This is a genomic window from Nocardioides pymetrozini (genome assembly GCF_046058985.1).
GTDB lineage: Bacteria > Actinomycetota > Actinomycetes > Propionibacteriales > Nocardioidaceae > Nocardioides.
This window is the reverse complement of the sequence record NZ_CP175556.1, coordinates 3,296,904-3,410,759: the sequence shown is the minus strand read 5'-3', so window position 1 is coordinate 3,410,759 and position 113,856 is coordinate 3,296,904. Positions and strand designations below refer to the sequence as shown.

At 73.0% G+C, this 113,856-nt stretch carries 103 protein-coding genes, 1 tRNA gene and 1 riboswitch (2 of these 105 running past the window's edge); of the genes, 64 read left to right on the top strand and 40 right to left on the bottom strand.

Annotation, left to right across the window (positions count from 1 at the left end):
- Positions 1-1,030, top strand: the end of a protein-coding gene (locus tag ACJ5H2_RS16680) for an FdhF/YdeP family oxidoreductase (protein ID WP_408896554.1). 1,265 nt of this gene lie to the left of the window's left edge; the window shows 1,030 of its 2,295 coding nt (coding positions 1,266-2,295); its start codon lies beyond the left edge, outside the window; the stop codon is at positions 1,028-1,030.
- Between the two features lie 21 nt (positions 1,031-1,051).
- On the opposite strand, the gene ACJ5H2_RS16675 is transcribed toward ACJ5H2_RS16680, so the two are convergent.
- Together ACJ5H2_RS16675 and ACJ5H2_RS16670 are read right to left on the bottom strand one after the other, a co-directional pair.
- Positions 1,052-1,954 (bottom strand): LysR family transcriptional regulator, encoded by a 903-nt coding sequence (locus ACJ5H2_RS16675; protein WP_408896553.1) that lies wholly within the window; start codon positions 1,952-1,954, stop codon positions 1,052-1,054.
- A gap of 51 nt (positions 1,955-2,005) precedes the next feature.
- Complete coding sequence (locus tag ACJ5H2_RS16670; protein WP_408896552.1) at positions 2,006-3,055, bottom strand: glycosyltransferase; 1,050 nt, start codon at positions 3,053-3,055, stop codon at positions 2,006-2,008.
- A 106-nt stretch (positions 3,056-3,161) separates the two neighbouring features.
- On the opposite strand from ACJ5H2_RS16670, the gene ACJ5H2_RS16665 reads away from it, so the two are divergent.
- The 5 genes from ACJ5H2_RS16665 (at position 3,162) to ACJ5H2_RS16645 (ending at position 9,872) form a co-directional block, all read left to right on the top strand.
- Positions 3,162-3,542, top strand: a complete 381-nt coding sequence (locus ACJ5H2_RS16665) for a glyoxalase superfamily protein (RefSeq protein WP_408896551.1) — start codon at positions 3,162-3,164, stop codon at positions 3,540-3,542.
- A 133-nt stretch (positions 3,543-3,675) separates the two neighbouring features.
- Entirely contained in the window at positions 3,676-5,409 is a 1,734-nt protein-coding gene (locus ACJ5H2_RS16660) for a methylmalonyl-CoA mutase family protein (protein WP_408896550.1), read from the top strand.
- Positions 5,406-7,577 (top strand): methylmalonyl-CoA mutase, encoded by a 2,172-nt coding sequence (gene scpA / locus ACJ5H2_RS16655; protein ID WP_408896549.1) that lies wholly within the window; start codon positions 5,406-5,408, stop codon positions 7,575-7,577. The genes ACJ5H2_RS16660 and scpA overlap by 4 nt, the downstream gene beginning before the upstream one ends.
- Positions 7,577-8,572, top strand: a complete 996-nt coding sequence (gene meaB / locus ACJ5H2_RS16650) for a methylmalonyl Co-A mutase-associated GTPase MeaB (protein ID WP_408896548.1) — start codon at positions 7,577-7,579, stop codon at positions 8,570-8,572. Before scpA ends, meaB begins: the two co-directional genes overlap by 1 nt.
- 88 nt (positions 8,573-8,660) lie before the next feature.
- The gene (locus ACJ5H2_RS16645) at positions 8,661-9,872 is read left to right on the top strand and encodes an amidohydrolase (protein ID WP_408896547.1); all 1,212 of its coding nucleotides are present in this window, start codon (positions 8,661-8,663) and stop codon (positions 9,870-9,872) included.
- A 12-nt stretch (positions 9,873-9,884) separates the two neighbouring features.
- Here ACJ5H2_RS16645 and ACJ5H2_RS16640 read toward each other — a convergent pair whose 3' ends face one another.
- From ACJ5H2_RS16640 to ACJ5H2_RS16625, 4 genes are all read right to left on the bottom strand, one after another.
- Complete coding sequence (locus tag ACJ5H2_RS16640) at positions 9,885-11,177, bottom strand: ABC transporter permease (protein WP_408896546.1); 1,293 nt, start codon at positions 11,175-11,177, stop codon at positions 9,885-9,887.
- Entirely contained in the window at positions 11,174-12,391 is a 1,218-nt protein-coding gene (locus tag ACJ5H2_RS16635) for an ABC transporter permease (RefSeq protein WP_408896545.1), read from the bottom strand. The genes ACJ5H2_RS16640 and ACJ5H2_RS16635 overlap by 4 nt, the downstream gene beginning before the upstream one ends.
- Positions 12,388-13,902 (bottom strand): ABC transporter ATP-binding protein, encoded by a 1,515-nt coding sequence (locus ACJ5H2_RS16630; protein WP_408896543.1) that lies wholly within the window; start codon positions 13,900-13,902, stop codon positions 12,388-12,390. The genes ACJ5H2_RS16635 and ACJ5H2_RS16630 overlap by 4 nt, the downstream gene beginning before the upstream one ends.
- A 151-nt stretch (positions 13,903-14,053) precedes the next feature.
- Positions 14,054-15,157, bottom strand: coding sequence for a BMP family protein (locus ACJ5H2_RS16625; RefSeq protein WP_408896542.1), 1,104 nt, complete (start codon positions 15,155-15,157; stop codon positions 14,054-14,056).
- 196 nt (positions 15,158-15,353) lie between these two features.
- Here ACJ5H2_RS16625 and ACJ5H2_RS16620 point away from each other — a divergent pair, with 196 nt between their 5' ends.
- Both ACJ5H2_RS16620 and ACJ5H2_RS16615 read left to right on the top strand, forming a co-directional pair.
- On the top strand, positions 15,354-15,767 hold the full coding sequence (locus tag ACJ5H2_RS16620; protein ID WP_408896541.1) for a cytidine deaminase: 414 nt from the start codon (positions 15,354-15,356) through the stop codon (positions 15,765-15,767).
- Positions 15,764-17,074 carry a thymidine phosphorylase gene (locus ACJ5H2_RS16615; protein WP_408896540.1) on the top strand — a complete coding sequence of 437 codons (1,311 nt, stop codon included), beginning with the start codon at positions 15,764-15,766 and terminating at the stop codon, positions 17,072-17,074. The genes ACJ5H2_RS16620 and ACJ5H2_RS16615 overlap by 4 nt, the downstream gene beginning before the upstream one ends.
- A gap of 3 nt (positions 17,075-17,077) precedes the next feature.
- Here the strand turns inward: ACJ5H2_RS16615 and ACJ5H2_RS16610 are convergent, their stop codons facing one another.
- The 3 genes from ACJ5H2_RS16610 to ACJ5H2_RS16600 are packed head-to-tail and all read right to left on the bottom strand — an operon-like array spanning position 17,078 to position 20,744.
- Complete coding sequence (locus tag ACJ5H2_RS16610; protein WP_408896539.1) at positions 17,078-18,499, bottom strand: DUF1116 domain-containing protein; 1,422 nt, start codon at positions 18,497-18,499, stop codon at positions 17,078-17,080.
- The gene (locus tag ACJ5H2_RS16605; RefSeq protein WP_408896538.1) at positions 18,496-19,980 is read right to left on the bottom strand and encodes an FdrA family protein; all 1,485 of its coding nucleotides are present in this window, start codon (positions 19,978-19,980) and stop codon (positions 18,496-18,498) included. Before ACJ5H2_RS16605 ends, ACJ5H2_RS16610 begins: the two co-directional genes overlap by 4 nt.
- Entirely contained in the window at positions 19,977-20,744 is a 768-nt protein-coding gene (locus tag ACJ5H2_RS16600) for a DUF2877 domain-containing protein (RefSeq protein ID WP_408896537.1), read from the bottom strand. Before ACJ5H2_RS16600 ends, ACJ5H2_RS16605 begins: the two co-directional genes overlap by 4 nt.
- Before the next feature lie 119 nt (positions 20,745-20,863).
- Here ACJ5H2_RS16600 and ACJ5H2_RS16595 point away from each other — a divergent pair, with 119 nt between their 5' ends.
- The 12 genes from ACJ5H2_RS16595 (at position 20,864) to ACJ5H2_RS16540 (ending at position 36,635) form a co-directional block, all read left to right on the top strand.
- Positions 20,864-22,093 carry a PucR family transcriptional regulator gene (locus tag ACJ5H2_RS16595; protein WP_408896536.1) on the top strand — a complete coding sequence of 410 codons (1,230 nt, stop codon included), beginning with the start codon at positions 20,864-20,866 and terminating at the stop codon, positions 22,091-22,093.
- Positions 22,094-22,260: 167 nt separating this feature from the next.
- Positions 22,261-23,625, top strand: a complete 1,365-nt coding sequence (locus ACJ5H2_RS16590; RefSeq protein ID WP_408896535.1) for a uracil-xanthine permease family protein — start codon at positions 22,261-22,263, stop codon at positions 23,623-23,625.
- Positions 23,622-24,497 carry an FAD binding domain-containing protein gene (locus ACJ5H2_RS16585; protein ID WP_408896534.1) on the top strand — a complete coding sequence of 292 codons (876 nt, stop codon included), beginning with the start codon at positions 23,622-23,624 and terminating at the stop codon, positions 24,495-24,497. The genes ACJ5H2_RS16590 and ACJ5H2_RS16585 overlap by 4 nt, the downstream gene beginning before the upstream one ends.
- Positions 24,494-24,991 (top strand): (2Fe-2S)-binding protein, encoded by a 498-nt coding sequence (locus ACJ5H2_RS16580; RefSeq protein ID WP_408896533.1) that lies wholly within the window; start codon positions 24,494-24,496, stop codon positions 24,989-24,991. Before ACJ5H2_RS16585 ends, ACJ5H2_RS16580 begins: the two co-directional genes overlap by 4 nt.
- Positions 24,988-27,393, top strand: a complete 2,406-nt coding sequence (cutA, locus tag ACJ5H2_RS16575) for an aerobic carbon-monoxide dehydrogenase large subunit (protein WP_408896532.1) — start codon at positions 24,988-24,990, stop codon at positions 27,391-27,393. Before ACJ5H2_RS16580 ends, cutA begins: the two co-directional genes overlap by 4 nt.
- Positions 27,390-28,016, top strand: coding sequence for an SRPBCC family protein (locus ACJ5H2_RS16570; RefSeq protein ID WP_408896531.1), 627 nt, complete (start codon positions 27,390-27,392; stop codon positions 28,014-28,016). The genes cutA and ACJ5H2_RS16570 overlap by 4 nt, the downstream gene beginning before the upstream one ends.
- The gene (locus tag ACJ5H2_RS16565) at positions 28,013-29,398 is read left to right on the top strand and encodes an amidase (RefSeq protein WP_408896530.1); all 1,386 of its coding nucleotides are present in this window, start codon (positions 28,013-28,015) and stop codon (positions 29,396-29,398) included. The genes ACJ5H2_RS16570 and ACJ5H2_RS16565 overlap by 4 nt, the downstream gene beginning before the upstream one ends.
- A gap of 219 nt (positions 29,399-29,617) precedes the next feature.
- Positions 29,618-31,705, top strand: coding sequence for a hydantoinase/oxoprolinase family protein (locus tag ACJ5H2_RS16560; protein ID WP_408896528.1), 2,088 nt, complete (start codon positions 29,618-29,620; stop codon positions 31,703-31,705).
- A 1-nt stretch (position 31,706) separates the two neighbouring features.
- On the top strand, positions 31,707-33,710 hold the full coding sequence (locus ACJ5H2_RS16555; protein WP_408896526.1) for a hydantoinase B/oxoprolinase family protein: 2,004 nt from the start codon (positions 31,707-31,709) through the stop codon (positions 33,708-33,710).
- 16 nt (positions 33,711-33,726) lie between these two features.
- A complete protein-coding gene (locus tag ACJ5H2_RS16550; protein ID WP_408896525.1) occupies positions 33,727-34,467 on the top strand; it encodes an SDR family oxidoreductase in 741 nt (246 codons plus the stop codon).
- A 91-nt stretch (positions 34,468-34,558) separates the two neighbouring features.
- Positions 34,559-35,494, top strand: coding sequence for a carbamate kinase (locus tag ACJ5H2_RS16545; protein ID WP_408896524.1), 936 nt, complete (start codon positions 34,559-34,561; stop codon positions 35,492-35,494).
- Between the two features lie 34 nt (positions 35,495-35,528).
- Positions 35,529-36,635 carry a ring-opening amidohydrolase gene (locus ACJ5H2_RS16540; RefSeq protein ID WP_408896523.1) on the top strand — a complete coding sequence of 369 codons (1,107 nt, stop codon included), beginning with the start codon at positions 35,529-35,531 and terminating at the stop codon, positions 36,633-36,635.
- Positions 36,636-36,709: 74 nt separating this feature from the next.
- On the opposite strand, the gene ACJ5H2_RS16535 is transcribed toward ACJ5H2_RS16540, so the two are convergent.
- Together ACJ5H2_RS16535 and ACJ5H2_RS16530 are read right to left on the bottom strand one after the other, a co-directional pair.
- A complete protein-coding gene (locus ACJ5H2_RS16535; RefSeq protein WP_408896522.1) occupies positions 36,710-37,123 on the bottom strand; it encodes a VOC family protein in 414 nt (137 codons plus the stop codon).
- 65 nt (positions 37,124-37,188) lie between these two features.
- Positions 37,189-37,935 (bottom strand): helix-turn-helix transcriptional regulator, encoded by a 747-nt coding sequence (locus ACJ5H2_RS16530; RefSeq protein WP_408896521.1) that lies wholly within the window; start codon positions 37,933-37,935, stop codon positions 37,189-37,191.
- A 190-nt stretch (positions 37,936-38,125) separates the two neighbouring features.
- On the opposite strand from ACJ5H2_RS16530, the gene ACJ5H2_RS16525 reads away from it, so the two are divergent.
- From ACJ5H2_RS16525 to ACJ5H2_RS16485, 9 genes are all read left to right on the top strand, one after another.
- Complete coding sequence (locus tag ACJ5H2_RS16525; protein WP_408896520.1) at positions 38,126-38,611, top strand: (2Fe-2S)-binding protein; 486 nt, start codon at positions 38,126-38,128, stop codon at positions 38,609-38,611.
- Complete coding sequence (locus tag ACJ5H2_RS16520) at positions 38,608-41,100, top strand: xanthine dehydrogenase family protein molybdopterin-binding subunit (protein ID WP_408896519.1); 2,493 nt, start codon at positions 38,608-38,610, stop codon at positions 41,098-41,100. The genes ACJ5H2_RS16525 and ACJ5H2_RS16520 overlap by 4 nt, the downstream gene beginning before the upstream one ends.
- The gene (locus ACJ5H2_RS16515; protein WP_408896518.1) at positions 41,097-41,954 is read left to right on the top strand and encodes an FAD binding domain-containing protein; all 858 of its coding nucleotides are present in this window, start codon (positions 41,097-41,099) and stop codon (positions 41,952-41,954) included. Before ACJ5H2_RS16520 ends, ACJ5H2_RS16515 begins: the two co-directional genes overlap by 4 nt.
- An 8-nt stretch (positions 41,955-41,962) precedes the next feature.
- Positions 41,963-42,715: an SRPBCC family protein gene (locus ACJ5H2_RS16510; RefSeq protein WP_408896516.1), complete on the top strand. Its 753-nt coding sequence runs from the start codon at positions 41,963-41,965 to the stop codon at positions 42,713-42,715.
- Between the two features lie 90 nt (positions 42,716-42,805).
- A complete protein-coding gene (gene mftD, locus ACJ5H2_RS16505) occupies positions 42,806-44,008 on the top strand; it encodes a pre-mycofactocin synthase MftD (RefSeq protein ID WP_408896515.1) in 1,203 nt (400 codons plus the stop codon).
- Positions 44,005-44,790 (top strand): mycofactocin-coupled SDR family oxidoreductase, encoded by a 786-nt coding sequence (locus tag ACJ5H2_RS16500; RefSeq protein ID WP_408896514.1) that lies wholly within the window; start codon positions 44,005-44,007, stop codon positions 44,788-44,790. Before mftD ends, ACJ5H2_RS16500 begins: the two co-directional genes overlap by 4 nt.
- Positions 44,791-44,893: 103 nt before the next feature.
- The gene (locus ACJ5H2_RS16495) at positions 44,894-46,102 is read left to right on the top strand and encodes an iron-containing alcohol dehydrogenase (protein ID WP_408896513.1); all 1,209 of its coding nucleotides are present in this window, start codon (positions 44,894-44,896) and stop codon (positions 46,100-46,102) included.
- Between the two features lie 7 nt (positions 46,103-46,109).
- On the top strand, positions 46,110-47,510 hold the full coding sequence (locus ACJ5H2_RS16490) for a MadS family sensor histidine kinase (protein WP_408896512.1): 1,401 nt from the start codon (positions 46,110-46,112) through the stop codon (positions 47,508-47,510).
- A complete protein-coding gene (locus ACJ5H2_RS16485; protein ID WP_408896511.1) occupies positions 47,498-48,178 on the top strand; it encodes a MadR family response regulator transcription factor in 681 nt (226 codons plus the stop codon). Before ACJ5H2_RS16490 ends, ACJ5H2_RS16485 begins: the two co-directional genes overlap by 13 nt.
- Positions 48,179-48,246: 68 nt before the next feature.
- Here the strand turns inward: ACJ5H2_RS16485 and ACJ5H2_RS16480 are convergent, their stop codons facing one another.
- The 5 genes from ACJ5H2_RS16480 to mdo form a co-directional block, all read right to left on the bottom strand.
- Positions 48,247-48,849 (bottom strand): acetate uptake transporter, encoded by a 603-nt coding sequence (locus ACJ5H2_RS16480; RefSeq protein WP_408896510.1) that lies wholly within the window; start codon positions 48,847-48,849, stop codon positions 48,247-48,249.
- Positions 48,846-49,820, bottom strand: a complete 975-nt coding sequence (gene mftM, locus ACJ5H2_RS16475; RefSeq protein WP_408896509.1) for a mycofactocin oligosaccharide methyltransferase MftM — start codon at positions 49,818-49,820, stop codon at positions 48,846-48,848. Before mftM ends, ACJ5H2_RS16480 begins: the two co-directional genes overlap by 4 nt.
- Entirely contained in the window at positions 49,817-51,352 is a 1,536-nt protein-coding gene (locus tag ACJ5H2_RS16470) for a VWA domain-containing protein (RefSeq protein ID WP_408896508.1), read from the bottom strand. The genes mftM and ACJ5H2_RS16470 overlap by 4 nt, the downstream gene beginning before the upstream one ends.
- An 11-nt stretch (positions 51,353-51,363) precedes the next feature.
- A complete protein-coding gene (locus ACJ5H2_RS16465; protein ID WP_408896507.1) occupies positions 51,364-52,536 on the bottom strand; it encodes an AAA family ATPase in 1,173 nt (390 codons plus the stop codon).
- Positions 52,537-52,640: 104 nt separating this feature from the next.
- The gene (mdo, locus tag ACJ5H2_RS16460; protein ID WP_408896506.1) at positions 52,641-53,933 is read right to left on the bottom strand and encodes an NDMA-dependent methanol dehydrogenase; all 1,293 of its coding nucleotides are present in this window, start codon (positions 53,931-53,933) and stop codon (positions 52,641-52,643) included.
- 236 nt (positions 53,934-54,169) lie between these two features.
- On the opposite strand from mdo, the gene mftA reads away from it, so the two are divergent.
- The 5 genes from mftA to mftF are packed head-to-tail and all read left to right on the top strand — an operon-like array spanning position 54,170 to position 57,920.
- Entirely contained in the window at positions 54,170-54,277 is a 108-nt protein-coding gene (gene mftA / locus ACJ5H2_RS16455) for a mycofactocin precursor MftA (RefSeq protein ID WP_408896505.1), read from the top strand.
- Complete coding sequence (gene mftB, locus ACJ5H2_RS16450; protein ID WP_408896504.1) at positions 54,277-54,558, top strand: mycofactocin biosynthesis chaperone MftB; 282 nt, start codon at positions 54,277-54,279, stop codon at positions 54,556-54,558. Before mftA ends, mftB begins: the two co-directional genes overlap by 1 nt.
- Positions 54,555-55,763 carry a mycofactocin radical SAM maturase gene (gene mftC, locus ACJ5H2_RS16445; RefSeq protein WP_408896503.1) on the top strand — a complete coding sequence of 403 codons (1,209 nt, stop codon included), beginning with the start codon at positions 54,555-54,557 and terminating at the stop codon, positions 55,761-55,763. The genes mftB and mftC overlap by 4 nt, the downstream gene beginning before the upstream one ends.
- Before the next feature lie 11 nt (positions 55,764-55,774).
- Entirely contained in the window at positions 55,775-56,491 is a 717-nt protein-coding gene (gene mftE, locus ACJ5H2_RS16440; RefSeq protein WP_408896502.1) for a mycofactocin biosynthesis peptidyl-dipeptidase MftE, read from the top strand.
- Between the two features lie 7 nt (positions 56,492-56,498).
- A complete protein-coding gene (mftF, locus tag ACJ5H2_RS16435) occupies positions 56,499-57,920 on the top strand; it encodes a mycofactocin biosynthesis glycosyltransferase MftF (protein WP_408896501.1) in 1,422 nt (473 codons plus the stop codon).
- Between the two features lie 16 nt (positions 57,921-57,936).
- Here mftF and ACJ5H2_RS16430 read toward each other — a convergent pair whose 3' ends face one another.
- Genes ACJ5H2_RS16430 through ACJ5H2_RS16400 form a run of 7 tightly spaced genes read right to left on the bottom strand, consistent with a single transcriptional unit; the run spans position 57,937 to position 63,990 of the window.
- Positions 57,937-58,674, bottom strand: a complete 738-nt coding sequence (locus tag ACJ5H2_RS16430; protein ID WP_408896500.1) for a hypothetical protein — start codon at positions 58,672-58,674, stop codon at positions 57,937-57,939.
- On the bottom strand, positions 58,671-59,606 hold the full coding sequence (locus tag ACJ5H2_RS16425) for a VWA domain-containing protein (RefSeq protein ID WP_408896499.1): 936 nt from the start codon (positions 59,604-59,606) through the stop codon (positions 58,671-58,673). Before ACJ5H2_RS16425 ends, ACJ5H2_RS16430 begins: the two co-directional genes overlap by 4 nt.
- The gene (locus ACJ5H2_RS16420; protein ID WP_408896498.1) at positions 59,603-60,661 is read right to left on the bottom strand and encodes a hypothetical protein; all 1,059 of its coding nucleotides are present in this window, start codon (positions 60,659-60,661) and stop codon (positions 59,603-59,605) included. The genes ACJ5H2_RS16425 and ACJ5H2_RS16420 overlap by 4 nt, the downstream gene beginning before the upstream one ends.
- Complete coding sequence (locus ACJ5H2_RS16415; protein ID WP_408896497.1) at positions 60,661-61,167, bottom strand: hypothetical protein; 507 nt, start codon at positions 61,165-61,167, stop codon at positions 60,661-60,663. Before ACJ5H2_RS16415 ends, ACJ5H2_RS16420 begins: the two co-directional genes overlap by 1 nt.
- A complete protein-coding gene (locus tag ACJ5H2_RS16410) occupies positions 61,151-62,086 on the bottom strand; it encodes a DUF58 domain-containing protein (RefSeq protein ID WP_408896496.1) in 936 nt (311 codons plus the stop codon). The genes ACJ5H2_RS16415 and ACJ5H2_RS16410 overlap by 17 nt, the downstream gene beginning before the upstream one ends.
- 11 nt (positions 62,087-62,097) lie before the next feature.
- On the bottom strand, positions 62,098-63,153 hold the full coding sequence (locus ACJ5H2_RS16405; RefSeq protein WP_408896495.1) for an AAA family ATPase: 1,056 nt from the start codon (positions 63,151-63,153) through the stop codon (positions 62,098-62,100).
- Positions 63,154-63,183: 30 nt separating this feature from the next.
- On the bottom strand, positions 63,184-63,990 hold the full coding sequence (locus ACJ5H2_RS16400; RefSeq protein WP_408899645.1) for an RDD family protein: 807 nt from the start codon (positions 63,988-63,990) through the stop codon (positions 63,184-63,186).
- A 71-nt stretch (positions 63,991-64,061) separates the two neighbouring features.
- Here ACJ5H2_RS16400 and ACJ5H2_RS16395 point away from each other — a divergent pair, with 71 nt between their 5' ends.
- The 9 genes from ACJ5H2_RS16395 to msrB all read left to right on the top strand — a co-directional run bounded on the left by ACJ5H2_RS16395 (position 64,062) and on the right by msrB (position 72,352).
- Positions 64,062-65,066, top strand: coding sequence for a stage II sporulation protein M (locus ACJ5H2_RS16395; RefSeq protein WP_408896494.1), 1,005 nt, complete (start codon positions 64,062-64,064; stop codon positions 65,064-65,066).
- Positions 65,067-65,098: 32 nt separating this feature from the next.
- A complete protein-coding gene (locus tag ACJ5H2_RS16390) occupies positions 65,099-66,448 on the top strand; it encodes a protoporphyrinogen/coproporphyrinogen oxidase (protein WP_408896493.1) in 1,350 nt (449 codons plus the stop codon).
- A 145-nt stretch (positions 66,449-66,593) separates the two neighbouring features.
- Positions 66,594-67,307 carry a hypothetical protein gene (locus ACJ5H2_RS16385; protein ID WP_408896492.1) on the top strand — a complete coding sequence of 238 codons (714 nt, stop codon included), beginning with the start codon at positions 66,594-66,596 and terminating at the stop codon, positions 67,305-67,307.
- 83 nt (positions 67,308-67,390) lie between these two features.
- Positions 67,391-69,454 carry a sensor histidine kinase gene (locus ACJ5H2_RS16380; RefSeq protein WP_408896491.1) on the top strand — a complete coding sequence of 688 codons (2,064 nt, stop codon included), beginning with the start codon at positions 67,391-67,393 and terminating at the stop codon, positions 69,452-69,454.
- Positions 69,451-70,113, top strand: a complete 663-nt coding sequence (locus ACJ5H2_RS16375) for a response regulator (RefSeq protein ID WP_408896490.1) — start codon at positions 69,451-69,453, stop codon at positions 70,111-70,113. Before ACJ5H2_RS16380 ends, ACJ5H2_RS16375 begins: the two co-directional genes overlap by 4 nt.
- A 21-nt stretch (positions 70,114-70,134) precedes the next feature.
- On the top strand, positions 70,135-70,866 hold the full coding sequence (hemQ, locus tag ACJ5H2_RS16370) for a hydrogen peroxide-dependent heme synthase (RefSeq protein ID WP_408896489.1): 732 nt from the start codon (positions 70,135-70,137) through the stop codon (positions 70,864-70,866).
- A 155-nt stretch (positions 70,867-71,021) separates the two neighbouring features.
- Entirely contained in the window at positions 71,022-71,471 is a 450-nt protein-coding gene (locus tag ACJ5H2_RS16365) for a cysteine dioxygenase (RefSeq protein WP_408896488.1), read from the top strand.
- Complete coding sequence (locus tag ACJ5H2_RS16360; protein WP_408896487.1) at positions 71,468-71,899, top strand: rhodanese-like domain-containing protein; 432 nt, start codon at positions 71,468-71,470, stop codon at positions 71,897-71,899. Before ACJ5H2_RS16365 ends, ACJ5H2_RS16360 begins: the two co-directional genes overlap by 4 nt.
- Before the next feature lie 48 nt (positions 71,900-71,947).
- Positions 71,948-72,352: a peptide-methionine (R)-S-oxide reductase MsrB gene (msrB, locus tag ACJ5H2_RS16355; RefSeq protein ID WP_408896486.1), complete on the top strand. Its 405-nt coding sequence runs from the start codon at positions 71,948-71,950 to the stop codon at positions 72,350-72,352.
- Between the two features lie 51 nt (positions 72,353-72,403).
- Here msrB and ACJ5H2_RS16350 read toward each other — a convergent pair whose 3' ends face one another.
- Positions 72,404-72,943 carry a hypothetical protein gene (locus ACJ5H2_RS16350; protein WP_408896484.1) on the bottom strand — a complete coding sequence of 180 codons (540 nt, stop codon included), beginning with the start codon at positions 72,941-72,943 and terminating at the stop codon, positions 72,404-72,406.
- 137 nt (positions 72,944-73,080) lie between these two features.
- Here ACJ5H2_RS16350 and ACJ5H2_RS16345 point away from each other — a divergent pair, with 137 nt between their 5' ends.
- On the top strand, positions 73,081-74,175 hold the full coding sequence (locus ACJ5H2_RS16345; RefSeq protein WP_408896483.1) for a DNA polymerase domain-containing protein: 1,095 nt from the start codon (positions 73,081-73,083) through the stop codon (positions 74,173-74,175).
- A gap of 1 nt (position 74,176) precedes the next feature.
- Here ACJ5H2_RS16345 and ACJ5H2_RS16340 read toward each other — a convergent pair whose 3' ends face one another.
- From ACJ5H2_RS16340 to pdxY, 5 genes are all read right to left on the bottom strand, one after another.
- Positions 74,177-74,704, bottom strand: a complete 528-nt coding sequence (locus ACJ5H2_RS16340; RefSeq protein ID WP_408896482.1) for a hypothetical protein — start codon at positions 74,702-74,704, stop codon at positions 74,177-74,179.
- Between the two features lie 41 nt (positions 74,705-74,745).
- Positions 74,746-75,870, bottom strand: a complete 1,125-nt coding sequence (locus ACJ5H2_RS16335) for an ATP-dependent DNA ligase (protein WP_408896481.1) — start codon at positions 75,868-75,870, stop codon at positions 74,746-74,748.
- Between the two features lie 41 nt (positions 75,871-75,911).
- Positions 75,912-76,073, bottom strand: coding sequence for a hypothetical protein (locus tag ACJ5H2_RS16330; RefSeq protein WP_408896480.1), 162 nt, complete (start codon positions 76,071-76,073; stop codon positions 75,912-75,914).
- A 174-nt stretch (positions 76,074-76,247) separates the two neighbouring features.
- Positions 76,248-76,321: transfer RNA gene (locus ACJ5H2_RS16325), tRNA-Thr, on the bottom strand.
- A 35-nt stretch (positions 76,322-76,356) separates the two neighbouring features.
- Positions 76,357-77,220 (bottom strand): pyridoxal kinase PdxY, encoded by an 864-nt coding sequence (pdxY, locus tag ACJ5H2_RS16320; protein WP_408896479.1) that lies wholly within the window; start codon positions 77,218-77,220, stop codon positions 76,357-76,359.
- Positions 77,221-77,342: 122 nt separating this feature from the next.
- On the opposite strand from pdxY, the gene ACJ5H2_RS16315 reads away from it, so the two are divergent.
- On the top strand, positions 77,343-78,998 hold the full coding sequence (locus tag ACJ5H2_RS16315) for a GMC family oxidoreductase (protein ID WP_408896478.1): 1,656 nt from the start codon (positions 77,343-77,345) through the stop codon (positions 78,996-78,998).
- Positions 78,995-80,572 (top strand): succinic semialdehyde dehydrogenase, encoded by a 1,578-nt coding sequence (locus tag ACJ5H2_RS16310; protein WP_408896477.1) that lies wholly within the window; start codon positions 78,995-78,997, stop codon positions 80,570-80,572. Before ACJ5H2_RS16315 ends, ACJ5H2_RS16310 begins: the two co-directional genes overlap by 4 nt.
- Before the next feature lie 29 nt (positions 80,573-80,601).
- Here the strand turns inward: ACJ5H2_RS16310 and ACJ5H2_RS16305 are convergent, their stop codons facing one another.
- Entirely contained in the window at positions 80,602-81,045 is a 444-nt protein-coding gene (locus tag ACJ5H2_RS16305; protein WP_408896476.1) for an Hsp20/alpha crystallin family protein, read from the bottom strand.
- 85 nt (positions 81,046-81,130) lie between these two features.
- On the opposite strand from ACJ5H2_RS16305, the gene ACJ5H2_RS16300 reads away from it, so the two are divergent.
- Positions 81,131-81,427 (top strand): MerR family transcriptional regulator, encoded by a 297-nt coding sequence (locus tag ACJ5H2_RS16300; RefSeq protein ID WP_408896475.1) that lies wholly within the window; start codon positions 81,131-81,133, stop codon positions 81,425-81,427.
- Here the strand turns inward: ACJ5H2_RS16300 and ACJ5H2_RS16295 are convergent.
- From ACJ5H2_RS16295 to ACJ5H2_RS16270, 6 genes are all read right to left on the bottom strand, one after another.
- Positions 81,415-82,197: a dioxygenase gene (locus ACJ5H2_RS16295; RefSeq protein WP_408896474.1), complete on the bottom strand. Its 783-nt coding sequence runs from the start codon at positions 82,195-82,197 to the stop codon at positions 81,415-81,417. The two genes, ACJ5H2_RS16300 and ACJ5H2_RS16295, sit on opposite strands and share 13 nt — an antisense overlap.
- A gap of 42 nt (positions 82,198-82,239) precedes the next feature.
- On the bottom strand, positions 82,240-82,938 hold the full coding sequence (locus tag ACJ5H2_RS16290; RefSeq protein ID WP_408896472.1) for a uracil-DNA glycosylase: 699 nt from the start codon (positions 82,936-82,938) through the stop codon (positions 82,240-82,242).
- Positions 82,939-83,261: 323 nt separating this feature from the next.
- Positions 83,262-84,710 (bottom strand): pyridoxal phosphate-dependent decarboxylase family protein, encoded by a 1,449-nt coding sequence (locus ACJ5H2_RS16285; RefSeq protein ID WP_408896471.1) that lies wholly within the window; start codon positions 84,708-84,710, stop codon positions 83,262-83,264.
- Complete coding sequence (locus ACJ5H2_RS16280) at positions 84,688-86,022, bottom strand: MFS transporter (protein ID WP_408896470.1); 1,335 nt, start codon at positions 86,020-86,022, stop codon at positions 84,688-84,690. Before ACJ5H2_RS16280 ends, ACJ5H2_RS16285 begins: the two co-directional genes overlap by 23 nt.
- The gene (locus ACJ5H2_RS16275) at positions 86,019-87,203 is read right to left on the bottom strand and encodes an alpha/beta fold hydrolase (protein ID WP_408896469.1); all 1,185 of its coding nucleotides are present in this window, start codon (positions 87,201-87,203) and stop codon (positions 86,019-86,021) included. Before ACJ5H2_RS16275 ends, ACJ5H2_RS16280 begins: the two co-directional genes overlap by 4 nt.
- Positions 87,204-87,258: 55 nt before the next feature.
- Positions 87,259-88,686: a trehalose-6-phosphate synthase gene (locus ACJ5H2_RS16270; RefSeq protein WP_408896468.1), complete on the bottom strand. Its 1,428-nt coding sequence runs from the start codon at positions 88,684-88,686 to the stop codon at positions 87,259-87,261.
- Between the two features lie 152 nt (positions 88,687-88,838).
- Here ACJ5H2_RS16270 and ACJ5H2_RS16265 point away from each other — a divergent pair, with 152 nt between their 5' ends.
- The 7 genes from ACJ5H2_RS16265 (at position 88,839) to ACJ5H2_RS16235 (ending at position 94,486) form a co-directional block, all read left to right on the top strand.
- Positions 88,839-90,101, top strand: a complete 1,263-nt coding sequence (locus ACJ5H2_RS16265; protein WP_408896467.1) for a sensor histidine kinase — start codon at positions 88,839-88,841, stop codon at positions 90,099-90,101.
- Positions 90,098-90,748: a response regulator gene (locus ACJ5H2_RS16260; protein ID WP_408896466.1), complete on the top strand. Its 651-nt coding sequence runs from the start codon at positions 90,098-90,100 to the stop codon at positions 90,746-90,748. Before ACJ5H2_RS16265 ends, ACJ5H2_RS16260 begins: the two co-directional genes overlap by 4 nt.
- 114 nt (positions 90,749-90,862) lie before the next feature.
- On the top strand, positions 90,863-91,165 hold the full coding sequence (locus tag ACJ5H2_RS16255; protein ID WP_408896465.1) for a DUF3263 domain-containing protein: 303 nt from the start codon (positions 90,863-90,865) through the stop codon (positions 91,163-91,165).
- A 19-nt stretch (positions 91,166-91,184) separates the two neighbouring features.
- Positions 91,185-91,751, top strand: a complete 567-nt coding sequence (locus ACJ5H2_RS16250) for a LytR C-terminal domain-containing protein (protein ID WP_408896464.1) — start codon at positions 91,185-91,187, stop codon at positions 91,749-91,751.
- 49 nt (positions 91,752-91,800) lie between these two features.
- On the top strand, positions 91,801-92,643 hold the full coding sequence (gene otsB, locus ACJ5H2_RS16245; protein ID WP_408896463.1) for a trehalose-phosphatase: 843 nt from the start codon (positions 91,801-91,803) through the stop codon (positions 92,641-92,643).
- Positions 92,644-92,729: 86 nt separating this feature from the next.
- Positions 92,730-92,876: riboswitch (SAM riboswitch) on the top strand.
- Between the two features lie 10 nt (positions 92,877-92,886).
- Complete coding sequence (gene thrC / locus ACJ5H2_RS16240; RefSeq protein WP_408896461.1) at positions 92,887-94,173, top strand: threonine synthase; 1,287 nt, start codon at positions 92,887-92,889, stop codon at positions 94,171-94,173.
- Between the two features lie 31 nt (positions 94,174-94,204).
- A complete protein-coding gene (locus ACJ5H2_RS16235; protein ID WP_408896460.1) occupies positions 94,205-94,486 on the top strand; it encodes a MoaD/ThiS family protein in 282 nt (93 codons plus the stop codon).
- Positions 94,487-94,570: 84 nt separating this feature from the next.
- On the opposite strand, the gene ACJ5H2_RS16230 is transcribed toward ACJ5H2_RS16235, so the two are convergent.
- Positions 94,571-96,160 (bottom strand): acyl-CoA synthetase, encoded by a 1,590-nt coding sequence (locus ACJ5H2_RS16230; protein WP_408896459.1) that lies wholly within the window; start codon positions 96,158-96,160, stop codon positions 94,571-94,573.
- A gap of 87 nt (positions 96,161-96,247) precedes the next feature.
- On the opposite strand from ACJ5H2_RS16230, the gene ACJ5H2_RS16225 reads away from it, so the two are divergent.
- The 4 genes from ACJ5H2_RS16225 (at position 96,248) to groL (ending at position 100,230) form a co-directional block, all read left to right on the top strand.
- Positions 96,248-96,718 (top strand): OsmC family protein, encoded by a 471-nt coding sequence (locus ACJ5H2_RS16225; protein WP_408896458.1) that lies wholly within the window; start codon positions 96,248-96,250, stop codon positions 96,716-96,718.
- Positions 96,719-96,776: 58 nt separating this feature from the next.
- Positions 96,777-97,616: an SGNH/GDSL hydrolase family protein gene (locus tag ACJ5H2_RS16220; RefSeq protein WP_408896457.1), complete on the top strand. Its 840-nt coding sequence runs from the start codon at positions 96,777-96,779 to the stop codon at positions 97,614-97,616.
- Between the two features lie 10 nt (positions 97,617-97,626).
- Complete coding sequence (locus tag ACJ5H2_RS16215) at positions 97,627-98,496, top strand: RimK family alpha-L-glutamate ligase (RefSeq protein WP_408896456.1); 870 nt, start codon at positions 97,627-97,629, stop codon at positions 98,494-98,496.
- A gap of 105 nt (positions 98,497-98,601) precedes the next feature.
- Positions 98,602-100,230, top strand: coding sequence for a chaperonin GroEL (groL, locus tag ACJ5H2_RS16210; protein WP_408896455.1), 1,629 nt, complete (start codon positions 98,602-98,604; stop codon positions 100,228-100,230).
- 130 nt (positions 100,231-100,360) lie between these two features.
- Here groL and ACJ5H2_RS16205 read toward each other — a convergent pair whose 3' ends face one another.
- The 3 genes from ACJ5H2_RS16205 to ACJ5H2_RS16195 form a co-directional block, all read right to left on the bottom strand.
- Positions 100,361-100,672, bottom strand: a complete 312-nt coding sequence (locus tag ACJ5H2_RS16205; RefSeq protein WP_408896454.1) for a hypothetical protein — start codon at positions 100,670-100,672, stop codon at positions 100,361-100,363.
- Between the two features lie 155 nt (positions 100,673-100,827).
- Complete coding sequence (locus ACJ5H2_RS16200) at positions 100,828-102,297, bottom strand: hypothetical protein (RefSeq protein WP_408896453.1); 1,470 nt, start codon at positions 102,295-102,297, stop codon at positions 100,828-100,830.
- Positions 102,298-102,344: 47 nt separating this feature from the next.
- Entirely contained in the window at positions 102,345-102,896 is a 552-nt protein-coding gene (locus tag ACJ5H2_RS16195) for an AAA family ATPase (protein ID WP_408896451.1), read from the bottom strand.
- Positions 102,897-103,132: 236 nt separating this feature from the next.
- Here ACJ5H2_RS16195 and ACJ5H2_RS16190 point away from each other — a divergent pair, with 236 nt between their 5' ends.
- From ACJ5H2_RS16190 to ACJ5H2_RS16165, 6 genes are all read left to right on the top strand, one after another.
- Positions 103,133-110,047, top strand: a complete 6,915-nt coding sequence (locus ACJ5H2_RS16190; protein WP_408896450.1) for a DUF5979 domain-containing protein — start codon at positions 103,133-103,135, stop codon at positions 110,045-110,047.
- 509 nt (positions 110,048-110,556) lie between these two features.
- Positions 110,557-111,117 (top strand): NTP transferase domain-containing protein, encoded by a 561-nt coding sequence (locus ACJ5H2_RS16185; protein WP_408896449.1) that lies wholly within the window; start codon positions 110,557-110,559, stop codon positions 111,115-111,117.
- 7 nt (positions 111,118-111,124) lie between these two features.
- Positions 111,125-111,340, top strand: coding sequence for a hypothetical protein (locus tag ACJ5H2_RS16180; protein ID WP_408896448.1), 216 nt, complete (start codon positions 111,125-111,127; stop codon positions 111,338-111,340).
- Between the two features lie 54 nt (positions 111,341-111,394).
- On the top strand, positions 111,395-112,273 hold the full coding sequence (locus ACJ5H2_RS16175) for an AAA family ATPase (RefSeq protein WP_408896447.1): 879 nt from the start codon (positions 111,395-111,397) through the stop codon (positions 112,271-112,273).
- Positions 112,270-113,394 carry a vWA domain-containing protein gene (locus tag ACJ5H2_RS16170; protein WP_408896446.1) on the top strand — a complete coding sequence of 375 codons (1,125 nt, stop codon included), beginning with the start codon at positions 112,270-112,272 and terminating at the stop codon, positions 113,392-113,394. Before ACJ5H2_RS16175 ends, ACJ5H2_RS16170 begins: the two co-directional genes overlap by 4 nt.
- Positions 113,387-113,856: the 5' end (the start) of an XdhC family protein gene (locus ACJ5H2_RS16165; RefSeq protein ID WP_408896445.1), read on the top strand. It continues 649 nt past the right edge of the window; only the first 470 of its 1,119 coding nucleotides appear in the window; it begins with the start codon at positions 113,387-113,389; its stop codon lies beyond the right edge, outside the window. The genes ACJ5H2_RS16170 and ACJ5H2_RS16165 overlap by 8 nt, the downstream gene beginning before the upstream one ends.

Here is a 113,856-nt window from a genome sequence, read left to right as displayed (position 1 = left end):
CTGGGAGCGGGTGCCCGACGCGTTCCTCGACGCGCTCGCCGCGGAGTTCTCCTTCGAGCCTCCGCGTGACCACGGCTACGACTCGGTCGCCGGGGTGCGGGCGATGCGCGACGGCAAGGCCCGGGTGTTCGTCGGCGTCGCCGGGAACTTCGTGCGCGCGATGTCCGACAGTGCCGTCACCGAGGCCGCGCTGCGGTCCTGCTCGCTGACCGTGCAGGTCTCGACCAAGCTCAACCGCTCCCACACCGTCTGCGGCGAGACCGCGCTCATCCTCCCGACGCTGGGCCGCAGCGACCGAGACGTCCAGGCGAGCGGCGAGCAGTTCGTCACCGTCGAGGACTCGATGAGCGAGGTCCACCAGTCGCGTGGCCGCCTCGAGCCGGCCTCGCCCCACCTGCTGAGCGAGGTCGCGATCATCTGCCGGTTGGCCCGGCGCACCCTCGGACCCGGCGGCGCGATCCCCTGGGAGGACTTCGAGGCCGACTACGGCCTGATCCGCGACCGGATCGCCCGGGTCGTGCCGGGATTCGAGGACTTCAACGCGCGCGTCGCGGTGTCCGGAGGCTTCCGGCTGCCCAGCCCGGTCAACCAGGGCGTCTTCCCGACGCCGAGCGGCAAGGCCGTGTTCGTTCCCAACCGGCTGGACTGGATCGAGCCGCCCGCGGGCCATCTCGTCCTGCAGAGCCTGCGCTCGCACGACCAGTGGAACACCATCCCGTACGCCATGGACGACCGCTACCGCGGCATCCACGACGCGCGGCGGATCGTCATGGTCAACCCGTCCGACCTCGCCGAGCTCGGCATCGCCGACCGCGACCTGGTCGACATCGTGAGCGTCTGGACCGACGGCACCGAGCGGCGCGCCGAGGGCTTCCGGGTCGTCGCGTACCCGGCCGCGCGCGGCTCGGCCGCGTCGTACTACCCGGAGACGAACGTCCTGGTCCCACTCGACAGCGTCGCCGAGGTCAGCAACACGCCGACCTCGAAGGGCGTGATCGTGCGCCTGGAGCCCGCTGCCGCCGCACGGTGACCCGGGACGGGCGCGGGGTCGTCACGGAGACAGCAGCCGCGTGAGGTCGATGCCGCGGGCGGTGTCGACGAGCGCCCGGGCCAGGAGCGACTCCGGCCCGTGCCCGGCCAGGACGAGGCCGACCTGGTGGCTGCGCCGAGGCTTCGGCAGCGGGAGCGCCCGGATGCCGTCGGGTACGCCGAAGGCGGGCAGCCACGTGTGCGGGACGATGCTCGACAGTCCGAGTGCCGCGACGTGTGCGTAGATCGCCGAGACCGTGTCGGTCTCGACGACGACGCTCGGCTCGACCCCGGTGTCCGCCAGGTGGCCGTCGATGATCCGGCGGTTCTGCATGTCGGGCGTGAGCAGACACAGGGGAGCAGCCGCCGCCTCCGCCCAGGTCACGGTGTCGAGCCCGCCGAGCTCGCCTTCCTCGGGCGTCAGGAACAGGTAGCGCTCGCGGTAGAGCGGCACGACGCGCACCTTGCCGAGCGGCTCGCCGTCGACGTAGGTCATCCCGACGTCGACCTCGAAGTCGTTGAGCCGGCTCACGATCTCGCGTGACGACATCGACTGCAGCCGGTAGCGCACCAGCGGGTGCTGCTCGCGCAGGGGCGCGGTCAGCAGCGAGGCCACGCTGAGGGCGGTCGGGATCGCCCCGATCCGCAGCGTCCCCGAGAGCCCGCCGCGCATCTGCGCCAGGGTCTGGTCCAGCACGTCGCGCTCCGCGAGGATCCGCTGCGCCCACTGGAGCACCTGGAGACCCTCCGGGGTGAAGCCCTCGAAGCGCTGGCCGCGCCGCACGATCTGGACCCCGAGCTCGCCCTCGAGCTTGAGGATGCCGGCGGACAGGGCCGACTGCGTCACGTGGCAGGCCTGCGCGGCGCGGCCGAAGTGGCCCTCCCGCGACAGGGCGGCGAGATACTCCAACCGGCGCAGCAGCATGGGCGTTGCTTACCAGACGCAGCGCCGCGCCCCGCCGCGGCGCCCGGGGGGTCAGGCGACGACCGGCGCCGGAGCGGGGTACGCCGAGGCGACGAGCTCGTCGACCGCGTCGGCCCAGGTGCGGCGCAGCGCCCGCTCGCGCCCCGCCGCGCCCAGCAGCTGCCGGTGGGGGTCGGCGGCCACCGCGGCCACGGCGCGGGCCAGGTCGCGCGCCTCGGCCGGGTCGTAGAGCACGCCGGTCTCCAGATGGGCCACGACGTCGCGTGCGCCGCCCGCCCGCGGCGCCACGACCGGCACCCCGGACGCCCCGGCCTCGCGCAGGGCGTGGCAGTCCGTCTCGTGCTCGCCGGGGTGCACCAGCACGTCCAGGGTCGGCAGCGCGACGGTCAGGTCGCCCACCCCGAGCGGGCCGGTGAAGCGGGCGTTCGGCAGGCGTCGGGCCAGCCACTCGCGCTCCGGGCCGGCACCGACCACGACCGGGCGGATGCCGGGGATCTCGGCGAGGGCGGCGAGGCGTCGTACCCCGGCAGCCTTGTGCAGCCCGCCGACGTAGCCCACGACGACCTCGGGGCGGCCGGACCTGGCACGCGACCACGACTGGTGCAGCCACGGGTCGCGCAGGGTCGGGGTGAACGCGCGCGGGTCGACGCCCGGCTCCCACAGCGTGGCCTCGACGCCGAGCTCGGCGGCTCGGTCGACCATCCACGGCGCGGAGACCAGGACCCGGTCGGCACGCTCGGCGACCTTCGCGCGCCAGTAGTCGGCGGCGAGGTCGAGGACCGGCGACTGCTCCACCGCGAGGGTGGGTACGCCGGCGCGCGCGGCGTGCTTGAGCGCCTTGCGGCCGACGGCACGAGGCGAGTGGGCCTGCACCAGGTCGGGGGCGAAGCGCTCGATGGCGTCGCGCACCTGGGCGCCGGTCGGCTCGAGCGGGCGGACCCGCACCACGTCACACCCGCGGTAGCTGGCCAGGCCGGGGCCGGGAGCGATGATCCGCACCGCGTGGCCGCGGTCGACGAGGCGGTCCACCGTCGCCTTGAGCGTCGTGGTGGTGCTGTCGACGGCGGGGTAGAAGGACTCGGTCGCGAGCACGATCCTCATGGCACCAGGGTGGGCGGCGGGGATGGCGCGACCCGCGCGACCCGGTGACCGCCGGGTGAACGTTCGAGGACGTCGGGTGTCGGTGGTCGGGCCTAGGTTGGCGGGCATGGACATGAAGCTCGAGCTGGTGATGGTGCCCGTGACCGACGTCGACCGGGCCAAGGAGTTCTACGTGCGGGCCGGCTTCCATGCCGACCACGACCAGACGGTCAGCGACGAGATCCGGTTCGTGCAGCTGACGCCGCCGGGCTCGGGCTGCTCGATCGCGATCGGCAAGGGCCTGACCGAGATGGAGCCCGGCTCGCTCGACAACCTGCAGATGGTCGTCGCGGACGCCGACGCGAGCCACGCCGACCTGGTCGGGCGCGGCATCGAGGTGTCGCCGGTGGAGGAGCTCGCATGGGGGCGGTTCGTGCGCTTCGCCGACCCCGACGGCAACCGCTGGGCGCTCCAGCAGCTGCCCGACTGGGCCGGCCAGGGCGGCTGACCTCCCGCGACGCTTCCCGCGCCTCGTCGCGGCGACCAACCGGCCGCTTGGTGACCGCGTGGCTACCTCCAGGTAGCCGGACATATCTCACACCTCGGTAACAGGGCCGCTGTCACGGATAGTCTTGCCCCTTGTGACTGACTCGCCCCTGACGCTGGCGCAGCCCGAGGACGCGCACTCGCGCGCCGAGTGGGAGGCCGCCACCGCCGCCGTACTGCGCAAGACGCGCAAGCTCGGCGACAGCGACCCCGACAGCGCGGTGTGGGAGAAGCTCACCCGCACCACCCTCGACGGCATCGGCATCACGCCGCTCGGCCTGCCCGGCGGCCCGGCGACCGCCGTACGCCCGACCCGCGAGGGCGCCTGGGACATCCGCAGCCTGGTCTCCGACCCGGACGCCAAGCGCGCCAACGAGGCCGCGCTGGTCGACCTCGATGGCGGCGTCACGAGCCTGTGGCTCGCCGCGGACGAGGACACGGACGTGGCCGCGACCCTCGCCGGGGTGCTGCTCGACCTCGCGCCGGTGGTGCTGGACGCGCCGTCCGCCACGACCGCCGTCGCCGAGGCATTCCTGGCGCTTCCGGGTGCGAAGCACCCCGACAGCAACCTCGGCATCGACCCGCTCGGCGTCATGCTGCGCGACATCCCGCTCGCGGTCGACGAGGCCGTGGCCGAGCTCCAGACCCTGGCGCGCAAGGCGGACCAGCACGACATCCGCGCGATCGTCGTCGACGCCACCGCCGCCCACGACCTCGGCGCCAGCGACGCCCAGGAGCTGGGCTGGTCGATCGCCGTGGGCGTCGCCTACCTGCGCTGGCTGACCGACCACGGCCTCTCGGTCGAGGACGCGGCGCGCCAGGTCGAGTTCCGCTACGCCGCCACCGACGAGCAGTTCCCGACGATCGCCAAGCTGCGCGCGGCGCGGGTCCTGTGGGCGCGGGTGCTCGAGCTGAGCGGTGCGGCCGAGCCCGTCGCCCAGCGCCAGCACGCCGTGACCAGCCGCCCGATGCTGAGCAAGTACGACCCCTACGTCAACATGCTGCGCGGCACCGTCGCGGCCTTCGCCGCCGGTGTGGGCGGCGCCGACGCCGTCACCGTGCTGCCCTTCGACAGCGCGAACGGCCGGCCCGAGGGCTTCGGCCGCCGGATCGCCCGCAACGTCAACCACCTGCTCATCGACGAGTCGCACGTCGCGGCGGTCGCCGACCCCGCCGGCGGCGCGTACGCCGTCGAGCAGCTCACCGCCGACCTCGCCGCCGCCGGGTGGGCGGAGTTCCAGCTGCTCGAGGGCGAGTGGGAGGGCGGGCACGACTTCGACCCCTTCCGCTCCCGGATCGCGGCCGTCGTCGAGCGGCGTGAGGCCGACGTCGCGCGCCGCAAGCGACCGCTGACCGGGCTCAGCGAGTTCCCGAACCTCGCCGAGACGCTGCCTGAGCGGGCCGCGGACCCCCTCAACGACCGGGTCCGCCGGTACGGCGCGTCCTTCGAGGCGCTGCGCGACGAGCCGGCCGCGACGCCGGTGTTCCTCGCCACGCTGGGCACCATCGCCCAGCACACCGCGCGCGCCACCTTCGTGAGCAACCTGCTCGCCGCCGGCGGCATCGCGGTCGAGGCGGCGGGCCCCACGGCGGGCGTCGAGGACCTGGTCGCGGCGTACCGCTCGGCGGGCGCCGGGCCCGTCGTCTGCCTCGCCGGCACCGACACGGCCTACGACGAGTGGGGTGAGGCGGCCGCCGCCGCACTGCGCGAGGCGGGCGCTCGACACCTGATCATCGCGGGCAAGGCGACCGACTACGTCGACGACAGCGCGGCGATGGGCGTCGACGCCCTCGCCTTCCTGACCCGGACGAGGGAGAAGCTGGCATGACCATCCCCAAGAGCTTCGCGGGCCTGCCGCTCGCGTCCGACGGCGTCGAGGATCGCGCGCTCGCGCCCCAGCCGGCGGACGCCGCGAGCTGGAGGAGCCCGGAGGGCATCGACATCAAGCCGTCGTACGGTCCGGAGGACCTCGCCGGTCTCGACGCGCTCGACACCTACCCGGGCCTCAGCCCCTTCCTGCGCGGGCCCTACCCGACGATGTACACGACCCAGCCGTGGACGATCCGCCAGTACGCCGGGTTCTCCACCGCCGAGGAGTCCAACGCCTTCTACCGCCGCAACCTCGCGGCCGGGCAGAAGGGGCTGTCGGTCGCCTTCGACCTCGCGACCCACCGCGGCTACGACTCCGACCACCCGCGGGTGCGCGGCGACGTCGGCATGGCCGGGGTGGCCATCGACTCGATCTACGACACCCGCACCCTGTTCGACGGCATCCCGCTCGACCAGATGTCGGTGTCGATGACGATGAACGGCGCGGTGCTGCCGGTGCTCGCGCTGTACATCGCCGCGGCCGAGGAGCAGGGGGTGAAGCCGGAGCAGCTCTCGGGGACCATCCAGAACGACATCCTCAAGGAGTTCATGGTCCGCAACACCTACATCTACCCGCCGGCGCCGAGCATGCGGATCATCTCGGACATCTTCGCCTTCACCAGCCAGCGGATGCCGCGGTTCAACTCGATCTCGATCTCCGGCTACCACATGCAGGAGGCGGGGGCGACCGCCGACCTCGAGCTGGCGTACACGCTGGCCGACGGCGTCGAGTACATCCGCGCGGGCCTCGAGTCCGGACTCACCATCGACCAGTTCGCGCCGCGGCTGTCCTTCTTCTGGGCGATCGGCATGAACTTCTACATGGAGGTCGCCAAGATGCGCGCGGCGCGGGCCCTGTGGAGCCGGCTGGTGCGCCAGTTCGACCCGCAGAACCCGAAGTCGCTCTCGCTGCGTACCCACTCGCAGACCTCGGGCTGGTCATTGACCGCACAGGACGTCTTCAACAACGTCGGCCGCACCTGCATCGAGGCGATGGCGGCGACCCAGGGCCACACCCAGTCGCTGCACACGAACGCGCTGGACGAGGCGATCGCGCTGCCGACCGACTTCTCCGCCCGGATCGCCCGCAACACCCAGCTGCTGCTGCAGCAGGAGAGCGGGACGACGTACTCGATCGACCCGTGGGCCGGCTCCTACTACGTGGAGAGGCTGACCCACGACCTCGCGGAGCGCGCCTGGGCGCACATCCAGGAGGCGGAGGCCGCCGGCGGCATGGCCGCGGCGATCGAGCAGGGCATCCCGAAGATGCGCATCGAGGAGGCGGCCGCCCGCACCCAGGCGCGGATCGACTCCGGCGCGCAGAAGGTCATCGGCGTCAACACCTTCCGGCTGCCGGCCGAGGACCCGCTCGAGGTCCTCAAGGTCGACAACGACGAGGTCTACCGCCAGCAGGTCGCCAAGCTGGAGCGGCTGCGCGCCGAGCGGGACCAGGCCGACGTCGACGCCGCCCTCGAGGCGCTCACCCGCTCGGCCGACACCGGGGACGGCAACCTGCTCGACCTCGCCGTGGGCGCCGCCCGGGTCAAGGCGACCGTGGGCGAGATCTCCGACGCGCTGGAGAAGGTCTACGGCCGCCACCAGGCGGTGATCCGTACGATCAGCGGCGTGTACCGCGACGAGGCCGGCCTGGCCAACGACGGCGAGGGCGACACCCTCGTCGCGCAGGCGCGCGCCGCCACCGACGAGTTCGCCGAGGCCGAGGGCCGCCGCCCGCGCATTTTGGTCGCCAAGATGGGCCAGGACGGCCACGACCGCGGCCAGAAGGTCGTCGTGTCGGCGTTCGCCGACCTCGGGTTCGACGTCGACGTGGGCCCGCTGTTCTCCACGCCCGAGGAGGTCGCGCAGCAGGCGATCGACGCCGACGTGCACATCGTCGGTGTCTCGTCGCTCGCCGCCGGCCACCTCACCCTGCTGCCGGCGCTCAAGAAGGCGCTGGCGGAGCAGGGCCGTGACGACATCATGGTCGTCATCGGAGGCGTGATCCCGCCCGACGACGTCCCCACCCTCAAGGAGATGGGCGCCGCGGCGGTCTTCCTCCCCGGCACCGTGATCGCGGAGTCCGCGCTCGACCTGCTGGCGAGGCTGCGCGAGTCGCTCGGCCACTGATGGCGGGCATGCGGGTCGACGACCTGCTCGAGGGGCTGCGGGCCGGTCACCGCGCCACGATGGCGCGCGCGATCACGCTGGTCGAGTCGACCGCGCCCCGGCACCGGGAGACGGCCCGCGAGCTCCTGCTCGCGCTGGCCGTGGACGCCCCGTCGCGCGCGCCCGCGGTCCGGGTCGGCATCTCCGGCGTCCCCGGCGTCGGCAAGTCGACGTTCATCGAGTCGCTCGGCGGCCGGCTCACGGCCGCGGGGCACAAGGTCGGTGTGCTGGCCGTCGACCCGTCCTCGGTGCGCACCGGCGGATCGGTGCTCGGCGACAAGACCCGGATGGCCACCCTGTCCGCCGACCCGAACGCGTTCATCCGGCCCTCCCCGTCGGCCGGCACCCTCGGCGGCGTCGCCCGCGCCACCACCCAGGCCATGGCCGTCCTCGAGGCGGCCGGGTACGACGTCGTGCTGGTCGAGACCGTCGGCGTCGGACAGTCCGAGGTGACCGTCTCCGGCATGGTCGACACCTTCCTGTTCCTCACCCTGGCCCGCACGGGCGACCAGCTGCAGGGCATCAAGAAGGGCATCTTGGAGATCGCCGACGTGATCGCGGTCAACAAGGCCGACCCCGACGACCCGGCGCGGGAGCAGGAGGCGCGCAGCGCCGCCCGTGAGCTGGCCGGGGCGCTGCGCCTGGTCCGGGGACACGCCGAGTGGGCACCGCCCGTGGTCACCTGCTCCGGCCTGACCGGGGCGAAGGTCGACGAGGTCTGGGAGCAGGTCCTCCGCCATCGCGAGCATCTCGGCGACACCGGCATCGCACGCAAGCGGGCCGAGCAGCAGCTGGACTTCACCTGGGCGCTGGTGCGCGACGAGCTGGACCAGCGGCTGCGGCACAGCGCCGGGGTCCGGGCGGTGCAGGCCGAGATCCGGGCCGCTCTGCTCGCCGGCGAGCTGACCGCTCCGCTCGCCGCGGACCGGCTCCTCGCGGCGTACGACGCCGACTGACGCCGACTGACGCCGACTGACGCCGACTGACTCCGACTGACTCCGAGCGGTGGACGGGCGCACCAGGGCGTGGGCGTAGGTTTGTCCTGTGGTGGAACGTCCTGAGACACGCGACCTGCTGGGCCTGGTCGCCGCCGTCGTCGAGAAGCACGACGACGAGCTGGTCGAGCTCCGCCGTGACCTGCACCGGCACCCGGAGGTGTCGTGGCACGAGCAGCGCACCTCCGACCGCGTCGTGGAGCATCTCGAGCGGCACGGCTGGCGAGTCAGCCGGATGCCGCGCAGCGGCGTCATCGCCGACCTCGGCGAGGACGGACCGACCGTCGCCCTGCGTGCCGATCTCGACGCCCTGCCGGTCGCCGACCTCACCACCGACCCCTGGGCCAGCAGCGTCCCGGGCGTCGCCCACGCCTGCGGCCACGACGTGCACACCGCCGCCCTGGTGGGTGCCGGGCACGCGCTCGGCGAGCTGCACGCCCGTGGCCTGCTCCGCGGTCGCGTGCGCCTGCTCTTCCAGCCGGCCGAGGAGGTCATGCCGGGCGGCGCGCGGCACCTGATCAACCACGGAGCCCTCGAGGGCGTCGACCGCATCTTCGCGCTGCACTGCGACCCGTCGGTCGACGTGGGCGCCGTCGGCCTCCGGGCCGGCGCGATCACCAGCGCCGCCGACCGGATCGACGTACGGCTCGAGGGGAGCGGCGGCCACACGTCGCGCCCGCACCTCACCGGCGACCTGACCTTCGCGCTGGCGAAGATCACCAGCGAGCTTCCCGCCGTGCTGAGCCGCCGGATGGACCCGCGCGCGGGGGTGAGCGTGGTGTGGGGCATGCTGCGTGCCGGCTCCGCCGCCAACGTGATCCCCGACCGCGGCGTGGCCAGCGGTACGGTCCGCATCCTCGACGCGGAGGCCTGGGCCTCCTGCGAGCCCGTGGTGCGCGAGGCGATCCTCGACATCGTGCGGCCCTACGGCGTCACCGCCTTCGTCGACTACCTCCAAGGCGTCCCGCCCGTGGTCAACGACCGGGTCAGCGTCGCGATGATCGCCTCGACCGCCGACGAGCTGCTCGGGCTGCACCATCGCACCGAGGTCGAGCAGAGCCTCGGGGGAGAGGACTTCGGCTGGTATCTCGCCCAGGTCCCCGGCGCGATGTTCCGGCTCGGCACCCGGAGTCCCGGCGGCCCCACCTTCGACCTGCACCAGGGCGACCTCGAGGTCGACGAGGCCGCGATCGGCTATGGCGCCCGGATGCTCGCCGGCGTCGCGGTGAGGGCGATCGACGACGGGCTGGCCGGCTCGTAGGCGGGGCCCCGCTCACCCCTTGCGGTACGGCACCCCGTCCGCGGCAGGAGCCCGGGAGGCGCCGACCAGGCCGGCGACGGCGATGATGGTGACCACGTAGGGCAGCATCAGCATGAACTGGCTGGGCACGGGCGAGCCGAGGACCGAGAGCACCCCGGACAGGTTCGTCGCGAAGCCGAACAGCAGCGCCGCCAGGGTCGCGCGCACGGGGTCCCAGCGGCCGAAGATCACGGCGGCGAGCGCGATGTAGCCCGCGCCGTCGGTCATCTCCTCGCCGAACTGCGGCACCGAGACCAGGGTGTACGTCGCGCCGCCGGCGCCGGCGATCAGGCCGGCGATGAGCAGCGTGGTGTAGCGCGTCCGGTTGACCTTGATGCCCACCGTGTCGGCGGCCTTGGGGTGCTCGCCGACGGCGCGCACGCGCAGGCCCCACTTGGTGCGGTACAGCGCCCAGGCCACGACGGCGACGGCGACGTACATCAGGTAGACGAGGATGGTCTGCCGGAACAGCACGGGACCGATCACCGGGATCTGGCCGAGCAGCGGGATCGGGATCCGCTCGAAGTGGTCGGGAGCGTTGAGCTCGGCCGGATGCTCGGCGAGCACCTGGCCGAACAGGAAGCTGGTCAGCCCGATCACCAGGACGTTGAGGACGACGCCGACGATCACCTGGTCGACGAAGTAGGTGATCGCGAAGAAGCCGAGCACCAGCGCGACCAGGCCGCCGGCGAGCATCGCGGCGACCAGGCCGCCCCACGGGGAGCCGACCACGGTGCCGAAGACGGCCGCGGCGAAGGCACCGAACAGCAGCTGGCCGTCGATCGCGATGTTGACGACGCCCGCCCGCTCGCCGAGGACGCCGCCGAGGGCGCCGAAGACCAGGGGTACGGCGAGCGCGATCGAGCCGCCCAGCAGGCCGATGACGGGCACCGTCTTGCCGGCCGCGGCCCACGCGAGGAAGCCGACCATGGCGACCACGGCGAAGACCGCGACCAGCCACAGCGGCGTACGCCGGCCGCGGCTCACCAGCAGCGCCGAGGCCGCCGTGCAGGCGGCGAGCAGCACGACGACGGTGGCGACGGTGGCGGTCGAGGGGACCGTGACCTCGGGCAGGTCGAAGAAGTCCGTGTCCACGGCGAGCCGGAAGGTCGTCTTGCCGGCGCGCGCCTTGAGGGCGACGAGGAGCGCGACGAGCAGGGTGACGACACCCAGCATGACCGGCGCCTTGACCGCGGTGCGCAGCGGGACGGCGTCGGGCTCGGCCGACTCGTCGATCGGGACCGGCATCTTGGCGGTGGTGCTCATGCCGTCGCCTCCTTCGGCAGCCGGAAGATCGCTCGCACCAGTGGGGGCGCGGCGATGAACAGGACGATCAGCGACTGGATCACCAGCACGATCTCGACGGGGATGCCCTCGGCGGCGGCCATCGAGAAGCTGCCCGCCTTGAGGGCGCCGAAGAGCAGACCGGCCGCCAAGATGCCCAGCGGGCGGGAGCGGCCGAGCAGCGCGACGGTGATGGCGTCGAAGCCGATGCCCGCGTCGAGGTCCACGGTCACCCCGCTGGTGGCGGTGCCGAGGATCTGGTTGACGCCCGCGAGACCGACGAGACCGCCGGCGATGAGCATGACGGTGATGTAGGTCCGGCCGACGTCGATGCCCGACGCCCGCGCGGCCTCGGGGTTCTCGCCGACGGCACGGAAGCGGAAGCCGATCGCGGACTTGTTGAGCAGCCACCACACGACGCCGACGGCGACCAGCGCGATCAGGAAGCCGAGGTGGAGGTTGAACCGCTCGCCCAGCAGCTTGGGCATGATCACCGACTCGGGCATCGGCTGCGACTTCGGGTTCAGCGACCCCGGCGCCTGGAGCAGGCCCTGCTTCGACAGGACGTAGAACACCAGGTAGTAGCCGACGTAGTTGAGCATGATCGTGACGATCACCTCGTGGGCGCCGCTCTTCGCCTTGAGCAGTCCGGCGAGGCCGGCCCAGAGGGCGCCGGCGAGGGCGCCGGCCAGCACGGCGAGGGGGAGGTGCAGCGCCATCGGCAGGTCCATGCCGACGCCGACCCAGCCGGCGGCGGCGCCGGCGAGCAGCATCTGGCCGCGCCCGCCGATGTTGAAGAGCCCGGCGCGGAACGCCAGGCCGACGCCCAGGCCCGCGAGGGTCAGCGGCGCGGCGTACTTCAGCGTCTCGGTGAGGGGCCGGATCCGGGTCTCGAAGCCGTCGACGTTCGTGTTGTAGATCGCACCGTTGAACAGCGCGGTGTAGGCGTCCGAGATCGACGTCCACACCGCGTCGAAGAAGTCGCTGGGCCGGGCTCCGATGTAGCCGGCGGTCTCGCGGACGGTCTCGTCGGTGAGCAGGATCATCAGCGACCCGACGACGACGGCGAGCACCACCGACAGGAACGCGACGAGCGCGTTGCCCATGACGATCTCGCGCAGGACGCCGTCGAAGCGGCCGGGCTCCCGCGGCTGCTCCTCGGCGGGGGCGGGCTGGGTCTGGTCGTTGGTGCTCACGCGGCCGTCCCTTCGGGGCGCTCGCCGGCCATCATCAGGCCGAGGGTCTCGCGGGGCGTGTCCGCGGGCACGATGCCCACCACCTGCCCGCGGTAGAGGACCATGATCCGGTCCGAGAGGGCGACGATCTCGTCCAGCTCGGTGGAGACGAGCAGCACGGGTACGCCGGCATCCCGCGTCGCCACGATCTGCTTGTGGATGAACTCGATGGAGCCCACGTCGACGCCGCGGGTCGGCTGCGCGGCGACCAGCAGGCTCAGGTCGCGCGAGAGCTCGCGGGCGACCACCACCTTCTGCTGGTTGCCGCCCGAGAGCTGGCTGGCCTTGGCCTGGATGCCGGACGCGCGGACGTCGTACTCGACGAGCTTCTCCTGGGCGAACTCCTCCAGGAAGCCCCGGCGGACGGTGCCGGCGGACACGAACGGCTTGCCGTGGCTGCGGTTGAGCATCAGGTTCTCGGCGATCGTGAACCCACCGACCAGGCCGTCGACCTGGCGGTCCTCGGGGACGAAGCCGACGCCGGCGTCGAGCACCTTGCGCACCGAGCGACCGACCAGCTCGCGCTCCCCGAGCCGGATCGAGCCGCGCACGTGGCGCTGCAGGCCCATGATCGCCTCGGTGAGCTCGGTCTGCCCGTTGCCCTGCACGCCCGCCACGCCCAGCACCTCGCCGCGCGCGATGGAGAAGCTGATGCCGTCGAGATGCGTGTGCCCGGTGTCGTCGAGGACCCGCAGGTCGCGGACCACCAAGGCGTCGGGACCGGGCTCGGCGGGCTCCTTGTGCACCGTGAGCTCGACCGGCCGGCCCACCATGAGGGCGGCGAGCTCGGCGTTGGTCGCGGTCGGGCTGGCCTCGCCGACGACCGCGCCGCGGCGGATGACGGTGATCCGGTCGGCGATGGCGCGGACCTCCCGCAGCTTGTGGCTGATGAAGACGATCGCGGTGCCCGACGCGCGGAGCTGGCGCATGATCTCCATCAGCTCGTCGGTCTCCTGCGGGGTGAGCACTGCGGTCGGCTCGTCGAAGACGAGGATGCGCGCGTCGCGGGAGAGGGCCTTGATGATCTCGACGCGCTGCTGGACGCCGACGGGCAGGGTCTCGACCAGGGCGTCGGGGTCCACGTCGAACCCGAACCGCTGGGAGATCTCACGCACCCGCGCGCGGGCGGCGTCGAGGTCGAGCGTGCCGGCGAAGCCGGTCGCCTCGTTGCCGAGCATGACGTTCTCGGCGACCGTGAAGACGGGGACCAGCATGAAGTGCTGGTGGACCATGCCGATGCCGGCCGCCATGGCGTCGCCCGGGCCCGTCATCCGCAGCGGCTCGCCGTCGAGGAGGATCTCGCCCTCGTCCGCCTGGTAGAGCCCGTAGAGGACGTTCATCAGCGTGGACTTGCCGGCGCCGTTCTCACCGAGGAGCGCGTGGATCTCGCCCTCGTCGACGGTGAGGGAGATCCGGTCGTTGGCGACCAGGGGGCCGAAGCGCTTGGTGATGCCCCGGAGTTCGAGCGTCATAGGGGGATCCTCTCGGAGCGGACGAGCAGAAGCCAGCAACGGCGCCGTGGACCGGTGTCCTCCGGCGCGGAACGCCTCCGGGGGAGGTCGGGGACCGACCTCCCCCGGAGGGGTGTGTCTCAGGCCTGCGGCGAGCGCAGGTCAGTCGACGTCACTGGTTGAGATAGGACTCCACCGGGATGCTGCCGTCGATGATGCCGGCCTTGACCTCGTCGAGCTCGGCCTGGAGCGTCTCGGAGACCTTCGACTCGAAGTTGTGGAACGGGGCGATCCCGACGCCGTCGTTCTCGAGCGTGCCGACGTACGGCGAGAAGTCGAGCTCGCCCTCGCCGGCCTGCACGACGGCCTCGGTGGTGGAGACCTTCATGTTCTTCAGGATCGACGTGAGCACCAGGTCCTGCGTGCTCGGGTCGGTCTCGTAGAAGTCGGCGTCGACGCCGATCAGGGCGACGTCCTTGCCGGAGTCCTTGATCGCGGTGATCGCGCCCTGGTAGATCGGGCCGCCGACCGGCAGGATCACGTCGGCGTTCTGGTCGAGGATCTGCTTGGCGGTGTTGGTCGCCTTCTCGTTGGCGTCGAAGCCGCCGGTGAAGACGCCCTTGTCGTTGCCCTCCCAGCCGACGAGCTTGACGTCCTTGCCCTTGGTCTTGGCGTAGTACTCGACGCCCTGCTTGAAGCCGTCCATGAAGATGGTGACGGTCGGGAACGGCATGCCGCCGTAGGTGCCGACGACGCCGGTCTTGGTGTAGTCCGCCGCGGCGTAGCCGGCGAGGAAGGCCGCCTGCGAGGTGTCGTAGAGGATCGGCTTGATGTTGGGCTGGTCGGCCTTGCCGTCGAAGGTCTCGCCGTCGTCGCCGCCGTCGGCCGCGTCGTCGATCAGGATGTACTCGATGTCGGGGTTGGCGGCCGCGGACTCCTTGGTCGCGGTGGCGAGCGCGAAGCCCACGGTGACGATGGCGTCACAGCCCTGGGCGACGAACTGCTCGAGCGCGCCGGCGTAGTCGTTCTCGTTCTTGGACTCGAACTCCTTGTACTCGGTGCCGAGCTCCTCCGCCGCGTCCTGGACGCCCTCGTAGCTGAGCTGGTTGAACGACTTGTCGTCGAAGCCGCCCGCGTCGGAGAGGATGCAGGGGAGGAAGTCGTTCTTCTCCGATGCGTTGTTGTCCTCGTCGGGGGCGTCGCCACAGGCGGCCAGGGCCGCGCTCGCCATGAGCGCCACGGCCGCGGCGGCCGTCGTCCTCTTCCAGGTCTTCACAGATGTCCTCCAGATCGACGCCCGGCTCCGAGCGGCAGGGCAGGAAATTGGTTCTGGTACTCGGGGTGCATCCTCACCCACGGACCGCGCGACGGGAAGCGCATTCGTCGAAACGGTTACCAACTTGGGACATTTCCGGCCGGGACGGCGGGCTGCGCAAGATCCTCGCGGGGCCGTCATCGTCTAGCGTGGCCGGATGGTCGACTGGGACTCCCTCACGCAGGCGGCGAACGAGATCGCCACGCGCGCCTATGCGCCGTACTCCGGCTATCGCGTGGGCGCCGCGGCGCTCGCCGACGACGGCCGGCTGGTCGTCGGCTGCAACGTCGAGAACGCCGCGTACGGCGTCACCCTGTGCGCCGAGTGCGGCCTGGTGTCGCAGCTGCACGCCACCGGTGGCGGCCGGCTGACCCACTTCGTGTGCGTCAACGGGGCGGGCGAGGTGATCATGCCGTGCGGGCGCTGCCGCCAGCTGCTGTGGGAGAACGGCGGGGCCGCGCTGGAGGTGCTCACGCCCGAGGGGGTGCTCGCGATGGACGCCGTGCTGCCGCAGGCCTTCGGCCCCGCGGACCTCGAGCGTGTGGCCACTCCTGGTACAAACGCACCGTGACCAGCCAGAGCGCCCCGTCGGGCCCCCAGCACGACGCCGTCGAGGTGATCCACGCCAAGCGTGACGGTGGAGCCCTCAGCACCAGCCAGATCGACTGGATGGTCGACGCCTACACCCGGGCCGCCGTCGCCGACGAGCAGATGTCGTCGCTGCTGATGGCGATCCTCCTCAACGGGATGGACCGGCGCGAGATCGCGGACTGGACGGCGGCGATGATCGCGTCGGGCGAGCGGATGGACTTCTCCTCGCTCTGGCGGCCCACGGCGGACAAGCACTCCACCGGGGGCGTCGGGGACAAGATCACCCTGCCGCTGGCGCCGCTCGTCGCGGCCTGCGGTGTCGCGGTGCCGCAGCTGTCCGGGCGCGGACTCGGCCACACCGGCGGGACCCTGGACAAGCTCGAGTCCATCCCGGGCTGGCGCGCGCAGCTCTCCAACGAGGAGATGCTGGCGCAGCTGGAGTCCGTCGGCGCGGTCATCTGCGCGGCCGGGGACGGCCTGGCGCCGGCCGACAAGAAGCTCTACGCCCTGCGCGACGTCACGGGGACCGTGGAGGCGATCCCGCTGATCGCCTCCTCCATCATGAGCAAGAAGATCGCCGAGGGCACCGGTGCCCTCGTCCTCGACGTGAAGGTCGGCAGCGGCGCGTTCATGAAGGACGTCGACCGGGCCCGTGAGCTCGCGGAGGTCATGGTCGCGCTCGGCACCGACGCCGGCGTGCGGACCGTCGCACTGCTCACCGACATGCAGACGCCGCTCGGGCGCACCGCCGGCAACGCGATCGAGGTCGCGGAGTCGGTGGAGGTGCTCGCCGGCGGGGGACCGGCCGACGTCGTGGAACTCACCCTCGCGCTGGCGCGCGAGATGCTCGCCGGCGCCGGGCGCGAGGACGTCGACCCCGCGGACCGTCTCGCGGACGGCTCCGCCATGGACGCCTGGCGGCGGATGGTCCAGGCCCAGGGCGGCGACCCGGACGCCGCCCTGCCCGTCGCCCGCGAGCAGCACGTCGTCATCGCGCCCGCGGACGGCGTGCTGACGCGTCTCGACGCCCTGTCCGTCGGCATCGCCGCCTGGCGCCTGGGCGCGGGCCGCGAGCGCAAGGAGGACCCGGTCCAGGCCGGCGCCGGCGTGGTCTGGCACGCCCGCCCGGGCGACACGGTGACGGCCGGGCAGCCGCTCTTCACCCTGCACACCGACACTCCCGAGCGCTTCGAGAGGGCGCTGGCCGCCCTGGAGGGTGGCTACGACATCGCTGCCCCCGGCACGGCGTACACGCCCGCGCCGCTGGTCATCGACCGCGTGGGCTGACGCTCAGCCGCCCGCGCGCTCCCGGGTACGCCGAGCCAGCTCGGCCAGCGCGGCCGGGAAGATCGACGCGGGCGGGGTGACCAGGCCGGCGCCGACCTGGCCGACGCCGGCGACCTTGCCCGCCATGCCGGTGTTGATCTGCGGCAGGACGCTGGTGCGGCACACGGCGGAGACGTCGATGCCGGTGGCGGCGCCGGCGAAGTCGAGGACCGGGATCGGCCAGCGGTTGTTCTCGCCGATCGTGATCTCGCGCATCCGGCGGCTGGTGGCCAGCGCGTCGGGCACGGTGCCGCCGACGAAGCGGACGATCGCGGGGGCCGCGGCCATCGCGAAGCCGCCGATGCCGGCCGTCTCGGTGATCGCCGAGTCGCCGATGTCGGGGTTGGCGTCGTCGGGGCCGTAGTCGCCGAGGAAGAGGCCGTCGGCGAGCTGCGCGGGTCCGGTGAACCATTGGTCGCCGGTGCCCGAGACCTGGATGCCGAAGTCCGTGCCGTTGCGGGCCATCGCGACGACCATGGTCGAGCCCGGGATGTCGCGGGCCGCGTCGAGCGCGAGCTTGCACGCCGGCATCGCCACGTTGAGGAAGAAGTGGTCGTTGCCGCCCATGAACGCGAACGCCTCGGCGACCTCCTCCGCCGAGCGCGACGAGCGCACGAGCGAGGGCGCCAGGTCGCGCAGCAGCATCAGCGTCCCTGCCCGGTTGCGGTTGTGGGCCTCGTCGCCCATCTGCAGCATCTGGCCGAGGATCGCCGTCGCGTCGACGGGGCCCGCGGCGGTGACCGCCTCGCCGAGGAGCGGGCCGAGGACGTCGCGCATCCAGCGCAGGCGGTCGAGCACCTCGGGGGAGTAGGCGCCGTACCGCAGCACCTTGCCCAGACCCTCGTTCAGCGAGCAGTAGGTGCGACGGCCGGTCGCCGGGTCCTCGAGGACGAACATCCACATCGACGGCGAGACCACGCCCGCCATCGGGCCGACGGCACTGCGGTGGTGGCAGGGCTCGAGAGAGACGTCCGTGCCGGCGGCGAAGAGCGCGGCGGCGTCCTCGGGGTCCTCGACGAGGCCCTCGAAGGCGGCGGCGCCCATGAGCGCGCCGCGCAGCGGACCGGAGGCCCGGTCCCAGGCGATGGGCGGTCCCGCGTGCAGGAACTGGCCCCTCTCGAGGCCGAGCAGCTCCGAGGCCGGCGCGACGCCGACGAGCATGGCCTGGACGTCGAGCATCCGGGAGACCGCGAGGGCGTTGGCGTCGCGGCGCAGCGGGTCGGCGGCGACGGTCGCCAGGTCCTCGGCGGTCCCGTCCATCGGCGGCTTCCAGTCGACCCGCGCGACGTCGACGGCCTGGGCCGCGACCGCGCTGGCGAACATGTCGGCACCGACGGCGGCGACGGAGGTGGGGGGCTGGCTGGGCAGGACGGGCGTGGCGGTCATCGGGCGCCTCCGGTGGCGGGGGTGGTGAGGGCAACCGCCCGGCGGGTGGCTGCGGCGTTGGACAGGTGGACCTCGGCACCGGCGGCGGCCAGCGCCTCGGCCTGACGGGTCAGGCCCTGCGGGTCGGTCGAGGTGCCGACGCAGGCGACGACGACGGGCACGTCGCGGGTCGCCCGGGCGGCGGCGATGGCGGGGGCCAGGCCGGCGGCGGGGTCGTCCTCGGCGCCGTGCCCCAGCACCACGTCCATCAAGATGACCGCGGTCTCCGGGTCCGCGGCGACCTTCGCCAGATGCTCGAGGCGCAGCGTCGGGTCGATCATCGGGTGGGCCCGGCCGCGGGTGAGGCCGTCGTCCCCGAAGTCGATCATCAGGTGGCCGGGGTCGAGCAGGCTCGTGCCCAGCGCGAGCTCGGGCGAGAGCGGGATGTTGCTGCGGATCGGGCCGAGCTCCTCGGCCGCCAGCAGCATCGCCTCGTCGCACAGCGTGCCGCCGACGAACAGCCCGCGCAGCGCGGCGCCGCCCGAGGCGCTGCGGACGGCGGGCGTGCCCCACGTCGGCCACTGCGGTACGGCGACGCCGAGGTCGCCGAGGAGCGCCTCGACCTGCGTGGTGAGGTCGGGCTGGCCGGCGCCGAGGAGCGCGAACCGGACCGGGGTGGAGAGGTCGGCGGCGTACTTCTCGACCGCCGCCGCGACCTCGGCGGCGGGCGGCTTGGAGACGACGACGATGTGCTCGACCGCCGGGTCGGCGTCGAGCCGGTCGAGGGCGGTCAGGGTGGAGATGCCGCCGATGGCCGCGGAGAGGTCGCGTCCGCCGACGCCGAGTGCTGCGGCGACGCCGACGCCCGCGGCGTCGAGGAGCGCGAGGATCTGCTGGCAGCCGGTCCCGGACGCCGCGACGACGCCGACGCTGCCGGGGCTGACCGTGTTGGCGAAGCCCAGTCCGACGCCGCCGACCACGGCGGTGCCGCAGTCGGGGCCCATCACGAGCAGGCCGCGGTCGCGAGCGATCCGCTTCATGGCCAGCTCCTGCTCGACGGGGACGTTGTCGCTGAAGACCATCACGTCGACGCCGGCGTCGAGGGCGTCCATCGCCTCGACCAGGGCCGAGGCGCCGGGCACCGAGACGAGCGCGAGGTCGCCGGCGGCGCGCCGCAGCGCGGAGGCGGTCGTGCGCGGCGGCTCGGTGACCTCGCCACCCGACGAGCCCTTGCGGGCGGCCGCCAGGGCCGCGTCGACCGCAGCGAGGGCGGCCGGCAGGGCCGCCTCGTCGTCGAGGCGCAGCGCCACGACCATGTCGTTGGAGCTGGCGGCGGGCAGCGTGAAGCCCATGCCCTGCAGGACCTCGACGTTCAGCTCGGTGGCCATCGCCACCTGGGCGGCGGCGACGCCCGGTGTGGCGGCGACGTCTCTGCTGACCTGCAGCAGCGCGACGCTGTCGGCGTACGCGCCGGGCCTGATCTCGACGTGCTCGACGGTCATCGAGTGCTCCCTTCAAGGGCTTCGTGGATGGGGGAATGGGTGAGCGCGAGGTGGGCGCCGAGGAGCATCCCGGCGCCGGAGGTGTGGCCGACGGCGAGCAGCGCGGCGACGGACGCCGCGTCGCCCGCCGCGAGCGCGGCGCGGAAGGGCGCGATGGCCTCGCCCTGGCCGGCGTGGCACAGCAGGGCCGCGGAGAGGGCGGTGGTGCGGTGGAGGCGGGCGCGGACCGCGTCGAGGACCGGGGTGGTGTCGCGGCCGGCGGCGCGCGCGGTCACCAGCCAGCCGGACAGGACGTCGTCGCCCACCGGCGTGAGCCCGTCGCCGCGTCCGAGGAGTCGGGGCACGGCGGCGGGGTCGCCGGCCGTGAGCCGGTCGAGCGCCCCGGCCGGGAGCTGGCCGCGGGCCGGTGCCAGGTCGGCGGGTACGGCGAGCAGCCGGCGGGCGGCGTCCGGGCCGAGCGGGGGCGTGGCGAACGCGACCAGCCGGTCGACGGTCACGCTCAGGCTCCCGGCGCGCAACGTCCCGCCACCCGCGGCGGCCGGGGCACCCGGCGCGAGGTCCGGCAGGGCCGGGAGGGTGGTGGCGACGGCGCACGGGACGTGCACGGCGCCCCGGGCGAGGATCCCGACGAGCCGGCCGCCGAGCTCGGCGTACACCGCGTGCCGGCCGGCATGCACGACGACACCGGCCACCGGCGGCCCGTCGAGCAGGGCACGCAGCGCCGGCGCACCGGCTCCCGCCACCCGCATCTCGACCCTTCGCACCTCTGGGACGCTAACGGCTGGGTATCGTGCATCGAATGGTGAGCATTGCCAACGTCCGCGCAGAAGTCGGGCAAGAGTTGATAGCCACCGCCGGGGGCGGTATCGCGCACGATGGCGTCATGGACGTGGAGCAGCTCGCCGAGTCGCTGGCCCAGCTGGTGCTGGCCGGCGCCGACCTCGGCGACCTCGTCGCCGCGATCGGCGACGCGCTCGACGTCCAGGTCGCGGTCACCACGACCGACGGGCGTGAGCGCGCCGCTCGCGTCGACGACGCCATGCGCGAGCGGATCACCGCGGCCGGCCTGAGGGACGAGACGGGCCGGCTGCGCGTCGAGTGGCTCGGCGACCGCGGCGGCCACGAGGGCCAGCCGGTGGCGGGAGCCCACGTCCACCGTGAGCCGCTGGCCGCGCCGAACCAGGCCCTGGGCCATCTCGTGGCCATCGCCGAGCAGGGGATGACCTCCCAGCAGATCGTGGCCCTGCAGCGCGCCGCCACTGCCGTCTCGCTCTCGATCACCCGCGAGCAGGCGGTCTCCGCCGTGGAGAACAAGTACCGCGGCGACTTCCTGCGCGACGTCTTCCTGGGCCGCGCCGGCACCGACGAGTTCGTGCGCGAGCACGTCGTGGGCTTCGGCTGGGACCTCAGCGGGCCGACGATCGTGCTGGCCGCGCAGATCGACCCCCAGCCGTCGTACCAGCCGCCGGCGTCGGTGGAGGACCGGCGCCACTGGCAGGAGCGCTTCGCCAACGCGTGGCGCCAGGTCGCCGCGGCGGTGGACCGGGCGATCCCGATCGCCGACTTCGGCTCGGAGGTCGTCGCGGTGCTGCCGGCCGAGGATCCCGAGGCGGCGGCCGCGCTGGTGCGCCGTCTGGTGCATGCGGTCGCCGGCGACAAGGGTGGCGGCCGCCGGCCCTTCACGGCAGGGGTCGGCCGGGTGGCGGCAGCTCCCTCGGGTCTGCCCGACAGCTACACGCAGGCGCGGCGGGCGCTCGAGGTCGGGCGTCGCTTCCGCGGCCCGAGCACCACCACGTGGTTCGACGACCTCGGCCTGCACCGGCTGATCGCGATGGTGCCGGACACCGAGGAGCTGCGGGCCTTCGCCCACGACGTCCTGGGCGAGCTGGCCGGCAGCACGGAGGAGGCCGTCACGCTCCGCGAGACGCTCCAGGTGCTGCTCAACACCAACTTCAACGTGGCCGAGGCCGCGCGCACGCAGTTCTTCCACTACAACACGATGCGCTACCGCGTCGGCAAGCTCGAGCGGATGCTGGGTCCGGTCGCGTCCGACCAGAACCTGCGCCTCGACGTGGCGGTCGCGCTCAAGGTCCTCGAGGTCGTCAGTCGATGACGGGCCGATGAACGCGGCCGGAATCGCGGGCAACTTCCGACAGCAGATTCCCGGGATCCTTTGGCGATAGTGGCCAGTGAGGTGTGATCTCGCCCTCAATAGGTTGGGGAGTCTCGGCGGCCCCCAAACCGGGAGCAACGAGCAGCCCCAGATCAGGAGGACTCAGCATGTCGATGTTCAAGTGGGAGGTAGTGAACCCGGCGCCCGGCGAGCCGGTCGCGCCCCACCAACGCCTTCCGTGGGGGCGGACCGTCGGTCTCGGAGCACAGCACGTCGTCGCCATGTTCGGCGCGACCTTCGTGTTCCCGATCGTGATGGGTCTCGACCCCAACCTCGCCATCATGTTCTCGGGCATCTGCACGATCGGCTTCCTGCTGATCTGCAACAACAAGGTGCCGAGCTATCTCGGCACCAGCGCGTCGTTCGTCGCGGGCGTGGCCGCGATCCGCGCCCAGGGCGGTGACTCCGCGGACGTCACGGGCGCCATCCTCGTCGCCGGCCTCGTGCTCGCCGCCGTCGGCGTGGCGGTCCACTTCGCCGGCGCCGGCCTGATCCACAAGATCCTGCCGCCCGCCGTCACCGGCGCGGTCGTGATGCTGATCGGCTTCAACCTCGCGCCGGTCGTCGCCGGCGTGTACTGGCCCCAGGACCAGTGGATCGCCCTGGCCACGGCCGCCTTCATGGTCTGTGCCGCCGTGCTGCTGCCGGGCTTCTGGTCGCGCATCGCCGTCTTCCTCGCCCTGATCTTCGGCTACCTCGTCTCGTTCCTCGCGGACAAGATGTTCGGTGCGATCACCTCGGTGACGCCCGTGTCCGGTGGCGAGGCGGTCGAGCACGACCGCGTCTCGTGGGCCGGCGTCAAGGCCGCCGACTGGATCGGCTTCCCCAGCGGCGACCTCGCCGACGGCGTCTCGGTCGTCCACGGCCCCAGCTTCTCGATGACCTTCATCCTGCTGGTGCTGCCGGGCGTCATCGCCCTCATCGCCGAGAACACCGGTCACGTCAAGGCGGTCGCCGAGATGACCGGCGAGAACCTCGACCCCTACATGGGACGCGCCATCGGTGCCGACGGCGCCGCCACCGCGTTCGCCAGCCTCTTCGGCGGCTCGCCCACCACCACCTACGCGGAGAACATCGGCGTCATGGGCGCCACCCGGGTGTACTCGACGGCGGCGTACTACGTCGCCGGCATCGTGGCGGTCCTGCTCGGCCTGTGCCCGAAGTTCGGCGCCATCGTGAACGCCACCCCGGGCGGCGTCCTGGGCGGCATCACCGTCGTCCTCTACGGGATGATCGGACTGGTCGGCGCGAAGATCTGGGTCGAGAACAACGTCGACTTCGGCAACCCGGTCAACATGGTCGGCCTCGCCGGCGGCCTGATCGCCGGCATCGGCGGGGTCACCCTCAAGGTCACCGACGACTTCGAGCTCGGCGGCATCGCCCTCGGCACCATCATGGTCATCGTCTTCTTCCACCTCGTGAAGGGACGCAGCGCCGAGGCGACATCGGGAGAGGTGACGAAGAGGCTGTGAAGCCCGCACCGTTCGACTACGTCCGGCCGGGGACCCTGGAGGCTGCCCTCCAGGCCCTGGCCGGGCACCCGGAGGCCAAGGTCCTGGCGGGCGGCCAGAGCCTGGTCCCGCTGCTGTCGATGCGCCTGGCCGCGCCCGCTCTGCTCGTCGACATCAACGACCTGCCCGACCTGGACCACGTCCGCGTCGACGCGGACGGGGTCCGGATCGGCGCCCTGGCCCGTCACGCGGAGGTCCTCCGAGACCCCGGCGTCGCGCGGGTCCAGCCGCTCGTGCCGCTGGCGCTCGCGAACGTCGCGCACGCCACCATCCGCAACCGCGGCACCACCGTGGGCTCCCTGGTCCACGCGGACGCGGCCGCCGAGATGCCGATGGTCCTGCGCCTGCTCGAGGGCTCGCTCGACGCCGCCGGACCCGGCGGTCGCCGTACGGTCCCCGCCGCGGAGCTGTACGTCGGCCCGCTCGAGTCCAGCCTCCAGCACGACGAGATCGCCGTGGAGGCGTTCTTCCCGGCACTGCCCGCCGGCAGCGGAGTGGCCTTCGAGGAGATCGCCCGCCGGCACGGCGACTACGCCATGTGCGGGGTCGCCGCCGTCGTGGCCGTCGAGGGCGATCGGGTCGTGTCGGCCAGGGCCGGCTACCTCTCGGTGTCCGACATCCCGGTCGTGGTGGACCTCACCGACGCCCTCGGAGGAGCGATCGACGAGCGTGCCCTGGCCTCGGCCGCCGCGGCCGCGCTCGAGCAGCTCGACCCGGAGACCGACATCCACGCCACGGCGGACTACCGCGCGCACCTCGCCAGGGTGCTGACCGCGCGGGTCCTCGCCGCGGCCTACGACGACGCCCGTGCCCGGGCGGAGGGACGATCGTGACCGAGAACCAGCATGAGATCCGGCTGAGGGTCAACGGCACCGAGCACGACGTGGCGGTGCCCGCGCGCCGCCTGCTGTCCGACGCGCTGCGCCACGACCTCGGCCTCACCGGCACCCACGTCGGCTGCGAGCACGGCGTGTGCGGTGCCTGCACCGTCCTGGTCGACGGCCAGCCGATGCGCAGCTGCCTGATGTTCGCGGTGTCCGCGGCCGGCCACGACATCACCACCGTCGAGGGCCTCGCCCGCCCCGACGGCGAGCTCGGCCCCGTGCAGCAGGCGTTCCGCGAGTGCCACGGCCTCCAGTGCGGCTTCTGCACCCCCGGCTTCCTGACGACCATCACCGCCGGCATCGCCGAGAACCCGGACCCGACCGAGGACGAGGCGCGCGACATGGTCGCCGGCAACCTGTGCCGCTGCACGGGCTACCAGAACATCGTCAAGGCCGTGTGCCGCGCCGCGGAGCTCGCGCGGGGGAGCGAGGTCGCGCAGTGACGACGAAGATGATGGGCCAGAAGGTCCAGCGCGTCGAGGACGACCGGCTGGTGCGCGGCACCGGCCGCTATGTCGACGACGTCGCCCTCGACGCCGCCCACGCGGCGGTCCTGCGCAGCCCGCACGCCCACGCGCGGATCCTGTCGATCGACGTCGACGCGGTCCTCGACCTCGAGGGCGTCCACGCGGTGTGGACCTACGAGGACCTCGAGGGCGCCATGGCCGACCCGCTGCCGCTCCTCATCCCGCACCCCACGCTGACCCACGGCCGCACCCAGTACGCGCTGGCCAAGGACGAGGTCAACTACGTCGGCGAGGCGATCGCCTTCGTCGTGGCCGAGGACCGGTACGTCGCCGAGGACGCGCTCGCCCGCATCGTCGTCGAGTACGAGCCGCTGCCGGCCGTCGTCGGCATCGAGGCCGCCCGCGACGGCGCCCACCTGGTGCACGACGACGTCCCCGGCAACGTGGCCGCCCGCATGGAGCAGTCCAACGGCGACGCCGCGGCCGCGATCGCGGGCGCACCCCGTCGGCTCTCCCTCGACCTCCACATCGAGCGCAGTGCCTGCATGCCGATGGAGGGGCGCGGCACCGTCGCGCGCTGGGACCCCGACCAGGGCCGGCTGCAGGTGTGGACCTCGACCCAGACCTCCACCGGGGTACGCGCCGCGATCGCCGCCAAGCTCGGCCTCGACCTCGGGCAGGTCGACGTGATCACCCCCGACGTCGGCGGCGGGTTCGGCGTCAAGATCGTGCACCCGTGGCCCGAGGAGCTGCTGGTGCCGCTCGCCGCCCAGCGGCTGGGACGTGCGGTCAAGTTCACCGAGGACCGCCGCGAGCACTTCATCTCCTCGGCGCACGAGCGCGCGCAGGTGCACCACGTCGAGGTCGGGTTCGACGACGAGGGCCGGGTGCTCGGCCTCGACGTGCGGTTCTGGCACGACCACGGCGCGTACACGCCGTACGGCCTGATCGTCCCGATCATCACCTCGACCCAGCTGCTGGGCCCCTACAAGCCGGGTGCCTACCACGTGCAGTTCGACTCGCTCTACACGAACACCGTCATCGTGACGCCCTACCGCGGCGCCGGTCGCCCCCAGGGCTGCTTCGTGATGGAGCGGACCATGGACGCCATCGCCGCGGAGCTCGGCAAGGACCGGGCCGAGGTGCGGGCGGTGAACTTCATCCAGCCCGACGAGTTCCCCTACGAGCACGGCCTGACCTTCCAGGACGGCCGGGACCTCACCTACGACTCCGGCGACTACCCGGCGATGCTGGAGAAGATGAAGGAGCTCGTCGGCTGGGACGACTTCGAGTCCTTCCGCGCCGAGAAGGCGGCCGAGGGCAAGCGGGTCGGCATCGGCCTCGCGTGCTACGTCGAGGGCACCGGCGTCGGCCCGTACGAGGGCGCGCACGTCCACATCGAGACCTCCGGCAAGGTGAAGGTCGCGACCGGCCTGACCTCGCAGGGCCAGGGCCACCAGACGGCCTTCGCCCAGATCGTCGCGGACGAGCTCGGCGTCCGCTTCGAGGACGTCGAGATCACCACCGGCGACACCCGCCGGATGCCGTACGCCGTCGGCACCTTCGCCTCGCGCGCGGCGGTGATGAGCGGGTCCGCGATCCACCTCGCCGCCAAGCGCGCGAAGGAGAAGGCGCTCCGGATCGCCGCGGACGCGCTCGAGGCGGACGTCGACGACCTCGAGATCGTCGACGGCGTGATCAGCGTGCGCGGCACCGACAGCGCCATCCCGCTCGGCACCGTGGCGGTCCTGTCCAACCCGCTGCGCTACGCCTTCGACGAGGCGTCCAAGGCGGCCACCCAGTTCAGCGTCGGCGACCCGGGCAAGCCGCCGGTGGCCGAGGACGACGAGCCCGGCCTCGAGGGCAAGGACTTCTACTCGCCGCCGCGCTCGACCTTCGCCTCCGGCATGCACGCCGTCGTCGTGGAGACCGACGTCGAGACCGCCGAGATCCGGATCCTCAAGTACGCCGTGGTCCACGACTGCGGCCATCTCATCAACCCGATGATCGTCGAGGGCCAGATCCACGGCGGCGTAGCGCAGGGCGTCGGCGGCGCCCTCTACGAGCGGATGGCGTACGACGAGTCCGGCCAGCTGCTCAACGCCTCGTTCATGGACTTCCTCATGCCCTACGTCACCGAGGTGCCGGCGAGCATCGAGATCGACCACCTGGAGACGCCGTCTCCGCTCAACCCCCTCGGCATCAAGGGCGCGGGCGAGGCCGGGGTGATCCCCGGGTCCGCCGCCTTCGCCGCCGCCATCGAGGACGCCGAGCGGGCCGTGCTCCCGTCGTTCGGCATCACCGCCATGCCCATCTCGCCCTCGGAGCTGTTCGCGCTCCGCGCGGCCCACGCCCCCCACGCTCAGGAGTCGAAGTGAAGATCAGCGGCCAGAACACCATCGGCGCGCCCGTCGCGAAGGTCTGGGAGGCCATCCTCGACCCGCGGGTGCTGGTGGCGACCATCCCGGGCTGCGAGCAGCTCGAGGCGACCGGCGAGAACGCCTACGCGATGACGGTCAGCGCGGGTGTCGCCGCCATCAAGGGCACCTACTCGGGCTCGTGCGTACTGGAGGACCTGCGCCCCGGCGAGGGGCTGACGATGAAGCTGAAGGGTGCCGGCGCCCCGGGCACGATCGACGCGACCGTGCTCGTCACCTTCGCCGAGCAGGACGGCCAGACGCTCCTGTCGTACGACGCCGACGCGGTCGTCGGCGGCATGATCGGCGGGGTCGGCCAGCGCATGCTCACCAGCGTCTCCCGGCGGATGGCCGCGGAGTTCTTCGGCAACGTCGAGAAGGTCATCGCCAACGGCCTGCCGGCCGAGGCGGTCACCGCAGTGGAGCCCTCGGCGCCCGGCGAGGCGCCGGTCTACGCGGCCGCTCCCAAGGCGGGCTCCGCCCCTGCGGTCGGGGGCGAGTCCTTCCTCCTCGGCGTCGCCGTCGGTGGCGGGCTGGTCCTCGCCGGCGTGATCGTGGGCGGGCTGCTGGGCCGTCGGCGATGATCTCGGTCGACTCCACCGCGCGCGACCAGGGGGCCGCCGTACGACGCCGCGAGATCTCGGCGCGCGAGCTGCTCGACCTCCACCTCGACCGGATCGCCGAGCGCAACCCCGAGCTCAACGCGATCGTCTCGCTCGACGAGTCCCGCGCCCGGGCGGGCGCTGCCGCCGCGGACGAGCTGCTCGCGTCGGGCGCCGAGGTCGGGCCGCTGCACGGTCTGCCCTTCGCCTTCAAGGACACCCACCAGGTCGGCGGCTGGCGGACCACCTGGGGCTCGACGATCTACGCCGACCACGTGCCCGAGCGCGACGAGCTGATCGTCGAGCGGGTGCGCGCGGCCGGCGCGGTGACGATCGGCAAGACCAACGTCCCGGAGTTCGCGGCGGGATCGCACACCTTCAACAAGGTCTTCGGCACGACCCTGAACCCGGTCGACCCGACGCGGTCCGCGGGTGGCTCGAGCGGGGGAGCGGCGTGCGCTCTGGCGGCGGGCATGGTCCCCCTGGCCGACGGGTCCGACATGGGCGGCTCGCTGCGCAACCCGGCCTCCTTCTGCGGTGTCGTCGGGATGCGGCCGAGCCTGGGCAGAGTGCCCGAGTGGCCGCTCTACAACCAGTGGGAGACGACCTCGGTCGGCGGCCCGATGGCCCGCAACGTCGGCGACCTCGCCCTCTTGCTGGCCGTCATGGCCGGTCCCGACCCACGCGCCCCGCAGGCCCTGGGCGACCCGGGCGCGTCCTTCGCGTCGCCGTCGCCGGCGTCCCTGGCCGGGCTGAGGGTCGCCCTGACCGTCGACCTCGGCGGTGCCCTCGAGGTCGACCACGAGGTGGCGGCCGTCGTCGAGTCCGCGGGCCGCGCGCTCGGTGCGGCCGGGGCGTCGGTCGCGTCGGCGCACCCGGACCTGTCGCTGGCCGAGGACACCTTCCGCACCCTGCGGGCCTGGCACTTCCAGGCCAAGCTGGGAGCGCTGCTCGCGGAGCATCCGGACGCCTTCAAGGCCTCGCTCGCCGACAACATCCGTGCCGGGGAGTCCCTCACCGGCGCCGACGTCGCCCGCGCCTACACGCAGCGCACCGCGCTGTCCGAGACGATGCGGTCGTTCTTCGGCTCCTACGACGTGCTGGTGCTGCCGGTCTCCCAGGTCCCGCCGTTCCCGGCGTCCCAGGAGTTCCCCACCGAGATCAACGGCAAGCCGATGGCGACCTATCTCGACTGGATGCGCTCGGCGTACTTCATCACCGTCACGGGATGCCCCGCCATCTCGGTGCCCTTCGGCACCACCTCCGCCGGCCTCCCCGTGGGCGTGCAGCTCGTCGCACGGCACGGCGCCGACCGGCAGCTGCTCGAGGTGGCGCTCGCCGTCGAGGGGCTCGCCGGTCGCTGAGGGCTGCGGGGTGCTGGCGCTGCGGATTCACCACGGGATGTAGGCGAAGCCGAGCATCCCCGGTGGAGTTCCGCTACAGAAGCGCGGACCGGCCTACATCCCGTGGTGAATCCGCCTCCCTCGCCCAGCTCCGCCCCAGCAACATCTGCCCACAACTGCCCCCTCCCTCGGCAGATGTCGCCGTCGTGCACCGCCGCGCGGCTGACTTGAATGTCAGTCATGACAGCGAGGCGGATCAGGATCGGCATCGACACCGGCGGCACGTTCACCGACGTCGTCGCCTTCGACGAGGACAGCGGCGAGGTCGTCACGACCAAGACCCCCAGTACGCCGGGGAACCCGGCCGACGGGTTCCTGGCGGGCATCGACAAGGTGCTCGGGATCGCGGGGGCGGAGTTCGCCGACGTGGTCGCCGTCAGCCACGGGACGACGGTCGCGACCAACCAGCTCCTCGAGGGCAAGGTGGACGCGCTCGGGTTCATCACCACCGCGGGCTACGAGGCGATGCTCGAGATCGCCCGCCAGTCGGTCCCCGACGGCTACGGCAACTCGTACTTCTGGGTGAAGCCGGACCGGATCGTGCCGCGCGACCTGGTGAGGGGCGTCGGCGGGCGCCTCGACTTCACCGGCGCGGAGATCCGGCCCTTCGACGAGGACGGCGCGCGTCGTACGGCCCGCTGGTTCAAGGACAAGGGCATCGACACGCTGGGTGTCTGCTTCCTGCACGCGTACGCCAACCCGGCGCACGAGGAGCGGATGCGCGAGATCATCGCCGAGGAGCACCCCGACGCCGTCGTCTCGATCTCCAGCGAGGTGCTGCGCGAGTACCGCGAGTACGAGCGCTCGATGACCACGCTCGTCGACGCCGCCGTCAAGCCGAAGCTCAGCCGCTACGTCAACAACATCAAGGAGCGGCTCGCGACCCAGAGCGGACGCACCATCCCGTTCTACGTCATGAAGTCCAACGGCGGCGTGCTGTCGGCCGACGAGGTCGTGCACCAGCCGATCACCACCGTCCTCTCCGGACCCGCCGCGGGCGCCCTCGGCGCCGCGCTCATCGCGAAGGTCGCCGGCTTCGACCGGGTCCTGACCTCCGACGGCGGCGGCACGTCGACCGACGTCTCGGTCGTCATCGACGGCGACCCCACGCTGACCACCGAGGGCAGCGTCGGCGTCTACCCCTCCAAGATCCCGATGATCGACGTCGTCACCGTCGGCGCGGGCGGCGGCTCGATCGCGTGGCTCTCGCCCGAGGGCACCCTCAAGGTCGGCCCCCACTCGGCCGGCGCCGACCCGGGCCCGATCTGCTACCGCAAGGGTGGCACCGACGTCACGATCACCGACGCCCACGTCTTCCTCGGGCGGATCCCTCCCCACCTGCTCGGCGGCGAGATCCCGCTCGACGTCGACGCCGCGAGCGCCGCGATCCAGCAGCTCGCCGGCAAGCTCGGGATCTCCGCGGAGGCCTGCGCGACGGGGATCCTCGAGATCTCCGCGTGGAACCAGGCCAACGCGCTGCGCCAGGTGACCGTCAAGCGCGGGCTCGACGTCCGCGACTTCACGCTCACCACCTTCGGTGGCTCCGGGTCGCTGCTGCTGTGCCGGCTGATGGACATCCTCAACGTCCCGACCGTGCTGGTCCCGCCGAACCCGGGCAACGTCTCCGCCTTCGGCCTGCTCACGGTCGACGTGAAGAACGACTACGTGCAGACCCACGTCGCGCTCCAGGAGAACCTCGACCCGGCCGACCTCCAGAGCGAGTACGACGTGCTCACGGAGCGGGCCGCCGCCGCGCTCACCAAGGAGGGCTTCGCGCCGGCCGACCATGTCTTCGTGCGGACCGCCGACGTGCGCTACTTCGGCCAGGCCTTCGAGGTGCGCGTCGGCGTACCGGACGGCCCGATCACGGCCGAGACGCTCGCCACGGTCGCCGAGCGCTTCCACGCCGAGCACCGCGTGCTCTACGGCTACGACTTCTCCGGCGACCCGACGCAGCAGGTCGAGGTCGTCAACCTGCGCGTCTCCGGCGTCGGCCCGATCAAGCGGCCGGAGATCCTGCGCGTCGACGACGCCCGCCCCGAGCCGCGGCCCACCGGCACGCGCTCGGTCTGCTTCGACGCCGACGCCGGGTACGTCGAGACGCCGGTCTTCTGGCGCCCCGACCTGCCGGCCGGCCAGGTGCTCGCCGGCCCGGTGATCATCGAGGAGTTCGGCTCCACCGTGCCCATCCACCCCGGCTTCACGGCCCGGGTCGACGACTACGCCAACATCATCGTGACGCGCACCCAGCAGTCGGAGGAGAGCTGACATGTGCCTGAGCTGCCAGACCGCCTCGGTCCAGAACCCCACCGCGCCCCGCACGTTCACCCACGACGGTGACATCACGTCGCGTCGCGCGCCCACGCAGTTCCCCTTCGGGACCCTCACCGAGGACGCCGGCCGCAGCGCCGACCCCGTCCTGGTCGAGATCGTCCAGGGCTCGCTGGCCGCCGTCGAGCACGAGGTCGAGACGGCCATCGCGCGCACCTCGCGCAGCCCGATGATCCGCGACGCCCACGACTTCCGGGCCGGCATCCACGACCGGCTGCTGCGCAAGCTGACCGGGCGCTCGTACTCCGCGCTCGTGCACCCGGTCGCCCGCGACTTCCCGATCGAGGAGATGCGGGAGGGCGACGTCTTCTTCCACAACGACGTCTACCTCTCCGAGGGCGGGATCGGCCATCTCCCCGACCTGTGCGTCACCGTGCCGGTCTTCGCCGGCCCGGAGGGTGAGCGCCGCGTCGTCGGCTTCATCCAGGCCTTCGGCCACCACGACGACATCGGCGGAGCCGTCCCCGGGTCGATGCCCTCGCACGCCACGAGCGTGTTCGAGGAGGGTCTCGCCGTACCCCCGATCAAGCTCTGGGACGCGGGCGTGCCCAACCGGGCCGCGCTGCGGATCATGACGCGCAACTCGCGGATGCCCGAGTCCCTCGCCGCCGACCTCGACGCCGAGTGCTCGGCCTGCCTGATGGGCGCCCGCCGCCTCGGGGAGCTGTTCGACCGCTACGGCATCGAGACCGTCGAGGCCTGCTTCGACGCCATCATCGACCGCTCGACGGAGACCTACCGGCGGGAGATCCTGTCGAAGATCCCCGTCGGCACCTGGACGTGGGAGGACTACGCCGAGCACGACGGCGTCGACGAGCCGCAGCTGCACACGCAGCGGATCACCCTGACCCGGACCGCTGCCGACGACCCCGAGGGCGAGCGCCTCATCCTGGACTTCGCCGGCACCAGCCCCCAGGCGAAGGGGCCGATCAACCACTGCGGGGACTACTCCGACGGCGTCTTCCTCAAGAAGTGGCTGGCTCCCATCCTCCGCAACCTGGCCGACACCCCGGAGCGGATGGCCGAGCTCGACGTCAACGAGGGCGTGGTGCCGCTCATCGAGATGCGCTTCCCGCCGCCGGGAACGCTGCTGACCCCGGTCTTCCCGGCACCGACGAACGCCCGCACCTTCGTGATCCTGCGCCTGCTCGGCGTCCTGGCCGGCGTGATCGCGAAGGCGGTCGACGGCCGGATGCCAGCCGACCAGGAGACCATCCGCTACACCGGGGTCTACGGCGAGGACCTCGAGGGTCGCTCGTACCTCATGCGCGAGGTGCTCGGCGGCGGATCCGGCGGTCGCTACTACGCCGACGGCGAGGACACCATCCACGTCGTCCCGGACTCGCGCAACCTGCCCAGCGAGTTCACCGAGTCGCGCTTCCCGTTCGTCGTGGAGTCCCTCAGCCTCGCCATGGACTCCGGCGGAGCCGGCCAGTTCCGCGGCGGCCTCGGCTACGAGAAGCACATCCGGATGCTCAAGGACGCCCACTTCATGTCCATCGCCGACCGCTCGATCCTGGCGTGCTGGGGCGTGAAGGGCGGCAAGGCCGGCAAGCCGTTCGAGGTCACCATCGACCCGGGCGGCCCGAACGAGCGCGAGGTCGACGCCCTCGCCGACGCCGAGCCGGTCGTGGCGGGCGAGACCATCCGGATCCGCACCACGGGCGGCGGCGGCTGGGGCAACCCGCTCGACCGCGACCCGGAGCTGGTCGTGCGCGACGTCGTGTGGCGCAAGGTCTCGCCGGAGGCCGCGCTGGCCGACTACGGCGTGGTCCTGACCGGCTCGCTCGAGGACGACAGCCTCGCGTACGACGCCGACGCGACCGCCGCCGAGCGGGCCTCCCGCCCGGCGCCGGCCGAGGACGACGCCTTCTTCGACCGCGGCCCGGGCTACGGCGTCCTGGCCGGCGGCGCGGCCGCGGCCGCGGTGGACCTGCTCTAGGACCCGGGGAGCGCCGATGAAGGTCGCGATCCTCGGGGGATCCGGCAAGACCGGTCGCGCCGTCGGCGCGGCCCTGGCCCAGGCGGGCGCGGCGACGCGCCCCCTGGGCCGGGCCGCGTTCGACGACCTGCCGGCCGCGCTGGCGGGGGCCGACGCCGTCCACGTCATCGCGCCCAACCTGCACCCCGACGAGCCGTCGTACGTCGCCGCGGTGGTCGACGCGGCCCGGGCGACCGGCGTCGGCCGGCTCGGCTACCACTCGGTGGCCTCGCCCTATGCGCCCGCGATGCCGCACCATCTCGGCAAGGCCGCGTCCGAGGACCTCGTCCGCCGCTCGGGCCTGGCGTGGACGATCCTGCAGCCCTGCGCCTACGTCCAGAACCTGCTGCCGGCGCTGCGGGCCGCGAGGACGTCCGGAGAGCTGACCGTGCCCTATGCGGTCGACGTCCCGTTCGGCATGGTCGACCTCCACGACGTCGCCGCGGCGACCGCCGTCGCGCTGCGGGGGGAGGAGCACGTCGGTGCGACCTACGAGCTCGGCGGGCCGGCGCTGGTCAGCGTCGCGGACGTCGCCGCCGCCGTGGGCCTGACGGCGCGCCGGGTCCCGGCGGAGCCGGAGGCGCACCCGTGGCTGCGCGCGATGTTCGACTACTACGACGCCCACGGCCTCCCGACGGGTGGCGTGCCCCTGCGCGCGCTGCTGGGGCGCCCGCCGGCCTCGGTGCGCGAGGTGCTCGCGCGCGATCTCGGCAGCTGAGCGCGCGCTGGCAGGTGTTGCCAGGCTTGCGACGCGGAGTTGGCTGTTCCTCACGATGAACGGCGGTGATCCGGCTCACTAGGTTCGCTGCATGAGGATCCTGCTGGCGCTCGGCGGCAACGCGATGACGTCCCCGGACGGCAAGGCCCGTCCGGAGGACCAGATCGCGGCCGCGACCGAGGCGATGGAGGCGGTGGCCGACCTGGTCGCCGCCGGCGTCGACGTCGTCATCACCCACGGCAACGGTCCGCAGGTGGGGAACCTGCTCGTGAAGAACGAGCTCGCCGCGTCCGTCGTACCCCCGGTCCCGCTGGACTGGTGCGGGGCGCAGACCCAGGGCACCCTCGGCGACATCCTGATGAACGCCCTCGACGGGGCCCTTGCCGCGCGCGGCGTGCGGCGTCCCACGGCGGCGCTGGTGACCCGGACCCGGGTCGACGCCGACGACCCGGCGTTCGCGAAGCCGAGCAAGCCGGTCGGGCGCTACCTGTCCGCCGACGAGGCGCGGGTCATGATCGAGCACGGCGAGACCTGGGAGGACCGTGGCGAGCGCGGCTGGCGCCGCATGGTCGCCTCGCCCGAGCCGCTGGAGGTCCTCGACGCCGCGGCGGCGGTGGCGCTGGTCGAGGCGGGCTTCGTCGTGATCGCCAACGGCGGCGGCGGCATCCCGACCGTACGCCGCGCCGACGGCTCCCTGGCCGGCGTCGAGGCGGTCATCGACAAGGACCTGGGCGCGGCCCTGCTCGCCCAGGCGATCGAGGTCGACCTCCTCGTCATCGCCACCGACGTCGCCCACGCGGTCCTCGGCTTCGGCACGCCGGAGGCCGCCGACATCGGCCAGGTCACCCTCGACCAGATGCGCGGGTACGCCGCCGAGGGGCACTTCGCCGGCGGGTCCATGGGCCCGAAGGTCGACGCGATCTGCCGCTTCGTCGCCGCCTCCGGGCGTCGCGGCGTCATCACGGACCTCCGCAGCATCCTCGCGGCCGCCGACGGCCGCGCGGGAACGATCGTCACCCCCAACTGAACACCGACCCATCCCATTGAAAGGACGGCTGACCATGCCTTCTGCCATCGAGGTCCGCAAGGTCCCGATCCACTCCGTCGCCGACGCGTCCGAGCTCGCCAAGCTGATCGACGAGGGCGTCTTCAAGGCCGACCGCGTCATCGCGATCATCGGCAAGACGGAGGGCAACGGCGGGGTGAACGACTACACCCGGATCATCGCCGACCGTGCCTTCCGCGAGGTCCTCGTCGACAAGGGCGCCCCGGCCGACCAGGTCAAGCAGGTCCCGATCGTGTGGTCGGGCGGCACCGACGGCGTGATCAGCCCCCACGCGACGATCTTCGCGACCGTCGACGTACCCGAGGACGACCCGAGCCGCGAGGAGCAGCGCCTGACCGTCGGCTTCGCGATGAGCGAGCCGATCCTGCCCGAGGAGATCGGGTACGTCGCGATGATCGAGAAGGTCGCGGCGGGCGTGAAGGTCGCCATGGAGCGCGCCGGCATCACCGACCCGGCCGACGTCCACTACGTGCAGACCAAGACCCCGCTGCTGACGATCCACACGATCCGCGACGCGCACAGCCGCGGCAAGCAGGTCTGGACCGAGCACACCCACGAGTCGATGGACCTGTCGAACGGCGTGACCGGGCTCGGCATCGCGGTGGCCCTCGGCGAGATCGAGATGCCGACCGACGCGGACGTGATGAAGAACCGCGACCTGTACTCCTCGGTCGCCTCCTGCTCCTCGGGCGTGGAGCTCGACCAGGCGCAGATCGTCGTGGTCGGCAACGCGAAGGGCGTGGGCGGTCGCTACCGGATCGGCCACTCGGTGATGAACGACGCCCTCGACCAGGACGGCATCTGGAACGCCATCAAGGACGCCGGCCTCGACCTCCCCGAGCGCCCGCACCACTCCGACCTGAAGGGCCGGCTGGTCAACGTCTTCCTCAAGTGCGAGGCGTCGCAGAACGGTGAGGTCCGCGGCCGCCGCAACGCCATGCTCGACGACTCCGACGTGCACTGGCACCGCCAGATCAAGTCCTGCGTCGGCGGCGTCACCGCCGCGGTGACCGGCGACCCCGCCGTCTTCGTGTCGGTCTCCGCCGCCCACCAGGGCCCCGAGGGCGGCGGCCCGGTGGCCGCCATCGTCGACCTGGGCTGACCGCCTCGCTCGACCGCCCGGATCCCCGTCCCCGCCCACCGGCGAGGGCGGGGATCCGTCGCGTCGGGGCCCGATCAGGCGGCGGGCGGCGCGAAGACGCTGAACCGGTTGCCGGCCGGGTCCTCCAGGTAGGCGAACGTCGGCACGCCCGGGCCGACCTCGAGGTGCTGGCTCACCACCGTGCCGCCGAGCTGCTCGGCCGCCGCGCAGGTGGCGGCGACGTCGGCCACCAGGATCGAGAACACGGCGTGACCGGGCATCTGCCCGCCCGTGCCGAAGATGCCGCCCGAGGGCGCGCCGGCGCCCGCCGCGGTGACGAGGCGGTAGTCGAGGCCGCCGGCCTCGGAGGCCTCGTCGGTGGCGAACGTCCAGTCGAACAGGCCGCCGTAGAACCTCTCGGCGGCACTCGGGTCGTCGGTCGCGATCTCGAACCAGGCGACGGTGCCGGGGGCGGGCGGGGTGGCCGGGGTGGCCGGGGTGGTGGTCATGGTGCTTCCTCCTGGAAGGTGTCGGGTGCGTACGAGGACCACGCTCGCAGCGCTTCGCGACAGCCCTATGTCGGTGTTTGCGCGGCCCTCGCGCGAACGTCCTCGGCACGCAGCGCGGCCTCCGGTCGGGCGATCTGCCGGCCGGGGACCTCGGGCTCGATCGGCCGGCGCGGGCCGCGGGGGAGGGCGGGCGTGCGCTCGGCACGGGTGATCCGGTCCATCCGGAAGACCCGGTCGTCCTCGCGCAGCCGGCACCACGCGGTGAGATACGACCCGCGCGGGCCCATCACGACGTGCTGTGGCTCGATCTCGCGCTCCGACTCGACGCGGTCCACGTCGACGTACCCGATCCGCAGCACGTGCCCCTCGCGCACCGCGCGCCAGATCGTCTCGGCCACGTCGGCGTCCGGTGTCGCGCCGACGGGTACGACGAGCCGCACCTTGGCGGCCGCGGCCCGGGCCTCCGTGAGCGCGGGGGCGGGCATGGCCGCGACGATCTTCTGCAGCGCCGACCGGGCATCCCGCGCGAACAGGACGTGGTTGCTGCTGCTCAGCGCCACCGCGACCGCCGTCGCCTCGCGGGGGGTGAAGTTGAGCGGGGGCAGCGTCATCGACGGGTCGAGGCTGTAGCCGCCGGTGCGGCCCTGTCGCGTCGCGAGCGGCACGCCGGCCTGTCCGATCGCGCTCAGGTCGCGCTCGATCGTGCGCACGCTGACCTCGAAGCGCGCGGCGAGCTGGGCCGCGGTCCGGCCGCGCGGGCCGGCGGCGCGCAGCTCCTCGACGAGCGCATAGAGCCGGTCGGTGCGGTTCATGTCCGCAGGCTAGGCGTCGGCGGGGACATCGCTCGCGCGTGCCGACCGCCCGCCGCCGGCCCCGAACTCACACCTCGCGCCCCCACTCCTCACACCTCGCGCCCCCACACCTCACACCTCGCCAACCCCGGGCCAACCCGCGCTGCCTAGCGTGAGCCAGGTCACAGGTCCCCACGCTCAAGGGAGAGTCATGACCCGGATCAGCCTCACCGTCGACGGCCAGGCGGTGGCCGACGACGTCGAACCCCGGATGCTCCTCGTGCAGTACCTGCGCGAGCGGCTCGGCAAGACCGGCACCGTCGTCGGCTGCGACACCAGCAACTGCGGCGCGTGCACGGTCCATCTCGACGGCAGGAGCGTGAAGTCCTGCAATGTGCTGGCCGTGCAGGCCGACGGCGCCGAGGTGACGACCATCGAGGGCCTCGCCGGCGAGGACGGCCGGCTGCATCCCGTCCAGGAGGCCTTCCGCGAGTGTCACGGGCTGCAGTGCGGCTTCTGTACGCCGGGGATGATCATGCAGGCGGTCGACCTGCTGGCGGAGAACCCGAGCCCGTCGGAGGAGGCGATCCGCCTCGGCCTCGAGGGCAACCTGTGCCGCTGCACCGGCTACCACAACATCGTCCGCGCCGTGCAGCACGCCGCGGGCACCGCGTCGGGCGAGGAGGTTTCGGCATGACCGCCACCCAGGAGCCCACCCAGGGCGCAGCCGGCGAGATCGGGCGCGACCGGCGCCGCAAGGAGGACCAGCGGTTGATCACCGGCCGCACCCGCTGGACCGACAACATCACGCTGCCCGGCATGCTGCACCTGGCGATGGTGCGCAGCCCCTTCCCGCACGCGCGGATCACGAGCATCGACACCAGCGCCGCCAGGGCCAGCACGAACGTGGTCGCCGTCCTCACCGGGGCGGACCTCGCCGAGAGCCAGGGGGCGTGCATCAACGCCTGGCCCGTCGTCACCGACCAGGTCACGCCCGCCCACCTGCCGATGCCCACCGACCGGGTCGCGTTCGCCGGCGAGACCGTGGCGGTCGTCGTCGCCCGCAGCGCCGCCGAGGCGCGCGACGCGGCCGAGCTGGTGGAGGTCGAGTACGACGAGCTGCCCGCGGCGCTGGACCTCAAGGAGGCCGCGGCGGCCCACGAGACCGGCGGGGCGCTCGCGCACCCGGACCTCGGGACGAACGTGAGCGCGGTGTGGCGCTTCGACTCCGCGGAGGCCGGCACCGGCGGGGACGTCGAGGCCGCCATCGCGGAAGCCCGCGCGAACGGGATCGTGATCGAGCGGGAGTACCGCCAGCAGCGGCTGATCCCCGCGTTCATGGAGCCGCGCAGCGTCGTGGTGGACCCGACCGGGGAGCAGATCACGATGTGGTCGGCGACGCAGGTGCCACACATCCTGCGCTTCGCGATCGCGGCCACGACCGGCGTACCCGAGTCCAAGATCCGGGTGATCGCCCCCGACGTCGGGGGCGGCTTCGGTGGCAAGCTGCAGCAGACGCCGGAGGAGATGATCGCGTTCGCGGTGGCCCGCCGGCTGGGCAAGCCGGTGAAGTTCACCGAGACCCGCAGCGAGTCGCTCCTCACCGCCCACCACGGCCGCGACCAGTGGCAGCGGCTCACCCTCGCGGCCACCAAGGACGGCCACGTCACCGGCCTCAAGGTCGACCTGCTCGCCGATCTCGGTGCCTATGTGGCGATCGTGGGCGGCGGGGTGCCGGTGCTCGGAGCGTTCATGTTCAACGCGATCTACAAGTTCCCCGCCTACCAGTTCCAGACCACGAACGTCCTGACGAACAAGACCTGGACCGACGCCTACCGCGGTGCGGGGCGGCCCGAGGCGACCTTCGCCATCGAGCGGCTGATGGACGAGCTCGCCGCCGAGCTCGGCAAGGACCCGCTCGAGGTCCGCGAGATGAACTGGATCAAGCACGAGGAGTTCCCGTTCACCACGGTCGCCGGCCTCGAGTACGACTCCGGCAACTACGAGGCCGCCACGGCACGGGCCAAGGAGATGTTCGGGTACGACGCCCTGCGCGCCGAGCAGGCCGAGCGCCGCGCCCGCAAGGACCGGGTCCAGCTCGGGATCGGCGTCTCGACCTTCACGGAGATGTGCGGGCTCGCCCCCTCCCGGGTCCTCGGGTCGCTGAACTACGGCGCCGGCGGGTGGGAGCACGCCGAGGTGCGGATGCTGGCGACCGGCAAGGTGGAGGTCGTGACCGGCGCCTCGGCCCACGGCCAGGGGCACGAGACCGCGTTCAGCCAGATCGTCGCCGACCGCCTCGGCGTACCGTTCGAGGACGTCGAGGTCCTGCACGGCGACACCCAGATCTCCCACAAGGGGCTGGACACCTATGGCTCCCGCAGCCTGGTGGTCGGCGGCGAGGCCCTGGTGCGGGCCGCGGACAAGGTCATCGAGAAGGCCAGGCCGATCGCGGCGCACCTGCTCGAGGCCTCCGTCGACGACCTCGAGTTCAGCGGCGGCCGGTTCACCGTCAAGGGGACCGACAGCGGCATGGCGATCACCGAGATCGCGACCGCCGTCTTCGCCGCGCACAACCTGCCCGACGGGGTGGAGCCCTCGCTCGACTCCGAGGCGACCTTCGACCCGGTGAACTTCAACTACCCGCACGGGACGCATCTGTGCGCGGTCGAGGTCGACACCGAGACCGGGCAGGTGCGGATGCGCAAGTACGCCTGCTGCGACGACATCGGCAACGTGATCAACCCCCTCATCGTGTCCGGCCAGGTGCACGGCGGACTGGTCCAGGGCATCGCGCAGGCGCTGTGGGAGGAGGCGGTGTACGACGAGAACGGCACCCTGGTGACCGGCTCGTTCGTCGACTACCTGCTGCCCACGGCCGCCGACACGATCAGCTTCGAGCTCGACCACACCACCTCGCCCGCGACCACGAACTCGCTGGGCACCAAGGGCGTGGGGGAGGCCGGGACGATCGCCTCGACCCCGGCGGTCGTCAACGCCGTCGTCGACGCGCTGCGGCCCTTCGGCGTCCACGACGTCGCGATGCCCTGCACGCCCGAACGGGTCTGGCGCGCGATCAACAGCGGGGGCTCCGGGGGCGAGACCACCGGCGCCGCCGCGCCGCACTTCGATCCCTCGACGGGCATGTCCGGCACCGTCGACCGCGCGGAAGGAGATGTCCAGTGATCCCCGCAGCCTTCGAGTACGTCGCGCCGACCTCGGTCGAGGAGGCGCTGGCCGCTCTCGCCGAGCACGGCGACGACGCCAAGGTCATCGCCGGGGGGCAGAGCCTGCTCCCGGTGCTCCGGATGCGGCTCAACGCGCCGGAGTGGGTGATCGACCTCGGCCGGATCGAGAGCCTGCGCGGCGTGCGCGACGGCGGCGACCACCTCGTGATCGGCGCCATGACCACGCACCACGACGTCGGCGACGACCCGCTCGTGCACGAGCACGCCCTCCTGGTCAGCAAGGCGATCACCCACCTCGCCGACGCCCAGGTGCGCCACCGGGGCACCTTCGGCGGCGCGCTCGCCCATGCCGACCCGGCGGGCGACCTCGGGGCGCCGGTGCTCGCGCTGGACGCCACCTTCGTGGTCCAGGGGCCGGGGGGCACCCGGGAGATCCCGGCGGCGGACTTCTTCGTCGACCTCTTCGAGACCGCGGTCGCCGAGGACGAGCTGCTGGTCGAGGTCCGCATCCCGAAGCGCGCCGGCTGGGGGGCGGCGTACGAGAAGTTCGTCCGGATCGCCCACCAGTGGCCGATCGTCGCGGTCGCGGCGACCGTGCGCCTGGAGGGAGACACCATCGCCGAGGCCCGGGTCGGGCTCACCAACATGGGCTCGACGCCCGTCCGGGCGCACGCGGTCGAGCAGATGCTGGCCGGCCAGCCCGCGACGGAGGAGGGTGTCGCGGCCGCGGCGGCACTGGCCGCGGAGGGGACCCACCCGCCGAGCGACCTCAACGGCGACGCGGACTACCGGCGGCACCTGGCGCGGGTGCTCACCCGGCGAGCGGTCCTCGCGGCGGCGGGGCGGGGCTGAGGCGCGGGATGGATCTCTCCCACTCCTTCACCGTCCCCACCTCGCTCGAGGCGACCTGGGCGCACTTCCAGGACATCGGCGCCCTCGCCGAGTGCTTCCCGGGCGCCCAGGTCACCTCCGTGGGCGAGGACGACGACGGTGCGCCGACCTTCGAGGGGACCTGCAAGGTCAAGCTCGGCCCCATCGCGCTCGTGTACGCCGGGTCCGGCCGCTTCGTCGAGCGCGACGAGGCCGGGCACCGCTTCGTCGTGGACGCCAAGGGCCGCGACAAGCGCGGCAACGGCACGGCCGGGGCGACGGTGACCGTGACGATGGCGCCGGACGGCCCCGGCGCCACCCGGGTGGACGTGGTGACCGACCTGGCCATCACCGGCAAGCCGGCGCAGTTCGGGCGCGGCGTCATGCAGGACGTCTCCGACAAGCTGCTCGGGCAGTTCGTCTCGTGCCTGGAGCAGCGGCTCGCCGGGGACGGGCAGGCAGCGGCGGAGGGCGGCGATCCCGACGCCGGTCCCGCCTCCCAGCCGACCGGGGCCGCCGCGGTGGCCGGGCCGCCCGGCGACCCGGACGCCGGCCCGGCGTCGGCACCGCCCGCCCCGGAGCCGGTCCCGCGTCCCGCCGGGTTGCGGGTCGCCGAGGACGACGCGCTCGACCTGGGCTCGGCCGTGCTGCCGGTGCTGCTCAAGAGCTACGGCAAGCAGGCCGCGCTGGGGCTGCTGGCCCTGCTCGGCCTGCTGGTCGTGGTCCGGGCCCTGCGTCGGTAGGAGGCCGCCCCTCCGATCGGGCAGTGTCGCCCGTCCCGGACGGGACCTAGCGTCGTCGACACCGGATCGACGATGCGAGGAGGACCCGAGATGGTGTGGATGGAGACGGTGGCCGAGGCGCAGCGACGGGCCCGGAGGCGGCTGCCTCCGTCGGTGTACAGCGCCCTGCTCGCCGGTTCGGAGCGCGGCTCGTCGTACGACGACAACACCCGGGCCTTCGCCGAGCTGGGGCTGGCACCGCGGGTCGCCGGGCACGCGCCCCAGCGCGACCTGGCCACGACGGTGATGGGCCAGCAGGTCTCGATGCCGGTGCTGATCTCGCCGACCGGCGTCCAGGCGGTGCACCCCGACGGCGAGGTGGCCGTCGCCCGCGCGGCGGCGGCCCGGGGGATCGCCATGGGGCTCAGCTCGTTCGCGAGCAAGCCGGTGGAGGAGGTCACCCAGGCCTGTTCGCAGGTGTTCTTCCAGTCCTACTGGCTCGGAGACCGCGCGGCGATCGCCCGACGCTTCGACCGGGCGCGGGCGGCCGGGTGCACCGGCATGATCGCCACGCTCGACTGGTCCTTCTCCTACGGCCGCGACTGGGGCAGCCCGGCGATCCCGGAGCGGCTGGACCTCAGGGCGATGGCGCGCTTCGCTCCCGAGGTGCTGCGTCGGCCCCGCTGGCTCTACGACTTCGCGCGGTCCGGCAGGCTCCCCGACCTCACCACCCCCAACCTGGTCGACCCGGGTCAGGAGGCCGACGCGCCGACCTTCTTCGGCGCCTACGGGGAGTGGGCCCGGACGGCGCCGCCGTCGTGGTCGGACATCGCCTGGATGGTCGAGGAGTGGGGAGGCCCCTTCATGCTCAAGGGCGTCTGCCGGGTCGACGATGCCAAGGCCGCACGCGACGCAGGGGTGACGGCGATCTCGGTGTCCAACCACGGCGGCAACAACCTCGACGGGACGCCCGCCCCGATCCGGGTGCTCCCCTCCATCGTGGACGCGGTCGGCGACGACGTGGAGGTGGTCATGGATGGTGGTATCCGCCGTGGCAGCGATGTGGTGAAGGCGGTCGCCCTCGGTGCGCGCGCCGTGATGATCGGGCGCGCGTACCTCTGGGGTCTGGGCGCGAACGGCCAGGCCGGAGTGGAGAACGTGCTGGACGTGATCCGCGGCGGCATCGACTCCGCCCTGCTCGGCATGGGGAAGAGCTCGATCCACGAGCTGGGCCGCGACGACGTTCTGGTGCCGGACGGCTTCCTGCGGACGCTCGGCGCGGACGCCGCCGCGGGGGCGTCGCGCCGGCGATGAGCGAGGAGCGGGTCGCGCTGGTCACCGGCGCGGCGCGTGGCATCGGCGCGGCCGTCGCGCTGCGTCTGGCCGCCGACGGGCTCCGCGTGGTCGCCGTCGACTCCTGCGCGGGGGTCGCGCCCGACACCGGGGCGGGCTACCCGCTGGCCGGGCCGGCCCAGCTCGCGGAGATCGGCGAGCGTCTCGGAGACCGCGGTGTCACGGTCGCGGCCGACGTCCGCGACCGCGGGGCGCTCGCGGCGGCCGTCGCGCGGGCGCACGCCGACTGGGGGCGCCTGGACGTGGCGGTCGCGGCGGCGGCCATCGTGGCCGGCGGTCGCCCGCTGTGGGAGGACGACAGCCTCGGCGACCTCCTCGACGTCGACGTGGTGGGCGTCTGGAACACCGCCGCGGTCACGGTCCCGGCCATGCTGGCGGGACCCGATCCCGCGCGGTGCCGCTTCGTCGCCATCGCGTCGGCCGCCGGGCAGCGCGGCCTGTTCCACCTCACCGCCTACTGTTCGGCGAAGCACGCCGTCGTCGGGCTGGTGCGGGGCCTGGCGGCCGATCTCGTCGGCACCGGAGTCACCGCCTGCGCCGTGGCCCCGGGCGGCACCCGGACGGCGATGCTCGACGCGACCGCCGAGCTGTACGGCGTCGCACCCGCGGATCTCGCGGGCAACCAGCTCCTGCGGGACCTGCTCGACCCCGCCGAGCTCGCGGAGGTGGTGGCCCTGTGCTGCTCCGACGCCGGCCGCTCGCTCAACGGCGCGGTCGTCGCCGCGGACGGCGGCTTCGGCTGAGCCCGAGCCCGTCGTACCTGTCCGTTCGGGCAGGTGCCGAGCCAACCTCGATGCAACGTCGGACGTGCAGTGTGGTGGCAGTCACAGTGGCGAAGGGATCTCCATGACGCTCACGGCAGCCCCGGTCCGCACCCGGCCGCCCGTCTGCTCCGACCAGGAGCCGACCGGGCTGGTGAAGTTCCACGCTCCCGAGGTGGTGTTCGGCATCGGCTCGCTCAGCGAGGCCGGCTTCGCGGCGGCGCGGCTCGGTGCTCGCCGCCCGCTCGTCGTCACCGACCCGGGCATCATCGAGGCGGGCTGGGTCGACGAGCTGCTCGGCCACCTGCGCGAGGTCGGCCTGCGGCCGGTCGTCTGGTCGCAGGTCACGCCGAACCCCCGCGACCACGAGGTCCGGGCCGCCTTCGCGCACTACCTGGAGTGGGACTGCGACGTCATCATCGGAATCGGTGGCGGCTCCTGCGCCGACGCAGCCAAGGGCGTGGCGGTCCTGTCGGGCAACGGCGGCGACATCCTCGACTACCGCGGCGTGGACCGGATGACCCAGCCGATCCCGCCGCTGCTGATCATCCCGAGCACGTCGGGCACCGGTGCGGACGTCAGCCAGTTCTGCATCGTGACGGACACGACGCGCTCGGTGAAGGTCACCATCATGGGGCGCGCCCTCGTGCCGGACATCTCGATCACCGATCCGCGGCTGCTCGTCACCATGCCCGAGCTGCTGAACGCCGCCACCGGCCTGGACGCGTTGACCCACGGCATCGAGGCGTTCGTCTCCCTGGCGCACAACCCGCTCGCCGACACCCATGCGCTCAACGCGGTCGGCCTGGTCTGTGGCCACCTGCGCTCGACGATCCTCGACCCGACGGAGGGCGAGCACCGCCGCAAGATGGCCCAGGCGAGCCTGCAGGCGGGTCTGGCCTTCTCCAACGCGATCCTCGGGGCGACCCATGCGATGAGCCATCAGGTCGGCGGCCTGCTCGACGCACCCCACGGCGTCGTCAACGGGGTGCTGCTCCCGCACGTGATCCGCTACAACGCCCGGGCCACCCCGGAGCGCTTCGTGGCGCTCGCCGCGGCCGCCGGTCTGGACGTGGTCGGCGTCCCGGGTGTCGAGGCGGCGGAGCTGCTGGCCGACCATGTGCGCCGGCTGGCCGACGACGTCGGCGTGCCGCGCGGGCTGCGCGACCTCGGTGTCACCGAGGCGGACATCCCGCGGCTCGCGGACACCACCCTCGACGACGCCTGCCTGACGACCAACCCGCGTGCCGCCACCCTCGGCGACGTGGAGAAGCTCTTCCTCGAGGCCCTGTGAGCGGGCCGTGACCGACCAGCTCGACCACGCCACGCTGGCCGCGCTGACGGGAGTCCGGTCGGGCAAGGGCTCCTACTACCGCGCCTACGTCCGCTCGGACGAGCGCATGCAGCGGGCCGTGCGGGCGATGGACTCCATCTCGCGCGGGCTGGTGCGGACCATCGAGGGTCCCCGCGGGCTGCTCGAGCAGGTCGCGCGCGCCGGTGCCGAGCACCTTTCCGCGGCGTGGTTGATCCTCGGCCTCGCCGACGGCCAGCTGCCCGGAGCGCGTCCCCGCTTCCTCGTCATCGACGGTGCCCGGGGCGACCTCGTCGACGACGAGGCCGACCTGCCGTCGGAGGTACGCCGCGAGCTGGGTGCGATCCGGGCCGGGCACGCGACGCGCACGCCGCGCGACGACCGCTGGGTCCGGGTGCCGATGACACTGGCCGGCGACCGGATCGGGAGCCTCGTCGGGCTGCACGGCCTCGAGGACGAGCCGGAGCCGGGCGACCTGTCCGTGCTGCGGATCCTGGCCAACGAGGCCGCCGTGGCCCTTCACACCTCCGAGCAGTACCAGGCCGGGTTGGCCCTCCACCGCCGCGCCCAGCGCCTGTACGACGAGACGGCGGCCCAGGCGCGCGACCTCGCCGAGCGCACCCGGGAGCTGCGCCAGGCCGAGGAGCGGCTGCTCGTCGCCCACCAGCGCGAGCTGCTCGACCACGAGCGCCACCGCATCGCCCGCGAGCTGCACGACAGCGTCACCCAGTACGTGCTCTCGGCGGGCATGGCCGTCGAGCTCGCGCGGGGGCTCGCCGCGGAGAGGGGACACGCGGACATCGAGGACCGGCTGACCACCGCCAAGGACCTGAGCGCCCAGGCCGTCGACCAGCTGCGGCGCGCGATCTACGCCCTCCATCAGCCCCATCGCGACGTCGTGCGCTCGCTGCCGGAGCTCCTGCAGGAGGTGGCCGAGCACCACCGGCCGCACCTCGCGGTGACCGTGCGCGTCGAGGGGGACGCCCAGGAGCTGACCGCCGACGCGGACCACGAGATCGCCCGCGCGGTCGGCGAGGCGCTCTTCAACGTCGCCACCCATGCCGAGGCGACGCGCGCTGCCATCCGGCTGCGCTACCGGTCCGACGAGCTCTACGTGGCCGTCGCCGACGACGGGACCGGCGATCCCGCGGTCCTCGCCCGGCGCCTGCGCCTGGAGCGCGGACCGGCCGTGGACGGGCGCCACCGGGGCCTGGCCAACATCGAGTGCCGCATCGCCGAGCTCGGTGGCTCGGTCGCCTTCCGGCGCGCCCGCATCGGCGGCGTCCGGGTGGAGATGCGGATCCCCCTTCCCCTGCACGCCCAGCGTCCGGGGATCATCGCAGGCCTGGTCGGTGCCGGGCCGGAACGGAGCCCGTCATGGCAGCACTGACCCCCCTCGCCGCGCCCGGCACGGCGACCGCGACCGTCGACATCATGCTCGTCGACGACCACGCCATCGTGCGGCAGGGCCTGCGCTCGATCCTCGAGCGGGAGCGCGATCTCCGCGTCGTGGGAGAGGCGTCGACCGCGGCCGAGGCGCTGGCCGTCATCGGCCGGGCCCGACCGGCGGTCGTCCTGCTGGACCTCAAGCTCTCCACCTCCTCCGACACCGAGGGGCTCGAGCTGTGCGAGGAGCTGGCCGCGCAGCATCCGCAGCTCGCGGTGCTCGTCCTCACCACGTTCCTCGACGAGCAGCTCGTGCTCCGCGCGGTCCAGGCGGGTGCCCGGGGCTATGTCGTCAAGGACGTCGACATGACCGGCCTGGTGCGGGCGATCCGGGACGTCGCCCGCGGCGAGAGCGCCTTCGACGCGCGCTCGGCGGCGGCCATAATCCGGGGCCTCAAGGCCCCGCCGGCGGGCGATGACAAGAAGCTGACGCCCCGTGAGTGCGAGGTCCTCGGCCTGCTCGCCCGCGGACTGTCCAACCGCGACATCGGGAGGCGCCTGTACATCTCGGAGACCACCGCGAAGTTCCATGTCGGGAACATCCTCCGCAAGCTCGGAGTGACGCGAAGGGCGGAGGCGGTGTACGAGGCGTCGAAGATGGGCTTCATCTGACCGCCCGCGCGCAGCGGCCCGCGGCAGGTGGACCGGCCCGCCCGGGACCGGTCCACCCGCCGTACCGCTCAGGGCAGCGGCAGGAGGGGACGCTCCCACGTGGTGTTCACGATGACCGCGGCCGAGGCGTACAGGGCGAGCACGGCGTCGACGACGAGGACGTAGCCCGCCAGCTCGCCGAGGCCGGTGCTCTCGGTGAACGAGCCGAGGGCGGCCAGGTAGAAGACGGCGGACAGCAGCACGAAGATGGCCACCGTGGTGGTGTTGGTGCGCAGTGCCGCGAGCAGCAGGTACGTCGAGAACAGGGCCCAGGCGAGCAGGAACATGCCGGTGATGGCGGCCCCGTCGGCGGTCACCATCGGCCCGTAGAACTGCACCAGCAGGGCGTAGCTGAGCCAGAACCCGGCGTACGCGGTGAACACGAGGCCGGGGAACGTCTCGCCGCGGCGGAAGTGGATGACGCCCGCGACCAGCTCGGTGAGGAAGCCGAGCGCGAGGGCGAGCGAGAGCACCGCCGGCGTCGCCGCGGCGTCGATCATCCCCGACATCACGCTGGCGAGCACGAGTGCGGAGATGCCGAAGCTGGCCAGGCCGAGCGGGAACGGGTCGCCCCACTCGGGGGCCGCGGGTGCGGTGGCGGGCAGGGCTGGTGTGGGAGCGGTGTCGGTCATGGTTCCTCCGGGTGGGCAGGGGTGGTGGGGTTCCGCAGGCGTCGGGCGCCTGGGGTCTGGGGAGCCACGTCCATCACGAGCCACCCGCCGTGGTGCTCGGTGACCTGGTGCGGCAGGCCGGTCGCCGCCCCCCAGGCGGCGAGGTCCGCGAGCGAGATCGTGCGCACGTGGCCCCACGTGGCGTCGGCCTCGTCCTCCAGCGGTACGGCGACGACGACCCGGCGCCGGGCCAGCCGGATCGCCTCGGCCAGGACGCGGGCTCCGTGGCGTGGCTCGAGGTGCTCGAGCAGGTGGATGGCGAGGACGTTGTCGACGCTGTCGTCGGGCAGGTGCACCCGCGCCGCGTCGTCGACGCGGGTGGCGAGGTCGACGCCGAGGCGCGGAGCGACGGCGGAGAGCAGGTCGACCGTGCCCGTCGAGATGTCCGAGGCGGTGACGTCACGCCCCGCCTCCGCGAGGCGAAGGGACAGGAACCCGAAGCAGGAGCCCAGCTCCAGGACGGATCCGGGCAGGAGGAGCCGCTCGACGTGGGCGTAGACGGGCGCGTACCCGGCGATCGTCCCGTGCCCGGCGGCCGCTGCCGGGGCGCCGCCCGTGGAGACGGCGACCCGCGCGAGGGTGTTGCGGTAGAAGCCCTCCCAGGCGACCAGCGGGTCGGGATGCGAGCTGAGCACGACCCCGGTGAACAGGTGCTCGAAGAGCTCGCCCCCGCGCAGCCACCCGGGCTGGAAGAGCTCGTCGGCCAGGATCCCCGAGAGGTCGTCGTCGATGCGCTCGGGGTCCACGCGGTGCACCACCGAGACCCGGTGGCCCGCGGGGGTCAGGTCGAAGTGCGGGGTCCGGACGGTCTGCAGGTCGCGGCGCGGGGTCGGTCCGGACTGGGCGCGGACCTCGACGAGGGCGTCACGGTAGACGCCACCCGCAGGGGAGGCGAGCGGCCGGATCGGCACGGTCTGGGGGCCGGCGGTCATCGCCCGACCTGTGCGGGCGCCGCAACCCGGTCCAGGCCGCGCAGGTTGCGGACGACCTCCACGCGGTCGCAGTGCTCGGCGTACAGCGGCAGGTCGCAGCTGCCCAGGCCCCAGGAGTACCGCGGCTCCGGCGTGAGCCAGATCGTCGTCCGCGCCCGGCGGGCGATCTCCTCGAACGCCCGCAGGCCCGGGTCGCGGCCGTTGTTGCGACCGTCGCCGAGCACGACCACCGTCGTACGGCGGTTCACCGCCGAGCCGTGCCGCTCCAGGAACTCGGCGAACGCCGCGCCGTGGTCGGAGTCCGCGTCGACGTCGAGCACCCCGCCCGCGGGAAGCCCCGCCATCACCAGTGCGAGCGCGTCCTCGATCCGGTGCTCGGCGAAGAGGTCGGTGATCTCCACGAGATCCCGGACGAAGGCGAAGGACCGCACACTGGAGGCCAGCGCCTGCAGGCTGTGCACGAGGTGCAGGGTGAACCGTGCGGTGGAGCGCACCGACAGCGAGACGTCGCAGAGCACGACGAGCCGCGGTCGGTCCTCGAGCTTGCTGACGGTCACGGGACGGAAGGGCACGCCGTCGTACTTCATGTTGCTGCGCATGGTGCGGCGCCCGTCGACGACCCCGTGCGCCGCTGCCCGTCGACGCGGACGGGGCGCGCCATGCAGGGAGCGCAGAAGCCGGCGCAGCGCGTCCTCGAGCTCGGCCCGCTCGTGCTCGTCGACGGTCTCGGCGCGTGCCTGCGCGACCTCGCGGCTCTCGATCTCCCGTTCCAGGGCCATCAGCTGCTCGAGGTGGTCGCGGATGCGCTCGGGCAGCCGGTCGAGCCACGGGGCGAGAGCGGCGCGCAGCGCGGCCAGCGACGCCGCGCCCTCCTCGTCGTCCTCGGCGCCGTCGGGGAGCCGCTCGTCCAGCCAGCTCAGCAGCGCCAGCTCCTGCTGCACGGAGAGCTCGGAGTCGAGCTGCATGCCGGTCGCACGCACCAGGTCCGCCGGGTTGCCGGGGTTGTGCATCCGGCTCACCGTCAGCTGGACCCGCGCGGCCTGCGAGGGGTCGAGGGCGGTGTCGTCGGACAGCACGATCTCGTCGGTGAGGGAGGCGATGTCGATCTTGTTGGCCTCCTGGTGGAGGTTGTACTGCTGCGCCATGTCCTCGGGCTTGAAGAACTCGCGGATGTCGTCCGGCTTGCCGTGCGAGTGCCCGTCCTCCGGAACGTCGCCGGGCTGCTCGGAGAGCGTGAAGTCGGTGAGCGCACCCTCGTCGGAGAGATCGTCGTGCGCATGTCCGTGGCCGTGGCCCACGTCCTGCGGCACCACCGGCCGCAGCCCGAAGAAGCGGTCGAAGACCCGGTCGAAGGCGGCGAGGTCGCGTCGGTCCTTGACCAGGCTGACCCGCAGCGCCGCCCGCAGCAGCGCCCGGTCCTCGAGCACCCCGGGCTGACGGGCCGCGTGCAGGCTGTCGATCAGCTCGGCGGTGCTGATCCGCACCCCGTGCAGCCGGAGCAGGCGGACGAAGCGGTGGACGGCGCCCTCCACGACCTTCCTCCTCAGACCGGACGCTTGCGGGCCGAGAAGGACCGCGCGCCCTGGCCGGTGCTGACCTCCCGCGTGCCGAGCGGGCTGCCCTTGCCGCCGTAGTACTCGTCGTCGTGACGACCCGGCCGGTCCTTCGCGGCCCGCCGGCGCCGGCCCTCGTCGTCGTCGTGCGCGTGCCCGTGGTCGTGCCCGTGGTCGTGCCCGTGGTCGTGCCCGTGTCCGTGTCCGTGCCCGTGGAGCGACGCCGGGACCTCGGCGTTGGGGTCGACCAGGCGGGGAAGCGCGTTGCGGGACAGGCGCAGGTCACGCTCGTACTTGACGACGACGTTGAGCGTCGCGGCGAGGACGTCGGCCGTGAGCTCCTGGACGCCGAGGACCGCGAGGGTCCGCGCCCAGTCGACGGTCTCGGAGATGCTCGGCGCCTTGCGGAGGTCGAGCTCCCGGAGCCCGCGCACGATGTCGACGAGCCGGCCGGCGAGCTCGTCGGAGAGCCCGGTCTCCTTGGAGCGGATGATCTCGAGCTCGCGCTCGGGGTCCGGGTAGTCGAGGAAGAGGTGCAGGCACCGCCGCTTGAGGGCCGCGGAGAGGTCGCGCGTGTTGTTCGAGGTGAGGACGACGTACGGCGCGTGCTTGGCCCGGATCGTGCCGACCTCGGGGATCGAGATCTGGTACTCGCCCAGCAGCTCCAGGAGGACGGCCTCCAAGGCCTCGTCGGCCCGGTCGACCTCGTCGATGAGGAGCACCACGGGCTCCTCGGAGTCGATCGCCTCGAGCAGCGGCCGGGGAGTCAGGAAGCGCTCGGAGAAGAACACCGCGTCCTGCTTGGCGATCTGCTCGACGGCGTCGGTGAGGTCCGTGGCGTCGGCCACGACCTGGCCGATCTTCTCGCGCAGGATCTGGGTGTAGAGCAGCTGCTTGCCGTAGTCCCACTCGTAGAGCGCCTTGGTCTCGTCCTGCCCCTCGTAGCACTGCAGGCGTAGGAGGCGCCGGCCCGTGGCCCGGGCGAGGCTGAGCGCGAGCTGGGTCTTGCCGACTCCCGCCGGGCCCTCGAGCAGGACCGGCTTGTCGAGGCGGGACTGGAGGAACACGGTCGTGGCCAGCTGGTCGTCGGCGAGATAGCCGTGCTCGGCGAAGCGGGCCCGGGTGTCGGCGACGTCGGCGAAGTCGAAGGCGGGTGTGGTCACGGTCGTGTGCTCCTCGGCGGTAGGGGTCTGGGGTTCCGGTGCGCCGGCCGGAGGGGGAGGGGCCGGCGCACCGGGGCGACAGGACGGTCTGCTGATCCGGGCCGTCAGGTCAGGAGGTCGTCCAGGTCGCCGGTCATGCAGTGCTCCACGACGGGACGCACGGTCTCGAAGGTGCACTCCTTGGCGTTGCCCGGCGTGCAGGCGTCACCGAGCACGTGGTTGGTGATCCGGTCGACGTCCGCGGCGTCGCCCAGGATCGTGGGGGCGTTCTGGTAGAAGGTCGTCGGTCCCTGGCCGAGCCGGTTCTTCGAGTAGGTGTCCTTGGTGACGTCCACGAAGCGCTCGGTGATGCCCACGTCGCGCAGCAGGCGGACCGCGGCGGCGAGGGCGGCGTCGGCGGCCTGGACCGTCGTCATGCCGCCGATGTCGACGCCCATCGCCTGCGCGATGTCGGCGAAGCGCTTGTACTGGGTCGGCATGTTGAACGCCCACACCCGCGGCAGCGCGATCGCGTTGTTGAGGCCGTGGTGGGTGTCGTAGAAGGCGGACACGGCGTGCGAGATCGAGTGGATGATGCCGAGGCCGCCGGAGTTGAAGGCCTGGGCGGCGATGTACTGGGCGTACATCATGCCCTCGCGGCCCTTGAGGTCCTGGCCGTTCCAGACGGCCTCGCGCAGGTTCTCCGCGGTGAGCTTGATGGCGCGGATGGCGTTGCCCAGCGACGGCTCGAAGTTGAGGCGCGAGACATAGGGCTCCGAGGCGTGGGCGAGCACGTCGAAGCCGCACTGGGCCGTGTAGTCGACCGGGCAGTCGTAGTAGAGGACGGGGTCGTCGATCGCGAGGCTGGCGACGCTCGCGTCGTCGAAGGCGACGTACTTGTGCGGGTTGTCCGGGTCGGTCGTCGTGTCGGTGATGACATAGGCCCACGAGGTCTCCGAACCGGTGCCGGCGGTGGTGGAGACGGCGATGTGCGGCGGGTTCTTCGGGTTCTCGGACATGTTGAAGCCCTCGAACTCGTTCACGTTGCGGCCGTCGTGGGCGACCGAGACGCGCGCGCCCTTGCAGGCGTCGTGGGAGGACCCACCACCGATGGAGACGAACGAGTCGCACTCGTTCTCCTGGTAGAGCTTGACCGAGTCCATGACGTTGTAGTCCTTGGGGTTGGACTCGACCTTGTCGTACACGACGACCTCGAGGCCGTGGTACTTCATGGACTCCACGATCTTGTGCACGATGTCGGTGCCGCGCAGGCCGGACGTCATGACCAGGGTCTTGCGGAAGCCCATCTTGAGGGCCTCCGGACCGATCATCTCGTGGGCTCCCGGGCCCATCAGGGCGCGCGGGAAGGGGTGGAACTCCTTGATCGGGAACGGCTTGAGCAGCTCGTCGACTTGCATCGCTGGGTACCTCCGGACGGTGGGGTGCTGACGTCCGGCGACGCTAGGCAGGGTGACCTGGGTCACGACAGGCGAGGATCCGGAAACGCGCCGGTGGGGCAGGACCGCACCTGCCCGTTCCGGCAGGGCGGGCCGTCACCGCGACGGGTGCGCCGGGGCCCGGCACGTTCGTAGCGTTCGAGGCGGGCCGGGGAACCGGCCCGCGACCGCTCACCGGACCGCCCCAGGAGGCAGAGATGAACCCCGAGAACACCCCGCTCGACACGTCCGCGACGGAGCTCCCGCTCGTCGAGGAGGCGCTGGTCGAGGACGTCTCGATCGACGGCATGTGCGGCGTCTACTGATGCCCACCCCTCCCGTCACCCCTGACGGGGCCTGGCGCCTGAGCGGCTCGGTGGCGCTGCGCCCCGAGCCGTTCGGCGCCCTCGCCTACGACTTCCACACCCGGCGGCTCAGCTTCCTCAAGACGCCGGCGCTGGTGGACGTCGTACGACGGCTCGAGGGCGCCGCCTCCGTCCGGGAGGCCCTGGCCGGGGCCGCCGTCCCCGACGCCGAGCACCCCGCCTACCTGCGCGCCCTCGGCAACCTCGCCGAGGGCGGCCTGATCGAGGAGCAAGTCCGATGACCCTCACCCCCACCCGGCCCGCGGTCGCTCCGCTCACCGAGCAGTTCGAGCTCGGACTGGACGCGCCCATCTGCCTGACCTGGGAGCTCACCTACGCGTGCAACCTCGCCTGCGTCCACTGCCTCTCGTCCTCGGGGCGCCGCGACCCGCGCGAGCTGTCGACCGACGAGTGCAAGGCGCTGATCGACGAGTTCGAGAGGATGCAGATCTTCTACGTCAACATCGGCGGCGGCGAGCCGACGGTCCGCGGCGACTTCTGGGAGCTCCTGGACTACGCGGTCGAGCACCACGTGGGCGTGAAGTTCTCCACCAACGGGTTCCGGATCACGCCGGAGCGCGCTGCCCGGCTCGCGGCGACCGACTACGTCGACGTGCAGATCTCGCTCGACGGCGCGACGGCGGAGGTGAACGACCACGTCCGCGGCGCCGGCACCTACGACGCGGCTCTGCGGGCGATGGCCAACCTCCAGACCGCCGGCATGAGCGACTTCAAGCTCTCGGTGGTCTGCACGCGGCACAACATCGACCAGCTGGACGAGTTCAAGGCGATCGCGGACCGCTACGGCGCGCAGCTGCGGCTCACCCGGCTGCGCCCGTCCGGCCGGGGCGCGGACGTGTGGGACGAGCTGCACCCGCTGCCCGAGCAGCAGCGGCAGCTCTACGACTGGCTGGTCGCGAACGGCGACCGGGTGCTCACCGGCGACTCGTTCTTCCACCTGTCCGCCTTCGGCGAGGCCCTCCCCGGGCTCAACCTGTGCGGCGCGGGCCGCGTGGTGTGCCTGGTCGACCCGGTCGGCGACGTCTACGCCTGCCCGTTCGCCATCCACGACCAGTTCCTCGCGGGCAACGTGCGCTCGCCCGGCGGCTTCGACCGGGTCTGGAAGCACTCCGCCCTGTTCGAGGACCTGCGCAGCCCCCAGACGGGGGGTGCGTGCACGTCGTGCTCCGCCTTCGACTCCTGCCGCGGCGGCTGCATGGCGGCGAAGTTCTTCACCGGCCTGCCGCTGGACGGGCCCGACCCCGAGTGCGTCAAGGGCAACGCCGCGGCCGCCGTCGCGGGGGAGCGCACCCGGCCCGGAAGCTCCCAGGACCACTCCCACCGCGGTGCCGTGCGGAACGCGCCGGTGCCCCTCGTCCTCGCACCCACCCGGCGGGCGAGCCCCTGCGACGAGAGCCCGCTCGTGCCCGGCGGCTCCCTGGGCTGATCGGTCCGACGATGACGCTCCTCGCGAGCATGCGGTGGCCCGAGGTCGACGCCGGCGTCGTGCTGGTCCCGGTCGGCTCGCTGGAGCAGCACGGGCCCGCGCTCGGCCTGGGCACCGATGCGCTGATCGCGACCCAGGTGACCCGCCGCGCCGCGGCGCGACTGGCCGGCGACGGCTCCGGGTTCCTCGTCGCGCCGACCGTGCCGTACGGCGCGAGCGGGGAGCACGAGGACTTCCCCGGGACCATCTCGATCGGCCACGAGGCCCTGCACCTGCTGCTCGTCGAGCTGGTCCGCTCGGCGACCCGCTGGGCCGGGGGCGTGGTGCTCGTCAACGGACACGGCGGCAACGTCGACTCACTCGTCTCCGCGGTCGTGCAGCTGCGGGGTGAGGGGCGCGCCGTGGCCTGGACGAGCTGTCGCGCGCGGGGTGCGGACGCGCACGCCGGCCGCGCCGAGACCTCGCTGCTCCTCGCGCTGGCGCCGGACGGCGTCGCCCAGGAGCGGTTGGTGCCCGGCTGCACCGCTCCGGTCGCCACCCTGATGCCGCGGCTGCGCGCCGAGGGCGTGCGGGCCGTCTCGCCCTCCGGGGTGCTCGGCGACCCGACCACCGCCACCGCCGGCGCCGGGCGAAGGATCCTCGGCGAGATGGTCGAGCGGCTGGTCGCCGAGCTGTCGTCACTGGAGGTCGGCCCCCACGGACGGCTGACCCTGCGGGACGGAGCGTGAGTCCGCGATGGGGTCCTGTCTTCCGGACGGCTTCGGCTTCGCCCTCGCCGAGCGGGTCCGCGTCTGCGACGGTGGCGCCCAGCTCGTCGCGGACGGCCGCGTCGTGCGGCTCGCGCCGGCCGCACGGGAGGTGCTGGCGGGCGCGCCCCGCGCGGTCGGCGCCGACCCCACGGCGCACCGGGTCGCCCGGCTGCTGCTCGACCGCGGCCTCGCCGTCCCCTGGTGGCCCGGCCCGGCGCCGGCCGAGGCCGACGTCGACGACGTGACGGTCGTGGTGCCCGCGCGCGATCGCGCCACCTCGGTGGACCGCCTGCTCGCGGCGCTGCCGTCCCACCTTCCGGTGGTCGTGGTGGACGACGGGTCCCGCGAGCCCGCGGCGCTCGCGGAGGTCGCGCGCCGGCACGGCGCGCGGCTCGTCCGACACCCGGTCAACCGCGGTCCCGCGGCCGCCCGCAACACCGGCATGCGGTCGGCCCGCACGCCGTACGTCGCCTTCTGCGACTCCGACGTGTGCCCGGAGGCGGGATGGCTGGGCGTCCTGCGCCGGCACCTCGACGACCCCGCGGTCGCCGTCGTGGCGCCGCGGGTGCTGGGGGGCGAGCCGGAGGCGGGAGACACCTGGATCGACCGCTACGAGCAGGCCCGCTCCTCGCTCGACCTCGGCCCGACCCCCGACCTCGTGCGCGTGCACGGCCGGGTCGCCTACGTCCCCAGCGCCTTCCTGCTGGTCCGGCGCGGGGCACTGGACGAGGTGGGCGGGTTCGCCGAGACCATGCGCGCGGGGGAGGACGTGGACCTCGTGTGGCGGCTGCTCGGCGCCGGCTGGCTCGTCCGGTACGAGCCCGCGGCGCGGGTGCGCCACGACCACCGCACCCGGCTCCTCCCGTGGTTGACCCGCAAGGCGTTCTACGGGACGTCCGCGGCGCCTCTGGCGGCCCGTCACGCCTCCGCGGTGGCGCCGGTGGTCCTGACCGTCCCGAGCGCCGTCCTGGCTGTCTCGCTGCTCGCTCAGCGACGGTGGTCGGGTCCGGTCGCGGCCGCGGTCGTCGCCCACGCGACGCTCGCCGGCCGGCGACGCCTCGGCGGCTCCGCGCATCCGACGCTCACCGCGGGCACCCTCGCTCTCGAGGGCGCGGTGGCGACGGCGTGGCAGTCCGCCGCCGCCCTCACCCGGCACCACTGGCCGATCGCGGCGGTCTGGGCACTGCACTCGGCTCGGGGCCGGCGTGCGCTGGTCGTCGCCGCGCTCGCCGAGGCCTGGGCCGACCGCACGCGGACCCGACCGCGCCTGGACCCGGGGCGCTACCTTCTCGCGCGACGCCTCGACGACCTGGCCTACGGCGCGGGCGTGTGGTGGGGCGTGCTGCGCCACCGCTCGCCGCGCGCGCTGCTGCCGCAGGTCCGGCTGCGCGGACGGCGGTCGCGCTGACGGGGCCCGCGCGCGGTCACCAGGTGTCGGGCTTGGTGTAGTCCTCGTCCTCGTACAGTCCCTGGTCCTCGTGGCGCTGCTCGAGACCGCGTTCGTTCTGCTCCTGGAGCCGGTCGCGGCGCGGGTCCGACTCGCCGGACTCCCCGGGGTCCTGGGGGTCGGGCTCCTGCTCGGGGGGCGGCTGCTGCTGCGGCTGCTCCGGCGGGGGCTGGCTCTGCTGGAGCTTCTGGCGCAGCCGCTCGTCGACCGCCCGCGCGTCCGCCGTCTGGTCGTCGCCGCGCCCCGACGCCCGTGGGCAGTCGCCGGCGGCGAGCGCGTCGATGCCGGCCTGGAAGGACGCGGCCGCGTCCTCCGCCGCGCCGGCCTCCAGCGCCGCGTCGCCCACCGCCTCGTGCGCGAGCGCGAGGTTGATCCGGACCGTGCACTCCTCGCGGGACGGCACGTCCTCCAGAGCGACGCCGTACGCCGCGATCGCGCCGTCGTACCTGCCGCGGGCGTGGTCGGCCGTGCCCTCGTCGAAGGGCGCCACCCACGGCTCGAGCCAGTTCCACCGCCGGGTCCCGGCGAAGTCGGCGGCCGCGGCGTCGGCGTCGCCGCGCTCGAACGCGTCGCGGCCCGAGGCGTTGGCCTGCAGCATCAGGACCACCTTCAGGGCGTAGGCCGCCACCAGCAGCGCCGGCAGCAGACCGGCCAGGAGGAGGACCGCGCGCAGCCGGCGCCGGGGGTTCGCCGGGCGGTCCGGCCGGGTGCTCATCGCACGACCTCCTTGCGGCGGTCGGCCGCGGGCGCGGGAGCGAGGACGTGCCGGGAGGTCCACACCGCGCGCCAGCCGGTGCGCAGCTCGAGCAGCAGCAGGGCGAGCAGCAGCAGGCCGGCCAGCCAGGTCAGGTCGTGCTCGGCGGGCCGACGGTGACCGCCGGCACCGTCGGAGTACGACGCCGCGAAGGACTCCGCGATCCCGGACATGCCCCCAGGAGCGGTGCGGTGCCGGAACGGCACGCCGAGCTCGTCGGCGACCGTGCGGAGGTTGTCGAGATCGGCCTTCGACACCGCGGTGTCGCCCGTCTCGGGGTCCTGGACGTAGCCCGCGGACGCGTCGAGCTCGTCCTCGGGCATCGGGGCGCCCTCGGTGGTGCCGTAGCCGAGCACGACGCCACCGGCGACGAGGTCGGCGACGTCCTCGTACGACGCGTCCGTGCCCTCGTCGGTCGTGTCCTCGCCGTCGCCGACGTAGACGACGACCCGCCGCCGCTGCGGGTCCTTCTCCGCGGCGCGCTCGAGCAGCTCGCCGAGCTCGGGGACGGGGCGGTCGGCTCGCGACCCGACGCCGTCCCGGGGCCCTTCCAGGTAGAGCGTCTCGACGGCGGCCCCGAAGGCGGCCGTGTCGGACGTGAGCGGCAGCACCACCCGGGCGTCCGTGCCGAAGGCGAGCATGCCGAAGCGCGCCCCGGGCAGCGCCTCGGCGAGCGCGTCGAGGTCGGCCTGGGCGCCGGTGATCCGGGGCTGGTGCCCGTCGTGGTCGAGCGCCGCCATGGAGCGGGTCCGGTCGACGACCACGACGACGTCGAGATCGGCCAGCTGGGTCGGCACCTCGGCGCGGCCGAAGCCGGGACGCAGCAGGACCACCACGAAGAGCAGCACGATGCCCACCCTGCGGGCAGTCACGAGGGCGGTGGTCGTCCTCATCGGGATCCCTCCTCGTTCAGGCCCCGACGGCGGTCGCGCACCGCGAGCACGCCCTGGACCGCCCAGACGAGGGCCAGGCCGCCGACTCCGGTCCCGGCCAGCACGGTTCCCAGCCGCGGCCGATCCAGGACCTGCACCAGGGGCGGTCGGCGGACCGGCTTGGCGTCCAGCGCGGCGATCGCGTCGACGACGGCACGCGTGCTGCCGTCCTCCCCGAGCAGGGCGAAGGTGCCACCGGTCGCGGCGGTCGCCGCGGCGAACTGCTCGACCGCCGCCGGCCGCTCGGCGGTCTTCGGCGCGGCGATGCCGTGCACCACGACCTCCTCCTCGCGGGCGTAGTCGGCCGCCTCCGGAACGGCGAAGATCCCCGAGCCGATCGGCTCGTTGTCCGAGGCGAGCACGATCGCGCGGCTGCGCTCCTCGTCGCGGCGGTCGAAGCGCTGCACGCACGAGGCCAGCCCGTCGCCCATCTGGGACTGGACGTCCCAGTCCAGCACGGTCCCCGCGGTGAAGATGGCGTACTCGTCGCTGTACACGTCGCCGGACGCGAAGGCCTGCTCCGCGGCGGCGAGCTGCTCGACGACGTACTCGTAGTCGTCCGTCAGCGGGAACACGGTGATCGCGGCCCCGCTCCAGATCGTCAGGCCGATCCGCTCGCCCTTCAGGCCGGCGATGATGGCGCGGAACTCGCGCAGCACCTGGGCGTCGACCGCGGCCATGGAGCCCGACGCGTCGAGGCAGAGGACGATGTCGCGGGTGCGGTCCTCCTGGACCATCGTCTGGCGCTGCTGGAGCCGCCCGGCGAGCACGATCGCGCCCGCGCACGCCACCAGGGCACACAGGGTCAGGCAGGCGCCGAGGACCACCTGGCGGCGGACGAGCACGCGATAGCGGGGCAGGTCCCGCAGTCGGGCGGCATGGGCGACATAGGCCGCGCCGGAGCGCGCCGGCCGACGCCACGGCCGCAGCCACAGCGCCAGGAGCAGCAGCACCAGGAGCGCGAGGCCGAGCGCCAGCCAGGGCCATCGGAAGGTCGTGGCGTCGCTGTCCCACATCAGGCCGCGCTCCCGGGCACGCGCCAGGAGCCGACGAGCGCGCGAGCGCGCTCCACGGCGGTGGCGAACAGGTCGCGGGCGAGCGTGCCGGCAGGGTCGTCCGGCGCGAACTCGGGCGGGTAGACCAGCTCGAGCATCTCGACGAGGCCGGCCGGCGCCCGGTCGCGCAGGTCCGCCAGCGCCATCGTCCGGGCTGGCAGTGTGGTCACCGCGGCGGCGTAGTCGCGCACCACCTCGCTGAGCTGCTGGTGGCCGGCACGGGGCGCGAGGTCGCCCGCCCGGACCTGCGCCTCGATCCTGTCGATCCGCGCGAGGTGCGCTGCGCGTACGTCGAGGGGGGACTCGGCGCGGGCCACGGCGTGCGGACGCGGCGCGCGGGTGAGCCACCAGGCGAGGGCGTAGTAGAGGAGCACCAGGCCCGCGAGCCCCACGGCGATCCAGAGCCACCGGTCGGCGTACGCGACCGGGCCGGTGAACTCCTGGGGGAGGTCAGCGGCGGCGAGCATGGCGGTGCCTCTCGAGCAGACGGTGGATCGCGAGCACGGCGCCGTCGAGGTCGCCGACCTGCTCCTGGACGATGCCGAGCTGGTCGAGGCGGCGGCGCATCTCCTGCGCCTGGTCGGCGACCAGCGTGGCGAGCTCACGGTGCAGCGCGGCGTCGCGGCGCAGCCAGGCGGGCACCTCCGCGCCCGCGTCGACGTCGAGCAGCCTCCGCCCGGCGAGGGCCGAGTCGGTCGGGTCGAGATCGCCGAGGGTCAGCAGGAGGACCTCGTGCTGGGCGGTGAGCCGCCGCAGCAGCATCGCCTGCTCCTCGGTGAGCGCCGGCTCGTCGGTCACGACCAGCAGGATCGTCCGGCGGCGGATCGTGCGCACCACGTGCCGCAGCAGGGCCGTGAGGTCGCCCGGAGGTCCGTCGGGGCTGATCGCGTCGTACACCTCGCCCAGCAGCCGCTCGAGATGGAGCTCGCCGCTGCCGGGGCGCGCGACGTGCTGCCGCTGCGCGTCGCCGCGGACCAGGCCCACGCTGTCGCCGTGCTGGACGGCGAGATAGCCGGTCACGCCGGCCACGAACACCGCGAGCTCACGCTTCGAGGGCGGTACGACGCTCGCCCGGTCCGTCGCGTGCCCCGCCGGGTGCGCGCCGACGCCCGCGAGCGCTGCCGTGCTCCGTCCCGTGGACACGCACAGCAGCACGGTGTGCTTGCGCTCGGCGACATAGCGCTTGACGAGCAGCTGCCGGCTGCGCGCCGAGGCCTTCCAGTCGATGTCCTTCACGTCGTCCCCGCGGACGTACTCGCGCAGGTCGTTGAAGTCGATGCCCCGCCCGGCGTGGATGGCGGCGTACTCGCCCTCGAGCAGACCGCGCACCTTGCGGTGGGCGTGGATCGAGAGACGGGACTTGATCCGGGTCAGGTGGGCGGTCATCGGCCGGCGGGTCAGGGGGTGGGGACGGCACGGAAGACGGCGTCGATCACCGTCTCCGGGCGCACCCGGTCGGCGAGCGCCTCGAAGCTGAGGTGCAGCCGGTGCCGCAGCACGCTGTGCCGCAGCTCGCGGACGTCCTCCGGGATGACGTAGTGGCGGCCCTGGACGACCGCCATCGCCCGTGCGGCCTGGAAGAAGGCGATCGAGCCGCGCGGGCTGGCGCCGATCTCGACATAGGAGCCGAGCTCGGGCCCGAGCAGCCCGGTGACGTCGCGGGTCGCCCGGACCAGCGCGGTGACATAGCGCCGGATCGCCGGGTCGACGTACACGCGGCGCACCAGGTCCTGCAGCTCGGCGACCTCCTGCGGCGTGACGACCGCGGCGACGTCGCTCATGTGCTGGCCCAGGGTGCCGTCGTCGATGCGCTCCAGGACCATCAGCTCGTCCTCCTCGCTCGGGTAGTCGACGATCTCCTTGAGCAGGAAGCGGTCCATCTGGGCGTGGGGGAGGACGTAGGTGCCCTCCTCCTCGATGGGGTTCTGCGTCGCCAGCACCATGAACGGGTCGGGGAGCGGGTGGATGGTTCCGGCGATCGACGTCTGGCGCTCCTGCATGGCCTCCAGCAGCGCCGACTGCGTCTTCGCGCTGGCACGGTTGATCTCGTCGAGGAGGACGAAGTTGGCGTGCACCGGGCCGAGCTGGGTCTCGAACTCGTGCCGGCGCGGATCGTAGACCTGGGTGCCGATGATGTCGCTCGGCAGCAGGTCCGGCGTGCACTGGATCCGCGCGAAGCGCGCGCTGACCGCCTGCGCGAGCGTCGACGCGGCGAGCGTCTTCGCCAGCCCGGGGACGCTCTCCAGGAGCACGTGGCCCTCGGCGAGCAGGGTCACGAGCAGGGCCGTGCGGATCCGGTGCTGGCCGACGACGCGGCTGGAGAAGGCGTCCGAGACCTTGGTGATCGCCTCGGTCGCGCGGGCCAGCTCGGCCGCGGTCAGCGGAGCGCCCGGGGTGGCGGGGGCGCGGCGCGTGGCCCCGGGGTGCGTGGCCGGCTCGTTGACCTGCGTCATGCGGCCCAACCTACCCAGCGGACGGGCGGCTCACCCCTCGGCGAGCAGCCGCTCGCGCAGCGCGTCGTCGCGGCGCAGCCGCACCAGGTCGCGCTCGCGCCGCTCGGCGACGACCGCCATGAGCACCAGCTCGGGCGGTGCGCCCGGCGGCGGGGGCGGCGCCACGTACGGCAGCACGTCGGCGAGCAGCGCCCGGCCCACCCGCTCGCGGGACCCGGGGTCGAGGGTGCCGAGCCGACCGAGGAACTGGCGCACGGCCAGGGTGGTGCCGGTCGGCAGGGCGCCGAGGTCGGTACGACGCGCCCACGACGCCAGCTCGCGCGGCATCGGCGGCGGCGCCGGCAGGCGCAGCGGCACCCGCTCGCGCACGACGTACGTGCCGGCGGCGTAGTCGCCCAGCCGCTTGCCGCGCGAGCTCAGCATGATCGAGAAGAAGGCGGGCGCACCCGAGAAGGCGTAGATCTCCACGAACCCGATCAGCGCGCGCACCAGCGCGTGCTGGAAGCTGATCGGCCCGCCGTCGTCGCGCACCGCCCGCAGGCCGAGCGCGAGCTTGCCGAGGGAGCGTCCGCGCGTGAGGGTCTCGAGCGCCGTCGGGATGACCAGGAAGGTCAGCACCATCGTGAGGACGACGGCCGCGGCGAGGAGCGCCTCGTCGGCGAACGGCAGCGCCGCGACGGTGAGCAGGATGAACAGGGCGACGAACGAGAACAGCGTCACCAGGACGTCGACCAGCCCGCTCGCCATCCGCAGGCCGAGGGACGCGGCCGGCAGGTCCAGGGCGACCCCCTCGCCGGTGACGAGGTCGTCGGCGGTGACGGTGGCGAAGTGGGACATGCTCACCGGGCGCAGCCTACGCGTCGCCGCGGACGTCCATCTCGACCTTGGCCACCGGATACCCTCGCCCGGTGCCGCGCATCGACCTCGACGCCTATGTCGCGACCCACGCGCGCTCGTGGGTCCGACTAGACCAGCTGGTGCGCCAGCGGCGCCGCAGCGGGGCGGAGGCCGACGAGCTCGTCGACCGGTACCAGCAGGTCGCGACCCACCTGTCCGTCGTACGGACCTCGGCGCCGGACGGTGAGCTGGTCGCCCACCTCTCGTCGCTGCTCGGGCGCGCCCGGATCGCCATGCTCGCCTCGCGGGTGCCGAGCTGGCGGGGCTTCGCCGCCTTCTTCACCGAGCGCTTCCCGGCGGCGCTCTACCAGCTGCGGTGGTGGTGGATCGGCTGCCTCGCGGGCAACGTCGTCGTCACCGCGGTGATGATGATCTGGCTCGGGCAGAACCCCCAGGTGGAGCAGAGCCTGCTCTCGCCGCAGGAGGTCGACCAGCTGGTCGGCAACGACTTCGAGAGCTACTACAGCGAGAACGCCGCCAGTGCCTTCGCGACCCGGGTCTGGATCAACAACTCGTGGGTGAGCGCGCTGTGCATCGCACTCGGGATCCTCGGCGTGCCCGTGCTCTACCTGCTCTTCCAGAACATCGCGAACCTGGCGATCGTCGGCTCGATCATGATGCGCCACGACCGTGGCGAGCTGTTCTGGGGCCTGATCATCCCGCACGGGCTCCTCGAGCTCACCTGCGTGTTCGTCGCCGGCGGGGTGGGGCTGCGCCTCTTCTGGTCCTGGATCGAGCCAGGACAGCTCTCCCGTGCCGCGGCGCTGGCCCGCGCCGGGCGTACGGCGGTCACGGTCGCCCTCGGCCTGGCCGTGTGCCTGTTCGTCAGCGGGATGGTCGAGGGCTTCGTGACGCCCTCGCCGCTGCCGACGTGGGCGCGGATCGCCATCGGCGTCCTGGCGGAGCTGGTGTTCCTGGCCTATGTCTTCGTCGTCGGCCGCGCCGCGGCCGCGCGCGGTGCCACGGGCGATGTCTCGGCCGCGCTGCTCGAGGACCGGGTGGCCACCCAGGCCTGAGCCCTGGGGTCGCGCGTCACTACGCTGGAGGCATGAGCCGAGCGGTCGTCGTGGGTGCGGGGATCGCCGGCCTGGCGGCGGCACGCGCTCTCGCGGACGGCGGGCTCGACGTCCTCGTGCTCGAGGCGACCGACCGGCCCGGCGGCAAGCTCCGCCGCGGCGAGGTCGGCGGCGTGACGGTCGACGTCGGCGCGGAGGCGATGCTCCACCGCCGGCCCGAGGGCGTCGCCCTCGCCCGCGCTCTCGGCCTGCCGCTGGTCCACCCCACCACCGCCACGTCCCGCGTGTGGACGCGGGGCGCGCTGCGTCCGCTGCCCCGCACGCTGATGGGCGCGCCGCTGGACCTCGAGCAGCTGGCGCAGACGGGGATCCTCTCCGCGGAGGGCCTCTCCGCCGCACGCGCCGGCGCGCCGCAGCATCCGCGTGGCGACGTCTCCGTCGGCGACCTCGTCGCGGCCCGCTTCGGCACCGAGGTCGTCGACCGGCTGGTCGAGCCCCTCCTCGGCGGCGTCTACGCCGGGCAGGCGCGTCGCATCTCCGCCCGCTCGGCCGCGCCCCAGCTGCTCGACCTGCTGGCCCGCGACGAGATCGTGCTCCCTGCCCCGCCGGCCGACGCGCCCCCGGTCTTCGCCGGCGTCGCGGGCGGCATGTGGCGGCTCCCGGACGCGCTCGACGCGGACCTGCGCGAGCGCGACCACGCCGAGGTCCGGTACGACGCCGCGGTGACCGGGGTCCGCCGTACGACCGACGGGTTCGCGGTGGCGACCCCGACGGGGGAGGAGCGGGCCACCCACCTCGTGCTGGCGACCCCGGCCGCCCCGACCGCCCGGCTGCTCGCCGCGCTCGCCCCGGGGGCGGCTGCCGAGCTGGCCGAGATCGCCTACGCCTCGGTCGCCCTGGTCACGTTCGCCTTCCGCGGCGACGACCCCGGCGTCGCCGAGGCGCTCGACACGGGGGCCTCCGGCTTCCTCGTCCCGCCGGTGGACGGCCGCCGGGTCAAGGCGGCGACCTTCTCCTTCGCCAAGTGGGACTGGGTCCGCACGGCGGGGGAGGGCCTGGTGGTCCTGCGCGCCTCGCTCGGCCGGTTCGGCGAGGAGGCGAGCCTGCAGGTGCCCGACGACGCGCTGGTCCGTGCCGCTCTGGCGGACCTCGGGGCCGCGACAGGCCTCACGGCGCGGCCGGTCGACGCCGTCGTCCAGCGCTGGGGCGGCGGGCTGCCGCAGTACTGGGTCGGCCACGCCGACCGGGTCGCCCGCATCCGCGCGGACGTCGCCCGGGTTCCCGGCCTCGCGCTCTGCGGAGCGGCGTACGACGGCGTCGGGATCCCGGCCACCATCGGCTCCGGCCAGCACGCCGCGGCCACCCTCCTCGCCGAGGTGTGAGGAAAGGCACCGCGAGGTGTGAGGAATGGTGGTGCGAGGTGTGCGCACCGCGCACACCTCATGCAGCCATTCCTCACACCTCGTCCCGCGAGATGTGCCGTCCTGTCCCTGGGCGGCGGGACACCGGGCCGCGGACAGTCCTGCCATGACCGCACAGACCCACGTCCCCCCGACCGCCCTCGACCCGTCCACCCCCGACGACCAGCCGGTCGTCTACCCCCCGACCCGCTGGGCGCTGGCCGGCGTCGGCGCCGGCCTCGCCGGCCTCGGCGTCGTCGTCTCGTCCTCCCTCGTCGACGCCGTGTACGACGAGAGGATCCAGGGCGACGCCGCCGCGATCAGCGAGCGTCTCGGCGAGCAGGTCCCGCAGATGCTCGCCTTCCACCTCAGCGCGATGGTCGGAGCCGTCCTCCTCGTGGTCTTCGCCGCCGGCCTGTTCCGCCGGCTGCGGGCGACCACCCCGGCGGACAGCGTGCTCCCGCTCGTCGCGTTCTCCGGCGCCCTGATCACCGCGATCGTCCTGATCCTCGGCGCCGGCCTCGACACCGAGTTCATCTTCGCGGCCGGCGACCCCGAGATGGTCGTCCCCGAGGACGCCGCGATGTTCAACCACTGGATCGGCACCATCCCGTGGTGCTGGGGCCTGCTCGGCCTGTCGGGCATCGCGCTCTTCGGGGCCGCCCGCCACGGCGGCGTGCCGCGGTGGATCGGGCTGGTCGGCCTCCTCGGCGGCGGGCTCACCCTCCTGCTCGGCGTCTCTCCGCTGCAGTACATGGCCGGCATGACCGGCCCGATCGGCCTGCTCGTGGTCGCTCTCGGCTTCCTCGCCGGGGACAAGGCGTTCCGCGGCCGCTCGTGACACCCACCAGCCCGGCCACCGGCTCGGCGACCAATTCGGCCGGTCCGCACCCCCGGGGTGCGGACCGGCTGCAGAATGTGCCGGTGACCGAGCCGGCGCCGCCCCAGGCCGACACCCGACCGCGCGGCCCGATGGCCGTCGCGGTCCTCGTCGTCCCGGCTCTCTGCGTCGCCATGGTGCCGCTCGCGCTCTGGCTCGACCTGGACGCGCCCACCTCCGGCCTCGGGTACGACGTGTCGCTGGGTCCCGGCTGGCCGTGGACCCTGATCGGCGCGCTGCTGGGCGTGCTCGCCGGCATCATCCTGCTGAACGAGCCCCGCCAGCGGGTCGGCTGGGTGCTGGCCGGCTCGGGTCTCTTCTGGGCGCTCGACGGTCTGGCCCAGAGCTACATCCTGTCCGGCCTGCGCGAGACCGACGCCTGGCCCGCGATGACCTTCGTGCTGTGGTTCCTCAACCGCTTCGGGTCCTACCTGACCTCGGTCACCGCGGTGCTGGTGATGATCTTCCCGACCGGCCGCTTCCTGTCCGGTCGATGGGGGACCGCGTCCTGGGTCGCCACGGTCGCCATGGTGGTCAGCGGCCTGTGCTTCCTGGTCATCCCCGCCGAGGGCGACCGCGCGATCCAGGGTCTGCCGCCCGGCGTGGAGGAGGACCCGACCACGATCCACGCCCTCTCCGGGCACAGCGACCAGGTCGCGGCGCTCGGGCTCGCGCTGGGCATCGCCGGTTTCTTCTTCGCACTGCTCTCCGTCGTCGTGCGCTACCGGCGCTCCGAAGGCCTCGAGCGCGACCGGATGCGCTGGCTGCTGTGGAGCGTGATCGTCGTGGTCGCCGTCAGCGTGGGCACGCTGGCCTTCTCCGTGCCCGACGGCGACTTCGTCGGCGCCCTCGTGGCGTCGGTGGTGCCGCCCATGGCGATGACGGTCGCGATCGTCCGCCCCACCCTGGTGTCGATCCAGGACCTTCTCGCTCGCACGGCCGTGCTGGCGGCGGTCTTCGCCGTGCTGGTCGCCGCCGACGCACTGGTGCTGTGGCTGTTCACGCTGCTCCTCGACGACGAGCTCACCCAGGCCCAGGTCGTCGGAGTGGTGCTCGTCGTGTCCGTCGTCCTCTACGGCCCGCTGCGCCAGCGCCTGTCCGCCGCCGTACGACGGCTCATGCTGGGCGAGCGCGGCAACCGGTACGACGCCGTGGCCGGCCTCGCCTCCACCCTGGAGAACACCGACGACTCGGCCGAGCAGCTCGCCGCGGTGGCCCGCGCCGTCGCGTCGGCGTTCGCGGTGCCCTTCGTCAGCGTCGAGGTGGACCGCGGCCACGGTGAGCGCCTGGTGACGACCGTCGGCGAGCGACCCGACCAGGTCCGCACGCTGCCCATCACTTGGCGCGACACCCAGATCGGCCGTCTGGTGCTGCCCGCGCGCGGCCTGCGGAGCCGGCTGACGGTCCGCGACGAGGAGCTGCTCGGCGACCTCGTCCGCCAGGCAGCGACCGCCGCCCGCACCAGCCAGCTCGCCGAGGAGGTCCAGCGCAGTCGCGAGCGGCTGGTGTCGGCCCGCGAGGAGGAGCGCCGCCGCATCCGCCGCGACCTGCACGACGGCTTCGGGCCGGCGCTGAGTGGCATCGTCTTCCAGCTCGAGGCCGCCCGGATGACCGTCGAGCGCGACCCGGTACGGGCGCGGACGCAGCTGGAGACGGTGAGCGCCCAGGTCCAGGACGTGGTCGCCGACGTCCGCCGCCTGGTCCACGACCTCCGCCCGCCGGCCCTCGACGACCGCGGCCTGGTGGGCGCGCTGCGCCAGCAGGCCGAGCACCTGGCCGTCCCGCTCGACGTCACCGCGCCCGACGACCTCGTGCTCCCGGCGGCGGTCGAGGTGGCGGCGTACCGGATCGCGGGGGAGGCGCTGACCAATGTCGCGCGGCACGCCGACGCGAGCCGGGTGCGGCTCGTCGTCGCGGCGGCCGGGGAGAGCCTCCTGCTCGAGGTCGCCGACGACGGGCGCGGCATCCCTGCCCACCGGGAGGCCGGCGTGGGCCTGGCCAGCCTGCGCGAGCGTGCGGCCGAGCTCGGCGGCACGACCACCATCACCAGCCATCCCGGCGGCGGCACCGTCGTCCGGGCCCGACTGCCCCTGAGGAGTCCCGCATGAGCGCCCGTCCGATCCGGGTCGTGGTGGTCGACGACCACCAGATCGTCCGCGACGGTCTCACCTCGCTGCTCGGTGCCCTGGACGGCGTCGAGGTCGTGGGGAGCGCCGCCGACGGACGCGAGGCGCTGCACGTCGTGGAGGAGGCCGCGCCCGACCTGGTGGTGATGGACATCCAGATGCCCCACCTGGACGGCATCGAGGCGACCCGCTTCCTCACCGGGCGCGACCCCGCGCTGCGGGTCGTGATGCTCACCATGAACGAGGACGACGACACGGTGCTCAGCGCGATCCGGGCCGGTGCGTGCGGCTACCTCCTCAAGGGCGCCGGCGCCGACGAGGTGCAGCACGCCCTGCGCTCGGCCGCCGCCGGCGGCATGGTGTTCGGAGCGAGCCTCGCGGCCAAGGTCGCGGGCTTCTTCGCGGGCGCGGTGCCGGCCGCGCCGGAGCAGGCCGAGCCCTTCCCGGAGCTCACCGAGCGCGAGCGCGACGTGCTGCAGCGGATCGCCGCCGGCCGCACCAACGACGAGATTGCGGCGGCGCTCTTCGTCTCCAACAAGACCGTCCGCAACACGGTGTCCGCGATCTACGCCAAGCTGCACGCGACCGGCCGTGCGGACGCGATCGTGAAGGCGCGGGAGGCGGGGTACGGCCGCGACTGACGGGTCGGCACAATGGCTGCCATGTCGGACCAGGACCCCCAGGCGCACATCAAGACGAACGCGGCGAAGATCAACGAGCTCAACGACACGATCCGCTTCACCATGTGGTCGGTGTTCCGGCTCGACCAGCCGCTCGGCGCCGACGAGGCGGCCCGCAAGGACGAGGCGGCCGAGCTCGAGGTCCTCCTCGCCGACCTCGCCGCCGAGGACGTCGTCGTCCGCGGCCTGTACGACGTCGCCGGCCTGCGCGCCGACGCCGACCTGATGGTCTGGTGGCACGCCGCGGACAGCGACCTCCTGCAGGCGGCCTACCACCGGCTGCGCCGTACCGCCTTCGGCACGCGGCTGGCCCCGGTGTGGTCGCAGATGGCCCTGCACCGCCCGGCCGAGTTCAACCGCAGCCACCTGCCGGCGTTCCTCGCCGACGAGCGCGCGCACGACTATGTCGCGGTCTATCCCTTCGTCCGCTCCTACGAGTGGTACCTCCTCGAGGACGCCGAGCGCCGCCGCCTCCTCGCCGAGCACGGCCAGATGGCGCGCGACTACCCGGACGTCCGGGCCAACACGGTCCCGAGCTTCGCCCTCGGCGACTACGAGTGGATCCTCGCCTTCGAAGCCGACGACCTGACCCGCATCGTCGACCTGATGAGGCACCTGCGCGGCTCCGAGACCCGGCGCCACGTGCGCGAGGAGGTGCCCTTCTACACGGGCCGCCGGGTGAGCTTCCCGGAGCTGCTGGAGCGCCTCCCCTGAGATTTCGTTTGCAAAGTCTATCGACTTAGTACATTATGGAGGCATGACCAGCCTCCCTGCCGTCCTGCGTGGCACCTCCGTGTCCCTCGGACCGTGTTGTCGCTGCTGTTGATCCGCATCCCGATCCAGCAACCACAACCACCGGAGGAGTCCCCATGACCCAGCTCGCCGTCCTGCCCCTGCTCGAGGTCGTGCGCAACCACGCGACCGACCCCGACCTCCACCACCTGCTCGACCACGACCCCCACGAGCGCTCGTGGATCCGCCTGCTCACCACCGACGATTACGAGCTCTGGCTGATCTCGTGGCCGCCGGGCGCCGCGACCGACTGGCACGACCACGGCTCCTCGTCGGGCGCCTTCACCGTCCTCGAGGGCCGGCTCACCGAGCACACCTTCGACGGCGGGCTCCAGCTGGTCGACGTGGGCGTCGGCGACGGCAAGGCGTTCGGCGCCGGCTACGCCCACGACGTCCGCAACGCCACCGACCGGCCCGCGCTGTCGCTGCACGCCTACTCGCCGCGCCTGTCCACGATGACCCGGTTCCGCTTCCGGGGCGACCGGCTGGAGGTGCTCGGTGTCGAGAGCGCGGGGGAGCAGTGGTGAGCACGCTCGAGCTCGTCACCGCGCCCGTCCGGTACGACGGCGTCGACGCCATGCTCGCCGCCGCTCGCGCCCGCCTCGACCGGATCACCGCCCGGGCCGCCTTCCAGGAGCTGGTCGCGCTCGGCGCCCTGCTCGTCGACATCCGCCCCGCCGCCCAGCGCGCGCGGGAGGGCGAGGTGGCCCGGTGGCTGCCCGCGCTCGTGGTCGAGCGCAACGTCCTCGAGTGGCGCTTCGACCCGCGCAGCGACGCCCGCCTGCCGGAGGCGTCGTACGAGCGCCGCGTGATCGTGCTGTGCCAGGAGGGCTACACCTCCTCCCTCGCCGCGGACGCGCTGCAGCAGCTCGGCATCCACCGCGCGACCGACGTGATCGGCGGCTTCGCCGCCTGGCGCGCGGCCGGGATGCCGGTCGCCGGCGTCGCGGCCTGAGCGGGCTTGGGCCGGAGCGCGGCGTGCGCGGCTGAGTACGCTGGAGCCATGGCATACGAGGTCGAGAAGACGGACGAGCAGTGGCGCGCCGAGCTCACTCCCGAGGAGTACCAGGTGCTCCGCCAGGCCGGCACCGAGCGGGCCTTCACCGGTGAGTACACCGACACCGAGACCACGGGCGTCTACCGCTGCAAGGCGTGCCAGGCCAAGCTCTTCGAGTCCGACACCAAGTTCCACTCCGGGTGCGGCTGGCCCAGCTTCTACCAGCCGATCAGCGACACGATCGAGTACGTCGAGGACAACTCCCATGGCATGAAGCGGGTCGAGGTGCGCTGCGCCAACTGCGGCTCCCACCTCGGGCACGTCTTCCCCGACGGGTACGGAACGCCCACCGGCGACCGGTACTGCATCAACTCGATCAGCCTCACCCTGGAGCCCGCCGATCAGCAGTGACGCAGTGACGCCGTGACGCCGCGCGTCGGGCACCGCGTCGCGCGGCGGCGCTCAGCCCTTCGCGACCCAGGCGTTGGCGAGGAGCAGCACCAGGCCGACCGCGACGAGCAGCCGGGCCGGGGTGAGCTTGTCGGCCAGGCTGCTCACCGCCTCGATGACCTCGGTGATCGTCGAGGCGCCCGCCGCCGACCGCTGCGGACCGCCAGGCGCCTCGGGTGCCTCCGGCGCCGCGACCAGCCTCATCGCCTCGGCCATGAGCAGCCCGACGCCGGTGCTCAGCAGGACGGCTCCCGCGGCGAAGGTGGCCGCGCTGGTGAGGGCGGCGGCCGTCCACGCCCCGTCGACCGTGGCGTCGCCCTGCACGGTGTCTGCCGGCCACAGGAGCCGCACGTACGCCGCCGCGGACAGGAGGCCGACCGCGAGGCCCGCCGCGGCGCATCGCGTCTGCGCCTTCCTGCCGAACATCGGCGCGAGCGCGGTGCCCGGCGGCGGCTTCGGGTAGCCGCCCGAGCCGGACTCGTCCGCCTTCTCCTCGAGCTTGGTCAGCCGCTCGTCCAGGTCTGCGTTGCTCGGCTCGCTCGGCTCCGTCATCGCGATCACTTCCTCTCGGTCCCGATCGCCGGTCTCTCGAGGCTAGCCGTCGCGCGCGCCGGCGTACGGGGATCGCGGGAGACTTTTGCCGAGGCCGCCTCCGGCCTCGGATCGGCCGCTCCCCGTAGGCTCGGCCCATGGCGAAGACCGCGGCCGCGATGGTCCAGGCAGGCGACCGTGAGGTCCGGGTGTCCAGCCCGGACCGGGTGATCTACGAGGCGACCGAGCGCACGCCCGAGGTCACCAAGCTCATGGTCGCCGAGTACGTCGTCGCGGTCGGCGACGGGCTGATGCGAGCCCTGCGCGAGCGGCCGACCGCGCTCGAGCGGTGGCCGTCGGGGGTGCGCGAGGGCTTCCGGCTCGCCACCGGTCCACGCGACAACGATGCCGAGGCGTTCTACCAGAAGCGGGTGCCCAAGGGCGCGCCCGACTACCTCGAGTCGGTCGAGATCACCTTCCCCTCGGGCCGGACGGCCGAGGAGATCTGCCCGACCGAGATCGCGGTGCCCGTGTGGTGCGCGCAGATGGGGACGCTCACCTTCCATCCCTGGCCGGTGCGTCGCGCCGACGTCGACCATCCCGACGAGCTGCGCATCGACTTCGACCCGCAGCCCGGGACCGGCTTCGGGGACGCCGTCCGGGTCGCCGGCGTCGCCCGCGAGCTCCTCGAGGAGCTCGGCCTGGTCGGCTACCCGAAGACCTCGGGCAACCGGGGCGTCCACGTCTACGTCCGCATCGAGCCCCGGTGGGAGTTCACCGACGTGCGCCATGCGGCCATCGCCCTGGGGCGCGAGCTGGCGCGGCGCGACGACCAGGTGACCACCGCGTGGTGGAAGGAGGAGCGCGGGGAGCGCATCTTCATCGACTACAACCAGAACAACCGCGACCGCACCATCGCCTCGGCGTACTCCCTGCGACCGCTGCCGGGCGCGCCGGTCTCGACGCCGGTGACCTGGTCGGAGCTGGCCGAGGTGGGCGACCCGAGGGGGCTCAACCTCTTCACCGTCCCGGACCGGATGGCCGACGCGGACCCCTGGGCCGGGATCGACGACACCGCCTACTCGCTGCAGCCCCTGCTCGACCTGTGGGAGCAGCAGGTCGCCGACGGCGAGGGGGAGCTGAACTTCCCGCCGGACTACCCGAAGATGCCGGGCGAGCCGCCCAGGGTGCAGCCGAGCAAGAAGGTCGCCGAGCACTGGGACGAGCAGGGCAACCGGGTCGAGGGGACCTGACTCAGCCCTCGTCGTGCTCGAGCAGGTGGAGCACGGGGACGCCCAGCTTGCGGCGGGCGCGTGAGGTCCAGTCGACGTGGAAGAACTCCGCGACGAGGTGGGGGCGGGTGAGGATGATCGCCTCGCGACCGTCGACCTCCTTGACCTTGCTGGTCAGCGCGTCGACCGGGGGCTCGGTCACGATCGCGACGTCCGCCACGATCGCGCCGGCCGCGAGGAGTGCCTGGCGGGTGGCGTCGAGGTCGCGCTCGGCCTGCTCGCGGTACTCGCCGCGCAGGCGCTCGATCTCGTCGGGCGAGGGGGTGATCGGCGGGGCGATCAGGTCGGCGCCCCCGATGACGCCGAGCGAGGCCTCGACCGCGGCCGCGGCGTCCGCCATCGGGAGCAGCACGTGGTACTGCACCTCGATCGTCGGGTCGTCGTCGAGCTCCTGGTGCAGGCCGCGGACCTGGGCGGCGTCGGCGGCGGTGAGCGCCTGCTCGATGAGCAGGACGACGGCGTACGGTTCCTCGCGGGGCGCGGTGCTCATGACACCATCCTGCCGCTCCGGCGCGCGCGCGTCAGCCCCGGTCAGCCCCCGAGGACGTCCGCGAGGTCGTAGCGCACCGGCTGCTCGAGCTGGTCGTAGCCGCACGACTCCGGGTCGCGGTCCTCGCGCCAGCGCTTGAAGTGCGCGGTGTGCCGGAAGCGGCGGCCCTCCATGGCGTCGTACTTCACCTCGATCACGCGCTCGGGCCGCAGCGGCGTGAACGAGAGGTCCTTGCCCTGGCTCCACCGGCTCTGGGTGCCGGGCTGGCGGCCGGGGTTCGCGACGAGGAACTCCTGCCAGCGGCCCCACGGGTGCTCCTCGATCGGTACGACGAGCGGCTGGAGCTCGTGCCACAGCTCGGCGCGGCGCTTCGCGGTGAAGCTCGCGCTGACGCCGATGTGCTGCAGCTCGCCGCCGTCGTACAGGCCCAGCAGCAGGCTGCCGACGAGCGGGTTCTCCGGCGTGCTCGTCTTGTGCTCCCGATAGCCGGCCAGCACCACGTCCGCGGTCCGCTCGTGCTTGATCTTCAGCATCGTGCGGGCGTTGGGGGAGTACGGCGCACCGAGCGGCTTGGCCACGACGCCGTCGAGTCCGGCTCCCTCGAACTGGTGGAACCACTCCTCGGCCACCGCCGGGTCGGTGCTGGTGCGGGTCAGGTGACAGCGGCCCTCACCGGCGAGGGGGTCGGCGGACAGGTGCGCGAGTGCCCGCTCCAGCGCGGCACGCCGCTCGGCGAAGGGCCGGTCGAGATAGGACTCGTCGCCGAGGGCCAGCAGGTCGAAGGCCACGAAGTCCGCCGGCGTCTGCTCGGACAGCAGCCTGATCCTCGACGCGGCCGGGTGGATCCGCTCCTGCAGCACCTCGAACTGCAGTCGCCCCTTGCCGTCCTCGCCGTCGAGCGCGACGAAGATCTCCCCGTCGAGCACGCACCGCTCCGGCAGCTCGCGGAGCATCGCCTCCACCAGCTCGGGGAAGTAGCGCGTGAGGGGCTTGGTGTTGCGGCTCGCCAGCTCCACCTCGTCGCCGTCGCGGAACACGATGCACCGGAACCCGTCCCACTTGGGCTCGAAGCTGAGGCCCCGCTCGTCGTACCTCGCCGGGTCGGGCACGCCGGACACGGCCTTCGCGAGCATGGGCAGGACGGGCGGCATGACGGGGAGGTCCACGGAGGTGAGACTAGTCAGGGCTCCGACACTCATCGGTGAGCTCAGCGTGACTGTCCGTTCGCGTACCGCTCCCGCCGGAGGTGCCGACCCTTGCCACGGTTGCGGCTCTTGAACGTCGGGAGCTGGGAGTCGCAGTTGGGGCAGACCATGCGCAGGTTGTCGCGGTGGTTGTTGCTGGAGTCGCCGTCGATGTGGTCGAGCACGAAGACGAGGGGCTGGTCGTTCCACTCCTCGACGATGCCGCAGATCGAGCAGCGGTGATCCTGTGCAGTTGACGTCGCAATAGACCTTCTGGCTTCGCTTGGTCAGAGGCGCGCCACACCCGAGGCAGGTTCTCATGGGCGGACCGCTATGAATCAGGTCCGACGGAGATGTCGAGCCGCCTGTCGGATTCGAACCGACGGCCCTTCGCTTACAAGGCGAACGCTCTGGCCAACTGAGCTAAGGCGGCATGCGCCCGCGAGGCGAGCGACGGCGCCATCCTAGTCAGCGCAGCCGCGTGACCCCGAACCGCTCGTCCGGTACGGCGATCGCGTCCTGGGCCGCGATCAGCCGCAGCTCGCGCTCGCCCGACTCCAGGGTGGTCTTGAGCACGTCGTACACCGACGCGACGGTCCGCCCCAGCGCGATGGCGGGCGAGCCCGTCGTGTGCAGGTGGGCGGTGAAGAGGGCGGCGGTGATGTCGCCGGAGCCGTTGGCCTTCATGGGCAGCCGCGGGGTCTGCACGATCCAGGCGCCGTCGCCGGTCACCGCGACCATCTCGATGACGTCCACCGGCGCCCCGGCGCGCTCGACCGACGTGACCAGCACGGTGGACGGGCCCATCTCGCGGACGGCGTCGGCGGCGGCGAGGACGTCCTCGATGGCCGAGGGGCCGCCGAGGGAGTCGCGGCCGGTGATGAAGCCGAGCTCGAACTGGTTGGGCGTGAGGATGTCCGCGACCGGGACGACCTGCTCGCGGATGATCGGCGGGATCTCGGGGTTCACGAAGCAGCCGGACCTGGCGTTGCCCATCACCGGGTCGCAGGTGTACGTCGCCGCGGGGTTGGCCGCCTTGACCCGGCGGACGGCGTCGACGATCACGGCGGCGACCGCGGGGGAGCCCTGGTAGCCGGACAGCACGGCGTCGCAGGTGGGGAGCACGCCGCGCTCCTCGATCCCGGTGATCACCGCGGCGACGTCGGCCGGGTCGAGGAGCGGTCCGCGCCAGGCGCCGTACCCGGTGTGGTTGGAGAAGTGCACCGTGAAGACCGGCCAGACCTCGTGGCCGAGGCGCTGCAGCGGGAAGACGGCCGCGGAGTTGCCGACGTGGCCGTAGGCGACGGAGGACTGGATGGACAGGATGCGCACCCGCCCATCCTCCCGCGCGCCCGCGGAATCGGGAAAGTGAAACCCTTTCGTGAAGAAACTAGAACGCGTTACAGTGACCGTCCCTGCATGACGCCGGTCACAGCACGAAGGATGGACTCCCCATGGCCAAGCGCCCGCCGTACTCGAACGAAGCCGACTACGTGGTGGTCGGATCCGGCAGCTCCGGTGCGATCGTCGCCGGCCGCCTGGCCCAGTCCGGCGCGAGCGTGATCCTCCTCGAGGCCGGCAAGTCCGACGAGAAGGGCATGCACGGGTACTTCACCCGCAAGCCCGGCATGATCGGCCCGATGCACTCCGAGCCGCGGCTCGAGCGGCTCTTCGACTGGGGCTACCGCTCCGTCCCGCAGCCCGGCCTCGACGGGCGCCGGATGCCCGTGCCGCGGGGCAAGGTGGGCGGCGGGTCCAGCTCGGTCAACGGCATGGTCTACGTCCGCGGCAACCGCGCCAACTACGACTCCTGGGCCGCCGAGGGCAACGTCGGGTGGGACGCCGACAGCGTCAACGCCGCGTTCAAGCGCTACGAGGACTTCGAGGACGGCGAGAACGCCTACCGGGGCGCCGGCGGGCCGATCAAGATCACCCGCAACAAGTCACCGCAGGAGGCCAGCCTGCGGTTCATCCAGGCGACGGCGGACACCCTCGGCGTGAAGATCCTCGACGACTACAACGCGGCGGAGCAGGAGGGCATCGCGCGGATGCAGCAGAACGCCGCGGACGGCACCCGCTACTCCGCCACCCGCGGCTACGTCCACGACCTCGCGCCGCGCACCCTGGAGTTCCAGACCGAGGTGCTCGTGACCAAGGTCGTCGTCACCGGCGGCCGCGCCACCGGCGTCGAGGTCCTCGACCAGGGACGCGGCGGCGGCACGCGGCGGCTGATCCGGGCGGGCAAAGAGGTCATCCTGTCCGCCGGCTTCGCGAACAGCCCCCAGCTCCTCATGCTCTCGGGCATCGGCCACGCCGACCACCTGGCCAGCGTCGGCATCGACTGCGTCGCGGACCTCCCGGTCGGCGACAACCTCCACGACCACCTCTTCCACCCGCTGTCCTTCCACGTGCCGAGCGTGCAGTACCGCGGCAATGCGTGGACCTTCTTCAAGGGCATCGCCCGCGACCTGGTGCGGGGCGAGTCCTTCCTGGACAACTCGGTGTTCGAGTCGGTGGGCTTCGTGCGGACCTCGGCCGCCACCGACGTACCGGACCTCCAGCTGCACATGCTGCCGTGGGCCTACCCGAGCCCCAACCAGGACGAGCCGATCCGGCACATCCCCGACGGCCGGCCCTCGCTCACCGTGTTCTCGACGCTGATCTACCCCAAGAGCCGCGGCACCCTGCGGCTCGCCTCGGCCGACCCGGCGGCCGCGCCGCTGGTCGACTACGGGTTCTTCACCGATCCCGCCGACGTGGAGGTGCTCGCCGAGGGCACCGAGATGATCCGCGAGATCATGGCCTCCGCGGCGTTCGGGGGAGCGGTCAAGGAGGAGATCCATCCCGGCCCCTCGGTCCCCAACGGCAAGGAGCTCCGCGTGGCGCTCAAGAACCGCTCGACCTCGGTCTACCACGGCGTCGGCACCTGCCGGATGGGCGTCGACGAGCGGGCGGTCGTGGGCCCGGACCTCAAGGTCCGCGGCGTCGAGGGGCTGCGCGTCGCCGACGCCTCGATCATGCCGAGCATCACCGGCGGCAACACGAACGCGCCCTGCTACATGATCGGCGAGAAGGCCGCCGAGCTCATCCTGGGCGGAGCCGACTGGTGACCGCGGGTACGCCGACGCGGCCGGCCTCCGTGACCGACGAGCTGCTCGAGCGCCTGGTCGCCCGGGTCCCCGGCCGCAGCGGCGCGACGTGGAAGCTCACCGAGGTCTACACCGGTGACGTCCTCGTCGAGCTGCCGCAGTCGACGCCCGAGGACATCGAGGACGCCTTCGCCGAGGCGCGCGCCGCCCAGCGGCTGTGGGCGCAGTGGCCGGTCGCCAAGCGGCTCGAGGTCTTCGCCCGGGCGCACACGCTGCTCGTCGACAACGCCCACACCACGGCGGACCTGATCCAGGTCGAGAGCGGCAAGAACCGGCGGATGGCCATCGAGGAGACGTGCGACCCGCCGATGGTCATGTCGTACTACCTCAAGCGCGCCAAGAGGCTGCTCGCGCCGAAGCGGCACGGCGGCCCGGTGCCGGTCGTCTCCGGCTCGACCGAGGTCCGCGTGCCCAAGGGCGTCGTCGGCATCATCGCGCCGTGGAACTTCCCGTTCGCGACCGGCCTCTCCGACGCCATCCCGGCGTTGATCGCGGGCAACGCGGTGGTGGTGAAGCCCGACAACAAGACCGCATTGTCGCCGCTCTACGGCATCTCGCTGCTGGAGGAGGCGGGCCTGCCGAAGGGCCTGTTCCAGGTGGTGTGCGGCGAGGGGCCCGACATCGGGCCGACCCTGATCGACAATGCCGACTACGTCATGTTCACCGGCTCCACCGCAACCGGTCGGGTCATCGGGGAGCGGGCGGGGCGCAACCTGATCGGCTGCTGCCTCGAGCTGGGTGGGAAGAACCCGATGATCGTGCTCGACGACCTCGATGACGCGGGCGTCGCGGAGTGGGTCGAGAGTGCGGTGTTCGGCGTGTTCGGCAACACCGGGCAGATCTGCATGCACATCGAGCGGATCTACCTTCCCGAGAGCCGGTACGACGAGCTCAGGTCCGCCTTCGTCACGCGCGCGGCCGGCCTCCGGATCGGCGCGGCGTACGACTTCGGCCCGGAGATCGGCTCCCTGGTCAGCCCCGACCACTGCGACCGGGTCGCCTCGCACGTCGAGGACGCCGTCGCGAAGGGCGCCACCGTGCTCACCGGCGGCCGTGCGCGGCCCGACATCGGCCCCGCCTTCTTCGAGCCGACCGTGCTCGAGGGCGTCACGCAGGACATGCTCGCCGGGCACACCGAGACCTTCGGCCCCGTCGTCGCGCTCTACCCCTACCGCACGGTCGACGAGGCGATCCGCCTCGCCAACGACACCGACTACGGCCTCAACGCCTCGGTCTGGGGCGGCGACCTGGCCCGTGCCGAGGAGGTCGCTGCGCGGATCGAGTCGGGCAACGTCAACATCAACGACGCGCTCGCGACGGCCTACGCGTCGAAGGGCTCGCCCTCCGGCGGGGTGAAGAACTCGGGCGTCGGCGCCCGCCACGGCGACCAGGGCCTGCTGAAGTACACCGACGCGAAGAACGTCGCCGTGCTCAAGAAGCAGGTGATGGGCCCGCGACCAGGTCAGCCCTATGACGCGTACGTCAAGCAGATGCTGTCGTCGCTGAAGCTGATGCGGAGGCTCCGCGTCCGCTGAGGCGGCCGCGGACGCGGAGCCCCTGCGGCTCAGGCCTCGATCGCCTCGCGGTCGCCGGAGGGCGCGGCCCCGGAGATCTCGACCTTGCGCGGCTTGGCCTTCTCCGCCACCGGGATCACCAGTCGCAGCACGCCGTTGTCGTAGGCCGCCTCGATGCGCTCGAGGTCGAGGTTGTCGCCCAGGACGAGCTGGCGCGAGAACTGGCCGTGGGTCCGCTCCGACGCGAGCCGCTGCCAGTCGCCGTTGCCGGCGACCCGCTCGGCCCTGATCGTCAGCACGTTGCGCTCGACGTCGATGTCGATGCTCTCCTTGCTGACGCCGGGGAGGTCGAACTCCAAGACGAACTGCTCGCCCTGGCGCCACGCGTCCATCGGCATGACGGCCGGGCGGTTCGTCGTGCCGAGGCCGGCGCCCAGGAGCTGGCCGGCGAGCCGGTCGAAGTCACGGAACGGGTCGGTGGTGCGCAGCAACATGACATCTCCTCCTTCGGGATACGCCGGCGGGTGTGCCGGACAGGATTCGTTGATCTGCAACAACAGTTATAGATAATGTGATCCCGTGAATCAAGGATCCGGCGAGCACGCGGAGCGCACGCGCGGTGTCTTCGCGATCTCGGTCGCGGCCGAGATGACGTCGCTGCAGATCCAGAACCTGCGCGTCTACGAGCGCCGCGGACTGCTGGCCCCGGCGCGCAGCGAGGGCGGCACCCGGCTCTACAGCCGGGCCGACATCGAGACGCTGCACCGCATCCGCGACCTGCTCGCCGAGGGGCTCAACCTCGCGGGCATCGCCCGGGTCCTGGAGCTCGAGGCGGAGGTGGCGCGGCTGCGTCGACGGCTGGCTCAGGCGACCTGAAGGCTGCGCTTCGACAGGCCCATCCAGAAGCCGTCGATCACCTGCTCGCCGGGCTCACCGGGGTCGCTCGCGGCGCCCAGGGTGACGAACAGCGGCGTGTAGTGTTCGACGGTGGGGTGGGCGAAGGGCATGCCCGGCGCCGAGGAGCGGTACGACGCCAGCTCGTCGACGTCGCCGCGCGCCATCGCCTCGCCCGCCCAGGCGTCGAAGTCCCTCGACCAGCCGGGGGCCTCGGCGTCGAGCTGCCACGAGGTGAGGAACGGCAGCCCGTGGGTGAGGAAGCCGGACCCGATGATGAGGACGCCCTCGTCGCGCAGCGGCCGGAGTCGCCGCCCGATCTCCATCAGCCGTCCCGGGTCGTGGGTCGGCAGCGACATCTGCAGCACCGGGATGTCGGCATGCGGGTACATGATCTTCAGCGGCACCCATGCGCCGTGGTCGAGTCCGCGCGAGGCGTGCTGGTGGATCGGCTCGGTGCGCGGCATCATCGCCGCGACCTGCGCGGCGAGGGCCGTCGCGTCGGGCGTCGCGTAGGTCATCCGGTAGTACTTCGGCGCGAACCCGCCGAAGTCGTAGACCAGGGGCGCCCCGCTCGCCGACAGCGAGAGCGGTGCCGACTCCCAGTGGGCGCTGACGATGAGGACAGCCTTCGGGCGGGGCAGGTCGCGCGCCCACGCGGCCAGCTGACCCGACCAGAGCGGGTCGTCGAGGAGCGGGGGAGCGCCGTGCCCGATGTAGAGGGCCGGCATGCGCGTGCTGGTCTCGGTCATGGCCACCTCAATAGTTGAGAGTTCAACTATATTCCCGAGGGGTCAGGCCGGCAAGGCCCAGTCGACCGGAGGCGCGCCGCGCTCGGCGAGCAGCTGGTTGACCCGGCTGAACGGCCGTGAGCCGAAGAACCCGCGCGAGGCGGACAGCGGCGAGGGGTGGGGTGACGCGACCGCCGGGATCGGGCCGAGGTGCGCCGTGAGCGTCTGCGCGTCCCGCCCCCACAGGATGGCCGCGACCGGCGCGCCCGCCTCGGCACGCCGTACGACGGCCTGGATCGCACACGCCGTGACGTGCTCCCAGCCCTGGCCACGGTGTGAGCCCGGCTCGCCCGCGCGCACCGTGAGGACCCGGTTGAGGAGCATCACGCCCTGGTCGGCCCACCCGGTGAGGTCGCCGTGGCCGGGCGAGACGAAGCCGACGTCGTCGGCCAGCTCCTGGTAGATGTTGGCCAGGCTCCGGGGGATCGGCCGCACCCCTCGGTCTACCGCGAAGCTCAGCCCGATCGGGTGGCCCGGCGTGGGATAGGGGTCCTGGCCGACCAGGAGGACGCGGACCTCGGCGAGCGGGCGCTGGAAGGCGCGGAAGACGTGCTCGCCCGCCGGCAGGTAGGACCGGCCCGCGGCGATCTCGGCCCGGAGGAAGCGCCCCAGCGCGGCGATCCGGTCCTCGACGGGAGCGAGGGCCTCGGCCCAGTCGGCGGCCATCAGGCCCTGGTCGACGAGTCCCTGGAGAGCACCCACGGCCGAACCCTAGGACACCAACGGTGTCGCGGTCCCCCAGACCCCACCCCTCCCGAGGTCCGGCCGTGGTGCTGCCTTCGTACGCCGCGTCGCCGGCGGGCGCCCCTCTCCCTCCCAGGGGCGCCACCGCCGGCCACGGCGTAGCTCCGACGCGGATCCCGAGCCCTTGCTGGTCCTCCGGGGGCACTCCCGGCAATGGGGTGCCGGACCCGGTGGGGCTCCCTCCAGCGAACCTCGGGGTCCGCGTCGGTGATGAGAAATCTACGGTCGGGACGGAGGTCCCGGGATCGGGAACGCGGCTCGCCTCCGCTAGTCCTTTGGGACTACGAGCCTGCGGCGATCGGGGCCGTCGGCCGCGCCAGCCGGTCGAGGAAGGCGACCAGCACCGCCTCGCGCAGGGCCGGCGGGGCGACGTCGAGCAGGGCGTTGACCGAGGCCATCCGCTCCGGCAGCGCCAGGTCGCCGCTCTCGCCGGCGAGGCCGCCGGCGGCGAGGAGCAGGTCGAGCTCGTCGTCGCCGAGGGAGGCGGGGTCGAGTCCGCGCAGGAGGTCGGCGACGGCGGGATCCACCGGCACCGGGCCGCTGGCGCGCGCTGCCGCGACGGACGCCGCCAGCGCGTCGAGGAACGCGACGGGGTCCGTCGCCGCGCTGACCGCGAGGTGCAGCGACGGCGGCCGCTCGCCGTAGGAGAGCTGCGGCTGGACGAACCACCCGCGTGCGGCCATCTCGTCGCAGACGGTGAAGACGTCGAGCGGCCCGTCGGCCACCGCGGCGACCAGGGTGGAGGCGGGAGCCGCGACCACCGCCAACCCGTCGAGAGCCGCGATCCCCGCCGCGATCGCGTCGGTGGCGGCCAGCGCGCGCTCGGTCAGCGACAGGTAGCCGTCGTGCCCGATCGCCTGCACCGTGGCCCACGCTCCGGCGGTCGGCCCGCCCGAGCGGGTGGACTGCAGGGTGGCGTTGAGCATCGTGTAGCCCGGCCAGCCGGCATGCGCGAAGTACTGGGGCCGGCGCAGCGCGGGGGTGCGGTGCAGGAGCAGCGAGGCCCCCTTGGGGGCGTAGCCGTACTTGTGCAGGTCCATCGAGATCGAGGTGACGCCCTCGACCGCGAACGTCCACGGCGGCACCGGCCGCCCCAGGCGGGCGGCGTACGGCAGCACCCAGCCGCCGATGCAGGCGTCGACGTGGCAGCGCACGCCCCGCGCCGACGCCGCGGCGGCGATCGCGGGCACGGGGTCGACCACGCCGTCGGCGTACGACGGCGCGCTGGCGACGACCAGCACGGTGGTGTCGTCGATCGCCGCCGCCATCGCCGCCGGGTCGGCGCGATGGTCGGGAGCCGTGGGCACGACGCGTACCCGGACCCCGAAGTAGTGCCCGGCCTTGGGGAAGGCGGCGTGCACCGTGTCGGGCACGACGATCGACGGCGCGCTCACCTCCGGGCGCGCGTCGCGCGCTCCCTGGACCGCCAGCAGGCAGGACTCGGTGCCGCCCGAGGTCAGTGTCCCCACCATCGTCTCGGGCCCGTCGACGAGCTCGCGCGCGAAGGCGACGAGGTCGTTCTCCATGGCCAGCAGGCTGGGGAAGGCGGTCGGGTCGAGACCGTTGCTGCCGGAGAACGCCGCCACCGCCTCCCGGGCCAGAGCGTCGACCTCGGCCAGCCCGGCGTCGTACACGTAGGCGAGGGTGCGGCCGCCCTGCACCGGAAGGTCGCCCTCCTGCAGGGCCGCCAGCCGGGCGCGGATGCGGTCAGGCGTCGACGGTGCCGTCACTGCGGTCCACCTCCCTCTCGTCGAGAGCGTAGCCGCGCAGCCACCACAGGCTGGCCAGCACCAGCAGTGCCGGCAGCACCGAGAAGCCCAGGGTGATCGCCGTGACCGCGGAGTCCGGCTGGACGACGTCCCCGCTCTCGCTGGAGCGGTAGGAGCCGAGCGCGAGCACGACGGCGAACAGCCCGGGGCCGAGGGCGAGGCCGAGGGTCTCGCCGGCCGTCCACACGCCGGTGTAGACGCCCACCCGGGAGGACCCGGTGCGCCGGGCGTCGACGGCTGCCGCGTCCGGCAGCATGGCCATCGGGAAGACCTGCACGCCGGCGTAGCCGACGCCGACGAGGCCGACCGCGGCGAACACGGCCGCCGCCGGCGCGTGCCCGGCGAACGCCGCCAGCGCCGCCCCCGCGGCGAGCACCAGCGACGAGGCGACATAGCCCCGCTTCTTCCCGACCCGTCGACCGACGGCCGCCCAGGCCGGCGTGAGCAGGAGCGCCGGGCCGACGAAGCAGACGAAGAGGACCGTCGCCGCGCCCTCGCGCTGCAGCACCTCCCGGGCGAGGTAGTCGACGCCGGCGAGCATGCAGCCGGTCGCCAGGGCCTGCACGACGAAGGTCGCCAGCAGCAGGCGGAAGTCGCGGGCGGCGGCGACCAGACGCAGCTGGTCGCTCAGGGTGCCGGGGCCGGGCGCGACGACTCCGACGCGCGCGCCGCGGGTCCCGCGGTAGGCGAGCAGCGCACCGGTGAGGATGACCGCCGCCATCGCCACGCCCATCACGCGGTAGCCGTCCCGCCCGCCGACCGCGTCGCGGATCGCGGGCGCGCTGGCCCCTGCGAGCAGGATCGTGAAGGCCAGGATGCCCACCCGCCAGGTCATCAGCCGCGTGCGCTCGGCGTAGGAGTCGGTGATCTCCGCGGGCATCGCGACATAGGGCACCTGGAAGAACGCGTACGCCGTCGCGCAGGCGAGGAAGGCCACCAGCACCCACGCGGCGTCGAGGGTCCGGGAGCCGAGGTCGGGGGCGGCGAAGAGCAGCGCGAAGCAGGCGCCCAGCACGAGCCCGGCGCGCAGCAGCCAGGGGCGGCGCGGGCCGCGTGGGTCCACGGTGCGGTCGCTCACCCGGCCCGCGACCGGGTTGAGGACGACGTCCCACGCCTTCGGCAGGAACACGATCGCGCCCGCCAGCAGCGCCGGTACGGCGAGGGTGTCGGTCAGGTAGGGGAGCAGCATCAGCCCCGGCACGGTGCCGAACGCCCCCGTCGCGACCGAGCCGGCGCCGTAACCGACTCGCACGCCGCGGGGCAGCGCGCTCACTTCCCGAGGGCTCGCGATGCCGCCGAGGAGTGTCGGCGCCTGCGGTTCGTCCCGATCGGGGCGGCCGGCCTGTTGTCCGTCGACCACTGCGTGATCCACTCGTCCATCGCCAGCCACGTGGTGGTCCGCGCCGCGCGTCCGGTGAGCATGCCGAGGTGCCCGCCGGGCACGACCTCGAAGCGCACCTCGGGCGACTTGGTGAGCAGGGGGACGACGGCCCGCACGGCCGGCACGGGCGCGATGCCGTCGGTGGCTCCGCCGAAGACCAGCACCGGGACGGTGATCTCGCCCAGGTCGATGGTCCGGTCGTCGAGCTCGAAGGTGCCCCGCGCGAGCTGGTTGCCCTTCGCGAAGCGGTGATAGAGCTGGCCGAAGGTGCGGCCGGGGTAGGCGATCATGTTGGCGGTGAAGTGGTCGACCGCCTCGACCTGCGCGAGGAACTCGCGGTCGTCGACGTGGGTCGCCAGCGCGATCGGCTTCGTGACGAGCTTCTGGAACGCCGTGAGCTGGAAGGCCCACTTCACCAGGGGCTTCGGGGCGCCGCCGAGCATCTGGTAGCCCCGGGTGATGGGGCCGTTGCCGTTGAACAGGTTGAGCAGCGGGCGGAAGGGCGCGAGGAGCGGCACCAGGGAGATGTCGATCGGGGACCCGACCACCGTCAGCGACGCGACGGGCAGGTCGCCGGAGCGCTGGTCGGCGAGGGTCAGCAGCGAGAAGATGCCACCGAGGGACCAGCCGATCACGTGCACCGGGCGGCCCCCGGCATGCTCGGAGACCGCGCGGATCGCGCTCGGCACGACCTCGTCGACCCAGTGCTCCATGCCGAGGTTCCGGTCCCGGAAGGACACCTCGCCGTACTCCACGAGATAGGTCGGGCGGCCCTCGGTCACGAAGTGCTCCACCAGCGAGCAGCCGCGGCGAAGGTCGTAGCAGCTCGACGGAGCGGCCAGGGGCGTCACCAGGAGCACCGGGTCGCCGTGCTCCTGGACGTGACCGGAGGGTCGGTAGTGGTAGACCTCGCGCAGGGTGCCGTCGTCGATGAGGGTGCGAGGCATCGGCCGCAGGTCGGCCACGCCGCCGTACAGCAGCTTGTGGGCGACATTGCTCGCGGCGGCCACGACCTGGTCCGGGGCGGGGAGCAGGCCGGCTCCGGGCACGGAGCGCAGGGGCACCAGATCCATGAGCGAAAACTACCGCGCCACGGGCCCCGCGAGGGCGTCGTCCGCCGAACGCCCGTCAGGACCGGGTGGCCGGGCGGACCTGCTTGGTGTGCACGTGGTGGCTCTCGTCCTCGAGCTCGGTCATGAAGCTGTCGGCCCACGCCTTCACGTCGTGCTGGGCGATCTGCTTGCGCATCGCCTTCATCCGCCGGGTCAGCTCCTTGGGCTCGGCCTCGTACGCCTCGAGCAGCGCGGCCTTCATGCCGTTCATGTCGTAGGGGTTGACCAGCCACGCCTGGCGCAGCTCGTCGGCCGCGCCCGCGAACTCCGAGAGCACGAGGGCACCGTCGTCGTCGACCCGGCAGGCGACGTACTCCTTGGCGACGAGGTTCATCCCGTCGCGGTAGGGCGTGACCACCATGACGTCCGCCGCCCGGTAGAGCGCGGCCATCTCCTCGCGGGGGTACGACGTGTGCAGGTAGCTGATCGCCGGACGGCCGATCCGCCCGAGGTCGCCGTTGAGCCGGCCGACCAGGCGCTCGATGTCGTCGCGCAGGTTGCGGTAGTGCTCGACCCGCTCGCGGGAGGGCACCGCGACCTGGACGAAGACGGCGTCGTCGACGCTGAGGGCTCCGTCGCTGATCAGCTCGCCGAAGGCACGCAGCCGGGCGTAGATGCCCTTGGTGTAGTCGAGCCGGTCGATGCCCAGGAAGATCCGGCGCGGGTTGCCCAGCGCCTCCCGGATCGCGTCGGCACGCTCGGCCACGCTCTCGGAGCGCGCCAGGTCCTCGAAGCCCGCGGCGTCGATCGAGATGGGGAAGGCCGCGGCGCGGACCGTGCGGCCGTCGGGGAGGTAGACGAGGTCGCGATGGGTCTTGTGCCCGACGCGCTGACGCACCAGCCGGATGAAGTTCTGCGCGGCGCCGGGCAGCTGGAAGCCGACGAGGTCGGCGCCGAGCAGGCCCTCGAGGATCTGCCGGCGCCAGGGCAGCTGCTGGAAGAGCTCGGCCGGTGGGAAGGGGATGTGCAGGTAGAAGCCGATGCGCAGGTCCGGGCGCAGCTCGCGCAGCATCTGGGGCACCAGCTGCAGCTGGTAGTCGTGCACCCACACGGTCGCGCCGTCGTTGGCGAGCTCGGCCGCGCGCTCCGCGAAGCGCCGGTTGACCTTGACGTAGGTGTCCCACCACTCGCGGTGGAACTCCGGCTTCGCGACGACGTCGTGGTACAGCGGCCACAGGGTGCCGTTCGAGAAGCCCTCGTAGTGCTCCTCGATCTCCTCCGCCGACATCGCCAGCGGCACCAGGTCCAGCCCGTCGACCTGGAACGGCTTGAACTTCTGGGTGCCGCCCGGCCATCCGATCCAGACCCCGTCGTGGGCACGCATCACCGGCTCGATCGCGGACACGAGCCCGCCGGGGGACCGGCGCCAGCGTGCTTTCCCCTTCGCGTCGGCGACACGGTCGACGGGAAGGCGGTTGGCGACGATCACGAGGTCATGGCCCACGAGCACACCCTAGCCATGGCCCCCGCGCGCGGGACCGGGCTGTCGGGCTGGCCCGACCATGGGTGTCGTGCTGGCAGGATTCTGCTGGCCTCCGCGCGCGACGAGGCTGGAGCCATGCACGACACCCTGACCGTCCCCGACCCGAGGCCACGATGACGAACCCGCCGGCGCCGCCGACCCGGCGATGGCTGCGCGACACGGGCTACGCCCTGACCGCCCTGCCGGTGGCCCTCGTCGCCCTCGTGGTCGTGATCGTCCTGGTGTCCGCCGGCCTCGGCATGTCGGTGGTCATCGGCGGCGTGTTCGTGCTGGTGGCGAGCGCCTTCGCCGCCCGCGCCTTCGCCCACCTGGAGCGGCGCCGGCTGGGCTTCCTGACCGGCCGGGTGATCCCCCGGCCGGCGTACCACACGGCCCGGGCGGGGGACGGCTTCTGGCGGCGCACGCTGACGCCGCTGCGCGACCCCCAGTCGTGGCTCGACGTGGTGTGGTCACTCCTCGGGTGGGTCACCGCGACGGTGGCGTCGGCGGTCGCGGTGACCTGGTGCGCCATGGTGCTCGGCGGGCTGTCCTACTGGTTCTGGGAGCGCTTCCTGCCGCGCGACGACAGCGACGCGCAGAGCCTGGCCGACCTGGTCGGTCTCGGCGAGAGCCGCGCCGCCGACGTCGGGCTGATCACCGGCATCGGCCTCGTCGCGCTGGTCACCCTGCCCCTCGCCGTCCGCTTCGCCGCCTTCCTCCACGCCAGCCTGGCCTCGGTGCTGCTGACGAGCCGGGCCGAGCTGCAGGGACGGGTCGCCCGGGTGGAGGAGAGCCGGGAGTCGGCCCACCGGGCCGAGGCGGAGTCGCTGCGCAAGCTGGAGCGCGACATCCACGACGGTCCCCAGCAGCGGCTGATCCGGCTGGGCATGGACCTCGGCCGGGCTCGCGTACAGCTGGCCGAGGACCCCGACAGCGCTGCCCGGACCCTCGACGCGGCGGTCTCCCAGACGCGCGCGGCGGTCGAGGAGCTGCGCGCCCTCTCGCGCGGCATCGCGCCGCCGCTGCTGGTCGACCGTGGGCTGACGGCCGCCGTCGTCGAGATGGCCGAGGGCCAGCCGATCCCCGTGCGCGTCGTCGCCGACGTTCCCGACCAGCTGCCCCTGGCCGTCGAGACCGCCGCCTACTTCGTCGCCGCCGAGGCGCTGACCAACGTGGTCAAGCACAGCGGTGCCGACCGCGCCGACGTCACCCTCGAGATCGTGGACGGGCAGCTCCACGTCACCGTCGACGACAACGGCGCCGGCGGGGCCTCGGCGGTGCCCGGACACGGGCTGGCCGGGCTGCGCGACCGCCTGGACGGCGTCGACGGTCGGCTCTTCCTGGCCTCCCCGGGCGGAGGGCCGACCCGGCTGCGCGCGGAGGTGCCGATCCGGTGAGGATCGTGGTCGCCGACGACTCCGTGCTGCTGCGCGAGGGCCTGCAGCTCCTCCTGGCCGAGGCCGGCCACGAGGTCGTGGCCGCTGTCGGTGACGGACCCGCCCTCGTGGCGGCGGTCCTGGCCGAACGCCCGGACCTGGCCCTCGTCGACGTCCGGATGCCGCCGAGCCACACCGACGAGGGCCTGCGCGCCGCGGTGGCCTGCCGCCGGGAGTGGCCCGAGGCGCGCCTGCTCGTGCTGTCGCAGTACGTCGTCGCGTCGTACGCCGACGAGCTCCTGGCGACGGGGGAGGGCGGCGTCGGCTACCTCCTCAAGGACCGCGTGAGCGAGGTGCGGGAGTTCCTCGACGCGCTCGAGACCGTGCGCGGCGGGGGCACGGTGCTCGACCCGATGGTGGTGCGCCACCTGATGGTGCGCCGTCGTGACCCGCTGCTCGCGCTCACGCCGCGCGAGCGGGAGGTGCTGGCGCTGATGGCGGAGGGACGCTCCAACGCCGCCGTCGCCGACGCGCTCACCGTCTCGCTGGCGGCCGTCGAGAAGCACACCCAGCGGATCTTCGCCAAGCTCGGCCTCGCGCCGGACGACGACCAGTCCCACCGCCGGGTGCTGGCGGTGGTGCGCTTCCTCCGGGCGGGTCAGGACTAGCCCAGTCCCGTGCCAACGCCCGGCGCGGCCGAATGACATCGTTGTGATTCGCGGGTTACAGTACGAGTCAGTACACCTGTCGACCTTCCCCACCTGATGTGTCGAGGAGACCTCATGACCGCCGAGCGCAGCACCCAGGAGGACGGCGCCACCGGCGCCGCTCCCGGCAGCCTCAGCGAACGCGACCGCGCGATCCTCGAGTTCGAGCGCCAGTGGTGGAAGTACGCCGGCGCCAAGGAGAGCGCCGTGCGGGAGCAGTTCGACATGAGCGCCACCCGCTACTACCAGGTGCTCAACGCCCTCATCGACCGTCCCGAGGCCCTCGAGGCCGACCCGCTGCTCGTGCGCCGGTTGCGCCGGCTGCGCTCGCAGCGCCAGCGGCAGCGCTCCGCCCGCCGCCTGGGTTTCGAGATCTGATCCGAGGAGTCACGCGGCCATGACCTTCCCCACCTGGCCCACCCGCAGCCCCGACCAGCCCCGCGGCACCGACCAGCGCGGCGCCGTCCTGCCCTCGCCCGTGGTCCTGCTCAGCATCGTCGCCGTGGCACTGGCCGCGATCGCCTTCGTCGCCACCCGCGGTGACCGGCCCGCCGAGCGCGACATCTCCGCGACCAAGGCGGCCGCGACGCCCAGCCCCGACGCCGGACAGCCCACCGACCCGGGCGCGTCGACCGGCCCGAGCGAGACCCCGACCGAGGACAAGCCCGCGCCACCGCCCGTCGTCCGCGGGGACCACGCGGTCGCCGTCTTCAACAACACCGCGATCCGCGGCCTGGCCGGTCGCGTCTCGGAGAAGGTCGAGGCCGCCGGCTGGAAGGTCGCCGCCGCGGACAACTGGTACGGCACCGTCCCGGCCACCACCGTCTACTTCCCGAAGGGCAAGAAGGCCGTGGCCCAGCAGCTCGCCCTCGACCTCGGCATCGCGCGGGTCCTGCCGGCCGACATCGACAGCGACATGAGCGACACCAACCTGACTCTCATCCTGACCGGCGAGCTCGACTGAGGCTCGGGGTCACCCCCCGCTCGTGGGGCCGGCGTGATGGGATGGGGACGTGAGGTTCTCGTCCAGCGAGGGTGAACAGCGGTACGACGCGCTCGTGCGCGTGGCCCGGCGGACCGTCGTCGGCCTCGACTTCGACGGCACCCTGTCGCCGATCGTGGACGACCCGGCGCGGGCGCACATCCACCCCGACGCCCCGGCGGTGCTGACCGAGCTCGCCGAGGAGGTCGCCGCGATCGCGGTGATCACCGGCCGGCCGGCCCGCCAGGCGCTCGACCTGGGCGGGCTGGAGGAGGTCGGCGACGCGCTCGACGCGGCGGGCAAGGAGCTGTTCGTCTTCGGGCAGTACGGCAACGAACGCTGGAGCTCCTCACGGCGGCGGATCGTGGGTGCCCGGCCGCCCCGCGGGCTGGCGACCTTCGAGCGCGACCTGCCGCGCGCGCTGCGCAGCGCCGGTGCGAGCGACGCCTACGTGGAGGACAAGGGTCTCGCCGTCGCCGTCCACACCCGCCGCCTGGAGGACCCCGAGGCGGCGTTCGACCGGCTGCTGCCGCCGTTGCGCGAGCTGGCCGAGCGGCACGGCCTGGTGCTCGAGCCGGGGCGGTCGGTCATCGAGGTGCGCTCCGCCGGCTCCCACAAGGGCCTGGTGGTGAACCGCCTGGCCGCGGTCCTCGACGCCGAGGGCTTCGTCTTCGCCGGCGACGACCTCGGCGACATCGAGGCCTTCGAGGCGGTCGAGGAGCTCGGCCGGCGCGGGCTGGCGACGCTGCGGGTGTGCTCGGCCTCGGACGAGCAGAGCGCCCTGATGGCGCTCTCCGACGTCGTGGTGCGCGGCCCTGCCGGCGTACTGGACCTGCTGCGGCGGCTCACCGACGACGCCCGCGCGCTCCGCTGACCTCCCGTCGTCCACATCGCGGACTTCTGTCTCGCTATCCGGGATCTCGATTGGGTGCGCATCCCCGCGCACCCCTAGGCTGAGCCTGCTCATCCAGAGGGACTGAGGGAACGGCCCTGAGAAGTCCCGGCAACCGCCGCGAAACCCCCGTCGGACACCTGCACGCAGGTGCCGGCGTCGCGGAAACGGTGCCAAATCCGACCCGGGCGAGAGCCGCGCGGGACAGATGAGAAGGAGGAATCCATGAGCGCCGTTGTGACCGAAGCGTCCGAGACGACCACCGCCGCGAAGCCCGGGCTGCGCGAGGGCGCGTTCGGCAACGCCACCGCCCTGGCCTGTCGCGAGTGCGGTCACCAGGTCGACCTGGGCCCCTTCTACGCCTGCCCGGAGTGCTTCGGACCGCTGGAGATCGCCTACGACTTCCCGCGGGTGACCCGTGAGGAGATCGAGGCGGGGCCGCGGAACATCTGGCGCTACAAGGCGCTGCTGCCGGTGCCCGCGGACATCGAGACCAGCCCCAACACCGAGCCGGGCTTCACCCGCCTGCTGCGGGCGACCAACCTGGGCCGCGACCTGGGCATCGACCGGCTGTGGGTGAAGGACGACTCCACCAACCCCACCAACTCGTTCAAGGACCGCGTCGTCGCGTGCGCGCTGAGCGCCGCCCGCGAGCTCGGGTCGACCGTCTTCGCCTGCCCGTCGACGGGCAACCTCGCCAACGCGGTGGCCGCGGCGGGCGCCCGGGCCGGGATCAAGACCGTCGTCTTCATCCCGAGCAACCTCGAGCAGCCCAAGCAGGTCAACTCGGCGATCTTCACCGAGAACCTCGTCGCCGTCGACGGCAACTACGACGACGTCAACAAGCTCGCCTCCGAGATCGCCGGCGAGGAGGAGGGCTGGGCGTTCGTCAACGTCAACGTGCGGCCCTACTACGCCGAGGGGTCCAAGACCCTGGGCTACGAGATCGCCGAGCAGCTCGGCTGGCGCCTGCCCGACCAGGTCGTGATCCCGGTCGCCTCCGGCTCCCAGCTGACCAAGGTCGACAAGTCCTTCCAGGAGCTCATCAAGCTCGGCCTGGTCGAGGACAAGCCGTACCGGATCTTCGGCGCCCAGGCCACCGGCTGCGGTCCCGTCGCCACGGCCTTCAAGGCCGGCACCGACGCGATCCGCCCGGTCAAGCCCGACACCATCGCCAAGAGCCTGGCCATCGGCAACCCCGCCGACGGCATCTACGTCCTCGACATCACCCGGCGCACCGGCGGCGCGGTCGAGGAGGTCACCGACGAGGAGATCCGCGAGGGCATCGTGCTGCTCGCCCGGACCGAGGGGATCTTCACCGAGACCGCCGGCGGTACGACGACCGCGGTCACCAAGAAGCTCGTCGAGACCGGACAGCTCGACCCCTCCCTGGAGACCGTCATCATCAACACCGGCCACGGGCTGAAGACCCTCGACGCGGTCTCCGGCCAGGTCGGCGCCGCCGCCACCATCGCGCCGACGTACAGCGCCTTCAAGGCCACCGGCCTCTGAGCCCCCACCACCGCGAAGCAAAGGAACCCCCATGGCAGTCAGCGTCCGGATCCCCACCATCCTCCGCACCTACACCGGCGGCGAGTCCGAGGTGAGCGCCACCGGCGCCAACCTGGCGGAGATCCTGGACGACCTCGACGCCCGCTACGCCGGCATCAAGGGCCGCATCCTCGACGAGGACGGCAAGCTGCGCCGCTTCGTCAACGTCTACGTCAACAACGACGACGTGCGCTTCGAGCAGGACCTCGCCACCCCCACCCCCGACGGCGCGGAGGTCTCCGTGATCCCCGCGGTCGCCGGTGGTTCTCGTTGAGTCGTCACTTCTGACCCGTCCAGTCGTCAGTTCTGCCCCGCCGAGTCATCACTTCTGACGACTCGGCGGGTCAGAACCGACGACTCAACCGAGGAGACGGGCGGCCAGGGCGGCGCTGGCGGGGTAGTCCACCTTGCTGACGGGGGTGCGCGGCACCTCGTCGACGAAGAGCACCGTCTTGGGGACCTTGTAGTTGGAGATGAGCGCGCGGCAGTGCTCGCGTACGTCGTCCTCGGTGAGCGTCACGCCGTCCCGGCGCTGGACGAGGGCGGTGACCTGCTGGCCCCAGCGCTCGTGAGGGGTGCCGACGACCACCGCGTCGAAGACGTCCTCGTGGCGCAGCAGTACCGCCTCGACCTCCTCGGGGTGCACCTTCTCGCCGCCGGTGTTGATGCAGACCGAGCCGCGGCCCAGGACCGTGACGGAGCCGTCCTCCTCGCGCCGAGCGAAGTCGCCCGGGATCGCCCAGCGCACCCCGTCGATCACCTTGAAGGTCGCGGCGGTCTTCTCCGGGTCCTTGTAGTAGCCCAGCGGCACCGGTCCGCAGCGCCCGAGCATCCCGTCGACGCCCACGGGACAGGGCTTGAGCTCGGGGTCGAACACCTCGACCTGGTCGTTCACCGTGAACCGCGGAGCGCTCTGGCCGGCCTCGCTGCCGTCGTCCATCCGGGAGCCGGCAGCGCCGGACTCGGAGGAGCCGTAGGAGTCGAGGATGAAGCGGCCCGGCAGTGCCCGCCGGATCTCGTCGCGTACGCCGTCCGACAGCGGCGCCGCGCCGTTGGACACGGCGGCCAGGCTCGACAGGTCCCACCGGTCCGGCTCGGCGAGGATCGCCTCGGCGACCGGGCGGCCCATGGCGTCGCCCAGGAAGGTCAGGGAGACGACCCTCGCCCTCTCGACGAGGTCGAGGATCGTGGCCGCGTCGAAGTGCGGCTCGGTGTACAGAGCCACCGTGTGGCCGGCGACGTGGCCGTTGCCGACGATCCACTGGCTGCCGCCGTGCATCATCGGCCCGCAGGCCAGCAGCACCATGGGGCTCTCGACGGCGACGGCCTCCTCGACGAGCTGCTCGACCGAGTCGAGCGGTGCGCCGTACCTGCCGGCGTTCAGGGCGGCACGCAGCAGGTCCTCGTTGCGCCACACCACGCCCTTCGGGTAGCCGGTCGTGCCGCCGGTGTAGAGCACGTAGTGGTCGTCCGCGGTGCGGCCGGCGATCGTGCGCTCCGGCGAGGCCGCGGCCAGCGCGGCGTCGTACTCCTCGCCGAGCACGATCGTGTGCCGCAGGGTCGGCGTGTCCAGCGCGGCCACGGCGTCCACGAACTCGGGGGCGACGATCGCGGCGACGCAGTCGGCGTTGTCGTAGAGATAGGCCAGCTCGTCGCGCAGGTACTTGTAGTTGATGTTGATGGGGACCGCCCGCGCCTTCAGGCAGCCGTAGAGCGCGTCGATCCACTCGATCCGGTTGGTCGAGTGGACGGCGACGTGCTGCCCCGGCTGGATGCCCAGGCCGACGAGGTGGTTCGCCAGCCGGGTCGCGCGCTCGTCGATCTCGGCGAACGTCCACACGCGGTCGCCGGTGTGGATGGCGGCCCGGTCCGGGAGTGCGTCGGCCATCCCCTCGAGGACGTCGGCGAGGTTGAGGGGACGGGCGGCGGTCCGTGTGGTGGGGGTCACAGGAGAAGAGTGCCAAACTAGAACAGGTTCTTGCCAGTAAACGCTCCACTCGGTGACGGGTTGCGTGCTCGTCGGGACAATGGCCCGGTGACCGACCACCACTACGCGCTGGACCTCACCTGGCAGGGCAACCGCGGCACCGGGACCTCCGGCTACCGCGACTACGACCGGACCGTGCTGCTCACCGCGTCGGGCAAGCCCGACCTCCTCGGCTCGGCCGACCCGACCTTCCGCGGCGACGCGGCGCGCTGGAACCCCGAGGAGCTGCTCCTCGCCGCCCTGGCGCAGTGCCACCTGCTGTCCTATCTCCACTCGGCGGTCAACCACGGCGTCGTCGTCACGGCGTACGACGACAGCCCGGTCGGCACCATGGCGCAGGTGGGACAGGGCGGCCGGTTCACCTCGGTCACGCTGCGGCCCCGGGTCACCGTCGCCGCGCCCGACATGGTCGAGACCGCGCGCGAGATCCACGGCGAGGCCGGCCGGAACTGCTTCATCGCGGCGTCCGTGAGCTTCCCGGTCGGACACGAGCCGACCATCCTCGTCGCCGGGACCTGACACCCCGGGGCCACTGCCCGGCCACGATCCGTTCAGGCCGGTCTGGTTCAAAGCAGCCATGACCGCCCCGACCCGCCGCGCCCGCACCGCCCTCCTCGCCGCCGGCCTGGCTCTCGCCGGGGTCGGCGTGACGACGGGCGGTGGGCGCGAGCTGCTGCGCCGCCAGGCGGCGATCGCCCGCGCGCGGATCGGCAAGCCGCTCGGCGAGGAGGCGATCCCGGCGGACAAGGTCTGGAAGCGCAAGTCGTACGACGGGCCGCCCCTCCAGCTGCTCGTCCTCGGTGACTCGATCGCCGCCGGGCTCGGGGCCGAGCGGGCCAAGGACACCCTCGGCGCGCGGATCGCGCGCGGCCTGGCCGGCGAGGTGCGTCGGCCCGTGGCGCTGCGCACCGCCGCGGTGGTCGGCTCGGAGAGCTCGGCGCTGAGCGGGCAGCTCGACGGGCTGCCCGAGGGCTACCGCGCCGACGTCGCGGTGATCGTGATCGGCGGGAACGACGTCACCCACCGGGTGCCGGTGGCGACCTCCGCGGCCCACCTGGAGACGGCGGTGGTGCGGCTGCGGGAGCAGGGGACGGAGGTCGTGGTCGGCACCTGTCCCGACCTGGGCGCGCTCCGGCCGGTGCCGCAGCCGCTTCGCTCGCTCGGCTCGCGGATGTCGCGCCAGCTGGCGCAGGCGCAGGCGGAGGTCGCCGTACGCAACGGGGCGCACGCGGTCTCGCTCGCGCACGTGGTGGGGCCCTTCTTCATCACCAACCCGGACGAGATGTTCAGCCTGGACCGCTTCCATCCCAGCGCCCTGGGCTACAAGCGCACCGCGAAGGCGCTGCTGCCGTCGGTCCTACTGGCGCTCGGTCACGCGGAGCGGGTCCCGTTCGGACACCACGCGCCGGCCTCCTAGGCTCGCGCCCATGGCCACCGTCCTCCTCGCGACCTTCGACCTGATGCCCGACGGCGAGCCGGGGGGTGCCGCCCTCCCGAAGGCGCTGGCGCCGCACGGCATCGAGGCCCGATGGGTGCGCTGGGACGACCCTGGCGTGGACTGGTCGGCCGCGGACCTCGTCGCCGTGCGCTCGACCTGGGACTACCACCGCCGCCTCGCGGACTTCCTCGCCTGGGCGCGGGAGGTGGACGCCGCCACCACCTTGCTCAACGGAGCCGACGTCTTCGCCTGGAACGCCGACAAGGCCTATCTCGTCGAGCTCGCGCAGCTCGTCCCCACCGTCCCGACCGCCACCCTCGACGACACCGACCTGGCCGCGGGCCTGGCGGACGCGCTCGAGCGGTGGGGGAGTGTCGTGGTGAAGCCGCGCACGGGCGCGGGCGGCGTGGGCGTCGTGGTCGCCGAGAGCCTCGCCGACCCGCGCCTCGAGGGCCTGGTCGCGGGACCCTGGCTCGCCCAGCCGCTCGTGGAGAGCGTCCGCACGACCGGCGAGTCCTCGGTCTACGTCTTCGACGGGCGCGCGGTCGCCCAGGTCGACAAGGTGGTGGGGTCGCAGGCGGCGACGGGGGAGGTGCGCGTGCACGAGCTGTACGGCGGCAGCAGCCGCCCGGTCGCACTCGACCCCGAGCGCGCGGCCGTGGCCACCGAGGCCGTCCGGCAGGGGGCCCGTCACTGGGACGCGGACCTCGCGTACGCGCGGGTCGACCTGGTCTCCTGGGAGGGCCGCTGGGTGGTCGGGGAGCTGGAGCTGATCGAGCCCGGGCTCTACCTCGACGTCGACCCGGCCAACGCGGAGCGCTTCGCCGAGGTCGTCGTACGGCGGCTGAGGTCGGCCTGAGAAGACGGCCTTCTCCTTGCACTCGCCATGGTCGAGTGCTAAACATGACGTTGGCACTCTCGCCTTGAGAGTGACAACGGACATCGCGAAGGAATCGCAGGAGTTATGTCGAAGCTGATTGCTTTCAACGAGGAGGCCCGCCGCGGTCTCGAGCGTGGCATGAACACGCTCGCGGACGCCGTCAAGGTCACCCTGGGCCCCAAGGGCCGCAACGTCGTGCTGGAGAAGAAGTGGGGCGCCCCCACGATCACCAACGACGGTGTCTCCATCGCCAAGGAGATCGAGCTCGAGGACCCCTACGAGAAGATCGGCGCCGAGCTGGTCAAGGAGGTCGCGAAGAAGACGGACGACGTCGCCGGTGACGGTACGACGACCGCGACCGTCCTCGCCCAGGCGCTGGTCCGCGAGGGTCTGCGCAATGTCGCCGCCGGCGCGAACCCGATGGGTCTCAAGCGCGGCATCGAGGCCGCCGTCTCCGCCGTCTCCGAGCAGCTGCTCGGCATGGCCAAGGACGTCGAGACCCGCGAGCAGATCGCCGCCACCGCCACGATCTCCGCCGGTGGCGACGCCACCGTCGGCGACGCCATCGCCGAGGCGATGGACAAGGTCGGCAAGGAGGGCGTGATCACGGTCGAGGAGTCGAACACCTTCGGCATCGACCTCGAGCTGACCGAGGGCATGCGGTTCGACAAGGGCTACATCTCGGCCTACTTCGTCACCGACCCCGAGCGCATGGAGACCGTCCTCGAGGACGCCTACGTGCTGATCGCCAACAGCAAGATCAGCAACGTCAAGGACCTGCTGCCGCTGCTCGAGAAGGTCATGCAGTCGGGCAAGCCGCTCGTCATCATCGCCGAGGACGTCGACGGCGAGGCGCTGTCGACCCTGGTGGTCAACAAGATCCGCGGCACCTTCAAGTCGGTCGCGGTCAAGGCCCCCGGCTTCGGCGACCGCCGCAAGGCCATGCTGCAGGACATCGCGATCCTCACCGGCGGCCAGGTCATCTCCGAGGAGGTCGGCCTCAAGCTGGAGACCGCCGGTCTCGAGCTGCTCGGCCAGGCCCGCAAGGTCGTCATCACCAAGGACGAGACCACCATCGTCGAGGGTGCCGGCGACACCGCCCAGATCGAGGGCCGGGTCAACCAGATCCGCGCCGAGATCGAGAAGTCGGACTCCGACTACGACCGCGAGAAGCTGCAGGAGCGCCTCGCCAAGCTGGCCGGCGGCGTGGCCGTCATCAAGGTCGGCGCGGCCACCGAGGTCGAGCTGAAGGAGCGCAAGCACCGCATCGAGGACGCCGTCCGCAACGCCAAGGCGGCCGTCGAGGAGGGCATCCTGCCCGGCGGTGGTGTCGCTCTGGTCCAGGCCGGCGCGAACGCGTTCGACAAGCTCGAGCTCGAGGGTGACGAGGCCACCGGCGCGAACATCGTCAAGGTCGCCCTGTCCGCCCCGCTCAAGCAGATCGCCGTCAACGCCGGCCTCGAGGGCGGCGTCGTCGCGGAGAAGGTCGCGAACCTTCCCGCCGGCCAGGGCCTCAACGCCGCGACGGGTGACTACGTCGACCTGCTGGCCGAGGGCATCATCGACCCGGCCAAGGTGACCCGCTCGGCGCTGCAGAACGCCGCGTCGATCGCCGCGCTGTTCCTCACCACCGAGGCCGTTGTGGCCGACAAGCCGGAGAAGGCCGCCCCCGCTGGCGACCCGACCGGTGGCATGGGTGGCATGGACTTCTGAGTCCAGGCTGCTTCGCCGCTTCATCCCCACAGGGCCCTCGCTTCGGCGGGGGCCCTGTGGCTTTGTTGCTGTGCTGCTTGGCAGATGCGGAGGATGTCGTACTCATCACGGCATGCCCGGGCAGCACACGCTAGGACGTGCGCTCGTCTCCCGTGTCGAAGAAGTGGTCGAGATAGGGGTCGGGCTCCAGGTCACTCACCCGCATCAACGAGTAGAGCTCCGCCCTGTGACGTGGTTCGTCGAACAGCGTGAAGGACTGGAACAGCGGCAATACCTCGCAAGGCTCGATGCCTTCGGCGTACTCCGCGGCTTCCCGCTCCGCCTGCACGATCGCCCCCTCCGCGTCGAGAGCTTGGAAGAGAACAACCCGCTCCTCGTACACATCTCGTCCACTGTGCAGGCCAGCGAAGCGGTAGTGGCTGCGCACGGTGAACCAAGGCATGCGGCACACCATTTCATAGCCGTCGGGCTCTCGCCCGGCCTTCGGTGTGAGCGGGCTCCTCGAGCTCTATCCCAGACGCGGCGGTTTGACCGGCCGCCCCAGCCGCCCAACAAGGCTCTCCAGCCCCGCCAACGGGGCATGCCCGGCGTAACACCTCACGACGGCCAGGCGAGCGCAGCGTGGATCTCGACCCCAGGCGGCGCTGGATAGGACTCGCCGAGCACGGTGCCGTCGGAATCACGCAGCAGCTCGACGCGCGTCGTGCCGCGTGGAGTGACCACGCGTGCCAACCCGTGGGGTGTGATCCAGCGGTAGGCGGTAAGGCCCAGTTGCCGCACCTGGTAGCCGCCGCCTCCGTCGGGCAGGTGGCCGTGGGTCTTGATCCGATGGTGCCGGCGGGCCAGGGGAGCGGCGTTGTGGTCGCCGGTCTGGCCGGGTGGTCCGCCGCGGGCGGGCGGGACGTAGGGAGTGGGGTGGTCCAGGTCGAACCGTCCGCCGACGCTGGCCAGGTTCGTGGAGTGCGGGAAGACGTCGCCGCACATCCGCTGGATGGTGCGCTCGCGGACGATGGTGGGGTGCTCGTAGCTGTTCACGCTCGTGACGCCGGCGAGGTCCAGCACGGGCTGCACGGTGAGGTCGTGGCGGCCGAGGAGCTCGGCGAGCTGTTCGAGCAGGAACGGACCGAGACCCTCGACCCGGGTCACGCCCGGGATGATGCCGCTGAGGGCGAGGGCCGAGAGGTGCACGTGGATGACGGCCTTGCGGCGTCGGGCCGGCGCCCTAGGCGGTGCGGGTGAGTCGTCCGCGCCGTCCAACCCATCCAGGAAGCGTGCTGCGGCGTGCGGGTCCGCGAGGAGCGCCAACGCCTCGGCCCGCAGCTGGGCCCGAGTGGCGGGCTCGTCGTCCGAGCCCCGGTCCTGGTGCGCCTCGAGGGCGTCGGCGAGGTCGTTGATCGCGGCGTCCAGGTGGACCGCGGCACCGGCGGGCAGCTTCGCGGCGAACCGGCGGGTGGCCGCCTCGCCACCGCCGACCGGGTCGATGATCTCGCCGGGGCGCGGCTTGGAGAGCCAGCATCCGGTCTTCCGGGCGTCCTCGGCGACCCGGGCCTGGTGGGCGGCGAGGTCCGCCTCGATCACCTTCGCCTCGGCGATCCGCAGGATCCGGCCGGGTGCCTCGTCCACCGCCGCGGCGACGGCAGCGTCGACGACGCGAACGGCCTCGCGGTCCAGCTCACGGGCCATCACCGCGACCTTGCGCGCCAGCCAGACCGGCATCCTCAGCTCGAGCACCAGGCTCCACAGCGCCGGCAGCCGGTGCCGCAGGTCGAGCGCCGCGGCGGCGAGGTGGTGCGTGCTGACGTAGCCCGCCTGGAAGGCGATGGCCAGCTCGCCGATGGACAGCTCGGCGACCAGCGGCGTGCCGTCGCCACCGAGCCGGACCAGCCGGTCCCCGCCTGCCCTCACCGGCGCGGCGCCGGGGGCGGACTGCGGGTCGTTGCCATTGCGGTCGCACCAGGCCAGCGCGAGCAGGAGCTGGTCGACCTCGGCCTGGCGGCGTACGTCGACATTGGCCTCGGCGCGCGCCAGCAGCTCCGCCGCCGAGAGCTCCGCCAGGTCGATGTCCATGACCCGATCCTGCGCCACACCCCCGACACAAACCCCGCCCCCGAACCTCAGGCGAGCGAGGCGAGCAGGCGCCGGTAGGTCTCTTCGACGTCGCCTTCCGCGCTCTCGACGACGACGGCGTCGGGACGGCTGCCCGCGAGTGCCTGGAGCGCCGCATGGCGGCGGTGGATCGCCTCGTCGCCGCCCTGCGCGGCGACGATGGCCCGGACCTGCGCGTGCCAGGGGTCGTCGGGCTGGTCCGCCCCGCGCCGGTGGAAGCGCGCGACCGCCCGGTCGGGCGCGTCCATGAGGAGTCGTTCGACGAACTGCGCCTGCGCTCGCGCGGCGCACCCCTCGAACAGGCCGATCTCCGCAGGGTCGATCAGCAGCTGGGGGAGTACGACGTCCTGGCCGCTCGCGAGATAGGCCTCGATCATCGCCAGCGCGGCGGGTCGGATCAGCGAGCCGGCCCGCACGAAGTCGTCTGCCCATCCGCCGACGAGCGTGCGCAGGACGTCGATGTCGCAGTTCAGCGTTCCCGGGTGCTCCGCGGCGTACCGCCGGGCGATCGTGGACTTCCCGATCCCCGGCGGGCCGTTGAGGTGGAGAAGACGGGCCACGTCCCGCACGCTACCCGCCACAAGTCGTGGAGAAGTCTTCTCATTTTCGCGTGACCTCGCGGGTCTCGTCGCCGTCTACGTACCGCCGAGCGGGAGCGAAGCCCGAATCACTTTTGGTGAGACCTGGGTAACAATCCGGGCGTTCGGCTGCGGTGCAGAGCCGTGGCGCCTACCGTCGCGGCGGGACAAGGGGAGAGGGACATACCGTGGGAGCAGTGCGCCCTGAGGGCGGAAGCATGCGTCGTTGGGTTGTGGGAGGCCTGGCGATGCTGGTGGCGATGGTGAGCGCGCTGATGGCCGTGCCGCCGTCGACGGCCGCGGCGGACTCGCTGCAGATCGACAAGACGGTCGACCAGGCCGAGCCGCAGCCGGGGGAGACCTTCACGTACCTGATCCAGGTGCGCTGCTCGGAGGACGACTGCCTCGACGCCCGGGTCGTGGACGAGCTGCCCGACGAGCTGGTCGGCTTCGGCATCCAGAACGTCTCGTTCAGCCCGAACGCCGCCACGGTGCCGCGCACGGTGACCTGGGCGCCGGGGGGCGGCGCGACCCCTCCGGCCACGGTGACCGCCGACACCGGCCTGACGGTCGACCTGGACCAGGCCACCGACGGCCCGGTCGGCACCGGCCTGCAGGCGGGTACGACGTACACGATCTCCCTCTCGCTCGAGGTGCCCGACGACTACCCGCCGGGCCGCAGCGGCGACATCGTCAACACCGCCCGCGTGACGGCCTCGAACGCCGACCCGAAGACGAGCAGCGCCACGATCAACGTCGAGGCGCCGATCACCACCGGGGTCGCGGTCGAGAAGACGTGGACGCCCCAGGCACAGGCGTTCGACCCGGGCGCGGACTCCGTCATCGGCCTCGAGGTCCGCAACAGCAGCAATGTCGCCGTCGACCGGCTGAGCGTCCAGGAGCCGAAGGCCGCCCCGGACGGCGCGGCCCAGCTCGACGCGAGCAACCCGTTCACGATCACCGACTTCACCGGCTTCGGCGACGTCGCCCTGCACGCCGGCTGCGCCACGGTGCGCGTCGACGCCTATGTCCGCACGGGTGGCACCTGGAGCTGGACCCAGGGGCCCGAGACCCCGCGCGCCGAGCCGCTGAGCCTCCCGGCCGGCGTCACGAACGCCGACGTCGGCGGCGTACGGCTCACCTGCGCCGGCAGCCTGGCTCCCGGCCAGCAGGCGCGGCTCGAGCTCGACGTGGAGCAGCGCTCCACGCACCGCAACGACGCCGGCGACCTCTCCACCGCGCAGCACCGCGTCGACAACGTCGCCACCGGGTCCGCGATCCTCGCGGGTCAGCCGACCGTCCATGACGACGCCGAGGCGTCGTACGTCGTGCGCCCGGCCATCCCCACCGTCGAGGCCAACAAGAACATCTCGCCGGACCGGATCACCGCCGGGCAGGACGCGCCCGCGAGGATCACCGGCACCAACGGCGAGGTTCCCGTGGAGCGGCTGCACCTGGCCGACCTCGACTTCTTCGACGACGAGGTGACCTTCGGCGGCTTCGACGGACCACTGACCTGGCCGGCGGACGCCGACGAGGCGACGATCGCCTACCACCTGCTGGCGGGCGGCCAGACGACCGAGACCGTGACCCGTGGCCAGGTCCCCGCCGGGCCCGGCGCGGCGATCTCCGGCTTCGAGATCACCTGGACCGGCCCGATCGGCGCCAACGAGTCCGGTGGCGCGGCCTTCACCATCGCCACCAGCGAGGACGCCACGGGCGGCCTGCCCGAGCTCACCCTGACCAACCGCGTCGACGCCGACGTACGTGCGTCCAACGGCCTCACGGACGCCGACGAGGACAGCGACACCGTGCGGATCGTCGACCCGGCCATCACCACCACCCTGACCAAGACGGTCCGGCCGTCGTCGGCCGTCGAGCCGGGCGACGCGGTGATCTCCTCGCTGCAGTCCACCGCGCTCGCCCAGGGAGACGGCGCGCTGGTCCACGACATCGTCCTGACCGACGTCGTCGGCACCGGTGACGCGGAGTTCTGGGACGCCTTCGACCTCGTCTCGGTCGCGCCCACCCAGGTCCCCGCCGGGACGCGGCTCACCGTCGAGGTGCAGGACGCCGACGGCTCCTGGCATCCCCTCGTCGTCCACGGGCCCGAGGGACCCGCGAGCGTCCTGCGACTCGACGCCACCGCGACCACCGCCGCCCTCGCCGCCCAGGGCCTCGACGCCGAGGACGTGCAGGGGATCCGGTTCTCCTTCCACAACGACGCGGGCTTCGCCACCACCACCACGGTCACCCCGAACATCGAGTTCGCCGCGCGCGGCGAGCTGCGCGACGGCGGTGCGGTCACGCCCGGTCCCGACCGGCCGACGCCGTACGTCAACGCCGCGACCGTCGAGGCGGACGGCGAGTCGGCGGGCGGGCACGAGCTGTCCGACGACGACGGCGACACCGGCGTCGGCACCATCGTGACCGACGCCGACGGACCCGGACCCGGGCTCGACATCGCGAAGACCTGGGCCGAGTCCGCGGTCGACGCGCAGTCCAGCGACCGCGCCACCACCCACCTGGACTGGAACGTGGGCCGCGGACTGTCGCCCGTGGCGATCTCCGACGCGGCGTCCGACCCGGCCAGCACCGCGGTGGCGGAGACGGTCTACGACGCCTTCGACCTGGTGCGCGTCCAGCCTGTCGCGTCGAGCGCGACGCCGTACGCCACCGGGTGGTATCTCCGGTACGACACCGTCACCGAGGTCGCGCTGTACGACGGCACCGGCTGGGTGCCCGTGCCGGCGCCGGGCGGCTCCTGGATGGACGGCTCGCGCGGCTTCAAGGGCTACGAGCTGACCGCGGCCCAGCGCGCGTCGACGACCGGCGTGCGGATCACGCTCGCCGAGACCGCCGCGGACACCGCCGCGCGCGAGGCCGCCCGGCAGGCCGGTCCCGCGTTCGACCCGTTCGCCCCCGCGCCGGGCGCCGGCGTCGGTGCGGGCAGCACCGACCGCCGCTTCTCGCTGCAGTGGCAGGTCCGCGACCGCGCCCGCTCCGACGGCGCCTTCGTGGTGGAGGACCGCGACTACAACACGCCCGACTCCGGCCTCGTCGAGAACGACGTGCGCATCGCCGGCACGCCGCTCGGCGGCGGCGCGGTCATCGTCGCGACCGACGCCGACACCATCCAGGTCCTCGACCCGGAGCCGGCAGTCGCGGTCGCCAAGTCGGTCGCGCCGACGGCCGACGTGCACGTGCCGCCCGTCGGTACGGCGCCCGGCGCCTATCCCACGGCCACCTGGACGATCGCCGGCCACAACGGCTCGACCGCCCGGGCGTCGTACGTCCGGCTGACCGACCCGGCGGGATGCACCGACACCGGCCTGCCCGCCTGCCAGAGCGCCGCCGACGCGGCGGGTGCCCACGCCGACCCGTTCGACCTGTCGGCCGACCACCTCGGCGACCCGTCCCGGCCCAACCCGCTGGACCGCTTCGACGTCACCGGCATCACGATCGCGGCGAGCAAGGCCGGCCAGGTCGACCTCGCCTCCAGCGTGGTGTGGCTGCTGCGCTACGCCGACGGCGCCTACACGACCGAGCGGACCACGGCCGCCGCCGTCAACGCCGGCGTGAGCAGCCCCGGCACGATCGTCGGCATCAGCGTGACCTTCCAGGGCGCCGCTCCGGCGACCACGGGCGGCACGATCACCCAGGACAACGAGCTCACCGTCACCCTGCAGACCCGCCTGCGCCCCACCCTGCGGAGCACGGGCGCCGACCAGGTGCTGCGGGCCGGCGACACTCTCGACGTCACCAATCGCGTCTTCGCGCAGTCCTACGACCCGGTCACCAGCCCGGGCGTGGCCACCGGCGACGTCGACGACGCGACCCTGCGGCTCACCGGCGGTCTCGTGAACGTGCACCCGACCAAGTCGGTCAGCCCCGCACTGATCACCGAGCCGTCGCCCGACGTGCCGGTCACGGTGACGCTCGGCGCCGACCAGGGCTCCAGCCCGCGCAGCACGCTCTCGCCGCAGCGGCTCGTGATCGAGGACCAGGCGTCCTCGGCCGCCTTCTGGGACGTCTTCGCGTTCACCGGCCTCGGCGCGGTGAGCCTGCCCGCCGGTGCCGACCGCGTCCAGGTCGACGTGTACGACGGCCAGCGCTGGGTCCTCGGCGCGCCGGCACCGTCGGCCGCGCTGCCGGCGGAGGTGCCCGGCTCCCTGCCGCTCGCCGAGATCCAGGGGGTGCGGTTCACCTTCACCCGGGCGGACGGCGCCCTGTTCTCCGCCGCGGTCCCCGCGCCCAACTGGTCGGCCAGCGCCCGCTTCCAGGTCCGGCTGCGGTCGACCCACCGAGCGTCCGGCGACCCGGTCGCCTTCGACGGGACGACGGTGCCGAACACGCAGACCTCGGCGACGACCCGTCCCGACGGCAACGACTCCGCACGGAAGGACGCCACGGCCGGGATCCAGCTGTCACCCGGCAGCCGCGAGCTCGCCGTGCGCAAGCTGACCAACGACGGCAACCGGCTGGCCTCGGTCGGCGACGCCGTGCCCTTCGAGCTGACCCTCCGCAATGCCGGGACCGGCTACCTGACGCTCACCGAGCTGCGCGACGTGCTGCCCAAGGAGCTGCTCTACACGGGCACCCCGGCGCCCGTCTTCACCGCCGACCCCGCGGGCACCCTGTCCGAGGACGTCACGGTGACTCCCGAGGCCGGGGGCTCCGCCCTGCGGTTCACCTGGCCGGAGGCAGGCGCGCGGATGCGGCCCGGCGAGGTGTTCCGGATCCGGCTGAGCCTCGAGCTCCAGCCCGGGCTCGGGACCGGGCAGACCGCGACCAACACGATCATCGCGCGCACCGAGGAGACCCTCGCGTCGTGTCGCAACACCGTGGCGGGCGGACCGCTCACCGGCGACTGGGCCGCGGATCCGCACACCTGCGGGACGTCCGACTACGTCGGCACGGTCACCGGTCCGAACCTCTACACCGTCAAGGGCGTCCGCGGCTCGCTGCCCGGCGCCTCCCAGCCCGGCAACCCCGCGGCCACCTGCAGCCCGACGCTGACGGCGACCGGCGGCGCCTACTACCGCTCGCCGTGCGTGGCCAACAGCGAGGTCGACGGGACCGACGACTGGGTCCTGCACAGCGTGAACGCCGGCACGGTCGCCATCGACGAGATGACGGTCTTCGACCAGCTGCCCGTGCGCGGCGACCGGCAGCTGGTCTCGGGCGGCGCGCGCGGCTCGGCGTACCGACCCCAGCTGGTCGGCGGGTCCCTGAAGGTCTCGGCCCCGGCCGGGACCACGCAGCGGGTCGAGGTCACCACCAGCCCCGACGTCTGTGTGGGGACCTGGAGCGGCCTGGCCACCCAGCCGGTCTGCGAGCAGAGCGGTGAGACCTGGGCGGAGCCCGACGGGGACACCGACTGGTCGCAGGTGACCGGCATCCGGGTCCGGCTGGACTTCCGCTCCACCACCGCCGGCTCGCTGCGCGCCGGCCAGGGTGTCGACGTCACGTTCTCGACCACGAACGTGATGGCCTCGCCCGCCGACGCCCGTGGCGTCCCGGCCGTGGCTCCCGCCGACGACCTGGTCGCGTGGAACCAGCACGGGATCAAGTTCAAGTACACCGGCATCAACGCCTTCCGCCAGATCGCCCCCAACAAGGTCGGCGTGCACCTGCGCACCGGCTCCGTCGTGGTCGACAAGCAGGTCACCGGACCGGCCGGGGCGTACGCGCCCGGTGTCTTCCGCGTCGACGCCGCCTGCCAGGCCGGCGGCGTCGCCCTCGACCTGGGGGCGGGCGCGGAGCTCGAGCTCCGCGAGGCGACCGGTCGGACGGCGCGGCTGGACGGGATCCCGATCAGCGCGCACGGCAGCGGTTGCACCTTCACCGAGCAGGGGGCAGTCGGCACCTTCGGCGAGACCTCGCGCTCGGGCACGCCGGTGACCGTCGAGATCGGGGACACCCCGGCGCATGCGACGATCACGAACGACTATCGGTTCACCGGGCTGTCGGTGACCAAGGAGGTGCGGACCGAGGCGACCGGGACCACCTTCGGGCCGTTCACGTTCACCCTGGGCTGCACCTCGATCACGGGCCGTGCCGTCACCTTCGACGACGCCGGTGCCACCGAGCTGAGGTTCACCCTCGAGGCGGGCGAGACGTTCAGGGCGCCGGCCGACCGGATCCCCGTCGGAGCGGCCTGCCGGGTCACCGAGACCGACCGGTTCTTCGCCGACCGGATCGTGGTCACGGGCACCAACGTCGTCGACCACGGCGACGGCTCGGCGACGGTCACGCCCGGCGTCGCGCCGGCCGACGTCGAGATCACCAACGCCTACGACGCCGGCACCGTGACCCTGGAGAAGAAGGTCGAGGGTGCGGGGGCCACCCGCTACGGCACGGGCACCTTCACCTTCCAGGTCCGCTGCACCTACCGCGGCCAGACGCCGTACGACGAGACGGTCCGTCTCGCCGCCGGGGAGTCGCGCACGGTGGGCCCGTTCGCGGTCGGCACCTCCTGCACCGCCGAGGAGACCGGCACCGGCGGGGCGACCAGCGCGCTCATGGTGCCGGCCGACGGCACCGTCGAAGTGCCCGCGCCGGACGTCCAGGGAGGCCTGAGCCGGGTCACGCTCACCGCGACCAACACCTTCCGGCAGACCTCGCTCGAGGTGACCAAGGAGGTCGTCGGCGACATCTCGGCTCCGGGAGCGGAGGGCCCGTTCCGCGTCGCCCTCGCCTGCACCTGGCTCGTCGACGGCCAGCGCGTGGCGTTCGACGTCCCGGGAGGCGCGGACCGCGTCCTCTCCCGCGGCAACGACTACCGCGCGTCGTACCCGGACCTGCCCTCGAGCGCGTCCTGCGCGCTCACCGAGACCAAGGACGGCGGAGCCGCGTCGACCACGATGACCGCGGTGGTCGCGGGCACGACGACCAGGAGCCGCACGCCGAGGATCGCCGTCGACCTGACCGGCACGAGCGCTCCGGGAGAGGCGTCGGTGCAGGTCGTCAACAGGTTCGAGGCTGCTGCCGACCCCGGCGCCGGCGACGAGCACACCGATGGTCTGCCCGCCACCGGTGCCGACCTCCGGCCCTGGCACCTGCTTCTCGGCACCGCGATGGTCTTCGTGGGCTGGGTCGTCGCCGTGGCGGCGAGGAGGCGACGGGACTGACGGTCGGGGGGCGCCCCAGGCCCGGGGCGCCCCGACGGCTGATGACGCCCGCGGAAGGCGGGCGTCGGTGCGATATCCGAGTGCGGACGGCGCGTCGGCCGTGCACGATGATGAGTCGAGGCACGACGGACCGGGGGAGGTGGTGACCGATGGCGCGGCGGATCATGTTCGTGCAGCTCAAGACCGGGTTCGACATCGACCGGGGTCCCTCCTGGATCGCGTGGGTGGAGTTCACCCGGAGCTGGAGGACTGCTCGGGTCCACGGACGCGTCCTGCGGCGGGCTCGGGCCTTCGACAGCAACTTCTACGATGTCGAGACCGGTGAGCGCTGCTGGCTCTCCGGCCCCAAGCGAGACCGCACAGACACCCGGTACGGGCCCAGCACGACGACCGTCGACGCGGATGCGCGAGAGGCATACGGGGCCTTCCTGCAGGGTGCCTCGTTGCCCGGCCGAGGCGGACCGCCGCATCGCGAGCCCGGTCCCGACCGGACCACTAGTCTCTGACGCGTGGTCCACGGCCTGCTCCTCGCCGCCGGTGCCGGCACCCGGATGGGCATGCCGAAGGCACTCGTCCGCGACGAGGACGGGACACCGTGGCTCACCCGGTCCGTCCAGGTCCTGCGCCGTGGCGGCTGCAGCGATGTCGTGGTGGTCCTGGGCGCGGGTGCCGACGAGGCGGAGCCGCTGCTCACCGGCCTGGCCGGGGTGACGACGGTGCGGTCGGCAGATTGGTCGACGGGGATGGGGGCGTCGCTCTCGACCGGCCTGACCGCCCTCGACGACGCGGACACCGACGCCGCCCTGGTGCACCTCGTCGACCTGCCCGATGTCACGGCGCGGGTGGTCGCCCGGGTCCTGGCCGCCGCCCCGGTCGGCCCCGCGACGCTCGCCCGCGCGTCGTACGGCGGCGTGCCGGGTCACCCGGTCCTTCTCGGCGGGGCCCACTGGGCAGGCGTCGCCGAGAGCGCGGTGGGCGACCGTGGCGCTCGCGCCTATCTCGCGGCGCATGACGTGGCGCTCGTCGAATGCGGCGATCTCGCCACGGGCGCGGACGTGGACCGGCGATGATGGCTCCGTGAGCTCCCCGACCACCGACGTGCGCGACGTCCCGCCGTGGCTCGCCGGCCTGGTCGCCATGACGGGCCCGGGACTCGGCGGAGCCGTGCTGACCGCGGTGCCCTACGCCCTCGACGCCCCGGTCTGGGTCGTCGTGGTCCTCTCCCTGGCCGGATGGGCGCTCGGCTATCTGGGGAGCCGGACGCTCCTGCGCTGGATGTACACGCCGCGCTGACTTCGGCAACACTTGCCAACCTCGCGCCAACGACCTCCCCCTAGCCTGGGGAGCATGGACACGCGCGTCGCCGATCTCGCCCGCCGGCTGGAGGAGACGGGCTACCTGTGCGACGAGGACCTGGCGACGGTGCTCTTCCTGTCGCTCGAGATGTCGCGGCCGCTGCTGCTCGAGGGTGAGCCCGGCACCGGCAAGACCGCGCTGGCCGAGGCGATCGCCGAGTCCCTGGACCGGCCCCTCATCCGGCTGCAGTGCTACGAGGGGATCGACGCCACCCAGGCGCTCTACGACTGGGACTTCCCGCGCCAGATCCTCCACCTGCGGGCGCTGGAGGCACTGTCGGGCGCGTCGCGCGGGGACGTGGAGGAGGCCGAGAAGAGCCTGTACGACGAGCGCTTCCTGCTCGCCCGCCCGGTGCTGGCGGCGCTCCAGCAGAGCCCCGCGGTGCTGCTGATCGACGAGGTCGACCGTGCCGACGACGAGTTCGAGGCGTTCCTGCTGGAGGTCCTCTCGACCTTCCAGGTGACGATCCCCGAGCTGGGAACGGTGCAGGCCGCCACGCCGCCGACCGTCGTCCTGACCTCGAACCGGACCCGCGAGCTCCACGACGCCCTCAAGCGCCGGTGCCTCTACCACTGGATCGACCACCCCGGCCTCGAGCGGGAGGTCGCGATCGTGCGCTCGCGCGCGCCGGAGGTCAGCGCGACCCTCGCGCGGCAGGTGGTCGACGTCGTGCAGCAGCTGCGCGCCGGCTCCGACCTCCTCAAGCCGCCCGGCGTCGCGGAGACCCTCGACTGGGCCCGCGCGCTGCAGCACCTCGGCACCACCGACCTCGACGTCGAGACCGCCGCGCGCACGCTCGGCGCGCTCGTGAAGTACCGCGACGACGCCGAGCGGGTGCGCGCGGCGCTCGACCGGATGCTGGCACGATGACGGACTTCTCGGCTGGTTCCGCGCACGCCGCCGACGAGATCCTCCTCGGCTTCACCACCGCCCTCCGCGCGGCGGGCGTGCCCGTGACCCAGGACCGGACCCGCGCCTACCTCGACGCCGTGTCCCTGGTCGGCATCGCGCATCGCGCGGCGACCCGGGCCGCGGGACGGGCGACGCTGTGCGCGACGCCGGAGGACCTCGAGCGCCACGACCGGGTGTTCGAGGAGTGGTTCCGGCGGGACGTCACGACGCCGACCGGCCGGCCCCGCACCTCCCGGCCCCAGGTGTCGGCGGCACTGCTTCCCGACGACCAGAGCGCCTCCGGCGGCCCCGGCGAGGACGACGACCCGGTCCGCGCCGCCGCCAGCGCCGCGGAGGTGCTGCGGCACCGCGACGTCGCGACCCTCGACCCCGCCGAGCGGGCCCGCCTCGCGGCGATGTTCGCGGGCCTGCCGGTGAGCCTCCCGACCAGGCCGACCGCCCGCCGTACGCCGCACCGCCGCGGCGCCGTCGACGCCTCGCGCACGCTGCGGGCCAGCCTGCGCCGGATGGGGGAGCCCGCCGAGATCCACCGCCGCCACCGGGCGACCCGGCCCCGGCGGGTCGTCCTCCTGGTCGACGTGTCCGGCTCGATGAGCGGGTACGCCGACGCCCTGCTGCGGCTCGCGCACCGGGTCGTCAACGCCGGCCCCGGCGTCGAGGTGTTCAGCCTCGGCACCCGGCTCACCCACCTGACCCGCGCCCTGCGCCGGCGCGACCCGGAGCGTGCCCTCGCGGCGGCCGGGGACGTCGTACCGGACTGGTCGGGCGGGACCCGGCTCGGCGAGACGCTGCAGGCGTTCCTCGACCGGCACGGCCGACGCGGCATGGCGCGCGGTGCGGTCGTCGTGGTGTTCAGCGACGGCTGGGAGCGCGGCGAGACCGACCTGCTGGCCGAGCAGGTCGACCGGCTGCACCGGCTCGCCCACAAGGTGGTGTGGGTCAACCCCCACCGCGGCAAGGACGGCTATGCCCCGGTCCAGCAGGGGATCGTCGCCGTGCTGCCGCACGTGGACGCCTTCTTGGCCGGCCACTCGCTGGCCACGTTCGCCGAGCTCGTCGAGGAGGTCCGTCGTGCGTGAGGTGCTGCCCCAGCTGCTCGCCTGGTGGGAGGCCGGCGAGACCGTCGGCATGGGCACCGTCGTGGCGACCTTCCGGTCCGCGCCGCGACCGCCGGGCGCCTCCATGCTGGTGGGCCCGGACGCCTCCGCGGTCGGCTCGGTCTCGGGCGGCTGCGTCGAGGGGGCGGTCTACGACCTCGCGCAGGAGGTCACCGCGTCCGGTACGCCGACCCTGCGCCGCTACGGGGTCTCCGACGACGACGCCTTCGCCGTAGGCCTCACCTGCGGCGGGATCCTCGACGTGTACGTCGAGAAGGTGAGCCGCGAGACCTTCCCGGAGCTCGGTGGGATCGCCGCCGACATCGAGGCCGGGCGCCCCGTGGCGGTCGCCACCGTGGTGGACCACCCCGAGCCGTCGTACGTCGGGCGCAGGGTCGTCATCCATCCCGACGTGCCGATGGCCGGGAGCCTCGGCAGCGCCCG

Coding starts and splice junctions, on each gene's coding strand:
- ACJ5H2_RS16675 (WP_408896553.1), bottom strand. CDS start 1,954: ATGCTGCTGCGCCGGTTGGAGTATCTCGCCGCCCTGTCGCGGGAGGGC.
- ACJ5H2_RS16670 (WP_408896552.1), bottom strand. CDS start 3,055: ATGAGGATCGTGCTCGCGACCGAGTCCTTCTACCCCGCCGTCGACAGC.
- ACJ5H2_RS16665 (WP_408896551.1), top strand. CDS start 3,162: ATGGACATGAAGCTCGAGCTGGTGATGGTGCCCGTGACCGACGTCGAC.
- scpA (WP_408896549.1), top strand. CDS start 5,406: ATGACCATCCCCAAGAGCTTCGCGGGCCTGCCGCTCGCGTCCGACGGC.
- meaB (WP_408896548.1), top strand. CDS start 7,577: ATGGCGGGCATGCGGGTCGACGACCTGCTCGAGGGGCTGCGGGCCGGT.
- ACJ5H2_RS16640 (WP_408896546.1), bottom strand. CDS start 11,177: ATGAGCACCACCGCCAAGATGCCGGTCCCGATCGACGAGTCGGCCGAG.
- ACJ5H2_RS16630 (WP_408896543.1), bottom strand. CDS start 13,902: ATGACGCTCGAACTCCGGGGCATCACCAAGCGCTTCGGCCCCCTGGTC.
- ACJ5H2_RS16620 (WP_408896541.1), top strand. CDS start 15,354: ATGGTCGACTGGGACTCCCTCACGCAGGCGGCGAACGAGATCGCCACG.
- ACJ5H2_RS16610 (WP_408896539.1), bottom strand. CDS start 18,499: ATGACCGCCACGCCCGTCCTGCCCAGCCAGCCCCCCACCTCCGTCGCC.
- ACJ5H2_RS16605 (WP_408896538.1), bottom strand. CDS start 19,980: ATGACCGTCGAGCACGTCGAGATCAGGCCCGGCGCGTACGCCGACAGC.
- ACJ5H2_RS16595 (WP_408896536.1), top strand. CDS start 20,864: ATGGACGTGGAGCAGCTCGCCGAGTCGCTGGCCCAGCTGGTGCTGGCC.
- ACJ5H2_RS16590 (WP_408896535.1), top strand. CDS start 22,261: ATGTCGATGTTCAAGTGGGAGGTAGTGAACCCGGCGCCCGGCGAGCCG.
- ACJ5H2_RS16565 (WP_408896530.1), top strand. CDS start 28,013: ATGATCTCGGTCGACTCCACCGCGCGCGACCAGGGGGCCGCCGTACGA.
- ACJ5H2_RS16560 (WP_408896528.1), top strand. CDS start 29,618: ATGACAGCGAGGCGGATCAGGATCGGCATCGACACCGGCGGCACGTTC.
- ACJ5H2_RS16555 (WP_408896526.1), top strand. CDS start 31,707: ATGTGCCTGAGCTGCCAGACCGCCTCGGTCCAGAACCCCACCGCGCCC.
- ACJ5H2_RS16550 (WP_408896525.1), top strand. CDS start 33,727: ATGAAGGTCGCGATCCTCGGGGGATCCGGCAAGACCGGTCGCGCCGTC.
- ACJ5H2_RS16545 (WP_408896524.1), top strand. CDS start 34,559: ATGAGGATCCTGCTGGCGCTCGGCGGCAACGCGATGACGTCCCCGGAC.
- ACJ5H2_RS16540 (WP_408896523.1), top strand. CDS start 35,529: ATGCCTTCTGCCATCGAGGTCCGCAAGGTCCCGATCCACTCCGTCGCC.
- ACJ5H2_RS16535 (WP_408896522.1), bottom strand. CDS start 37,123: ATGACCACCACCCCGGCCACCCCGGCCACCCCGCCCGCCCCCGGCACC.
- ACJ5H2_RS16530 (WP_408896521.1), bottom strand. CDS start 37,935: ATGAACCGCACCGACCGGCTCTATGCGCTCGTCGAGGAGCTGCGCGCC.
- ACJ5H2_RS16525 (WP_408896520.1), top strand. CDS start 38,126: ATGACCCGGATCAGCCTCACCGTCGACGGCCAGGCGGTGGCCGACGAC.
- ACJ5H2_RS16520 (WP_408896519.1), top strand. CDS start 38,608: ATGACCGCCACCCAGGAGCCCACCCAGGGCGCAGCCGGCGAGATCGGG.
- ACJ5H2_RS16510 (WP_408896516.1), top strand. CDS start 41,963: ATGGATCTCTCCCACTCCTTCACCGTCCCCACCTCGCTCGAGGCGACC.
- mftD (WP_408896515.1), top strand. CDS start 42,806: ATGGTGTGGATGGAGACGGTGGCCGAGGCGCAGCGACGGGCCCGGAGG.
- ACJ5H2_RS16500 (WP_408896514.1), top strand. CDS start 44,005: ATGAGCGAGGAGCGGGTCGCGCTGGTCACCGGCGCGGCGCGTGGCATC.
- ACJ5H2_RS16495 (WP_408896513.1), top strand. CDS start 44,894: ATGACGCTCACGGCAGCCCCGGTCCGCACCCGGCCGCCCGTCTGCTCC.
- ACJ5H2_RS16485 (WP_408896511.1), top strand. CDS start 47,498: ATGGCAGCACTGACCCCCCTCGCCGCGCCCGGCACGGCGACCGCGACC.
- ACJ5H2_RS16480 (WP_408896510.1), bottom strand. CDS start 48,849: ATGACCGACACCGCTCCCACACCAGCCCTGCCCGCCACCGCACCCGCG.
- mftM (WP_408896509.1), bottom strand. CDS start 49,820: ATGACCGCCGGCCCCCAGACCGTGCCGATCCGGCCGCTCGCCTCCCCT.
- mdo (WP_408896506.1), bottom strand. CDS start 53,933: ATGCAAGTCGACGAGCTGCTCAAGCCGTTCCCGATCAAGGAGTTCCAC.
- mftA (WP_408896505.1), top strand. CDS start 54,170: ATGAACCCCGAGAACACCCCGCTCGACACGTCCGCGACGGAGCTCCCG.
- mftB (WP_408896504.1), top strand. CDS start 54,277: ATGCCCACCCCTCCCGTCACCCCTGACGGGGCCTGGCGCCTGAGCGGC.
- mftC (WP_408896503.1), top strand. CDS start 54,555: ATGACCCTCACCCCCACCCGGCCCGCGGTCGCTCCGCTCACCGAGCAG.
- mftE (WP_408896502.1), top strand. CDS start 55,775: ATGACGCTCCTCGCGAGCATGCGGTGGCCCGAGGTCGACGCCGGCGTC.
- mftF (WP_408896501.1), top strand. CDS start 56,499: ATGGGGTCCTGTCTTCCGGACGGCTTCGGCTTCGCCCTCGCCGAGCGG.
- ACJ5H2_RS16430 (WP_408896500.1), bottom strand. CDS start 58,674: ATGAGCACCCGGCCGGACCGCCCGGCGAACCCCCGGCGCCGGCTGCGC.
- ACJ5H2_RS16425 (WP_408896499.1), bottom strand. CDS start 59,606: ATGAGGACGACCACCGCCCTCGTGACTGCCCGCAGGGTGGGCATCGTG.
- ACJ5H2_RS16420 (WP_408896498.1), bottom strand. CDS start 60,661: ATGTGGGACAGCGACGCCACGACCTTCCGATGGCCCTGGCTGGCGCTC.
- ACJ5H2_RS16415 (WP_408896497.1), bottom strand. CDS start 61,167: ATGCTCGCCGCCGCTGACCTCCCCCAGGAGTTCACCGGCCCGGTCGCG.
- ACJ5H2_RS16410 (WP_408896496.1), bottom strand. CDS start 62,086: ATGACCGCCCACCTGACCCGGATCAAGTCCCGTCTCTCGATCCACGCC.
- ACJ5H2_RS16405 (WP_408896495.1), bottom strand. CDS start 63,153: ATGACGCAGGTCAACGAGCCGGCCACGCACCCCGGGGCCACGCGCCGC.
- ACJ5H2_RS16400 (WP_408899645.1), bottom strand. CDS start 63,990: ATGTCCCACTTCGCCACCGTCACCGCCGACGACCTCGTCACCGGCGAG.
- ACJ5H2_RS16390 (WP_408896493.1), top strand. CDS start 65,099: ATGAGCCGAGCGGTCGTCGTGGGTGCGGGGATCGCCGGCCTGGCGGCG.
- ACJ5H2_RS16385 (WP_408896492.1), top strand. CDS start 66,594: ATGACCGCACAGACCCACGTCCCCCCGACCGCCCTCGACCCGTCCACC.
- ACJ5H2_RS16375 (WP_408896490.1), top strand. CDS start 69,451: ATGAGCGCCCGTCCGATCCGGGTCGTGGTGGTCGACGACCACCAGATC.
- hemQ (WP_408896489.1), top strand. CDS start 70,135: ATGTCGGACCAGGACCCCCAGGCGCACATCAAGACGAACGCGGCGAAG.
- ACJ5H2_RS16365 (WP_408896488.1), top strand. CDS start 71,022: ATGACCCAGCTCGCCGTCCTGCCCCTGCTCGAGGTCGTGCGCAACCAC.
- msrB (WP_408896486.1), top strand. CDS start 71,948: ATGGCATACGAGGTCGAGAAGACGGACGAGCAGTGGCGCGCCGAGCTC.
- ACJ5H2_RS16350 (WP_408896484.1), bottom strand. CDS start 72,943: ATGACGGAGCCGAGCGAGCCGAGCAACGCAGACCTGGACGAGCGGCTG.
- ACJ5H2_RS16345 (WP_408896483.1), top strand. CDS start 73,081: ATGGCGAAGACCGCGGCCGCGATGGTCCAGGCAGGCGACCGTGAGGTC.
- ACJ5H2_RS16340 (WP_408896482.1), bottom strand. CDS start 74,704: ATGAGCACCGCGCCCCGCGAGGAACCGTACGCCGTCGTCCTGCTCATC.
- ACJ5H2_RS16315 (WP_408896478.1), top strand. CDS start 77,343: ATGGCCAAGCGCCCGCCGTACTCGAACGAAGCCGACTACGTGGTGGTC.
- ACJ5H2_RS16305 (WP_408896476.1), bottom strand. CDS start 81,045: ATGTTGCTGCGCACCACCGACCCGTTCCGTGACTTCGACCGGCTCGCC.
- ACJ5H2_RS16295 (WP_408896474.1), bottom strand. CDS start 82,197: ATGACCGAGACCAGCACGCGCATGCCGGCCCTCTACATCGGGCACGGC.
- ACJ5H2_RS16275 (WP_408896469.1), bottom strand. CDS start 87,203: ATGGATCTGGTGCCCCTGCGCTCCGTGCCCGGAGCCGGCCTGCTCCCC.
- ACJ5H2_RS16265 (WP_408896467.1), top strand. CDS start 88,839: ATGACGAACCCGCCGGCGCCGCCGACCCGGCGATGGCTGCGCGACACG.
- ACJ5H2_RS16255 (WP_408896465.1), top strand. CDS start 90,863: ATGACCGCCGAGCGCAGCACCCAGGAGGACGGCGCCACCGGCGCCGCT.
- ACJ5H2_RS16250 (WP_408896464.1), top strand. CDS start 91,185: ATGACCTTCCCCACCTGGCCCACCCGCAGCCCCGACCAGCCCCGCGGC.
- thrC (WP_408896461.1), top strand. CDS start 92,887: ATGAGCGCCGTTGTGACCGAAGCGTCCGAGACGACCACCGCCGCGAAG.
- ACJ5H2_RS16235 (WP_408896460.1), top strand. CDS start 94,205: ATGGCAGTCAGCGTCCGGATCCCCACCATCCTCCGCACCTACACCGGC.
- ACJ5H2_RS16220 (WP_408896457.1), top strand. CDS start 96,777: ATGACCGCCCCGACCCGCCGCGCCCGCACCGCCCTCCTCGCCGCCGGC.
- ACJ5H2_RS16215 (WP_408896456.1), top strand. CDS start 97,627: ATGGCCACCGTCCTCCTCGCGACCTTCGACCTGATGCCCGACGGCGAG.
- groL (WP_408896455.1), top strand. CDS start 98,602: ATGTCGAAGCTGATTGCTTTCAACGAGGAGGCCCGCCGCGGTCTCGAG.
- ACJ5H2_RS16205 (WP_408896454.1), bottom strand. CDS start 100,672: ATGCCTTGGTTCACCGTGCGCAGCCACTACCGCTTCGCTGGCCTGCAC.
- ACJ5H2_RS16200 (WP_408896453.1), bottom strand. CDS start 102,297: ATGGACATCGACCTGGCGGAGCTCTCGGCGGCGGAGCTGCTGGCGCGC.
- ACJ5H2_RS16190 (WP_408896450.1), top strand. CDS start 103,133: ATGCGTCGTTGGGTTGTGGGAGGCCTGGCGATGCTGGTGGCGATGGTG.
- ACJ5H2_RS16175 (WP_408896447.1), top strand. CDS start 111,395: ATGGACACGCGCGTCGCCGATCTCGCCCGCCGGCTGGAGGAGACGGGC.
- ACJ5H2_RS16170 (WP_408896446.1), top strand. CDS start 112,270: ATGACGGACTTCTCGGCTGGTTCCGCGCACGCCGCCGACGAGATCCTC.